Raw genomic sequence first — 115,070 nt, 5'->3', positions numbered from 1 at the left:
GCAAATGGTCGTTACCAGATCGTTCGCCATCCCGGCCGCCACGCGGGCAATTACATCTGCCGTGGCGGGGGCAAGGATAACCAGATCGGCCCATTTCCCCAGCTCAATATGGCCCATTGCGGCTTCGGCTGCCGGGTCGAGAAGGCTGTCGGATACCGGGTATCCCGAGACGGCTTGCAGGCTCAGCGGGGTGATAAAGGCTTTGCCGCCTTCGGTGATCGCGACCCGTACGTCGGCCCCGCGCTCGCGCAAACGGCGCACCAGGTCTGGCGTTTTATAGGCAGCAATACCGCCGCTGACGCCAAGAACGATTTTTTTACCGGCCAGGCTCATCATGATTCTTTCCTGTTGGGTTTCACCAGAGAGCGGGCATTTTATCACAATCCCTAAAACGGGGTGATGATGTCCTTAATTCACTTTGCGAGGCGCTACGCAAGAACGAAACGCCAGCGTCGAGCCCCGAATTTGCCTGTGGCAGCATAATGGCAAACAGAAGGAGGCCGGGCATGGAAGAGACTGAACTGCTGCTACCGCGTGAAAAAATGCTGCGCCATGGCGTCACGTTGTTAAAGGACGACGAGCTGCTGGCGCTCTTTTTACGCACAGGCACGCCGGGGAAAACGGTATTTACGCTGGCGAAAGAGCTGATAGACCATTTCGGCTCACTGTATGGATTGTTGACCGCCGAGCTGGAGGCGTTTACGCACGTTGAGGGTATTGGCGTGGCGAAATATGCCCAGCTGCGGGGCATTGCGGAGCTGGCCCGGCGATTTTACAACGTGCGTATGGAGGAAGAAGACCCGATCCTCACCCCCGACATGACCCGCGAATTTCTGCAAAGCCAGCTTTCCGATCTGGAGCGGGAGATCTTTATGGTGATCTTTCTCGACAACAAAAACCGGGTACTGAAACATACCCGCCTTTTTTCGGGAACATTGAGCCACGTTGAGGTGCATCCGCGTGAAATTGTGCGGGAAGCGATAAAAGTGAATGCAGCCGGCGTGATCCTCGCGCATAATCACCCCTCTGGCTGTGCAGAACCAAGCAGAGCTGACAAAGCAATTACCGAACGTATTATCAAATGCTGTCAATTCATGGACATTCGTGTGCTGGACCATCTGATAATTGGCCGCGGAGAGTACATTTCTTTTGCCGAACGTGGCTGGATTTAGGCCTTTTCTCGCGATCCATCGGGATCTTTGTCTGTTCGGGACTTGAGCACACCGCCGAGTCAGCGTATACTACGCCACCTTTGAGAATCTCGGGTTTGGCATTTGGGCCTGGCAATCGAGAGTTCAATAGAACTATGCGATGACCGGGCTGTAAAGCCTGACGAGGCGCCGATACCCCATACGAAGCTCGAGCTAATTTGATTTTTGGAGAATAGACATGTCCCGAGTCTGCCAAGTTACTGGCAAGCGTCCGGTGACCGGTAACAACCGTTCCCACGCACTGAACGCGACTAAACGCCGTTTCCTGCCGAACCTGCACTCTCACCGTTTCTGGGTTGAGAGCGAGAAGCGTTTTGTCACCCTGCGCGTATCTGCTAAAGGTATGCGTGTAATCGATAAGAAAGGCATCGATACAGTTCTGTCCGAACTGCGTGCCCGTGGCGAAAAGTACTAAGTACTTAAAGAGGAAATAAATCATGGCTAAAGGTATTCGCGAGAAAATCAAGCTGGTTTCTTCTGCTGGTACAGGTCACTTCTACACCACCACGAAGAACAAACGTACTAAGCCGGAAAAACTGGAACTGAAAAAATTCGATCCAGTTGTACGCCAGCACGTACTGTACAAAGAAGCTAAAATCAAATAATTTTAGTCTTCTTGTATTGAAAAACCCCGCAACTGCGGGGTTTTTTGCATTCTGCATCTCAACGGAGGAACCATGCCTGAATTACCTGAGGTAGAGACCAGCCGCCGCGGCATTGAGCCCCATCTGGTTGGCGCGACTATTCTTCATGCTGTCGTTCGCAACGGGCGTCTGCGCTGGCCGGTGTCCGATGAGATCCACGCGTTAAGCGATAAACCCGTCCTGAGCGTACAGCGCCGCGCGAAATACCTGCTGCTGGAGCTGCCTGACGGCTGGATCATTATCCATCTGGGCATGTCGGGAAGCCTGCGCATCCTCACCGAAGAGTTGCCTGCGGAAAAGCACGACCACGTTGATCTGGTGATGAGTAACGGCAAGGTGCTGCGTTACACCGACCCGCGTCGCTTTGGTGCATGGCTGTGGACCAAAGAGCTGGAAGGGCACAACGTGCTGGCGCATCTTGGACCTGAGCCGCTCTCAGAGGCGTTTAACGCAGATTATCTCAAAGAGAAGTGCGCGAAAAAGAAAACCCCGATTAAACCCTGGCTGATGGATAACAAGCTGGTCGTGGGCGTGGGGAATATCTATGCCAGCGAATCGTTGTTTGCCGCCGGGATCCATCCCGATCGGCTGGCCTCTTCGCTGTCTGCGCAGGAGTGCGAGCTGCTGGTCAGAGTGATTAAAGCGGTACTGCTGCGCTCAATTGAGCAGGGCGGGACGACGCTGAAGGATTTTCTGCAAAGCGACGGGAAGCCGGGCTATTTTGCGCAGGAGTTGCAGGTTTATGGTCGTAAGGGGGAACCGTGCAGAGCATGCGGGACGCCGATTATTGCCACGAAGCACGCTCAGCGCGCCACGTTTTACTGCCGTCAGTGCCAGAAGTAGGGTTACTTTAACTTTTCCATCAACGCCTGGTGGACGTTAACCGGCAGAAAGTGGGTAACGTCCCCGCGATGGCGCGCCACCTCTTTCACCAGCGAAGAAGAGATGAAGGACCACTCTTTGGAGGGCATCAGGAATACGCTCTCCAGCTCCGGCATCAGATGGCGGTTCATGTGCGCCAGCTGCATCTCATATTCGAAGTCTGCTACCGCGCGAAGACCGCGGATCAGGATATTGGCCTGCTGGGCACGGGCAAAGTTTGCCATCAAATCGCTGAATCCGACGACCTCAACATTCGACAAATGCGAAATCGCATCGGTGGCAAGCTGCACGCGTTCGTTCAGGTCGAACATCGGCTTTTTGCTCGGGCTGGCGGCAATGGCCAGAATCACCTTGTCGAACATACACGCCGCACGGGTGATGATATCAAGATGACCGTTAGTGATCGGATCGAAGGTACCCGGATAAATCGCTTTTGTGCTCATGGCTCACGTTTTCTCTGAGTAGCCGCGGTTCAGCGCCCACAGCTCGGTGTATTTATTGAAAGTATACTGGGCATTCACTACCGCCAGTAACCAGCCCTGTTTGCCGTCCAGCACGCCACCACGTAGCAGCAGCGTTTTCAGAAACGCGCCCAGAGTGTGGGTGAAGATGCCGGTCAGCGTGGCCTTCTTGCCGCGCGCATGCCGCTCCTGTGCCCAGGCGGTGGCATAGTTCAGCTGTTTCCGCTGGAAGCTGGCGAAATCGCGGCAGGTCAGATGAAGCAGATCGCCCGTCAGGGGGATGACCTGAGCGTTATCGCAGGCCAGAGACTCATGGACCAGGTTGTCGTTGTACTGATAACGCTCGCGGGCATAGAGGCGCATCACGCGGTCGGGGTACCAGCCGCTGTGGCGCATAAAGCGGCCCAGGAAATAGTTACGACGCGCGATACTGTAGACCGCGCCGGGCTGTGGCGCGGCAAGCACCGTTTGAATGGCCTGTCGGAGTTCCGGGGTGACGCGCTCATCGGTATCGATCATCAACACGTAATCGCCTGTGGCGTAACCCTGCGCACGCTGACGCTGAATACCGTAGCCCTGCCAGTCGGTGTCGGTAAAGACTTTTGCCCCGGCTGCACGGGCAACGTCCGCCGTATTGTCCGTACTTCCGGAATCGAGAATGACGATTTCGTCAGCCCAGGCAACAGAGGCCAGGCAATCCGGAAGCAGGTCGGCGGCGTTTTTGGCGATCATCACGACCGACAGACGCGTTGACATTAGTGGCTCCGCTGCGGCAGGTAAGGTTGCAGAAGTTGCAGCAGACGGGTCAGTGCACCCTGGTTCTGATGCAGGACTTCAACGGCGTGACGACCGTACCACAGGCGGTAATCTTCGTCAGTCAGAAGGGTTGAGACCTCTTTGACCACCGAGTCCGCATCGGTCACGGTGATTAAGCCATCGGCTTGCTGCAATTTCGCGCAGATATCTTTGAAGTTAAACGTGTGTGGACCCATCAGCACGGGAATGGCGTGGGCTGCCGGCTCCAGCGGGTTATGACCACCGCGCTCCACCAGGCTTCCGCCAACGAAAGCAAGATCGGCAATCCCGTACAGCAGCATCAGTTCGCCCATCGTATCGCCAATCACCACCTGCGTGCTGCCAGAGGGGATTTCGCCGCTGCTGCGCAGGGTGAAGCTGAAACCGCCTTTTTGCACCATCTCCCGGGCATCTTTAAAACGCTCAGGATGTCGAGGAACCAGAATCAGCAGTAAATCAGGGAATTTTTCCAGCAGCTGGCGGTGAGCCTGAAGAATAATGGCCTCTTCGCCGTCATGGGTGCTGGTGGCAATCCAGACCTGGCGACGCGGCGCCCACTGACGACGCAGCGTTACCGCACGGGCGGCGAGTTCAGGGGTGACGGAAATATCGAACTTCAGGCTACCCGTGACCGCAAGCTGGTTGCGCTTCAGGCCGAGGGCGATAAAGCGCGCGGCATCTTCTTCGTTCTGCGCGGCGATCAGCGTAATTTTGCTGAGCAGGCGACGCATAAATTTACCCAGCTTGCCGTACCCTTTCGCCGAGCGTTCCGACAGACGCGCGTTGGCGATAACCAAAGGAATTTTACGGGCATGCAGGGCGGAAATCATATTCGGCCACAGTTCAGTTTCCATGACGATCACCAGTTTAGGGCGAACGGTATTCAGGAAACGGTTCATGGCGCAGGGGAGATCGTACGGCAGGTAGACGTGATGCACGTCTTTACCGAAGGCAGACATCACGCGCTCTGAGCCGGTTGGCGTCATCGTGGTGACGGTGATGGGCAGTGACGGATAACGATGGCGTAAGGCACGCACCAGTGGAATGGCGGCCAGCGTTTCCCCAACTGACACGGAATGCAGCAGAATACCGTCCGGCGCCACTTTATTGCGGCAGTAGCCATAGCGTTCGGCCCAGCGTTTACGGTACGCAGGCGCTTTACGGCTACGAAGCAACAGTCGCAGCCACACCAGTGGCTGAATGATGTAGAGCAGGGCGGTATACAACAATTCCAAGCGATTATCCGTTTTTTTAGTTTCGGCCGGGAAATTCTAAGCATTTAAGCGTGCTAAAGCTATCTCTTATGCCAGATACCGTTTTAAACGGAAGTAGCGTCGGCCCAGGCGCCAGCGCAAACGCGGGCTTTTGGCACTTTTCCAGATGAGCTTCCAGATCCCGGTGTCGAAGAACTCTTTGATTATCATTGATTTCTTCGCTTCATCCTTCATGTTGTCGAAGGTATGAATAATTCCCAGACCCTCTTTGGCGATTTGCCAGTGACAGGCCGGGATATTTTTCACTTTATCCGGGTAGCGCTGGTTAATGGCATCAAGCATCTTCAGGATCTTCATGTAATGGCGCGCTGAGCGAATCAGCGTGTCGTCATTATCCGGGGTGTGCGATACCGAGGCGGAGTGAATGTAGTAGTCGTAAAAGCGTTCGCTGGTGTACTGAACGCGTTCCGCAGCAAGCAGCACCTCAGTCGTCCACGGGATATCCTGATGGCGCAGGCCAGGCTCGAAACGGAAGCCGTGCTGACGAATAAAATCGTGACGATAGATATTCAGCCAGGTCACATGCAGGAACTTACGTGAATCCAGCGCCGTTTTTAACCATGCCGCGCCATTCATGACGCCCGTTGAGGCGAGCTTATCTTCAGGGAAGATAGGGCGAGACGGTTTTTTGTTATTTTCCCAGACGTAGTTGCCATTGCAGGTGGCGACATCCAGGTTCTGCGTGACGGCCATATCCAGCAGACGCTGGTACATGCCGGGTTTGAAGACATCATCAATATCCGGAAAAGAGAGATATTGGCCGGTCGCAACGGCCAGGCCGGTATTACGCGCGATGGACACGCCCTGATTAGGTTGTTCAATAACCTGCATCTGTGGCAGCTGTTCGCGCCATTTTTCGACAATCTGCATCGAGCGGTCAGTGGAGCCGTCATTCACGATGATGACTTCCATACTGTCGATATGTTGATTTACAAGGCAGGTAAAGAACTGATCGAGAAAAGCTTCACCGTTATAAACGGCAACCACCACGCTTAATAAAGGCGCTGAATTTTGCATATGAAACCTGATTATTTTTGGTTGTCGACCAAAGCAATGTATTGCTGGCAAATGGCGTTGATACCGAACGATGCGATCGTTTCGCGATCAACAACCGGCGGAGAGGCATACAGTTCTGCCAGTGTTTTCGCCAGTGATTCGTCGGTTAACGCGGTCAGACCGCGCGCCAGAGGGCCAGTAAGGATCTCAGCAGGGCCGCCAGGGCAGTTTGTACTCACCGGTGGGGTCTGACAGATAATGGACTCTACCAGTACATTACCAAAACCTTCGCAGTCGGAACTTAACACTAAAAGGCGTGCACCTTTGATCCACGGGTAGGGGTTGGTTTCAAACGGGCGGAAGACGATCTTGTTTTCAATTCCCAGCTTAGCGGCAAGCTGTTTGAGCTGGTTAATTTTCACGTCAGAGCCTTTGCCCATCAACACCAGCGATGCGTCAATCTTGCTCATCGCAAACGCCCGCAGCAGCCGGTCGTGACGTTTGTGCTCATGAAAACGGCCAACGTGGATAATGTAATTCTGCCCCTGCATCTCAAAGGGCGCTTCCGCCAGACGCTGAATTTCAGGGATATCAAACGGGTTATGGATAACCGCTTTGCGCCGCAGGGGGATCGCGAGTACTTCAGACAGATCGTGCAGCACGGCGCCGGATACCGCCACCACGTTGCGGTTTTCATAGGTATGACGAATTTTATAATGCTTAAACCAGCGAGAAAGCCCGCTGCGATGGCGCAAATAGGAGAAGGAGAACATCCCATGTACGCAGAACCAGACCTTATCGCGATCCAGCACGCGGCTGTGCGCCACGATACGGTCGGTTTTATGCAGATGCGAGAAGACGACGTCAAATTTACCGCTGCGTTCTGCCTGCTCAATGGCGCGATCCAGCAAACGGGCGCGACGCGGGATCTCGGTCAGCTTCCGCCAGGGTTTTTTACAGGTATCCTGCACGACCTGAAAATCGATGCCTTCCGGAATGGCGTAGTCGCACACCTTCCGTAAGGAGAAAAGGGTGACCTGATGCCCCAGTTCTGTCAGTCCGCTGGAGAGGGTGAGAACCGTTTTTTCGGCTCCTCCACCGGGTAAACCATCAATAATCATTAGGATGCGCATTATTAATCCAGTAATTTTTGATAAAGCGAAATAAGCTGACTTGATAGTTTTTCAGGGGTTGCTTCTCTGACGCGTTCACGCGCCGCAAGCCCCATATTGTTATTTTTTTCCAGTGAAGGGATGGACATGACGGCCTCCTTCAATGTGTGGATATCAAGTGCATCACAGTAAAACCCGTTCTGGCCTTGCTCAATAAATTCTGAACCACCGCAACTCTCTGACGTAATGACGGGCAATCCACAGGCCATTGCTTCAAGTATGACGTTAGGGAAAGGATCATACAGCGTCGGCAGCAGTAAACCATCAGAAAGCTGATAAAATGGCAGCGTCTCTTTTTGCATCCCCAGGAAACGGATTTGCCCCTCACAGCCTAATGAACGGGCGAGGTCGCGATAACGGCTTTCCGCTTTATCCTGACCGACCACAACCAGCCACGCCGATGTTCCTGCTATAGCCTGAATAGCGCTTGCCAGCCCCTTGCGTTCAAACCCTGAACCCACGAAGCAGAAAATGACGGCATCAGCGGGTAAGCCAAATTGCTTACGCAGTACAGCGCGCTGCCTCTCTTCTGCCGGAACGAAGCGGCGGGAATCTATTGAATTATAAATCACATGTATCTTTTTTGCGTCAATATCAAAGTCTTCGACGATTTCGCGCTTGATCATCTCCGCATTACAGATAACGGCTTTCAACTCGGGAGCCTGGTACATTTCACGTTCGGCGTTCATCACGTAGCGGTGATAGCGATCGTGCATGAGCAGCTTCGCGCGCCAGGCGGGAAGAATACGCGTACGCTGTAGCAGCCAGCGTCGATGTACACCATCTCCGGCGCGGTAAATATCGCAGCCCGGAATACGTTCGTGGCTCTGTACAATATCAAACTGCTGTTGCTGCCACAGCGCGCGCGCGGCGTGTGCAAAGCCGCGTTCACGGCTGATGCGGCCCCACTTTCGTGGATCGCAGATATGAATATGCCAGTCGTCCTGCTTTTCGCCCTGCCACTCGCGGGTGATGACGTTGAGCTCAAGATTTTGATTGCTCAGCGCGGTGAGTGCCCTGGAGACAAAACGTTCTGCTCCCCCATCCGGCCGATATTTTTGGCGCACAATGGCCAGACGATGAAGCTTCATTGCAGGTATCTCCTTGCGGCGGAGACGACAGCATCAACGGGGATGGCGTCGAGATAACGTTCCGTCGTTTTTGTATCAATGGCGTCAGGGTTGGGAAGCGGGCCGTAGTTACCAGCCCAGATGACCTCGCCGTTAACCTGCCATGGCGACCAGAACGTCAATTTTGACGGGCCAAACAGCGCCACGCAGGGCGTCTGAAGGGCGGCGGCCATGTGCATGGGGACGGAGTCAACGCCAATGAACAGGGCTGCGTGATCGATAAGCGAGGCCAGCTGGCGCAGGGTTAACTGCCCTGCCAGCGATACAACACCCGTCTGCGGGGAGGCGGCAAGAATGCGGTCAATCATCGCCAGCTCTTTCTTATCCGGTCCCGCCGTAAGGACGATAGTGTGGCCGTCCTGCTGCAACGCGGCGATAGTTTGCGCCATTTTGCCTTCGTCCCAGCACTTAAAGAACCAGCGTGAAGTGGGTTGAATAACGATATAGCGTTCCCCCACGCCCTTTTGTGTCAGCTTGTGATGTGCATGGTGCCAGTCATCCGCGCTGTAAGCCATGGTGACGGCGGGTCTGGCGGCAACGGGTAATGGTTTCAGTATGGACAGGTTTTGTTCAACGGTGTGCAGGTTCTGATGGCTGGCGACCGAGACCAGTTCACTGTGACAAAAACGCCAGAAGGCATTATTGCGCTTGTTAAAAGCGAACCCGAGCCGAACCGGTGCGCCGGTGAAGCGGGTAACCAGCGCGCTGCGCCACTGATCGGCAAGATTGATCACCAGATGATAATGCTGAGCGCGTAAAGCACGAAGCAACTGCCACTCTTTTTGCAGGTGCTTCAGCGTCCCCAACTGCTTCCATTTACGATCGATACCATAGAGCGTACCGATTGCCGGATGCGCGGCGAGCATGTCTCGCGTCTCTTCATAGAGAAGCACGTCGATTTGGGCTTCAGGCCATTTCTGGCGCAATGAATTGATGACGGGGGTGGTGAGTAACATGTCACCATGATGGCGAAGTTTAATCAGTAAAATGCGCAAATCAGGCGTGTCAGGTAAGTTATTCATCATCATCTTATCGGCGTTGTACTGTTGGCAATTCTAATAGACCTGGTAACGACTTGCACTCTTTCTCCATAATGTCAGGAATTTCCCTGGAAGGGTTTACTCCAGCTTTCGGGCGTGCGTAACATAGCGCTAACTATTTTGTCTTACGGACTCATTATGAAAAAACCAGCGTTTATCATCACGATCGATACCGAAGGGGATAATCTCTGGCAGAACCACCGGGTCATCAAAACGGAAAACGCGCGCTACCTGGCGCGGTTTCAGACGCTTTGCGAGCGTTTCGGCTTTAAGCCTGTCTGGCTCACCAACTACGAGATGGCCGTCGAACCGGTGTTCATTGAGTTCGCGAAAGAGGTCATAGCCCGGGGGCAGGGCGAGGTAGGAATGCATCTCCATGCCTGGAACAGCCCTCCGGAGCACGATCTGACCGGTGATGACTGGCGCTGGCAGCCTTATCTGATTGAGTTTTCAGACGAGGTCATGCGTGAGAAAGTGCTGTTCATGACCCGCTTACTGGAAGAGACTTTCCAGACAAAAATGCTCAGCCATCGCGCCGGGCGCTGGGCATTCGACAGCCGTTACGCCCGGTTACTGATTGAGCTGGGGTATCAGGTAGATTGTTCCGTTACGCCGCGCGTGAACTGGCGCAACGCGAAAGGTGCCCCGCAGGGTAATGGCGGAACGAATTACCAGCATTTTCCCGATCGCGCCTACTTTTTGGACGTAGACGACATTTCCCGGCCGGGAAACAGCCTTCTCCTCGAAGTGCCAATGAGCATCCAGTATAAACACCCGGCATGGCTGAATTCCCTGAAGCAGGGTTACGATCGTCTGCGCGGTAAATACCGTTCTCCGTCAGTTAACTGGTTACGCCCGGCCGGCGGTAACGCGGAGGAGATGATTAAGGTGGCGCAGCAGTGCCTGTCTCAGGGAAATGACTACGTAGAGTTCATGCTGCATTCGTCGGAATTTATGCCTGGCGGGAGCCCTACTTTTAAAGACGAGGCCGCGATTGAGGGGCTTTATCAGGATCTGGAGCAGCTCTTTACCTGGTTATCAGATAAGACCGTGGGGATGACGCTGGCGGAGTTTTACCAGTACAAAAAATAGTTATGCCCGCCAGGCGGGCATATTTGCTATTGCTGCTTTGTTTGGGTGAAAGGTGTACTTAATGCAAACAAAACCATAAAGAAGATTAAGGCTTCTGAACTGAGCAGTATGACATCCGTCAGACCATACAAAAGCAAAAGTAGCATCGAGGTTAGCAGCAGTGCGTTTCTGTTTCGTAGGGCATACACAATCATCGAAACGAAGAAAAAGAGCATAACCGCCACGCCGGGGATCCCCTGCAATGAATATTTCTCTATAAATTCATTATGCAGGTGGACTTTGATGTACACGAGCGCGGTAGCAAGATGTGGATGACCGTCTTTTATATACTGCCGTGTCCACGTTTCACGCTCTTCAAGTGATTGCCCCAACGGATGTGCAAGACCATTCTCGATCCCGACAGTCCACATCGAAAAACGTGCGCCCAGTGACGTGCGGTCATAGCCTTGCTGATATTTCTCAACTTCAATTTGGGTTTGCGTTATTTTCGGTGCAATCAACGGCTTGTAGCTTACGACGACAATGCCGGCCACAATGCATAAAAAGATGAGAGTGGATTTGAGATGAATTTTTCTGAAATGATATAGCGTGAGCACTATCGCCAGAAGCAGATATAAACCCATCGCAGCACGGGTACCCGTCAACAGTATGACGAAGTAAGAGATTAATATAGTGAAACCCGCGACAACATACAGCTTCACGTTCTGCTGAAGGTAAAGACTGTATACGAAAGCCAGTGACAGGACAGAATAAACATAGGCTGAAACGGTGGCACGGTTAATTGCCATCTCAACGCGAGTCATACCTTGCGAGGCCTGCCACAAGCCATATCCTGTGGCGAGCACAAACCCTAAGGCCGCTGCGTAGAAGAAAAATTTCCTGAAGTTGTCTTTATCAATGTAAAACTTAAAGCGGTCAATATAGAAAATCAGGATACTCGCTAAAATTAACTTTTTGCTGGCGCCTAGATAGTCGCTGTAAAGATTGAGTCCCTCGTTATGATACTCATAGACTAAGTACCAGCCGAGGTTAAGTAACCCAATCAGCAAAATGGGCAGCGCTATAGTAAAAGGTCGAAGAGTGATTTTTTTATATTCGAAAGCCAGGCCAATAATACTGACGTAAATAGCAATATAGAAAAACTCTCTTTGCTTCCCTGAACTGACTAATGCCAGCATCAAAGAGATGAGGCTCAAAGCAATCGTCAGTTGATATAGCCGTGGTTTTATTTTTTCCATAACGCCTCAATAACCCTTTTTTTGTAGCTAAAACGAACATCGGTGGACAGGAAAAAAGACAATGTGTACATGGCCTTTACGCGTTGTTTCACGAGTTGCAATTGTTGGTCTGTAAGACAGGACCGATGGTTGCTGTAAATATCAAACCAGTGGCAATTGACAAGATGCCTGTAGCTTGAAGGAAATGTTCTTTCCATCTGTAACGTGCATTCGACAAGCGTTGAAATTTTGCTGGCGTCCAGACTGCTCGACAAACTGTCGCGACGCTTGACGTAATAATAATGCCCCTGGCGTTGATAGACTATTTTGCTCGACTGCATCAACATCCCGGGGAAGACAGCGAAATCCTCATAACATAACATTGGAGGAATAGGGTTGCTTTCGTACAGGCTACGATGAATAAACTGGCCAATGAGATGCGCCTGAAAGTCTTTATGGCGTAAGAAACGAGCGACTGCTTCATTTTGTGACAATGGCACAGGATTGAATCCCTGCCAGTCTGAAGTCATTTTCCGGGGATCGCGAATCTCAAGCAAACGTGTCAGTAACATATCCGGACGTTGCGCTTTCAGAAAGGTAATTGCGTCCCTGAGGCTGCCCGGCTTTAAGCAATCGTCACTGTCGAGCATCGTAATATATTCACCGGATGCCAGTGCGACAGCACTGTTTCGTACCCGGCCGACGTTACGAAAGTTCACGGTGCGCGTTATGATCTGAGGAAATTTAGGTGACCACTCTTCAATTATTGCCTGCGTGGTATCCTCAGAACTGTCATTAAAAATAATAATTTCAGTGTCTTGAACGGTGGCTGCCAGCAGGCTTGAAAGCGTGGCATGCAGCGTAGCTTCAGCGTTATGAGCAGCAATAATGACGCTTAAAAAAGCCATAAAAATTAGTTTCCTTGAGCGTCGGTAGCGCTAGCCAGTGAGCGGGCTTTGGGTAATGTACGGATAAACTGCTGAAGATCGTGTAACGCGGAGTCAGTGACAGAGAATAGTGCTTCCCGTTCTTGCGGGAAGTAATAGCGCGTTTCAAACACATAAGAACAAATGTTGTCGTCATTCCCGATCAGCAACACATTGCCAAGCGGACGTTGTTCATAGTGACAACACGGACCAAACAGCAGGACTACCGGAACGCCAACGGCGTCTGCGATATACACATTCCCCGAGTCAGACGCGATATAACAGTCCATCTTAGAAATGGCCCAGGGAAGCTCTTCCAGCGAAATTTTGCCAATAAGATTGATAAAATTAGGGATTTCACCGTAAAGGCGGGTGATATCGTCCATCCACGACTGTTCATTTGGCGCGCCGAAGACATAAAACTCGCAGGGTAAATCAGCGAGTTGATCAACAATCCGCTTCCAGATAACCGGAGGGACGGTTTTGGCTTTATTGCCCGCCGCAATACTGATGCCGATGCGGATAACGTCAGGTTTATCAAGAATGGCCGGCCAGGTCGTCGGTTTAAAGAGCGGCTTTGTGGCGTGCTTGGGAGAGTCTTGCCATGTGAGTGCGCGGTCGGCCAGTTTCAGGTAGTTCGTCACCGAAAGCGTTTTTTTGCCATGCTCAACGGTACCGTCAGCCGCAAGATAGAAAATCCCGTGATACCACCTGCGCGTGTAAATGGTTAAAAATTGTTTGTTTTTAGCATTGCAGACGGCGGCAAAAAAGAGGTTCACGCTGTTGGGTTGTAGCAGGTAGACGTTGTCGTAGCGGTTCATGATCCTGCACGCGAAGCACAGTTTACGCCACAGGTTGCGCTTATGCTGCTCAATAAAATAGATCTGCTCGATAGTCTCATCATGCTTCGCCAGCGCACCAACGCTGCGACTGACCAACACATCGCTTTTTTGCAGATATGCCAGTAGAGGTGTCGCATTAATAAAGTCACCGATTTTGGCTGTCTGAATGACAAGGTTTTTGCCCGTGTCTTTTCGAAACAGCTTCCGGAGGAGTTTCACCGGAAAGAGTAAAATCAGCAGAAATACATAACTCATGGGTTAAATATCCCTGTTGGAAAGCCGATGGCTGCCCTGTAAAAATGAAAAAATAGCATCTGCGCTAATATCCTTCGTTTGTTGCGTAGGGCTGACCATCTGATGCTGGTTTTTACCGTAACCCCCGATCAACCCCGGATCGGTCGGGCCGAAAATCGTGATATTAGGACGATCCAGTGCGGCGGTTAAATGGCTTAACCCTGTATCCACAGAAACGACGGCGTTAGCGCCCGCCAGCTGTGCGGCAACCTGCGCCAGCGTGAGTTTGGGTAACACCTCAACGTGGGAAAAGCCTGCTGCCAGACGTTCCGCACGCTGCCGCTCATGTTCTGCACCCCACGGGAGTTTAATATGGATACCGCAAGGTTGCATTAGTTCAATCAGCCTTCTCCAGTGCGTTTCCGGCCAGTGCTTATCGTCGCGCGTTGTGGCATGCAGGAACACCAGATACGGTTCAGCATGCTCCTCCGTCTCGCGCAAAAAATGCTGTGCAATAGCGTAGTCACCCTGGGCTTCAGGTTTTGCATAGCCCAGGCTTTTCGCGAACAGCTCGCGGGTACGTTCCACGGCGTGCTGCTGCTTCGCAATATGGTGGCGACGATTATAGAACAGGCTCGCCAGCGGTTCGCGGGCGGTTTGCCAGTCCATGCCGTGCTTTACGCCGTGCGCCAGACGCGTGACCAGCGCGGCGCTTTTCACCAGGCCCTGAGCGTCAATGATCGCGTCGTAACGCCGGGCCTGCACCGCTTCGCGGAAGGCTTTACGTTCGGCTTTAATCGGTGCGGAGAACCATGCTTTGCGCCAGCGGCGAATGGCCACCGGGATCACGCGGTCAACCGCTTCGTGCCAGGTGGGGATCTGCGCGAAGCCTTCTTCCACCACCCAGTCAAAACGAATGCCGGGAATGGCCCGCATCGCGTCCGTCAGTGACGGCAGCGTATGCAGCACATCGCCCATCGAAGAGGTTTTAACGATCAATACCCGCATTCGTTATCCTTCTTCGCTCAACAGAAGTTCGTTGAGCTCTTCGAGAACGCGCTGCGGCGTAATGTCGATCAGGCTCTGATGGTAGCCTTCTGCGGCATCACCTTTACGTACCTTGTGGTAGCCGGTGATCAGGCGAATTACGCGCGCTTTGTGCGACAGCGGCGGCGTGAAGTCCGGGCTGCTCGGGCCATACAGCGCCACCAGCGGACGATCCAGCGCGGCGGCGACGTGCATCAGGCCAGAGTCGTTGCTGACAACGGCTTTACAGGCGGCAATCAAAATAACCGCCTGCTCGAGCTGCGTTTCCCCGGCCAGGTTTCGGCACCAGGCCTGTTGCTCGGTGCTGAGCGTGGCGAGAATTTCATTGCCCGCCTCGTGATCTTTCGCCGAGCCAAACAGCACAATTTGATAGCCTTCGTCGATCAGCTGTTTCGCCAGCTCTGCGTAGTGATAGTGCGGCCAGCGTTTTGCCGGACCAAACTCCGCGCCGGGGCAGAAGCCAATCATCGGGCGTTCGGACGAAATGCCAAACGCGTTGCAGGTGTGGGATTTCTCCCCGTCGCTTACCTGGAGCTGCGGCCACAGTAGCGGCTGCGGCAGATCTTTCGCGCTGCGCATCACGCCTTTGTCGTAGGCCAGCGCCACGTAGCGTTCTACCATCAGCGGCCAGGCCTCTTTATCCAGCACCCGGGCGTCGTTAAGCAGGCCGTAGCGCATTTCACCGCGCCACCCGGTACGGTGCGGGATGCCCGCAAAGAAGGGCACAAGAGCGGATTTGAAGGAGTTTGGCAGGACATATGCGCGATCATAGCGTTTCTCGCGCAGGCTATGGCCGAGTTTGCGGCGTTCACCGATTTCCAGCGCCCCGTGGCCGAGCGGCATCGGGATTGCCTCGTTCACTTCCGGCATACGCGATAACAGCGGACGGCACCATGCGGGTGCCATCACGTCGATTATCGCCTGGGGATAACGCGCCTTGAGCGTGCGATAGAGACTTTGCGACATCATCATGTCGCCCACCCAGGACGGGCCGATCACCAGTATTTTCATTCACTTCATCCTTCAAGCTGTCTCTGCGTTGGCTGCCTGCGTTCACTTCAGTCACTTACTTTTGTAAGCTCCCGGAGATTCACTTCGTTGCCGCCTTGATACCGCTCGAATGATTTTGTGAATTTATATCGCGGTCACGGTTCAGCCAGGCCATATATTCCGTTACGCCTTCGGCAACGGTCTTGAACGGCTTGTCGTAGCCTGCGGCGCGCAGGTTAGTCAGGTCCGCCTGGGTGAATGCCTGGTAGCGGCCTTTCAGCTTATCCGGGAACGGAATGTACTCGATGCTGCCTTTCTTATGGTAAGCCAGCGTCGCGTCTGCCACCGCCTGGAAGGATTCCGCGCGGCCTGTGCCCAGGTTGAAAATGCCGGACACGCCGTTTTCCAGGAACCACAGGTTCACTGCCGCCACGTCGCCTACGTAGACGAAGTCACGCTTAAAGCCGTCGCTGCCTTCGAACAGTTTCGGACTTTCGCCGTTATTTAACTGGGTGTTCAGGTGGAACGCCACGCTCGCCATGCTGCCTTTGTGGCCTTCGCGCGGTCCGTAGACGTTGAAGTAGCGGAAGCCGACAATCTGAGAGTTTGCTTCTGGGAGGATCTGACGCACGTACTCATCAAACAGGAATTTGGAGTAACCGTAAACGTTCAGCGGCTGCTCATACTCGCGGGATTCGATGAAGTCTGAAGTGCGCCCACCGTAGGTTGCCGCGGAAGAGGCGTACAGGAATGGAATTTCACGCTCCAGGCAGTAGTGCAGGATCTCTTTGGAGTACTGATAGTTGTTGTCCATCATGTACTTGCCGTCCCACTCGGTGGTGGAGGAACAGGCCCCTTCGTGGAAGATGGCTTCGATCTCGCCGAACTCTTCACCCGCCATAATCTGGATAAGAAAGTCTTCTTTATCCATGTAGTCAGCGATGTTCAGATCCACCAGGTTTACGAACTTGGTGCCGTCTTTCAGGTTGTCCACCACCAGGATGTCGGTGATGCCTTTGTCATTGAGGGCCTTAACAATATTGCTGCCGATAAAGCCCGCGCCGCCGGTAACGATGATCATAACTGTAACCTTTGAAGTGTGGAGTCCGGGGAACATCCCGAACGCTAATCTCTTTATCATATCATCACAATGCCCGGTCTTCAGCCATTCACCGATATGCAGCAGGGGTACACGTGATTTATGCTGCAAAAACGAGAAGAGATACGGCGTCATCTCGTCATGAACTATTGGTTTGGGTAATATGTGCCAAAATTTGCCGAGTCTGGAGAATTGCAATGCGTGGTGATTTTTACAAACAGTTAAACAGCGACCTCGACACCGCACGTGCGGAAGGGTTGTTCAAAGAAGAGCGTATTATCACGTCTGCCCAGCAGGCGGACATCACCGTTGCCGACGGCAGCCATGTGATCAACTTTTGCGCGAACAACTATTTAGGTCTTGCGAATCACCCTGAGCTGATTGCCGCGGCGAAAAACGGCATGGATACCCACGGCTTCGGCATGGCCTCCGTTCGCTTTATCTGCGGTACCCAGGACAGCCACAAGCAGCTTGAGCAAAAGCTGGCGAACTTCCTCGGAATGGAAGACGCGATTCTGTACTCCTCCTGCTTCGACGCCAACGGCGGTCTGTTTGAGACCCTGCTCGGTGCAGAAGACGCGATTATCTCCGACGCCCTGAACCACGCCTCCATCATCGACGGTGTACGCCTGTGCAAAGCGAAGCGTTTCCGCTACGCCAACAACGACATGGTTGAGCTGGAAGCCCGCCTGAAAGAGGCCCGTGAAGCCGGTGCCCGCCACGTGCTGATCGCCACCGACGGCGTGTTCTCCATGGACGGCGTGATCGCCAACCTGAAAGGCGTGTGCGATCTGGCGGATAAATACGACGCGCTGGTGATGGTGGATGACTCTCACGCGGTTGGCTTTGTCGGCGAAAATGGCCGCGGCTCCCACGAATACTGCGACGTAATGGGCCGCGTAGATATCATCACCGGTACGCTGGGCAAAGCGCTTGGTGGCGCGTCTGGCGGCTACACTGCTGCGCGCAAAGAGGTGGTTGAGTGGCTGCGTCAGCGCTCCCGCCCGTACCTGTTCTCCAACTCCCTGGCGCCGGCGATTGTGGCCGCCTCTATTAAAGTGCTGGAGATGGTGGAATCCGGGGCTGAGCTGCGCGACCGCCTGTGGGCTAACGCCCGCCTGTTCCGTGAAAAAATGAGCGCCGCAGGATTCACCCTGGCCGGCGCTGACCATGCGATCATTCCGGTGATGCTGGGCGACGCGGTTGTCGCGCAGAAATTTGCTCGTGAGCTTCAGAAAGAAGGGATTTACGTGACCGGGTTCTTCTTCCCGGTGGTACCAAAAGGTCAGGCGCGTATCCGCACCCAGATGTCTGCGGCGCACTCGCCTGAACAAATTGAACGTGCGGTGGAAGCCTTTACCCGCATCGGCAAACAGCTGGGCGTAATTGCCTGAGGACGTGTGATGAAAGCGTTATCCAAACTGAAAGCGGAAGAAGGGATTTGGATGACCGACGTGCCGGAGCCGGAAGTCGGTCATAACGATCTGCTGATCAAAATTCGTAAAACCGCCATCTGCGGTACTGACGTTCACATCTACAACTGGGACCAGTGGTCGCAAAAAACCATTCCCGTGCCAATGGTTGTCGGCCACGAATATGTCGGCGAAGTGGTCGGCATTGGCCAGGAAGTGAAAGGCTTCAACATTGGCGACCGCGTCTCCGGTGAAGGCCACATTACCTGCGGTCACTGCCGCAACTGTCGCGGTGGGCGTACGCACCTGTGCCGCAACACCGTCGGCGTGGGCGTGAACCGTCCGGGCTGCTTCGCGGAATACCTGGTGATCCCGGCGTTTAACGCGTTCAAAATCCCGGACAATATCTCTGACGACCTGGCCTCCATCTTCGACCCGTTCGGCAACGCGGTACACACGGCGCTCTCCTTTGACCTGGTGGGTGAAGACGTGCTGGTCTCCGGCGCGGGCCCAATCGGCATTATGGCGGCAGCCGTGGCGAAGCATGTGGGTGCGCGCAACGTGGTGATCACCGACGTGAACGAATACCGCCTGTCGCTGGCGCGCAAAATGGGCGTCACCCGCGCGGTGGATGTCTCGAAAGAGAGCCTGACAGACGTGATGGAAGAGCTGGGCATGACCGAAGGTTTTGACGTGGGTCTGGAGATGTCCGGTGCGCCACCGGCGTTCCGCACCATGCTCGACACCATGAACCACGGAGGCCGTATCGCGATGCTGGGTATTCCGCCGTCAGATATGTCCATCGACTGGAACAAAGTCATCTTCAAGGGGCTGTTCATTAAGGGCATTTATGGCCGCGAGATGTTCGAAACCTGGTACAAGATGGCTGCGCTGATCCAGTCCGGTCTGGATCTGTCCCCGATTATCACTCACCGTTTCTCCATCGATGAGTTCCAGCAGGGCTTCGACGCAATGCGTTCCGGCCAGTCAGGGAAAGTGATCCTGAGCTGGGATAAGTAATCAAAAAGGGGCCTGAGGCCCCTTTTTTACTGATTCTTTTTCTCTTCGTCCGTCAGGTAACGCACCTTGCGGGTGTAATCCTGACCTTTGAACAGCAGCTTATTATCCGGTGATTCCAGATACTTCTGCCATTCGGAAAGCGGGAAACCGCCGTGCGCGCCAATCACCTCTTTCGGCACAACGGCTTCCTGTCCGCCGATCTTCTTGGAGACCGGCCAGTTCATCCAGTCGCCCAGGTTAACCGTTTTGACATCCAGCATGTCCAGCAGCGCAGCGAGCGGCAGCTGATCGGTCGGCGGCTGCGTATCGTCCATCAGCTCCCAGGTATCCTGGAACAGCGTCAGCCACAGCGGGCAGATACGGCGCCAGGTCTTTTTGGTGGCGGCAAGAAACGCGCCGTTAACATGATCGACCAGATACGGGCGCACCGTTTCTTTGTAATACGCCGGCACTTTCTCCGCTGGCGCGCCGTCCAGCTTGGCAATCATTTTGCCCTGACGGAAGCTGGAGTAGATGTGCATATCCGCCATGTTGATCTCTGGCATTTTAAGCAGGTTGAGATCGGAGTCGATCATCAGCACACCTTCACCGCGCGCCTGCAACGGAGCGTTAAGCTTCACCAGACGACTGAGGTAGATCTGCTTATAGCGGTAACCTTCTTCACGTTTTGGAAGCGTGAGGGTAACAACGCGGGTTTTTGGCGGCAGTTCGCCGAAAGCGGATTCAGGCTGATCGCTGACGATAACAATCTCGCTGACGTCAGAGGCATAACGCTCTGCAAAGGTCGCTGACAATAACGCCTCTTCGACGAAATCCGCGCCCGTACACGGGATCACAATGGAATCAACCGCAACGAGATCGCGCGTGACCGGAAGGGAAGCGTAAGGAATGTTATGACGCCCGGTAATGTGGCGGTAGCGAGCATTCAGGAATTTAAACATGTTCTTCTCGTTTGGTTATTGCGCGCCAAGAACGGCCTCGACACCGTTAACATAGCTTTCAATGGCATACATGTTGCAGACATTCTGGTGCGCGGCTGCGGCGAGCCGGGCGCGCAGAGCAGGATCCTGCCAGATATTATCCAGATGTTGAGCAAGTTGCGACACGTCGCTCCAGGGGAACAGCAGCCCGGTCGACTCATGGTCGATCAATTCTGCCGTGCCGGTCACTTTTGAACCAATCACGGGGATGTTGAGCAGCATTGCTTCCAGCACGACGCGGGGCAAGCCTTCGCTCTGCGAGGCCAGAATGAACGCGTCAAAAGTGGCGAGATAGTCAAAAGGCGTGTTCTGGAAACCGGTAAAAATGACGTGCTCAGCAATACCTGATGCATCAGCTTGTGCAGCCAGCGCGCCGCGTTCAGCCCCTTCACCGACCAGCACCATTTTCCATTTTGCCTGCGGGTGTCTCTGGCTGAACTGTGCCAGCGCCTCCAGCGTGTGGTGGTTGGCCTTACGAGGGATTAACGAGCCAATGCTGCCGAATACAAACGTATCGTCTTCAATATTCAGGCGCTGGCGCATCGCGCATCGGTCCGGCAAAGGCTGATGGATGTCGATGGCATTGTTGACCGTGGTACACAGCTCTGGCCGGACGCCATGCTGAAGTAGCACGCGTTCAACGCCGTGCGAGACGGCAATGATTTTTGTGGCATGGGCATTCACCAGCTTCACCAGCGGCGGGGTCAGCACTGGTTCAATCCGGCAGTGCTGGATTATCCGTGCACGCAGGTTTGCGCCCGCCAGATACCCTTCTTCATTAGAGCCTGGCTGGTTGTTCATATACAGCGTATCGAATCCACCTTCCCTGAAAATGGTCTCGATCTTGCTGACGTTGGGCCGGATACGCCACAGGGTATCAATATGCCGCGTAAATGCTTTGCGCGCCGAACGCGAGAAAAACAGCAGACCACGTCCCGCTTCTTTCAGGAGTTTTGCCCATGCCGGTTGCTTACGTTGAGGGATAACGAGTAATGGGATCCCAATGCTGTTGAGCACCTGGCCTATCGTTTGACCTTCAGCACGACTATAATCACTGTAAAAACAACAGGTAATGTCGAATTTGTCGCGGTTGATTCGCTTCAGAAGCTCAAGCATACTGTTGGTACCTCCCCCCCATTCTTTGCCTGTGTCCAGGAGGAGGATTTTACGTTTTTGCGGCATGTCTGAATCCGTATGCTACCCTTCATCTGACCGCATTATAAAGAATTTACTGAAATAAAATAGATTTTTTGTATTTCTTTGTCTTTTTATAAGGAAAGGTTTTAAACGCGCTTATTTTAAAAGTGCGATTTAAGACTTTAATCGCCTCTTCTCAATTCGATAGTATTAGCGCAAAAATTTTATGTTGTTTTTGAGAGAGTGAGAATATGTTTAAAATAACGGTTTGCTTATTAACGTTTAACTCCGAAAGAACGTTGCACGATGTTATTCCTCCTCTTTTAAAAATAGCAGATGAATTCGTTGTAGTTGATTCCGGCAGTACAGACGCAACGATATATATTTGCCAGAGTTATGGATTGTCGCCCATATTCAAAAAATATAGCTGGCACGGCGAGCAGATGAACCATGCCATATCCCATGCGCACAACGACTGGGTGCTGTGCATGGACAGTGACGAAATACTCGATCAAGAAACCGTTGGTGCTATTTTAAAATTAAAAATGGGCGATGAACCCGAACCGGATATGGCGTGGCGGATATGTCGTCACTGGTTTGTTCTGGGAGAAAATGTCCGAACGATTTATCCAGTCTCATCTCCGGATTATCCGGTGCGTCTTTTTAACCGTACGCAGTCGCGATTTAATAACCGGCCAGTAGACGATCAGGTTGAAGGTTTTCTCCGTTCTGAACGTATTCCTGGCTATGTCAGACATGATACGTTTTATTCACTGCATGAACTTTTCAATAAATTAAACGGATATACCACTCGCCTGGTTCAATATCAGACGATACGTCCCTCTCTTGGTCGCGGCGCGATCAGCGCTATCGGCGCATTTTTCAAATGGTATCTGTTTAGCGGTGCGTGGCGTAAGGGCAAAGTGGGTGTGGTGACAGGGTTTTATGCCACGGCGTACAGTTTTTTGAAGTATTTCAAGGCCTGGTATCAGGATCGGGAAAAGAAAGAGTCCGTTGCAAAAGAGCAGTCGGACTCTTATCTGGCAGAATAGGCGTTAGCCGATCAGGCTTTTTTTCCCCAACCCTGCCACTGTTGCTGGACGTATTTAACCAGCGTACTGCTGCTGATGCTTTCGCCAATCACCGTGAAGAAGCGGGTTGCATAGACCGGTTCAGGCGGCTGTTTCAGCGTGCAGTTCTTCACGCCGCGGAATGGATTACGCGGCTGCGTTGCGGGTGGTTGCGCGCTACCCGGACGGGAAGTATCCACCTGAGGTTCATTGAGCAGATCGCTCGGACGCACCAGCGTGATATCGGCGGGTAAGCCCGGCAACATTTGCTGCAAAACGCGAACGGTAGACGGATGCGGATGCCCAATGGCAATCGCCGAACCGTTACGGCGCGCCAGCTGTACCGCGCGGTTGAACTGCACGCGGATATCCGCTTCGTTCTGGGAGTCGTCCAGGAAGACTTTGCGCTTGATGACTTTTACACCCGTCCCCTGAGCGGCACGCATCGCCTGGCTATTGCCGATGGTCATGCTGTCGAGGAAGTAGAGATTGTAACGCTCCAGCGCCTGCATCACTTTCAGCATACCGTACAGGCTGGAGGTCATCGCGCTGCCCATATGGTTATTCAAACCCACGGCATACGGCACTTTATTGTACGCATCGCGGATGATGCGATCGATCTCGTCGCTGCTCATGTCCGGACGCAGGGTATCTTTTTCCAGCGGCTGCTTGCTGAGAGGGGCCATCGGCAGATGGATGAGGACCTGATGGCCGCCATTGTGCGCTTTGGTCGCCATTTCATGCGCGTGAGGCGCATTAGGCAGGACGGCGACAGAGATGGCTGACGGCATCGCCAGCACCTGATTTTCATAGTGTGGTCGATAACCGAAGTCATCAATCACAATCGCGAGTTTGCCTGCATAAACCGGTGCAGCCAGCGCCAGTGCGCTGACGACGGAAAAAACAATTCGACGAAATTGAAGCAAAACTTATCTTCCCAACCACGGCTGTGGATTGACCGCCTGACCCTGACGACGAATTTCGAAATAGAGTGACGGGCGGCCCTGACCGCCACTGCTGCCCACAAGGGCAATGGGTTGACCCGCGCGCACCTGAGTGCCAACGCTGACCAGCGCGCTCTGATTGTAGCCGTAAAGACTCATGTCGCCTTTACCGTGCTCGACCACCACCACGAGCCCGTAACCCTGTAGCCAGTCGGCCAGGATCACGCGGCCATCGGCGATGGCTTTCACTTCGCTACCTTCAGACGCACCGATAACGATCCCCTTCCAACGTAGCTCACCCTGCAACTGTTCGCCATAGCGATGCAGGATCGTACCGCGAACGGGCCAGTAAGCCTGACCACGCGGGGAGCCGAGGCCGCCGGTACGCGACATCAGGGAACGTTCATTTTCAGTCGGTTTGTAGGTGGTGCCTTTCCGGGAGGCTTCCTGCTGCTTATTACGCACCGCCTGCGCTTCGCGCGCTTCTTTTTCGGCGCGCGCTTTGGCCGCGGCTTCTGCCCGGGCAATGCTGTTACGCAGTCTGGATTCGTTGGCGCGCATTTCGCTCAGCTGGCTTTGTCCTGCCTGGATAGAGGACTCCAGCCCGGCGAGCGTCTTCTTACGCTCATTGCGCGCCTGCTCAAGCTTCTCCTGCTGCGCCTGCTGATCGTAGAGCAGCGTTTGCTGCTGGCTCTGCTTCTCTTCCAGCTCGGCTTTTTGCGTGGTGACTTCTTCGCGCGTCTGTTTCAACTGCGCAATGGTCTCCTGACGAGCCTGGTTGAGATAGCCGAAATAGGCCTGTAAACGCTGACCGCGCTGGCTCTCTTCACCGCTGAGGATCAACTGAAGGCCTGTGTGCTCACCCTGGCGGAAAGCGGCGTCAAGCTGTGCAGCAAGGTTGCGCTCCTGGGCATCGCGCTGACGCTCCAGTTTCGCAATCGACGCGTTCATTTCATCGATTTGCTTATTAAGCTGGGCAAGGGTGTTTTGTGTTTCACGCAGCTTACGCGCGGCGGCGGAAATAGCCTCTTCCTGCTTTTTAAGCTGGGCAAGCAGGGCAGAGCGCTGCTGCTGCTGCTGGCGTACCACACGCTCTTTGGCGGCGATATCGGCCTGAATGGATTTGAGCTGGTCGCGGTCATCCGCGTGGGCAGATGCGGCGCACAGCAATACGCCAGCGCTGAGTGCGCTGGCGCAAAGCAGAGGTCTGACTGATAACCGAAACGGCTTCACGACCCATGTGATTGAAAAAATCGCCTTTCCCCTCATGGGGAGCGATTATTCCACGATGAACAGCGGCTTGCCAGTCATCTCTTCAGGGATTTCCATACCCATCAGCGACAACATGGTTGGCGCCATGTCGGAAAGCTTGCCGCCTTCCACTGCTTTCACTGACTTATCACCTACATAAATCAGTGGAACAGGCAGGTTGGTATGGGCAGTATGCGCCTGACCGGTTGCCGGGTCACGCATCTGTTCTGCGTTACCGTGGTCAGCGGTGATCAGCAGCTGGCCGCCCACGGATTCAACCGCTTTCGCGACCTGCTCAACGCAGTGGTCCAGCGCTTCAACCGCTTTAACGGCAGCTTCCATCACGCCGGTGTGGCCCACCATGTCGCCATTCGGATAGTTACAGATGATGGTGTCGTATTTACCGCTTTCGATCGCGGCCACCAGTTTTTCGGTCAGCTCCGCAGAGCTCATTTCTGGCTGGAGATCGTAAGTGGCGACTTTCGGCGAGTTAATCAGGATGCGGTCTTCGCCTTTAAACGGCTCTTCTACGCCGCCGTTAAAGAAGAAGGTCACGTGCGCATACTTCTCAGTTTCGGAGATGCGCAGCTGCGTTTTATCGTTTTTCGCCATCCACTCGCCGAAGGTATTTTCCAGGGAAGCGGGTGGATACGCGCATGGGGCTTTGATATCCGCTGCATACTCGGTCAACTGGATGAAATCGATCTTCGCCACTTTCTTACGGGCGAAACCGTCGAAATCGCTGTTGACGAAGGCGCGGGTGATTTCGCGCGCGCGGTCAGCACGGAAGTTCATGAAGATCAGCGCATCGCCATCTTCCATAGCGGCATCGGCCTGGCCTTCAGCGCGGATCACGGTTGCCTTCACAAATTCGTCGTTTTCATCACGCGCGTAAGCCGCTTCCAGGCCTTCAACGGCGGTCGGGAACTGGAACTCGCCTTTTGCCAGGGTCAGCAGATCATAGGCTTGCTCAACGCGGTCCCAGCGGTTGTCGCGGTCCATGGCATAGTAACGGCCAACGATGGATGCCACGCGGCCTTTGCCCAGTGCGGCAAATTTATCTTCAAAGGCTTTCAGAGAACCTTTTGCGCTGCGTGGCGGCGTATCGCGACCATCCAGGAAGGCGTGCAGATAGATTTTTTCCGCACCGCGCTCAGCGGCCAGCTCTACCATCGCCATGATGTGATCTTCGTGGCTGTGAACGCCGCCCGCAGAGAGCAGGCCCATAATATGAACGGCCTTGCCTGCGGCAACGGCTTTATCAACTGCTCCGGTGAGCGTTGGGTTGGCAAAGAATGTACGTTCTTTGATTTCAACGTCCAGGCGCGTCAGGTCCTGATAAACGATACGGCCTGCGCCCAGGTTAACGTGACCCACTTCAGAGTTGCCCATCTGACGATCCGGCAGGCCGACTTCCAGACCAGACGCATCAATCAGGGTGTGGGGACGTTTTGCCCATAGCGCATCCATAACCGGGGTTTTGGCGTTGAAAATGGCGTTATCCTGTTGATCTTCACGGTAGCCATAGCCATCCAGAATCACCAGTACCATAGGTTTTTTAGAAACCGACATTGCGACAACCTCATGCTCAAGAGACAAAAAATTTGCGTAATTTTACTACAGCTGAATCGATAAAATAGCCGCAGAAGATCAAAGAAAGCGCGGGGGCAAGGCTGTTCTCAGGCCATTTTGAGGCTTTTTTTACGTGGCATGCCGCAGAAAATAGATTAGCTTTATGTCGCTGGCTGTATTTGCCACAGCGCACAGGTATACTCCTGTCCTGGTTTTTTTAATCACTTAGTCGGGAGTTGTTACCCCCCATGCAAGAAATTATGCAATTCGTTAGCCGCCACCCGGTTCTGAGCATCGCGTGGATTGGCCTGCTGGTCGCTGTACTGTTCACCACATTTAAGGGACTGACGTCTAAAATTAAGGTGATCACCCGCGGTGAAGCGACACGTCTGATCAACAAAGAGGACGCCGTGGTTGTCGATCTGCGTCAGCGCGACGATTTCCGCAAGGGCCATATTGCAGGTGCTATCAACCTGCTGCCAGCGGAAATTAAAGCGAACAACATTGGTGAGCTGGAGAAGCATAAAGCCCAGCCGATTATTGTTGTTGACGGCACTGGCATGCAGGCGCAGGAATCTGCCAACGCACTGCATAAAGCAGGCTTTGAAAACGTAACGGTGCTGAAAGAAGGCATCTCCGGCTGGAGCGGGGAAAATCTTCCTTTAGTACGCGGTAAATAAGGAGTTAAGTGATGGCCAATATTGAGATCTACACCAAAGCAACGTGCCCGTTCTGCCACCGAGCGAAAGCGCTGCTGTCCAGCAAAGGCGTAACGTTTAAGGAACTGCCGATTGATGGTGACGCGATTAAACGCGAAGAGATGATCCAACGCAGTGGTCGCACAACGGTTCCACAGATTTTTATTGATGCGCAGCACATTGGCGGCTGTGATGACTTGTATGCGCTCGACGCCCGCGGTGGACTCGATCCGCTGCTGAGCTAGAGACTTTAGGACAATTAAAAAGGGTTTTTCCATGTCAGAACAAAACAACACCGAGATGACTTTCCAGATCCAGCGCATCTACACCAAGGATGTCTCTTTCGAAGCGCCAAATGCGCCGCACGTTTTCCAGAAAGACTGGCAGCCAGAGGTTAAACTTGATCTGGATACCGCATCCACCCAGCTGGCGGATGACGTGTATGAAGTCGTACTGCGTGTCACCGTGACCGCCTCCCTGGGCGAAGAAACTGCATTCCTGTGCGAAGTCCAGCAGGGCGGTATCTTCTCTATCGGCGGCATCGAAGGTAACCAGATGGCGCATTGCCTGGGTGCATACTGCCCGAACATCCTGTTCCCGTATGCGCGTGAATGCATCACCAGCCTGGTTTCTCGCGGTACATTCCCGCAACTGAACCTTGCGCCAGTCAACTTTGATGCGCTGTTTATGAACTATCTACAGCAGCAGGCAGGCGAAGGTGCCGAACAACATCAGGATGCCTGATGAGCACTGTTAATGCGTCAATGACTGTGATCGGTGCCGGCTCTTACGGCACCGCTCTTGCCATCACACTGGCAAGAAATGGTCACGACGTGGTCCTGTGGGGCCACGATCCAAAACATATCGCGACGTTGCAACACGACCGCTGCAACGTGGCGTTTCTCCCGGACGTTCCGTTCCCTGACTCACTGTATCTGGAAAGCGACCTCGCGACCGCGCTGGCGGCCAGCCGCAATATTTTGATTGTGGTGCCAAGCCATGTGTTTGGCGAAGTCCTGCGTCAGATTAAGCCGCTGATGCGTGCGGATGCGCGTATTGTGTGGGCGACGAAAGGGCTGGAAGCGGAAACCGGACGTCTGTTGCAGGACGTTGCCCGCGAAGCGCTGGGAACAGCGATCCCGCTGGCGGTGATCTCCGGGCCGACATTCGCCAAAGAGCTGGCTGCGGGCTTGCCGACGGCGATCTCGCTGGCGTCCACCGACCAGGCATTTTCCGACGATCTTCAGCAACTGCTGCACTGCGGCAAAAGCTTCCGCGTGTACAGCAACCCTGATTTTATCGGCGTACAGCTGGGCGGTGCGGTGAAGAACGTCATTGCCATCGGGGCCGGGATGTCTGACGGCATCGGCTTCGGCGCGAATGCGCGTACTGCGCTGATCACCCGTGGCCTGACCGAAATGTCACGCCTGGGCGAAGCGCTGGGCGCCGATCCGGCCACCTTTATGGGAATGGCTGGGCTGGGCGATCTGGTGTTGACCTGCACCGACAACCAGTCGCGTAACCGCCGCTTTGGCATGATGCTCGGACAGGGTAGCGATGTCAAAAGCGCGCAGGAGAAGATTGGTCAGGTGGTTGAAGGCTATCGCAATACCAAAGAAGTTCGCGAATTGGCGCATCGTTTCGGTGTCGAAATGCCAATAACCGAGGAAATTTATCAGGTATTGTATTGCGGAAAAAATGCGCGCGAGGCAGCATTGACCTTATTAGGTCGTGCGCGCAAGGACGAGCGCAGCAGCAATTAGCCGGGAAGTATCGTCACCTGAATGACCCAGCCAGCGCAGAACTGGCTGGTCATTAACTATCGTCTGGAGCAAGCAATGCCGTGTGAAGAACTGGATATCGTCTGGAATAATATTAAAGCCGAAGCCCGAGCGTTGGCCGACTGTGAGCCCATGCTGGCCAGTTTTTATCACGCGACGCTACTCAAGCACGAAAATCTCGGCAGCGCCCTGAGCTACATGCTCGCCAATAAACTGGCTTCCCCTATCATGCCTGCTATCGCTATTCGCGAGGTGGTGGAAGAGGCCTACGCTGCCGATCCGGAAATGATTGCTTCTGCCGCCTGCGATATTCAGGCCGTGCGCACGCGTGACCCGGCGGTGGATAAATACTCCACGCCGCTGCTGTATCTCAAAGGCTTCCACGCCTTACAGGCGTACCGCATCGGCCACTGGTTATGGAATGAGGGACGCCGCGCGCTGGCCATCTTCCTGCAAAACCAGGTTTCCGTGACCTTCCAGGTCGATATTCACCCGGCGGCGAAAATTGGCCGCGGGATCATGCTCGATCACGCCACCGGCATTGTTGTCGGTGAAACGGCGGTGATCGAAGATGACGTGTCGATTCTGCAATCCGTTACGCTGGGCGGTACAGGTAAAACCAGCGGCGATCGCCATCCGAAAATTCGTGAAGGGGTGATGATTGGCGCGGGTGCTAAAATCCTTGGCAATATTGAAGTCGGACGCGGCGCAAAGATTGGCGCGGGATCGGTTGTGCTCCAGCCTGTACCGCCGCACACCACCGCCGCTGGCGTCCCGGCGCGCATCGTCGGTAAGCCAGACAGCGATAAACCGTCGATGGATATGGATCAGCACTTTAACGGTATTCACCACACCTTCGAATACGGCGACGGTATCTGAACGCTGGAACACTCAAATAAAAAAGCCCGGTGAGTTAATGCACCGGGCTTTTGATTAGTTGCGGTATAACACTTTGATAATGTGATAGCCGAACTGCGTATGCAGTGGGCCGGTTGGCTCCAGCACCGGGCAGGAGAAGACCACTTTATCAAACGCCGGAACCATCTGGCCCTGGCGGAACTCGCCTAAGTCACCACCGCGTTTGCCTGACGGGCAAATCGAGTGTTTCTTCGCCAGTTTGCCGAAGTCGGCGCCGTTTTTAATCTGTTCGAGCAGATCCTGTGCCAGTTTTTCTTCTTTAACAAGGATATGCAGTGCTGCTGCTGTTTTTGCCATGATCGTGCCTTGAGTCAACGAGTTTACGATCGGTATACTACCACGCGTTTTTCCTCCTCTCCCGACTTTCATTGAGTGATCATTTATGCGTTTAAACCCCGGACAACAACAAGCTGTCGAATTCGTCACCGGACCCTGCCTGGTGCTGGCGGGAGCGGGATCCGGTAAAACACGCGTGATCACCAACAAAATCGCCCACTTAATTCGGGGTTGTGGATACCAGGCGCGCCATATCGCGGCGGTCACCTTTACCAACAAAGCGGCGCGTGAGATGAAAGAGCGCGTCGGCCAGACGCTGGGCCGTAAAGAGGCGCGCGGGCTGATGATCTCCACCTTCCACACGCTGGGTCTGGATATCATCAAGCGCGAATACGCGGCGCTGGGAATGAAGTCCAACTTTTCGCTCTTTGATGACACCGACCAGGTGGCGCTGCTCAAAGAGCTGACGGAAGGGCTGATCGAAGATGACAAAGTGCTGTTGCAACAGCTGATCTCGACGATCTCGAACTGGAAAAACGATCTGATGACGCCGGCCCAGGCTGCGGCAAGTGCCAAAGGCGAGCGTGACCGCATCTTTGCCCACTGCTATGGCCTGTACGACGCGCATATGAAAGCCTGCAACGTACTGGATTTCGACGATCTGATCCTGCTGCCGACGCTGCTGCTTCAGCGGAATGAAGAGGTGCGCGAGCGCTGGCAGAACAAAATTCGTTACCTGCTGGTGGATGAATACCAGGATACCAACACCAGCCAGTACGAGCTGGTGAAGCTGCTGGTAGGACAGCGCGCGCGTTTTACCGTTGTAGGCGATGACGATCAGTCGATTTACTCATGGCGTGGCGCACGTCCGCAAAACCTGGTGCTGCTGAGCAAAGACTTCCCGGCGTTGCAGGTGATTAAACTGGAGCAGAACTACCGTTCTTCCGGGCGTATCCTGAAGGCGGCGAACATCCTGATTGCCAACAACCCGCACGTCTTTGAGAAGCGCCTGTTCTCTGAACTGGGTTACGGGACCGAGCTGAAAGTCCTTAGCGCCAATAACGAAGAGCACGAAGCGGAGCGCGTAACCGGCGAGCTGATTGCCCATCACTTCGTCAACAAAACTGAATACAAGGATTACGCGATCCTCTATCGCGGAAACCACCAGTCGCGCGTCTTTGAAAAGATGCTGATGCAGAACCGCATCCCCTACAAAATCTCCGGCGGTACGTCGTTCTTTTCGCGTCCGGAAATCAAGGATCTGCTGGCCTATCTGCGCGTGCTGACCAACCCGGATGACGACAGCGCTTTCCTGCGCATTGTAAATACGCCGAAGCGCGAGATTGGCTCTGCGACGCTGCAAAAGCTGGGTGAATGGGCGATGACCCGCAATAAAAGTCTGTTCACCGCCAGCTTCGATATGGGGCTGAGCCAGACCCTGACCGGGCGCGGCTATGACGCCTTAACCCGCTTTACCCACTGGCTGGGTGAGGTGCAGCGTCTGGCAGAGCGCGAGCCCGTGGCGGCAGTACGCGATCTGATCCACGGCATTGATTACGAATCCTGGTTGTATGAAACCTCCGCCAGCCCGAAAGCGGCAGAAATGCGCATGAAAAACGTTAACCAGCTCTTCAGCTGGATGACCGAAATGCTTGAAGGATCTGAGATTGACGAGCCGATGACCCTGACGCAGGTGGTCACCCGGTTCACGCTGCGCGATATGATGGAGCGCGGCGAGAGTGAAGAAGAAGCCGATCAGGTCCAGCTGATGACGTTGCATGCCTCGAAAGGGCTGGAGTTCCCCTATGTCTATCTGGTGGGGATGGAAGAGGGCCTGCTGCCGCACCAGAGCAGCATTGATGAAGATAACGTCGACGAAGAGCGCCGTCTGGCCTACGTGGGGATCACCCGTGCGCAGAAAGAGCTGACGTTTACGCTGTGCAAAGAGCGCCGTCAGTATGGTGAGCTGGTGCGCCCGGAGCCGAGCCGTTTCCTGCTGGAGTTGCCTCAGGACGATCTTATCTGGGAGCAGGAGCGTAAAGCTATTACCGCTGAAGAGCGGATGCACAAGGGTCAAGCCAACGTGGCGAACATACGCGCCATGCTGGCGAAAGCCAAAGAGAAAGGATAACAATTTTGTAGGCCGGGTAAGGCGAAGCCGCCCCCCGGCACGCTTCAAAGGGTCACTTCACATCAAGCGCCCAGTGCACATAGCTCTGCCACTGGCACTCCTGCTCGATCAACTCTGCTCCAAGCGGATGATTTTCTAGCCAATTTTCCGGCAGCGTCAGCGTCAGTTTTTCATCGTCTGCCACCAGCGTAATGGCCGGGAGGAGATCGTCGCGTCGCCGGCTGGCAAACAGAATCGCCAGACGAAGTAAGCGGCAGAGATGTTCGGCCACGCGCGGCGGTACAGCGTTTTGCTGATGGAGGGAAGAGAGGTCAACGGCGTTGGTTTGATTCAGCAGCAGGGTCGCGAGCAATTTTTTCTGCGCGGGAGTGTAGCCCGGCAAATCGAGATTACGCACCAGCCAGGCTGCGTGTAGCGGCGCTTGTTTGTACTCAACGCTAAGCCCAATTTCATGTAATGCACACGCACTTAGCAGCAAATCGCGGCTTAACGGTTCGATATCCCAACGTGGTTTAACCTGATCCGCAAAGAGCGATGCCAGTTGGCCCACTCGCTGCGCCTGATCGGTATCCACAATAAAGCGGCGCTGGACGTTACGTAGCGTACGGCTTCGAATGTCCTGATCCACTGAAAGATGCAGCATCCCATAGACCAGACCTTCGCGCAGTGCGCCGCCTGCCAGGGTCATGCACTGGATGTTTAGCTCGGTAAAAATGGCGATGAGAATGGCTAGCCCGCTGGGGAAGACCAGCGCACGTTCGAGCGTCAGCCCTTCAATTTCCAGCTCTTCCAGACGACCACATTGAATGGCGCGCTGTTTAAGCTGCTGGAGTTTAGCAAGCGTGATCCGCTCATCCATCCCCTGCGCCATCATGATTTCCTGCAACGCCTGTACAGTTCCTGACGCCCCAACACACACTTTCCAGCCGTGGTAGCGCAGTTCGTCCATGACCGGACGCAGCACTTCACGCGCGGCATTTTCAGCCTCGTCGAAGTTTTCTTGCGCGAGATTGCGGTCAGTAAAGTAGCGCTCAAGCCAGGTTACGCAGCCCATCGACAGACTGAACAGCGAGGTCGCCTGGGCACCCGTGCCGGTCACCAGTTCAGTACTCGCTCCGCCAATATCCACCACCAGACGGCGATCGTCGCCCCCGGTAGTGTGCGCCACGCCCTGATATATCAGACGCGCTTCTTCTTCACCGCTGATGACTTGCACCGGGCAGCCGAGAATTTCCTGCGCTTTGGCAATAAAATCGACGGCATTAACCGCCAGACGGAGCGTCGCGGTCGCGACAACGCGGATTTGGGCATGCGGTATGTCCTGCAGACGCTCTGCAAAGAGGCGCAGACACTGCCAGCCACGTTCCATGGCTTCGGGAGAGAGGTGATTATCGCTGCTCAGGCCCGCCGCCAGGCGGACCTTACGCTTGATGCGCGTCAGCGTCTGTATGCTTCCCGCCACCTCGCGTACAACCAGCATATGAAAACTATTCGAACCGAGATCAATTGCCGCATAGAGCGAGGTGGAACTGAGCATCATATTTAACCTGAACGACGACGATTACGCGGCGCACCGCCGGAACGACGCGGGCCATTACCGGTACGTGGACGGGTAAGGCGCTTAGGTGGCGGCAGTTCGCTCATCAGCGCGTCCGGATTGTATTTACTCTGTGGAATAGAGTGACCGATATAGGTCTCAATGGCCGGAAGGTTCAGCGCATACTCTTCACATGCAAGGCTGATGGAGTGACCGCTTGCGCCGGCACGACCGGTACGACCGATACGGTGTACATAGTCTTCACAGTCATCTGGCAGGTCATAGTTAAAGACGTGCGTCACGGCTGGAATGTGCAGGCCACGGGCCGCCACGTCGGTCGCGACCAGAATATCAAGGTCGCCACGAGTAAATTCGTCGAGAATGCGCAGGCGTTTTTTCTGCGCCACGTCGCCGGTCAGCAGGCCCACACGGTGACCATCTGCCGCCAGGTGGCCCCAAATATCTTCACAGCGGTGTTTAGTGTTCGCAAAGATGATCGCGCGATCCGGCCACTCTTCTTCGATCAGGGTTTGCAGCAGGCGCATTTTCTCTTCATTAGAAGGATAGAAGAGCTCTTCTTTAATGCGGTGCCCGGTTTTCTGCTCCGGTTCTACTTCCACATATTCCGCATTGTTCATCTGCTCGAATGCAAGTTCACGTACGCGGTATGACAGGGTTGCGGAGAACAGCATGTTCAGACGCTGGTTTGCCGCAGGCATACGGCGGAACAGCCAGCGGATGTCTTTAATGAAGCCCAGATCGTACATGCGGTCTGCTTCATCCAGCACCACGACCTGGATTGCCCCGAGGTTGATATGGTTCTGTTTAGCGTAGTCGATAAGACGGCCTGTGGTCCCAATCAGGATATCCACGCCGCTTTCCAGCACTTTCAGCTGTTTATCGTAGCCGTCGCCGCCATAGGCCAGGCCAAGTTTCAGGCCAGTGGCTTGCGCCAGGGGCTCAGCGTCTGCGTGGATCTGTACCGCCAGTTCTCGCGTCGGGGCCATAATTAGCGCGCGCGGCTGGTTAACTTTGCGGTCTGCAATCGCTGGGTGAGAAAGTAAATAATGAAACGTTGACGTTAAAAACGCCATCGTTTTGCCAGTACCGGTTTGCGCCTGCCCTGCAACATCACGACCGGCCAGCGTCAGCGGCAGGGCGAGAGCCTGAATGGGCGTGCAGTTATGAAACCCTTTAGTTTCAAGGGCTTCGATCACCTTTGGGTGCAGGGCGAAGTCGGAAAACTTCTGTTCTGTTAAATGTGTTTTGCTCATAGTGTGGTAGAATATCAGCTTACTATTGCTTTACGAAAGCGTATCCGGTGAAATAAAGTCAACCTTTAGTTGGTTAATGCGACATCAACACGTCGTTGGTGGAGACAAAACCAACGTACCAGGCTTATTCCTGTGGAGTTATATATGAGCGATAAAATTATTCACCTGACTGACGACAGTTTTGACACGGACGTACTTAAAGCTGACGGGCTGATCCTCGTTGATTTCTGGGCTGAATGGTGTGGTCCTTGCAAAATGATCGCTCCGATTCTGGATGAAATCGCTGACGAATATCAGGGCAAACTGACCGTTGCCAAGCTGAATATCGACCAGAACCCGGGCACCGCGCCAAAATACGGTATCCGTGGCATCCCGACCCTGCTGCTGTTCAAGAACGGTGACGTGGCGGCGACCAAAGTGGGCGCACTGTCCAAAGGTCAACTGAAAGAGTTCCTGGACGCTAACCTGGCGTAAGGTTTCTCCGCTGAGCGTCCAGAGCGCCTAATTAATGGTGAGCTCTGGACGCCCGGCTTTAGTCGTGCTAAGTTAGCTATGACTACGTTTTAAACATATCTTGTTGTTTGAATCTTGTTTTACCCGATACTTCCCGTTGTTAACTTAAACAGTGCGTGAAGTTGTTAGATTCCGGGCTTGTCACTCAATCCGTCTTGTCGTTTCAGTTCTGCGTTCTTTCCCTGTGACCAGACAGCGAACAGACATGAGGTGATGGCCGCTAAACAGGCATGGATGACCCTGCCATACCATTCACAACATTAAGTTCGAGAATCACCCCGAGTTTAAGAACCCACACCATTATGAATCTTACCGAATTAAAGAATACGCCGGTTTCTGAGCTGATCACTCTCGGCGAAAATATGGGACTGGAAAACCAGGCTCGTATGCGCAAGCAGGACATCATTTTCGCCATCCTGAAGCAACACGCTAAGAGTGGCGAAGATATCTTTGGCGACGGTGTGCTGGAGATACTGCAAGACGGATTTGGTTTCCTCCGCTCTGCAGACAGCTCCTACCTCGCCGGCCCTGACGACATCTACGTATCCCCTAGCCAAATCCGCCGTTTCAACCTCCGCACTGGTGACACCATTTCAGGTAAGATTCGTCCTCCAAAAGAGGGTGAACGCTACTTTGCGCTGTTGAAGGTTAATGAAGTCAACTACGACAAACCGGAAAACTCCCGCAATAAGATCCTGTTCGAGAACTTAACGCCGCTGCACGCGAACTCTCGTCTGCGTATGGAGCGTGGTAACGGGTCTACTGAAGACTTAACCGCTCGTGTGCTGGATCTGGCATCGCCAATTGGTCGTGGCCAGCGTGGTCTGATTGTGGCGCCGCCAAAAGCCGGTAAAACCATGCTGCTGCAAAACATCGCGCAGAGCATTGCTTACAACCATCCAGACTGTGTGCTGATGGTGCTGCTGATTGACGAACGTCCGGAAGAAGTGACCGAGATGCAGCGTCTGGTGAAAGGGGAAGTGGTTGCGTCAACCTTCGACGAGCCTGCTTCCCGCCACGTTCAGGTTGCGGAAATGGTTATCGAGAAGGCGAAACGCCTGGTTGAGCACAAGAAAGACGTGATCATCCTGCTCGATTCCATTACCCGTCTGGCGCGTGCCTACAACACCGTGGTGCCGGCTTCCGGTAAAGTACTGACCGGTGGTGTGGATGCCAACGCCCTGCATCGTCCGAAGCGTTTCTTCGGTGCGGCGCGTAACGTGGAAGAGGGCGGTAGCCTGACCATTATCGCGACGGCGCTGATCGATACCGGCTCCAAAATGGACGAAGTTATCTACGAAGAGTTTAAAGGTACAGGCAACATGGAACTGCACCTTTCTCGTAAAATCGCAGAAAAACGCGTCTTCCCGGCGATCGACTACAACCGTTCCGGTACCCGTAAAGAAGAGCTGCTTACCACTCAGGAAGAGCTGCAGAAAATGTGGATCCTGCGCAAAATCATCCATCCAATGGGCGAAATCGACGCAATGGAATTCCTCATTAACAAACTGGCGATGACTAAAACGAACGACGATTTCTTCGACATGATGAAACGCTCGTAACGCAAATAATCCCAGTAAACGCCACGTTTTTACGTGGCGTTTTTTATTTATGGACTATACGCTATTACCACACACTCCCAATTTTGACCGGTCGGTGCGACAATAAGAAGGTTTGCACAGTCAAAGAAATAATTGATTGAAAAACATACAAAGGGAGTTGTGATAAGCCTTCTTTAATCCTTCTGAGGCAGAGGCTTCATGGTTATACTTCCGGGACTAACATTTGTTGAGAGCAATCCATTGTGAATCTACTCACTGCAGTAACTGAGCTGATCAGTATTTTTTTATTCACAACCTGTTTTTTGTTCATTGCGCGCAAGGTAGCAAAAAGAATTGGGTTAGTGGACAAACCGAATTTCCGTAAACGTCATCAGGGGCTTATTCCGCTGGTGGGCGGCATTTCGGTATACGCAGGCATCTGTTTCACATTCGGGATCGCGGATTACTATATCCCCCATGCCGCACTCTACCTGGCATGTGCCGGTGTGCTGGTACTGGTCGGCGCCCTTGATGATCGTTTTGATATCAGCGTGAAGTTCCGCGCGACGGTGCAGGCGGCCATTGGCATCATTATGATGGTGGTGGGCGGCCTCTATCTCAGAAGCCTGGGCTACGTGTTTGGTCCCTGGGAGCTGGTGCTTGGGCCGTTCGGCTTCTTCCTCACGCTGTTTGCCGTGTGGGCGGCTATCAACGCCTTTAACATGGTTGATGGCATAGACGGTCTGCTCGGTGGGCTGTCCTCTGTTTCGTTTGGCGCAATCGGCATCATTTTATGGTTTGACGGCCAGTACAGCTTGTCAATGTGGTGCTTTGCCATGATTGCCGCCATTCTGCCTTATATCTGCCTGAACCTGGGTGTGTTAGGGCGTCGCTATAAAGTCTTTATGGGCGATGCGGGCAGTACCCTGATTGGCTTTACGGTGATCTGGGTCCTGCTGGAGACCACACAGGGTAAAACGCACCCTATCAGCCCGGTAACGGCTCTCTGGATTATCGCCATCCCGCTGATGGACATGGTCGCTATTATGTACCGTCGTCTACGTAAAGGGATGAGCCCGTTTTCTCCCGATCGGCAGCATATTCATCATCTGATTATGCGCGCCGGCTTCACGTCTCGTCAGGCGTTTGTGCTGATTACGCTAGCGGCTGCTATTCTGGCTGCGATTGGCGTTGCAGCGGAATACGCTCATTTCATTCCTGAATGGGTAATGTTGGTATTATTCTTGCTAGCATTTTTCATGTACGGTTACTGCATCAAGCGTGCATGGAAAGTCGCGCGTTTTATTAAACGTTTAAAACGCAGGATGCGTCGGAACAGTGGCAAAAACACAACATTAACTAAGTAAAACCGGGACTATGATGACTCAACCGTTGGCGGGAGCGAAATCAGTGGGCACTGAGAACGAGCTGGATATTCGTGGTTTGTTTCGAGTGTTATGGCAGGGCAAACTGTGGATTGTGGGGATTGGCCTGGGGTTCGCGCTGTTAGCGCTTGCCTACACCTTCTTTGCGAAACAAGAGTGGAGCGCCACGGCGATCACAGACCGACCAACGGTGAATATGCTTGGAGGCTACTACTCCCAGCAGCAATTCCTGCGTAATCTTGATATCAAGGCCAATCTGGCGACCCCGGATCAGGCCTCGGTGATGGATGAGTCCTACAAAGAGTTTGTGATGCAGCTGGCGTCGTGGGATACACGTCGCGATTTCTGGTCCCAGACAGACTACTACAAGCAGCGTATGGTCGGTAACAGCAAAGCGGATGCCGCGCTGCTGGATGATTTAATCAACAACATTCAGTTTATGCCTGGCGATGTGCTCCGTAACGTTAGCGACAGCGTGAAGCTGATTGCGGAAACGGCGCCTGACGCCAATAACCTGTTGCGTCAGTACGTTGCTTTTGCCAGCCAGCGTGCGGCCAGTCATCTGAATGACGAGCTGAAAGGCGCCTGGGCTGCGCGAACTATCCAGATGAAAGCGCAGGTCAAACGTCAGGAAGAGGTCGCTAAGGCCATCTTCGCCCGTCGCGTGCATAATATTGAGCAGGCGCTGAAGATTGCGGAACAGCACAATATTTCCCGTAGCGAAACGGATGTTCCGGCTGACGAACTCCCTGATTCAGAAATGTTCCTTCTTGGTCGCCCAATGCTTCAGGCACGTCTGGAAAATATCCAGGCCGTTGGCCCTGACTTTGACCTTGATTACGACCAAAACCGCGCCATGCTCAATACGCTCAACGTCGGTCCAACGCTGGACCCGCGTTTTCAGACCTATCGTTATTTAAGAACGCCTGAAGAGCCTGTAAAACGCGATAGTCCGCGTCGCGCATTCCTGATGATCATGTGGGGGATTGTGGGCGCACTGACTGGCGCTGGCGTAGCGTTATTGCGTCGCCGCACAAACTAAGAACGCCGTCTACGATGAAGGCTGCGGCCTTCATCGTCTAATCGAAGAGAATCGATGTGAAAGTACTAACCGTATTTGGCACCAGGCCGGAGGCCATCAAGATGGCGCCTCTGGTTCATGCGCTGGCCAGAGATCCTGATATTGAAGCGAAAGTGTGCGTGACTGCCCAGCACCGTGAGATGCTCGATCAGGTCTTAACCCTCTTTTCTATCGTCCCGGATTACGATCTCAATATAATGAAACCGGGACAGGGACTGACGGAAATCACCTGCCGTATTCTGCAAGAATTAAAGCCTATTCTGGAGTCGTTCAAGCCGGATGTAGTGCTGGTGCACGGCGACACCACCACCACCGTGGCGACCAGCCTGGCCGCGTTCTATCAGCGTATCCCTGTTGGCCATGTCGAAGCGGGACTGCGTACCGGCAATCTTTATTCCCCGTGGCCGGAAGAGGCCAACCGAACGCTCACCGGTCACCTGGCGATGTACCATTTTGCGCCAACCGAGAACTCACGTCAGAACCTGCTGCGCGAAAATATCAGCGACAGCAAAATCTTCGTTACCGGCAATACGGTCATTGATGCGCTGATTTGGGTGCGTGACCGCGTGCTGGCTAACAGCGAGCTTCAGGCAGAACTCGCTGCGCGCTATCCGTTCCTGAACAACGGCAAGAAAACGATTCTGGTGACGGGACACCGCCGCGAAAGTTTTGGCCGTGGCTTTGAGCAAATCTGCCACGCGCTGGCTGAAATCGCCGCGCAGAATGAGGATGTGCAGATTGTCTATCCGGTGCACCTTAACCCTAACGTCAGCGAACCGGTCAACCGTATCCTGGGCCACGTGGAAAACGTGCTCCTGATAGAGCCGCAGGACTATCTGCCATTTGTCTGGCTGATGAACCACGCCTGGCTGATCCTGACCGATTCTGGCGGCATTCAGGAAGAGGCGCCTTCCCTCGGTAAGCCGGTACTGGTGATGCGCGAAACCACTGAACGTCCGGAAGCGGTCACTGCCGGTACCGTGCGTCTGGTGGGAACGGATCCGCGTCGTATTGTCGAAGAGGTCACGCGCTTACTGCATGACGAAGAAGAGTATCAGGCGATGAGCCGTGCCCATAACCCGTACGGGGACGGGCAGGCTTGTGGACGTATTTTGCACGCACTTAAACACAATCGGGTAACGCTATGAGTTTTACTACCATCTCTGTTGTTGGTCTCGGCTATATCGGGCTGCCTACTGCGGCGGCCTTTGCCTCTCGTCAAAAGCAGGTTATTGGCGTAGATATCAACGCGCACGCGGTAGAAACCATCAACCGTGGCGAAATTCATATCGTGGAGCCCGATCTCGATCGTGTGGTGAAAAAGGCGGTGGACGGTGGCTTCCTGCGCGCCAGCACCACGCCGGTAGAAGCCGATGCGTACCTGATTGCGGTGCCTACGCCCTTTAAAGGCGATCATGAACCTGACATGGTTTACGTCGAGGCGGCGGCAAAATCCATTGCGCCTGTGCTGAAGAAAGGGGCACTGGTTATTCTTGAGTCCACTTCACCTGTTGGGGCAACCGAGCAGATGGCACAGTGGCTGGCCGAGGCGCGTCCCGATCTCAGCTTCCCCCAGCAGGTGGGCGACCAGGCCGATATCAACATCGCCTACTGCCCTGAGCGCGTACTGCCAGGCCAGGTGATGGTGGAACTGATTAAAAATGACCGCGTGATTGGCGGCATGACCCCTGTCTGCTCCGCGCGCGCCAGCGAGCTGTATAAAATCTTCCTTGAAGGCGAATGCGTGGTGACCAACTCCCGCACCGCCGAGATGTGCAAACTGACCGAAAACAGCTTCCGCGATGTTAACATTGCATTTGCGAATGAACTGTCGTTGATTTGCGCCGATCAGGGGATTAACGTCTGGGAACTTGTTCGCCTTGCCAATCGTCACCCACGCGTGAACATCCTTCAGCCGGGGCCGGGTGTGGGTGGGCACTGTATCGCGGTCGATCCGTGGTTTATCGTGGCGCAGAATCCGGAACAGGCACGCCTGATTCGCACCGCGCGCGAAGTAAACGACCACAAACCGCACTGGGTTATCAACCAGGTGAAAGCCACGGTGGCGGATTGCCTCGCGGACAGCGGCAAACGTGCCAGTGAGCTGAAAATTGCCTGCTTTGGTCTGGCATTCAAACCGAATATTGACGATCTTCGCGAAAGCCCGGCAATGGAAATTGCCGAAACGATCGCAGCCTGGCACAGCGGTGAAACGCTGGTGGTTGAGCCGAATATTCATGCGTTGCCGGCAAAACTTGCCGGTCACTGCACCCTTACCGCACTGGATGACGCGCTGGCGACGGCGGATGTGCTGGTGCTGCTGGTGGATCACAATGCGTTTAAAGCGGTCTCCGCTGATGCCGTGCGTCAGCAGTATATTGTTGATACTAAGGGCGTTTGGCGTTGATTACTCTCAACGGCGTGCTGGAGTCCCTTGAGTGGGAAAGCGTATTTTTTTCGCTCCCCTCAGCGATAGTGCGTCTGCGCGATAACGCTCCTGCGTTGCAGGACGCAGACTTCAGCGCCTGGCAGCGCGTACAGGCTAAGATCCCGGCGGACCGCGCCGATCTGCTGGACGCGCTCCAGCAGCACGGATTCCGGCTGGTCGAGGGCGAGGTTGATCTCTCTGTTACCGTGGCCCGCCACGGCTCACCGGGCGCGGAAATTGCAACGGAGCAGGATATCCCCGCGCTGCGCAAGATGGCGGCGCTGGCTTTCGCTCAAAGCCGTTTCCGGGCGCCCTGGTATGCGCCCGATGACAGCGGCCGCTTTTATGCTCGGTGGATAGAGAATGCGGTTAAAGGCACGTTTGACCACGTCTGTCTGGTGTTCCGTACTGCCGGTGGGCAGATTCAGGGTTTTGTTTCGCTTCGCAGGCTCAACGAGCAAGAGGCGCGCATCGGTTTGTTAGCCGGGCGCGGCATGGGCGAAAAACTCATGCAGGCGGCGCTGCACTGGGCGGAGCAACAACAGGTATCGACGCTGCGGGTCGCAACCCAGATGGGCAACACCGCTGCGCTTAAACGTTATATTGCGAGTGGTGCCAGCATTGACGCCACCGCCTACTGGTTATACAGGTGACAAGATGATTCCATTTAACGCGCCTCCCGTTGTGGGCACTGAACTTGATTACATGCAGTCGGCTATGGGCAGCGGCAAGCTCTGTGGCGACGGTGGTTTTACCCGTCGCTGCCAGCAGTGGATGGAGCAACGTTTTCACAGTGCCAAGGTGCTGCTGACGCCGTCCTGCACCGCATCGCTCGAAATGGCCGCGCTGCTGCTGGATATTCAGCCCGGCGATGAAGTGATCATGCCGAGCTACACCTTCGTCTCCACGGCGAACGCGTTTGTCCTGCGCGGGGCGAAAATCGTGTTTGTGGATATCCGTCCGGATACCATGAACATCGACGAAACGCTGATTGAAGCGGCGATCACCGACAAAACGCGGGCGATTGTTCCGGTGCATTACGCGGGCGTGGCCTGTGAAATGGACACCATCATGGCCATCGCCAAAAAGCACAACCTGTTCGTGGTGGAAGACGCCGCGCAGGGCGTGATGTCCACCTACAAAGGTCGCGCGCTGGGAACCATCGGTCATATCGGCTGCTTTAGCTTCCACGAAACCAAAAACTACACCGCAGGCGGCGAAGGCGGCGCGACGCTGATTAACGATCGTGCCCTTGTGGAGCGTGCGGAAGTGATCCGTGAAAAAGGGACCAACCGCAGCCAGTTCTTCCGCGGTCAGGTGGATAAATACACCTGGCGCGATATCGGCTCAAGCTACCTGATGGCGGACTTGCAGGCCGCGTATCTCTGGGCGCAGCTGGAAGCGGCAGAGCGAATCAATCTGCAACGCCTCTCCCTGTGGCAAACCTACTACGACGCGCTGGAGCCGCTGGCTAAAGCCGGACGTATTGAACTGCCGACCATTCCGGCAGACTGCATCCACAACGCCCACATGTTCTATATCAAGCTGCGCGATAACGACGATCGCAGCAAGCTGATTGCCTGGCTGAAGGAGGCGGAAATTATGGCGGTATTCCACTATATTCCGCTGCACTCCAGCCCGGCTGGCGAAGCCTTCGGGATGTTTGCCGGTGAAGACCGCTACACCACCAAAGAGAGCGAACGTCTGCTCCGCCTGCCCCTGTTCTACAACCTCGCGCCGGTGAACCAGCGTACGGTGATCAATTCGCTTCTGAGTTATTTCGCCTGATATGTCTCTGGCAAAAGCGTCGGTGTGGACGGCAGCGTCCACGCTAGTAAAAATTGGCGCCGGGTTACTGGTCGTCAAGCTGCTGGCCGTCTCATTTGGTCCGTCAGGCGTTGGGCTGGCAGGGAACTTCCGCCAGCTGGTCACGGTGCTTGGCGTGCTGGCAGGTGCCGGGATATTCAATGGCGTCACCAAATACGTCGCGCAGCATCATGACGATGCCGAAAAGCTTCGCACGGTGGTGGGCACCTCCTCTGCTATGGTGCTGGGCTTCTCTACGTTGCTGGCCATCGTCTTTTTGCTGGCGGCGGCACCTGTTAGTCAGGGACTGTTCGGACACACGCACTATCAGGGACTGGTGCGCCTGGTGGCGTTCGTTCAGATGGGGATCGCCTGGGCGAACCTGCTGCTGGCGCTGATGAAAGGCTTCCGTGATGCCGCCGGGAATGCGCTGGCGCTAATCCTCGGCAGCATTATCGGCGTTATCGCCTACTACTTCTGCTATCGGCTGGGCGGCTATGAAGGCGCGCTGCTGGGGCTGGCGCTGGTGCCTGCGCTCGTTGTCGTTCCGGCAGCGTTTATGCTGATGCGCAGAGGCAATGTCCCGCTGAGTTACCTGAAACCGCAGTGGGACAAGATGCTGGCGGGGCAGCTAGGAAAGTTTACCCTGATGGCGCTCATCACTTCGGTAACGCTTCCCGTGGCTTACGTGATGATGCGAAACCTGCTGGCAGCGCATTACAGCTGGGATGAAGTGGGGATCTGGCAGGGCGTAAGCAGCATTTCAGATGCTTACCTCCAATTTATTACGGCTTCCTTTAGCGTCTATTTGCTGCCAACCTTATCGCGCCTGACGTCCAGGCAGGATATTACCCGCGAGATTTTTCGCGCCCTGCGTTTCGTGTTGCCGGCCGTTGCGATCGCCAGCTTTACCGTGTGGTTACTGCGTGATTTCGCCATCTGGCTGCTGTTTTCAGCGAAGTTTACCGCCATGCGCGATCTGTTTGCCTGGCAACTGGTCGGCGATGTGCTGAAAGTGGGGGCATACGTTTTCGGCTATCTGGTGATTGCGAAGGCTTCGCTGCGGTTGTATATCCTGGCAGAGATCGGCCAGTTTGCGCTGCTAACGGCATTTTCTCACTGGCTGATCCCCACCCACGGTGCGCTGGGGGCGGCGCAGGCCTATATGGCAACTTATATCGTTTATTTCGCTGCCTGTTGCGGCGTATTTTTACTTTGGCGTAAACGCGCATGACTGCACTGATACACATACTGGGATCGGATATCCCGCATCATAACCAGACCGTTCTGCGGTTCTTCAACGATGAACTGGCATCCGGCACGCCCGATGCGCGTGAGTTTATGGTCGTTGGACGCGACAGTGGCCTGAGCGCGGCGTGTCCGGCATTGCATATCACCTTCTGGCCAGACAAAGCGGCGCTGACGAAGGCCGTGGTTGCTAAAGCCAAAGCGGATCGAAGCCAACGTTTCTTCTTCCATGGACAGTTCAATACCGGACTGTGGCTGGCGCTGTTAAGCGGCGGGATCAAACCTTCTCAGTTCAGCTGGCATATCTGGGGAGCGGATCTCTACGAAGTCTCCCGTGGCTGGAAGTTCCGACTTTTCTATCCGCTGCGTCGTCTGGCGCAGGCGCGCGTGGGCTGCGTTTTTGCTACCCGAGGCGATCTCAACTATTTTGCTAAACAGCACCCGAAGGTTCGCGGGGAGCTGCTCTATTTCCCGACCCGTATGGATCCGGCGCTGAACACCATGGCGAATGACACGGTTCGAGAGGGCAAGCTGACCATCCTGGTGGGGAATTCCGGCGATCGCAGTAACGAGCATGTCGCGGCGCTGAGGGCGGTGCATCAGCAGTTTGGCGACACGGTGAACGTGGTGGTGCCGATGGGCTATCCCGCCAATAACGACGCCTACATCGATGAAGTTCGCCAGCAGGGGCTTGCGCTGTTTAGCGCAGAAAACCTGCACATTCTCAGCGATAAGCTGGAATTTGATGACTATCTCGCGCTGCTGCGAAAATGCGATTTGGGCTATTTCATCTTTGCCCGTCAGCAGGGGATTGGCACGCTGTGTCTGCTGATTCAGGCGGGCGTACCCTGCGTGCTCAACCGCGAAAACCCGTTCTGGCAGGACATGGCCGAGCAGCATATTCCGGTGCTGTTTACCTCTGACACGCTTAATGTCGAGGTGGTACGGGAAGCGCAGCGTCAGCTCACGCTGGTGGATAAAAATAGCATCGGCTTTTTCAGCCCGAACTACCTCACGCCGTGGCACCGCGCGCTGCGTATTGCTTCAGGAGACAACGCATGAGCCAGTTGCAGTTTAGCGGCTTGCTGGTGGTCTGGCTGCTGAGCACGCTGTTTATCGCCACGCTCACCTGGTTTGAATTCCGGCGGGTACGTTTTAACTTCAACGTATTCTTCTCGCTGCTGTTTTTGCTGACCTTTTTCTTTGGCTTCCCGCTGACCAGCATCCTCGTGTTCCGCTTTGATGTTGGCGTCGCGCCGCCGGAAATCTTGTTGCAGGCGCTGCTCTCTGCGACCTGCTTCTACGCGGTGTACTACGTCACTTATAAAACGCGCCTGCGAGCGGCAAAAGACACCACCCCTCGTCGTCCGCTGTTTACCATGAACCGGGTAGAAACCCATCTGACGTGGGTTATGCTGATGACTATCGCCCTCGTTAGCGTGGCGATTTTCTTCATGCATAACGGCTTTTTACTGTTTAAGTTGCAGTCCTATAGCCAGATTTTCTCCGCCGAAGTCTCCGGCGTCGCGCTCAAGCGTTTCTTCTATTTCTTTATCCCGGCGATGCTGGTGGTCTTTTTCCTGCGTCAGGACAGCAAAGCCTGGCTATTCTTCCTGGTCAGCACCGTCGCATTTGGCATTCTGACCTACATGATCGTCGGCGGCACCCGCGCCAACATCATTATCGCCTTCGCGATTTTCCTGTTTATCGGCATTATTCGCGGCTGGATCTCGCTGTGGATGCTGGCGGCGGCAGGCGTCTTTGGCATTGTGGGGATGTTCTGGCTTGCGCTGAAGCGCTACGGGCTGAACGTGGCCGGCGACGAAGCGTTTTACACCTTCCTGTATCTGACGCGCGACACCTTCTCGCCGTGGGAAAACCTGGCATTACTGCTGCAAAACTACGACAAAATCGAATTCCAGGGGCTGGCGCCGATTGTTCGCGATTTCTATGTCTTTATACCGACGTGGCTGTGGCCCGATCGTCCCGGCATTGTCCTGAACACGGCGAACTACTTCACCTGGGAAGTGCTGAACAACCATTCGGGTCTGGCGATTTCCCCAACCCTGATTGGCTCGCTGGTAGTGATGGGCGGAACGTGGTTTATCCTGCCTGGCGCGATCGCGGTAGGGCTGATAATAAAATGGTTCGACTGGCTATATACGCTGGGTAACGAAGAGACCAACCGCTACAAAGCCGCTGTTTTGCACAGTTTCTGTTTCGGTGCCATTTTCAATATGATCGTTCTGGCGCGCGAGGGGCTGGATTCATTCGTCTCACGCGTGGTGTTCTTTATGGTCGTTTTCGGACTCTGTCTGCTGCTGGCAAAACTGCTGTACTGGTTGTTTGACAGTGCAGGGCTTGTGCACAGACGTGAGCCACAGGGCAGCACAACGCTGTCGCAAGTCTGAGTAGGGATTATCATGACGGATACAACTTCAGCCCCGCGTTATGCGCTGCGCGGGCTACAGCTGATTGGCTGGCGTGACATGCAGCACGCGCTGGATTTTCTGTTCGCGGACGGGCAGATGAAGTCGGGCACGCTGGTGGCCATCAACGCAGAAAAAATGCTGGCGGTTGAAGATAATGTGGAAGTGAAAAGCCTGATTGAAGCCGCGGAGTTTAAATACGCAGACGGTATTAGCGTGGTGCGTTCAATTCGTAAAAAGTTTCCAGACGCTAATGTGTCTCGCGTGGCGGGTGCTGACCTTTGGGAGCGGCTTATGGAGCGCGCAGGCGCTGAAGGCACGCCGGTATTTTTGATCGGCGGCAAGCCAGAGGTGCTGGCGCAGACCGAACAAAAGCTGCGTAACCAGTGGAATGTTAACATAGTGGGCAGCCAGGATGGCTATTTCAGGCCGGAAGATCGCCTGGCGTTATATGAGCGCGTGCGCGACAGCGGGGCGAAAATTGTCACTGTCGCTATGGGGTCGCCGCGCCAGGAAATACTGATGCGCGATTGCCGTCTGGTCAGCCCGGATGCGCTTTATATGGGCGTTGGCGGCACCTACGACGTCTTTACCGGCCACGTTAAGCGTGCGCCCAAAGTCTGGCAAAACCTGGGGCTGGAGTGGCTCTACCGCCTGCTCTCCCAACCGACGCGTATAAAACGACAGATTCGCCTTCTGCGCTACCTCGCCTGGCACTACACCGGGAAAATGTAATCAATATGCAGCGCGATCTGCTGTTCGCGCTGCAACGCCCCCCGCAAAACTGCTGAGTTTATGTGCAATGCATTCATTTTTTTAATGCATTGTTTGCCATTTGCCAGAATTTAAGAAACCATTCGCTCCGTATTTCAGTACCCCTCAAAACAATACCCGGCAACAAGTCGGGAAACAGCAAACACAACCGAGGAATTATGGCAGAGAAAAAACCGGAGCTTCAGCGTGGGCTGGAAGCTCGACATATTGAACTGATCGCGCTGGGCGGGACTATCGGCGTTGGCCTGTTTATGGGCTCGGCAAGCACGCTGAAGTGGGCGGGGCCTTCCGTCCTGCTGGCGTATATTATTGCCGGACTGTTCGTCTTCTTCATCATGCGCTCAATGGGCGAAATGCTGTTTCTGGAGCCGGTGACGGGCTCTTTCGCCGTTTACGCCCACCGGTATATGAGCCCGTTCTTTGGTTATCTCACGGCCTGGTCGTACTGGTTTATGTGGATGGCCGTGGGGATTTCGGAGATCACCGCCATCGGGGTCTACGTGCAGTTCTGGTTCCCGGAGATGGCCCAGTGGATACCCGCGCTTATTGCCGTAGGGCTGGTGGCGCTGGCGAACCTTGCCGCCGTTCGTCTTTACGGCGAAATCGAGTTCTGGTTTGCGATGATCAAAGTCACCACCATCATCGTGATGATTGTCGTTGGCCTTGGGGTCATCTTCTTTGGCTTCGGTAACGGCGGGCACGCTATCGGTTTTGGTAACCTGACCGGGCACGGCGGCTTCTTTGCGGGCGGCTGGAAGGGCTTTCTGACGGCGCTCTGTATCGTTGTCGCCTCCTATCAGGGCGTTGAGCTGATCGGCATTACCGCTGGTGAGGCGAAAAACCCGCAGGTCACGCTGCGTAGCGCGGTAGGCAAGGTACTGTGGCGTATCCTGATTTTCTATGTGGGCGCGATCTTCGTTATCGTGACCATTTTCCCATGGAACGAGATCGGCACCACCGGCAGCCCGTTTGTCTTAACCTTCGCTAAGATTGGCATCACGGCGGCAGCCGCCATTATCAACTTTGTGGTGCTGACGGCGGCGCTCTCCGGCTGTAACAGCGGAATGTACAGTTGTGGGCGTATGCTTTACGCGCTCTCGCAAAACAAACAGCTGCCGGCGGTGATGGGTAAAGTCTCCCGCGTGGGTGTACCGGTGGCGGGCGTAGCGGTGTCGATTGTGATTCTGCTGATTGGCTCTTGCCTGAACTACATCATCCCGAATCCGCAGCGCGTGTTTGTTTATGTTTATAGCGCCAGCGTGCTGCCGGGGATGGTACCGTGGTTTGTCATTTTGATTAGCCAGCTGCGTTTCCGACAGGCGCACAAAGAAGCGATCGCCAGCCATCCATTCCGTTCCATTCTGTTCCCGTATGCGAACTATTTGACGATGGCGTTCCTGATTTGCGTATTAATTGGAATGTACTTTAATGAAGATACCCGCATGTCGCTGTTTGTCGGGATGATCTTCCTGGCTGCCGTCACAGCTGCTTATAAACTTTTTGGCCTGGGTCGCCGTGGCTCCGCCCATAAAGTGGAGGAATAAGCGGCAAAATGTGCAAACCATAACCAAACGCGCATTTTTTTCAAAAAAGCACTAGACAGCGGGGTCGGAGGTACGTAATATCCAGCCCCGCAACGGCGCTAAGCGCCCGTAGCTCAGCTGGATAGAGCGCTGCCCTCCGGAGGCAGAGGTCTCAGGTTCGAATCCTGTCGGGCGCGCCATTTTAGTCCCGGCGCTAGAGCTGCGGTGGTCTGAGAAGTAGTCAGAACCGCGTGAAAGAATACAGTGGTGGCTATAGCTCAGTTGGTAGAGCCCTGGATTGTGATTCCAGTTGTCGTGGGTTCGAATCCCATTAGCCACCCCATTATTGAAAGAGTTGTGAATTGCGAAGGTGGCGGAATTGGTAGACGCGCTAGCTTCAGGTGTTAGTGTTCTTACGGACGTGGGGGTTCAAGTCCCCCCCCTCGCACCACGACTTTTAATGAGTTGAACTAAAAATTCAAAAAAGCAGTACATCGGCGAGTAGCGCAGCTTGGTAGCGCAACTGGTTTGGGACCAGTGGGTCGGAGGTTCGAATCCTCTCTCGCCGACCAATTTTGAACCCCGCTTCGGCGGGGTTTTTTGTTTTCTGCGCTTTTTCATCCTGTAGCCATTCCCCGACAACACTCTATATCCTTGTCGCGATTCAGCGACATATAAGCCTTTAATAATAAAGAATTTATTATTTTCTCTCTTAACCTGTCTCCTGGTGACGACAGATTGCCGCCCTTAGCGCGAGTTTGTATGGCGTAAGGCGGCTCTTAACAACATAATTTCCTTTTATCTTAAAATGTTGCGCGATGTAAAAGTTATGCGTGTAAACCTGGCACATTACATGCAATAATATGCGTGTAGATGCTCATTCCATCTCTTATGTTCGCCCTACGGCCTCATAAACTCAGGAATGACGCAGAGCCGTTTACGGTGCTTATCGTCCACTGACAGATGTCGCTTCGGCCTCATCAAACACCATGGACATAACGTTGAGTGAAGCACCAATATGTTGTCTTACAGACCTGTTTTAACGCCTGCTTTTATAGCAGGCGTTTTTTTATGGGTACAAAAAAGGAGGCCATCTGGCCTCCTGGATAATTACTGCTGCGTTCCGTTATTGTGTAGCGTAAGCAGAAGCCCATCACGCCGCATGGCTGCGGCCTCTTCCGGCTTGTGCTGCTTGTCCAGCGAATCAGCAAGCCAGGCGTAATCAAATGCGTCCGGGCGTTGCTTCAGCGCTGCGCGGAAGGCGAGACTCGCCTCCTGCCACTCGCCGTGTTTCATCAAAGACTGGCCCAGCGTACTCCACAGCAGCGGACGATCGCCCACGGTTTTGATCTGCTGGCGCAATGCTTTTTCTATTTGTTCCGGATTGTTGGTTTTCAGACGCGGGATGACCATCACCAGGCGGTCATCATACTGTCGCTTGAGACCGTCGAGAAGGATCTCCTGCGCGGTGTCATGGTCGTCACACTCAATCAGATGTTCTGCCATCGCCACCTGAAGGGGAACCTGCTGGCGCGTTTTGCGGCTCTGGTTTTTCCACCAGGTTTTCAGGCCGTCGCTGCCAAGATCGGCGCGCGCCTGATCCATCAGGCCAATCCAGGCCAGACGCTGAAGTTCATCACGATGTTCATCATCGCCCACGTCGGCTTTCGCCATGGAAGGGATAATGTCCAGCAGCGAACCCCAGGCACCGGTCCGAATGTATGCCTGCTCCGCAAGACGCAGCACTTCCGGATGACGAGGGGTGATTTCCAGCAGACGGTCAACGCCGTGACGTGCGGCATGGTTTTCATTGCGCGCCAGTTGCAGACGAACGCGGGTGATCTCAACCGGAATCGGATCCTTAGTTGAGAGCTCAGATGCGCGTTCAAGATGCTGATTGGCGCGGGCCTCATCGCCTCGCTGTTGCGCCGCCTCAGCGGCCAGCAGATAGTTAACAACCGGCTGTTCTGCATGGTCGGCATTTTTCGACATCAGCTTTTCAACCTGCTGATAGTCGCCTTCGGCCAGCTTCAGCAACGCTTGCTCGGTCTGCTTACGGGCGCGACGGCGCTTACGGCCAACGAACCAGCCGCGCGTGTGAACCCCGGTACGGAAAATCCGACGCAGGATCCATTCCACTGCCAGCAGGACGACCACACCCAGGATCAGGATGATCACCAGCCCTGTCACGCTGGTTTCGACGTTGTAGTTATCGGTCTGGATCAATACGTAACCCTGGTGACCCGCGAGCATCGGCCCCAGTACAATTCCGGCGATCAGCAGGATGAAGAGTAAGAAGACTTTTAGCATCATCACTCTCCTTGCGGCGCGCTTTCAGGCGCTGGCGCGGCGGCAGGTGCTTCAGCCGGGCGCTCTGCCGGAACGCCCGGCTGGGCCAACAGGTTACGCACGCGCGTCTGCATGATCTTCTCCAGAATCGGCTGGCTTTCCAGCTTGTCCGGCACGTTCATGGTGATGTTTTGCTGGCTCAGCTTGTCGATATCCTCCAGGAACGCGGTCGTGGTTGCGTCATTGGTATCGTAGTAAGCACGTACCCACGTTGAAACGTTATCCAGCGCCTGTTTGTAGGTCTCTTCCTGGTGACGTGGTACGGCCTGGGCAGCCACCAGCAGGCGGGAGCGAATGTTTTCGCGCAGATAGACATCCTGGTTCGGTGCCAGCAGCGGCACGGCGGTTTCATCGCGGCGGCGAATGGTAATAAAGCTGTCCATAAAGTTCTGCCAGCTCTTTTGCAGGTTGATACGCCATTCGCTCAGGGAGCTGGACAGCTCGGTGCCGTCAGAATCCATCGGGGAGTCATCGTCGTTGTTATCGGCCAGCTGAAGGTTATCAATCTGGTTTGAGAGCTGATTTACCTTAAGGATGATACCGTCGTAGTCGACCTGAGAAACCGCAGACAGGCTGGCGATATCTTCCGTAATAGCGCGGCGTGCGTTGATGAGGCTCGGATCGTTCATATCGGCCAGGCTTGCGTCGGCGCTTTTCAGCAGCGCGGCGGCGGTGGTGACATCCTGATCGCTCCAGAGCTTGCGCCCGGCCAGCTTCACCAGAAAATCGGCCTGTGAGAGCAGCCAGGTTTTGGCATCGGTTCCCGAAATCGTGGCGACTTTCTCCTGCACTTCGCTCAGCTGTTTGGTCAACTCTTCACGTTTGCTGTTCGCGTCGGCGAGGGCGGCAGCCTGCTGTTTGATCACGCCTTCCAGCTCAGCTTTTTGCGTCTCCTGCGCTTTCTGTAGGGCGGTGATTTGGTTAACCAGCGCGTCGCTGGTGGCCGTCTGGTTGGTGCCTTGTTTCTTCACCAGTCCGTAGAGACCCACGCCTGCGGCCAGCGCAATCGCGATGGCAATCACGCTCAGCGTGAGGCTGGTTTTATTGCTGCCGTTTTTCTTCTCAACGGTTTTGTCTGTCGTCTCTGGCTGTGACGTGGTGTCCACAGTCTCCCTGGTCTCTTCAACCACGGCGGAGGATTTTTCGTGTTCCGTCATTATGGCTTCCCATTTGAGAGTTATTGTAATGCGCGCAGCAGCGCATCGTTGTCGGCGTTATCAGCGATCCGAATATCCTGCCAGCCCAGTTCCCGGGCGTGGTTCGCCAGACGCTCGCTGACGACCAGAAGCCGACAGCGGAGTAACCAGTTTTCGCGATACCAAAGCGGAATCAGCGACCAAAGCTGTTGTAACATTTCACCGCTGGTAACCACCAGCGTATTAATGCCGCGCGCGTGCCAGCGCATGGCTTCTTCCGCGCCATCATAGTGTTTCGCACAGCGCTGATAGCACTCCACAAACTTCACGTCTGCGCCGCGTTCGCGCAGCGTTTCGCCCAGCAGTTCGCGACCACCGTTGCCGCGCAAAATGAGCGCACGCTTTCCGGCAATAGTTTGTAATTCAGGTAATTGTAGCAAGACTTCGCTGATTTCCCGATCTAACGGGTAACGAACATCGATTCCGCTCGCGGTATGTAAGGCCAGCGCCGTGGTGCGCCCGATGGCGAAATAGCGGGGTGCGTGGGGCCAGTTAACGCCCTCCTGTTGCAGCTGCGCATGGGCAAATTCCACGGCATGCTGCGATAGCGCAAAGAGCAGATCACCTTCCTGCAAGGCACGCATCTGGTCAGCGAGCGTAGGCAGCTCGCGACCGGGGGAGAATTCAATCAACGGAAAACTCCAGGCCACCTGCCCCAGTGCGCGCAGACGGCTCACTAACTGCTCTCCTGCGGGAGAAGGGCGGGTGACAAGTATGCTCATGCAGGGGGCTCTCCGTTATAGACCTCAGCCAGAATTTCACGCGCGCCGTTATTCAGCAGCTCTTCCGCCAGCGATACGCCAAGCGCCTCGGCATCCCGCGGCTTGCCGCGACGTTCACCGCGAACCATCTGCGAGCCGTCCGGCGCGCCAACCAGCGCACGCAGCCACAGCTCACCGTCAGTTAATTCAGCATAGCTGCCAATTGGCACCTGACAGCCTCCTTCGAGGCGAGTATTCATCGCGCGCTCGGCTTTTACGCGAACGGCGGTATCGTCATGATTCAGCGGCGCGAGCAGTGCCTGAGTACGCGCATCATCCAGACGACACTCAATGCCGACGGCACCCTGGCCGACGGCGGGGAGCGACAGCTCCGGCGGCAACGCCACGCGAATACGTTCTTCCAGCCCCAGGCGTTTCAGGCCCGCAACCGCAAGAATAATGGCATCGTAGTCGCCGTTATCCAGCTTGCCAAGGCGTGTGCCGACGTTCCCGCGCAGCGAGCGAATCACCAGATCCGGGCGACGTTCAGCCAGCTGACACTGGCGGCGTAAACTTGACGTGCCGACCACGCTGCCTGCCGGCAACGCATCAAGCGAGTCATAGCGATTAGAGACAAACGCATCGCGCGGATCCTCGCGCTCGCAGATGGTCACCAGCCCCAGCCCTTCCGGGAACTCAACGGGCACATCCTTCATCGAATGCACGGCGATATCGGCGCGGTTCTCAAGCAATGCCAGTTCCAGCTCTTTGACAAACAGACCCTTTCCGCCCACTTTGGCCAGCGGCGTATCAAGAATGACATCGCCACGCGTGACCATTGGCACCAGCTCAACGCGTAATCCGGTGTGGCAGGCTTCCAGGCGCTGCTTAACATAATGTGCCTGCCAGAGCGCAAGAGGACTTTGGCGTGTGGCAATTCTCAAAACATTGTCTAACATGCTTGTTACCGTCATTATCAATCGCTAACCATCCTAACATTGTTGACACTCGGATGGCAGTTTTACGGTTGATGAAGAGTGAGAGGGACAGGGCGGCGTTCGCGTCAGCCACCGCCGTATTCAGGAATTTACACGTACAGAACGGTGCTACACTTGTATGTAGCGCATCTTTCTTTACGGTCAACCGGCAAGGTGTTAAATTGATCACGTTTTAGACCATTTTTTCGTCTGTACCACCAGAAAAGAACAAGGCGAAAAAGGGTAACGGTTATTTTTTGAAATACTGCGGGTCCGCTGCTTGTTCTGTTTTGACTGGCGTGCGACACCCGGAAACATCAGGCGATACGTCTTGTACCTCTATATTGAGACTCTGAAACAGAGACTGGATGCCATCAATCAATTGCGTGTGGATCGCGCGCTTGCTGCCATGGGCCCTGCTTTCCAGCAGGTATACAGTCTACTGCCGACATTGTTGCACTATCACCATCCGCTAATGCCGGGTTACCTCGATGGTAACGTTCCCCAGGGCATTTGCCTCTTCACGCCTGATGAAACCCAACAGCACTATCTGACTGAACTTGAGCTTTACCGTGGTATGCCGCCGCAGGTTTCGCCGAAAGGCGAGCTGCCGATTACCGGGGTTTACTCCATGGGCAGCACGTCATCGGTTGGGCAAAGTTGTTCTTCTGACCTGGATATCTGGGTCTGCCATCAGTCCTGGCTCGACAATGAAGAGCGCCAGCTGTTGCAGCGTAAATGCAGTCTGCTGGAGAGCTGGGCGGCGTCGCTCGGCGTGGAAGTGAGCTTCTTCCTGATTGATGAAAACCGTTTCCGCCATAACGAAAGCGGCAGTCTGGGTGGTGAAGACTGCGGCTCGACTCAGCACATTCTGTTGCTGGATGAGTTTTACCGTACTGCGGTTCGCCTGGCCGGAAAACGTATTCTGTGGAATATGGTGCCGTGCGATGAAGAAGAGAATTATGACGACTACGTCATGTCGCTTTACTCGCAGGGCGTACTGACGCCAAACGAGTGGCTGGATCTGGGCGGTCTGAGCTCCCTGTCCGCCGAAGAGTACTTTGGTGCAAGCCTCTGGCAGCTCTATAAGAGCATTGATTCACCGTACAAAGCGGTGCTGAAAACCCTGCTGCTGGAAGCCTACTCCTGGGAATACCCCACCCCGCGTCTGCTGGCGAAAGATATTAAGCAGCGTCTGCACGACGGGGAGATCGTCTCCTACGGGCTTGATGCCTACTGCATGATGCTGGAACGCGTCACCGAATACCTGACGGCCATTGATGACGCTACGCGTCTTGACCTGGTGCGTCGATGTTTCTATCTCAAAGTCTGTGAAAAACTGAGCCGCGAGCGCGCCTGCGTTGGCTGGCGCCGTGAAGTGGTCAGCCAGTTAGTCAAAGAGTGGGGATGGGACGAAGCGCGTCTCGCCATGCTTGACAACCGCGCCAACTGGAAAATCGATCAGGTGCGCGAGGCGCACAACGAGCTGCTTGATGCGATGATGCAGAGCTACCGCAACCTGATCCGCTTTGCCCGCCGTAACAACCTTAGCGTTTCTGCCAGCCCACAGGATATCGGGGTGCTGACCCGTAAACTGTACGCCGCGTTTGAAGCGTTGCCGGGCAAGGTAACGCTGGTGAACCCACAGATTTCGCCTGACCTGTCTGAACCGAATCTGACCTTTATCTACGTGCCGCCGGGCCGCGCAAACCGCACCGGGTGGTATCTGTACAACCGTGCGCCAAGCATGGATTCGATCATCAGCCATCAGCCGCTGGAGTATAACCGCTACCTTAACAAGCTGGTGGCCTGGGCCTGGTTTAACGGCCTTCTCACCTCACGCACCCGGTTGTTTATCAAGGGCAACGAGGTGGTCGATTTAGCCAAGTTGCAGGAGATGGTGGCTGATGTCTCGCACCACTTCCCACTGCGTCTGCCTGCGCCGACGCCAAAAGCGCTCTACAGCCCGTGTGAGATTCGCCATCTGGCGATCATCGTCAACCTGGAATACGACCCGACGGCGGCCTTCCGCAATCAGGTGGTTCACTTTGACTTCCGTAAGCTGGACGTCTTTAGCTTCGGTGAGCAGCAAAACTGCCTGGTGGGCAGCGTGGATCTGCTGTACCGCAACTCGTGGAACGAAGTGCGTACCCTGCACTTTAACGGCGAGCAGGCGATGATCGAGGCGCTGAAAACGATCCTCGGCAAGATGCACCAGGACGCCGCGCCGCCGGACAGCGTGGAGGTGTTCTGCTACAGCCAGCACCTTCGCGGCCTGATTCGTACCCGCGTGCAGCAGCTGGTGTCTGAGTGCATCGAATTGCGTCTTTCCAGCACCCGGAATGAAACCGGACGCTTTAAAGCGCTGCGCGTCTCCGGCCAGACCTGGGGGCTGTTCTTTGAGCGCCTGAACGTGTCGGTGCAGAAGCTGGAGAACGCCATTGAATTCTACGGCGCGATTTCACACAACAAACTGCATGGCCTGTCGGTTCAGGTGGAAACCAACCACGTTAAGCTGCCGCAGGTGGTGGATGGCTTTGCGAGTGAAGGGATTATTCAGTTCTTCTTCGAGGAGTCGGGCGATAACGCCGGGTTTAATATCTACATTCTGGATGAAACCAACCGTGCCGAGGTGTATCACCACTGTGAAGGCAGCAAAGAGGAGCTGGTGCGCGACGTCAGCCGGTTCTATTCATCCTCGCACGATCGCTTTACCTACGGCTCAAGCTTTATCAACTTCAACCTGCCGCAGTTCTACCAGATTGTGAATGTGGATGGACGAGCGCAGGTGATCCCGTTCCGTACGCAGGCGATTACCCCTGCGGTGCCCGCTAACCAGGAAACTGCGCCGCTGTTGCAGCAGTATTTCTCCTGACCCTTTTCGCCGGTTGGCGCTCACGCTTACCCGGTCTACGGTCCGAGCCGCTGTTGCCGGGTGGCGCTAACGCTTACCCGGCCTACGGTCCGAGCTGCTGTTGCGGTTGGCGCTCACGCTTACCCGGACTATGGTTCGAGCCGTTGTAGGCCCGGTAAGGCGTAGCCGCCACCGGGCAACAAAACTACCTGAAACTCACGTTCTCACCCGCCTGCGCGGTCGCCGCCTGCTCCAGCAGATCCCAGAACGTTTCGCCGCTGCGGTCGCAGACCCACTCGTCACCTTTCAGATCAAAGTGATAGCCGCCCTGTTTCGCCGCCAGCCACACCTGGTGAAGCGGCTCCTGACGGTTAATAATAATCTTGCTGCCGTTTTCGAAGCTTAAGGTCAGGATCCCTCCGTTGATTTCACAATCGATATCGCTGTCGCCGTCCCACTCGTCGATACGCTCTTCGATGGTCATCCACAGGGTATCGGCAAGGCGATGAAATTCACTGTCGTTCATGGTTTTATTCCTGTTTTTCGTGATGGCGGCAGTATAACGCTAAATAATTCCCGTTGCAGGAAAGCGGCAAACTCTTGCTTTTGTGTCTTCTCCTGCGATGATAGAAACAGATTTGAACTTACGGGCAACCTCTACATGAAAAACGTCTTTCGAACGCTTGCCGTTCTTGTCACTCTGTTTAGCCTGACCGGCTGTGGACTGAAGGGACCACTGTACTTCCCGCCAGAGGATAAAAACGCACCACCGCCGACAAAACCAGTGCAAAGTGGTATCGAGTCATCTACGCCGGATACCAACGATCGCGGCAATAACGGCGGCCCGACTCAGGTCAATCTCTGACAATTACGTTCTGTACCCGCGCAATGGAGCAAATGATGCAGTTCTCTAAAATGCATGGCCTTGGCAACGACTTTATGGTCGTCGACGCGGTAACGCAGAATGTCTTTTTCTCCCCGGAACTGATCCGTCGTCTGGCGGATCGGCACGTGGGCGTGGGGTTTGACCAGCTGCTGGTGGTGGAGCCGCCTTACGATCCTGACCTGGACTTCCACTATCGCATTTTTAACGCCGACGGCAGCGAAGTTTCCCAGTGCGGCAACGGCGCGCGCTGTTTTGCCCGCTTTGTTCGGCTGAAAGGGCTGACCAACAAGCGCGATATCCGCGTCAGCACCGCCAACGGCCGGATGGTGCTCAGCGTCACCGACGACGAACTGGTGCGCGTGAACATGGGCGAGCCGAACTTCGAACCCGCTGCCGTGCCGTTTCGCGCCAACAAAGCGGAAAAGACCTATATTATGCGTGCCGCCGAGCAGACAGTATTGTGCGGCGTCGTCTCGATGGGTAACCCGCACTGCGTGATTCAGGTAGATGATGTGCAAACTGCGGCGGTTGAAACGCTCGGCCCGGTGCTGGAAAGCCACGAGCGCTTCCCGGAGCGGGCGAACATCGGTTTCATGCAGGTGGTGAAGCGTGAACACATTCGCCTGCGGGTTTACGAGCGCGGCGCGGGCGAAACCCAGGCCTGCGGAAGCGGTGCCTGTGCGGCGGTGGCCGTCGGTATCTCGCAGGGGTTACTGGCGGAAGAGGTTCGCGTGGAATTACCGGGCGGGCGTCTTGATATCGCCTGGAAAGGAGCGGGTCATCCACTGTACATGACTGGCCCGGCGACACATGTTTATGACGGGTTTATCCATCTATGAAGCAACCAGGGGAAGAACTGCGGGAACCTGTAACGGAGCTGGATGACAGCGCTGTTGTGGATTACCTGCTGCACAATCCTGAGTTTTTTATCCGCAATGCACGCGTCGTCGAAAGGATGCGCGTGCCGCATCCGGTTCGCGAGACCGTGTCGCTGGTTGAATGGCACATGGCGCGCTCGCGCAACCACATCAATCAGCTCGAAGAGAACATGACGCTGCTGATGGAGCAGGCCAGCAATAACGAAAGCCTGTTCTATCGTCTTCTGCACCTTCAGGCGCGTCTGGCTTCCGCGCACAGTCTCGAAGAGTTCCTCAACCGCTTCCACCGCTGGGCGCGCGAGCTGGGGCTGGCAGGCGCGACGATCCGTCTCTTTCCCGACCGCTGGCGCATTGGCGCGCCGTCCGGGTTTACCCATCTGGCGCTGAGCCGTCAGGCGTTTGAGCCGCTGCGCATTCAGCGTCTGGGCCATGAGCACCACTATCTGGGGCCGCTTAACGGGCCAGAACTGCTGGTGGTGCTGCCGGAAGCCAAAGCTATCGGCTCGGTGGCGATGTCGCTGATGGGGCGCGATGGTGACCTGGGTGTGATGTTATTTACCAGCCGCGACGCGCATCACTATGAACAGGGGCAGGGTACGCAACTGTTGCAGGAGATCGCCCTGATGCTGCCTGAGCTGCTGGAGCGCTGGATTGAGCGCGTATGACGGACGGACTGCTCGCCACTGACGTCACCCGTTTTCTGCGCTATCTTGGCGTAGAACGCCAGCTTAGCCCTATTACGCTGCTCAACTATCAGCGTCAGCTTGATGCCATCATGCAGATTGCCGATGAAATCGGCCTGAAAAGCTGGCAACAATGTGACGCCGCCACGGTTCGCGGCTTCGTTGTGCGTAGCCGTAAAAAAAACTTAAGCCCGGCGAGCCTGGCGCTCCGGCTCTCTGCCCTGCGCAGTTTCTTCGACTGGCTGGTCAGCAAGGGCGGTCTGAAAGCCAACCCGGCAAAAGGGATCGCCACGCCAAAGGCCCCGCGTCATCTGCCGAAAAATATCGACGTCGACGACGTAAACCGCCTGCTGGATATCGATCTCAACGATCCGCTGGCCGTGCGCGACCGTGCGATGCTGGAGGTGATGTACGGTGCCGGGCTGCGCCTCTCTGAGCTGGTGAATCTCGACTTAAAGCACCTCGATCTGGAATCTGGCGAAGTGTGGGTGATGGGCAAAGGCAGCAAAGAGCGCCGCCTGCCGATCGGCCGCAATGCGGTTTCCTGGATTGAGCACTGGCTGGATCTGCGCGGTCTGTTTGGCGCGGAAGAGGATGCGCTGTTCCTGTCGAAGCTCGGCAAGCGGATCTCGGCGCGTAACGTGCAGAAGCGCTTTGCGGAGTGGGGCATTAAGCAGGGGCTGAACAGCCACGTTCACCCCCACAAGCTGCGCCACTCCTTTGCGACGCACATGCTGGAATCAAGCGGCGACCTGCGCGGCGTACAGGAGCTGCTTGGTCACGCGAATCTGTCGACTACCCAAATCTATACCCACTTAGACTTCCAACACCTTGCCTCGGTGTATGACGCGGCGCATCCACGCGCCAAACGGGGGAAATAATGCGTTTTTACCGCCCACTCGGTCAGATCTCAGCCCTGACGTTTGATCTTGATGACACCCTTTACGACAACCGCCCAGTGATCCTGCGTACCGAGCAGGAGTCGCTGGCGTTTGTGCAAAACTACCATCCTGCGCTGAAAGCGATCCAGAACAAAGAGTTCCAGAAGCTGCGTCAGTCCCTGCGGGAAACCGAGCCGGAAATTTACCATGACGTGACCGAATGGCGCCGCCGTGCGGTTGAGCAGGCGATGCTCAATGCCGGCCTGAGCGCGCAGGACGCGGCCATGGGTGCCGAAGCGGCCATGGAAAATTTCGCCAAATGGCGCAGCCGCATCGATGTGCCGCAGGAGACCCACGACACGCTGGCGAAGCTCGCTGAAAAGTGGCCGCTGGTGGCCATCACCAACGGCAACGCTCAGCCTGAACTGTTTGGTCTGGGGAACTATTTTCAGTTCGTGCTGCGCGCGGGTCCGCACGGACGCTCGAAGCCGTTCAACGATATGTATCATCTGGCAGCGGAAAAACTGGATTTGCCGCTCGGTGAGATCCTGCACGTGGGCGACGACCTGACCACGGACGTCGCCGGGGCGATCCGCTGCGGCATGCAGGCCTGCTGGATCAAGCCGGAAAATGCCGATCTGATGACTACCCCGGATAGCCGTCTTCTGCCGCACGTGGAAATTTCACGGTTGGCATCCCTCACGACGCTGATATAATCATCAATTGTTCTGTATAAATTAACAGGGTTTTGGCGAATGGAAACATTTGCCCGCCCGACATGACGTGACGGTGCCAATGGACGTTTCTTACCTGCTCGACAGCCTTAATGACAAACAGCGTGACGCGGTTGCCGCCTCGCGTACAAACCTGCTGGTACTGGCTGGAGCGGGCAGTGGTAAGACGCGCGTGCTGGTTCACCGTATCGCCTGGCTACAGAGCGTGGAGAACTGCTCGCCGTACTCGATTATGGCCGTGACGTTCACCAACAAGGCGGCGGCGGAGATGCGCCACCGTATCGCACAGCTAATGGGCACCAGCCAGGGCGGCATGTGGGTTGGCACCTTCCACGGCCTGGCGCACCGTCTGCTGCGCGCGCACCATATGGACGCTAACCTGCCGCAGGATTTCCAGATCCTCGACAGCGAAGATCAGCTGCGCTTGCTGAAACGCCTGATCAAGGCGATGAACCTCGACGAGAAGCAGTGGCCGCCGCGTCAGGCGATGTGGTACATCAACGGTCAGAAAGACGAAGGGCTGCGTCCGCACCACATTCAAAGCTTCGGTAACCCGGTTGAGCAGACCTGGCAGAACGTCTACAAGGCCTATCAGGAAGCGTGCGATCGCGCCGGTCTGGTGGATTTCGCCGAACTGCTGCTTCGCGCCCACGAGCTGTGGCTCAACAAACCACATATCCTGCAACACTACCGTGAACGCTTCACCAACATTCTGGTGGACGAATTCCAGGATACCAACAACATTCAGTACGCGTGGATCCGCCTGCTGGCCGGGGATACCGGCAAGGTGATGATCGTGGGCGATGACGACCAGTCTATCTACGGCTGGCGCGGCGCGCAGGTGGAGAACATCCAGCGCTTTCTCAACGATTTCCCCGGCGCGCAAACCATCCGTCTGGAGCAGAACTACCGTTCTACCAGCAACATACTGAGCGCGGCCAACGCCCTGATTGAGAACAACAACGGGCGCCTGGGTAAAAAGCTGTGGACCGATGGCGTCGACGGCGAACCGATTTCGATTTACTGCGCCTTCAACGAGCTCGACGAAGCCCGCTTCGTGGTGAACCGCATTAAAACCTGGCAGGAGAACGGCGGTGCGCTGGAGCAGTGTGCCATTCTCTATCGCAGCAACGCCCAGTCGCGCGTGCTGGAAGAGGCGCTGTTACAGGTGAGCATGCCGTACCGCATTTATGGCGGTATGCGCTTCTTCGAACGTCAGGAGATCAAAGATGCGCTCTCGTATTTGCGTCTGATTGCCAACCGTAACGACGATGCGGCGTTTGAGCGCGTGGTGAACACGCCGACGCGCGGCATCGGCGATCGTACGCTGGACGTGGTGCGTCAGGCCTCGCGCGATCGTCAGCTCACGCTATGGCAGGCATGCCGCGAGCTGTTACAGGAAAAAGCCCTCGCCGGGCGCGCCGCCAGCGCATTGCAGCGCTTCCTGGAGTTAATCGACGCGCTGGCGCAGGAAACGGCCGACATGCCGCTGCACGTCCAGACTGACCGGGTAATCAAAGATTCCGGCCTGCGCACCATGTACGAGCAGGAAAAAGGCGAGAAGGGCCAGACCCGTATTGAGAACTTAGAGGAGCTGGTGACGGCAACGCGCCAGTTCAGCTACAACGAAGAAGACGAAGACCTGATGCCGTTGCAGGCATTCCTCTCTCACGCCGCGCTGGAGGCGGGTGAAGGGCAGGCCGATACCTGGCAGGATGCGGTTCAGCTGATGACCCTGCACTCCGCGAAAGGTCTGGAGTTCCCGCAGGTGTTCATCGTCGGGATGGAAGAGGGGATGTTCCCGAGCCAGATGTCGCTGGATGAAGGCGGGCGTCTGGAAGAGGAGCGTCGTCTGGCCTACGTGGGTGTGACCCGTGCGATGCAGAAACTGACCCTGACCTACGCGGAAACCCGCCGCCTGTACGGGAAAGAAGTGTATCACCGTCCGTCGCGCTTTATCGGCGAACTGCCGGAAGAGTGTGTGGAAGAGGTGCGCCTGCGCGCCAGCATCAGCCGTCCGGTCAGTCATCAGCGTATGGGCTCGCCAATCTCTGAAACCGACACCGGTTACAAGCTGGGCCAGCGCGTGCGCCACTCGAAGTTTGGCGAAGGCACCATCGTCAATCTGGAAGGCAGCGGCGAGCACAGCCGTTTGCAGGTAGCGTTCCAGGGGCAGGGGATCAAATGGCTGGTGGCAGCCTATGCCAAGCTGGAAAGTGTGTAACTTTCAGAAAAATATCACTATTTTGTAATAATCTGCTAGCCTTATACGTTGAAGGTCAATTAATGCCCTTCAGCGTTCCGTTGCGTGTTGACGCCACAGTTATTGCTGGCGTAACATGCGCGCACGATTACGCTAAGAGGACATTCGCCTTGGACACACCCAGTAGATACTGGCTCAATTCCCTGTCATCCAGGAACAACTCCTAAGGCTATCTCCTCTTGCTGATGGCCTTAGTGGTTGTCAGCGACTGCATCATTCCCGTCGCGCTGAGTCAGGCTGTTTAATGGTCTGAAACCCAATTTGTTTCTGTGTGCCCACCGAACTGTCCGATATTTTTTGCATTGGGAGTCCCGGTCATGTTGAGCGCATTTCAACTCGAAAATAACCGACTGACTCGGCTTGAAGCCGAAGAGTCACAGCCCCTCATTGATGCCGTATGGGTGGATCTGGTCGAGCCGGACGACGATGAGCGCCTTCGCGTACAATCTGAACTGGGGCAAAGCCTGGCGACACGCCCGGAACTGGAAGACATCGAAGCATCCGCCCGTTTTTTTGAAGACGAAGACGGCCTGCACATTCACTCCTTCTTCTTCTTCGAAGATGCCGAAGACCACGCGGGGAACTCCACCGTGGCGTTTACCATCCGCGATGGCCGCCTGTTCACCCTGCGCGAGCGCGAACTGCCTGCGTTTCGTCTCTACCGCATGCGCGCCCGCAGCCAGGCGATGATGGACGGTAACGCCTATGAGCTGCTGCTGGATCTGTTCGAAACCAAAATCGAACAGCTGGCGGATGAAATCGAAAACATCTACAGCGACCTGGAAAAGCTGAGCCGCGTGATCATGGAAGGCCATCAGGGCGATGAGTACGACGAAGCGTTGTCCACGCTGGCAGAGCTGGAAGATATCGGCTGGAAGGTGCGTTTGTGTCTGATGGATACCCAGCGCGCGCTGAACTTCCTGGTGCGCAAGGCGCGTCTGCCGGGCGGTCAGCTGGAGCAGGCGCGTGAGATCTTACGCGATATCGAATCCCTGCTGCCGCACAACGAATCCCTGTTCCAGAAGGTCAACTTCCTGATGCAGGCGGCAATGGGCTTTATCAACATCGAGCAGAACCGCATCATCAAGATCTTCTCGGTGGTTTCCGTGGTGTTCCTGCCGCCGACGCTGGTGGCATCCAGCTACGGGATGAACTTTGAGTTTATGCCGGAGCTGAAGTGGAGCTTTGGCTACCCGGGGGCGATTATCTTTATGATCCTCGCCGGGCTGGCGCCGTACCTGTACTTCAAGCGGAAGAACTGGTTGTAAAAATCAGGCGGGTGGCGCTGCGCTTACCCGCCCTACAAAGCACCTAAATTCCTCTGCGAGTCCTGCGCTGGGTATAAATTGCATCCGCAACGAAAATCGCCAGCGCCACCCAGATAAAGGCAAACGTCACCATCTTATCCGCACCCGGCACCTCGCCGTAAAACACCACCGCCAGCAGGAACATCAGCGTCGGGCCGATGTACTGGAAGAAGCCAAGCGTCGAGAGACGCAGACGCGTTGCCGCGCCGGTGAAGCACAGCAGGGGAATCGTCGTGACCACGCCCGCCGCCATCAGCATCAGGTTCAGCGACCATGGGTTGCTGCCCATGTGGCTGGTGGCGCTGTCGGCAATACCGAACAGGTAGATCGCGGCGACAGGCAGCAGCCACAGGGTTTCAAACAGCATTCCCGTCTGCGCTTCCACGGCGATTTTTTTACGCACCAGGCCGTAGAAGGCAAAGCTGAACGCCAGCCCCAGGGCGATAACCGGCAGTGAACCGAAGGTCCACAGCTGTACCAGCACGCCGCAGAGGGCCAGAATCACCGCTACCCACTGCATCCGGCGGAAACGTTCGCCGAGGAAAATCATCCCCAGCACGATGTTCACCAGCGGGTTAATGAAGTAGCCCAGGCTGGCTTCGAGCATGTGATGGTTATTCACCGCCCAGATAAACAGCAGCCAGTTTCCGCCAATCAGCACCGCAGAGAGGGCAAGCAGGAAGACCTTCTTCGGGGTTTTCAGTAGCGTTTTGACGCCTGACCACTGACGGCTGATGCTCATCAGCGCGATCATAAAGAAAAACGACCAGATGACGCGGTGAGTGAGGATCTCGTCCGCCGGGACATAGGCGATAAGCTTGAAGTACGCCGGTGCGATACCCCAAATAAAATAAGCGGCAAGGGCGAGTAAAACGCCCTGCCGCGTCTGTTTAGCATCCATCGGGAAAATCCGTTACAAAAAAGTGAAGTAATTTTACCCGAATTTGCCGTCTCAACCCACCATATAAGTGGCGGTTGCGCTGGCGATATAAACCTGCTCCTCGTTATGCAGCTCAACGCGGGCGACGGCAACTTTATTCCCGGCGCGCAGCAGGCTGCTGGTGCAGGTGAAGCGGTTTCCGCGTCCCGGTCGCAGATAGTCGACGCGTAAATCGATGGTGCCCATGCGCGACAGGCGCTGGCGTAATTCATCTTCGTTGATGGTGTCATGGCGCGTCAGCGTGCTGCCCACGCACACCAGACCGGCCGCCACGTCCAGCGCAGAGGCAATCACCCCGCCGTGCAAAATGCTTTGCGCCCAGTTACCGACCATCATTGGCTGATTATTGAAACTCAGCTGAGCGAAGTCTTTTTCGTATCGCTCCAGCTCAAGACCCAGTGCACGGTTGAATGGCATGTGGTACACAAAAATCTCGCCCACGAGCTTTAAGGTTTCTTCGGCGGTGAGTGTGGCTGACATCTGACGTGGCATCCTTGTTGTTAACAAAATGTTGATTTTATGCTTCAGGATAAAGGAATGCCACTTTAAGAAACGAGGAAGCGGAAGTTATCGCAGAAGTCTGTAGAATGCCCGGACAAAACTATTCATTAAATGTCACAATTTCAGGAGAACACCACCGATGCGGACGTATCTGGGTTGGTTACTGGCGGCGGTTGCGCTGCCCCTCACAGCATATGCGCAGGAAGCGACGATCAAAGAAGTGCATGATAAACCTGCCGTTCAGGGCAGCATCATCGCCAATATGCTTCAGGAGCATGACAATCCGTTCACGCTCTACCCTTATGACACAAACTACGTGATCTATACCCAGACCAGCGATCTCAACAAAGAGGCGATAAGCTCCTATAACTGGTCTGACAATGCGCGTAAAGATGAGGTGAAGTTCCAGCTCAGCCTGGCCTTCCCGTTATGGCGCGGCATCCTGGGGCCGAACTCGGTGCTTGGTGCATCTTACACGCAGAAGTCATGGTGGCAGCTCTCCAACAGCGGGGAATCTTCACCGTTCCGCGAAACCAACTATGAACCGCAGCTGTTCCTCGGTTTCGCCACTGATTATGAGTTTGCAGGCTGGACGCTGCGAGACGTGGAGGTGGGCTATAACCACGATTCCAACGGTCGTTCCGACCCAACCTCACGCAGCTGGAATCGCGTTTATACGCGTCTGATGGCGCAGAACGGCAATTTCATGGTGGAAGTGAAGCCGTGGTACGTGGTGGGCAGCACCGATGACAATCCTGATATCACCAAATACATGGGCTATTATCAGCTTAAAGTGGGCTATCAGCTGGGTGACGCGGTGCTGAGCGCCAAAGGGCAGTACAACTGGAATACCGGCTACGGCGGCGCAGAGCTGGGCCTGAGCTACCCAGTGACGAAACACGTTCGTCTCTATACCCAGGTGTATAGCGGTTATGGCGAATCGCTGATCGACTATAACTTCAACCAGACCCGCGTTGGTGTGGGCGTCATGCTGAACGATATTTTCTAAGCTGCTCGAATGTTTTTGCGTTAAACGTTGAAGTTTCTCTCTCAGGCGCTGAAAATAGCGCCTGTTTCATTTCTGGCATATGGGGTTAACGTGGCGCAGGCGGAAGTATTGAATCAGGAATCGCTGGCTAAACAGGTTTTGCATGAAACCTTTGGCTACCAGCAGTTCCGTCCTGGCCAGGAAACCATCATTGAAACCGTGCTGGAAGGCCGCGATTGCCTGGTGGTCATGCCGACCGGCGGCGGAAAATCGCTCTGCTATCAGGTGCCCGCGCTGGTACTTAATGGCCTGACGGTTGTGGTCTCCCCCCTTATTTCCCTGATGAAAGACCAGGTCGACCAGCTGCTTGCCAACGGCGTGGCGGCGGCCTGTCTTAACTCGACGCAAACCCGCGAGCAGCAGCAAGAGGTGATGGCCGGGTGCCGCACCGGGCAGATCCGCCTGCTGTATATCGCGCCAGAGCGCCTGATGCTGGACAACTTCCTCGATCACCTGGCGCACTGGAACCCGGTGCTGCTGGCGGTGGATGAAGCGCACTGTATCTCCCAGTGGGGGCACGATTTCCGCCCGGAATATGCCGCCCTCGGCCAGCTGCGTCAGCGCTTCCCTGAGCTGCCGTTTATGGCGCTTACCGCCACGGCGGATGACACCACGCGTCAGGACATCGTTCGCCTGCTGGGGCTGAAAGACCCCTATATTCAGGTCAGCAGCTTCGACCGGCCGAACATCCGCTATATGCTGATGGAAAAATTCAAGCCGCTGGATCAGCTCCTGCGCTACGTGCAGGAGCAGCGCGGCAAGTCCGGCATCATCTACTGCAACAGCCGCGCGAAGGTGGAAGACACCGCTGCGCGTCTGCAAAATCGCGGCTTTAGCGCGGCGGCATACCATGCCGGGTTAGAAAACCACATCCGCGCCGACGTACAGGAAAAATTCCAGCGTGACGACCTGCAAATCGTGGTCGCAACGGTGGCGTTCGGGATGGGGATCAACAAGCCCAACGTGCGCTTTGTGGTGCACTTTGATATCCCACGCAATATCGAATCCTATTATCAGGAAACCGGCCGCGCCGGGCGTGATGGCCTGCCTGCGGAAGCGATGCTGTTTTACGATCCGGCGGATATGGCGTGGCTGCGCCGCTGTCTCGAGGAGAAACCGCAGGGGCAGTTGCAGGATATCGAACGCCACAAGCTTAACGCGATGGGTGCCTTCGCCGAAGCGCAAACCTGCCGCCGTCTGGTGCTGCTCAACTATTTTGGTGAAGGGCGTCAGGCGCCGTGCGGCAACTGCGATATCTGCCTCGACCCGCCGAAGCAGTACGACGGTCTGATGGACGCGCGCAAAGCGCTCTCGACTATCGGACGCGTGAACCAGCGCTTTGGGATGGGCTACGTCGTCGAAGTGCTGCGTGGGGCTAACAACCAGCGTATCCGCGATATGGGTCACGACAAGCTGCCGGTTTACGGCATCGGGAAAGACCAGAGCCACGAGCACTGGGTAAGCATCATCCGCCAGCTGATCCATCTCGGCTTTGCCACGCAAAATATTGCTCAGCACTCTGCGCTTCAGCTTACCGAAGCGGCGCGACCGGTCCTGCGCGGTGAGGTTGAACTGAAGCTCGCCGTTCCGCGCGTCGTCGCCCTGAAGCCGCGCGTGATGCAGAAATCCTACGGCGGCAACTACGATCGCAAGCTGTTCGCCAAGCTGCGCAAGCTGCGTAAAGCGATTGCGGATGAAGAGAACATCCCGCCATACGTGGTGTTCAATGACGCGACGCTGATCGAGATGGCCGAGCAAATGCCACTCAGCGCCAGCGAGATGCTCAGCGTCAACGGCGTCGGCACGCGCAAGCTGGAGCGCTTTGGTAAAGAGTTTATGGCGCTTATCCGTTCCCACGCTGATGGTGATGATGAGGAGTAGTCAGCCGGGCGAAAAAGTGCCAGGATGATGACTCACTACATTATTTCCCCGCGAGCTAATTATGTTAATGCTATTTCTCACCGTGGCGTTAGTGCACATCGTTGCGCTGATGAGCCCTGGCCCTGACTTCTTCTTCGTGTCACAAACGGCCGTCAGCCGCTCCCGCAAAGAGGCGATGATGGGTGTGCTCGGTATCACCATGGGCGTTATGGTCTGGGCGGCGGTTGCGCTGCTTGGTCTGAACCTGATCCTGGCGAAAATGGCGTGGCTGCATAACATCATCATGGTTGGCGGCGGTCTTTACCTGTGCTGGATGGGCTACCAGATGCTGCGCGGGGCGCTGAAGAAAGAAGAGAAAAAGCCGGAAGAGCCAAAGGTTGAGCTGGCAACGGGCGGCCGTAGCTTTGTGAAAGGGCTGCTGACTAACCTGGCGAACCCGAAAGCGATTATTTACTTCGGCTCTGTGTTCTCGCTGTTTGTGGGGGATAACGTCGGTGCGGGCGCGCGCTGGGGGATCTTCCTGCTAATCGTTGTTGAGACGTTCGCCTGGTTTACCGTTGTGGCAAGCCTGTTTGCTTTACCGGCGATGCGTCGCGGCTACCAGCGCATCGCGAAGTGGATCGACGGCTTTGCCGGCGCACTGTTCGCCGGCTTCGGCATTCATCTCATCATTTCTCGCTAAGCATGACGCGCTGACGCAAGCAGCGCGCCAACCAGCATAAACAGCGAACCAAAGACTTTGTTCAGGGCCTTCATCTGCTTAGGCCCTTTGATCCATGCCGCAATTCGCTGCGCCAGCGTCGCGTAACCAATCATCACAATGATATCGACAATTATGGTGGTCGCGCCCAGCACCACGTACTGCATCACCTGGGGCTGATGCGGCACGATAAACTGCGGGAACAGGGCGGCGAGGAACACAATGCTTTTCGGGTTGGTCAGGTTAACGAACACCGCGCGCTTAAACAGGTGGCCGCGTGTTTGCGTCCGGGAGAGCGTATGCAGATCAATCGAGCCTGCGGCGCGCCACTGTTGAATACCCAGCCAGATAAGATACGCTGCGCCAGCCCATTTCAGCACCTCGAAGGCCAGCACCGAACGGGAGAACAGCGTGCCCAGACCAATCCCCACCAGCACAATGTGAATGCCAAGCCCTGTCTGTAAACCGGCAATTGACGCCGCCGCGCCGCGATAGCCGTGATTAATGGAGGTGGTCATGGTGTTGATTGCGCCCGAGCCAGGTGAAAGGCTGAGGATGATGGATGTCAGCAGGTAAGCGAACCACCACTCGAAGGTCATTTGAAACTCCCGGATCGTCTGTTTTTATGCCACAATACGCTATTGTTGAGTCATTTTGTGACCGGTGACGAAAAAAACGATATTCCCTGAATTACGGGGGGTGGAAACCCAATGTTTCAGCAGAAAAAGGACTGGGAAACACGAGAAAACGCATTTGCTGCTTTCTCCATGGGGCCGCTGACCGATTTCTGGCGCCAGCGTGAGGAAGATGAGTTTATGGGCGTCGGGGATATCCCGGTACGCTTCGTTCGTTTCCATGATGAAAAAAATGACCGGGTGATTGTGGTTTGCCCCGGGCGCATCGAAAGCTATATCAAATATGCCGAGCTGGCGTATGACCTGTTCCATCTGGGCTTTGATGTGTTAATTATCGACCATCGCGGGCAGGGGCTTTCCGGCCGGATGCTGCCGGATACCCATCGCGGCCACGTGGATAACTTCAGCGATTACGTCGACGATCTGGCCGCGTTCTGGCAGCAGGAAGTGCAGCCCGGACCGTGGCGCAAGCGTTATATTCTTGCCCACTCCATGGGGGGCGCGATCTCGACGTTGTTTTTGCAGCGCCATAAGCACCAGTGCGACGCCATTGCGCTGACCGCGCCGATGTACGGCATTGTGATACGTTTTCCTGACTGGATGGTGCGCCATCTTCTCGACTGGGCTGAGGGCCATCAGCGCATTCGTGAAGGCTATGCCATAGGAACAGGACGCTGGCGGGCGTTGCCGTTTGCCATCAATGTATTAACCCACAGTCGGCAGCGTTATCGCCGCAACCTGCGTTTTTATGCCGATGAACCGCGTCTGCGGGTCGGCGGCCCCACCTGGCACTGGGTGCGGGAAGGTATTCATGCCGGTGAGCAGGTGCTGGCGGGCGTAGGCGATGATGACACGCCGACGCTCCTGATCCAGGCGGAAGAAGAGCGTGTGGTGGATAACCGCATGCATGACCGCTATTGTGAACTTCGCGCCGCGGCGGGCCATCCCTGTGAAGGGGGTAAACCGCTGGTCATCAACGGTGCGTACCATGAGATCCTTTTTGAAAAGGACGCTATGCGCTCAGTCGCGCTCAACGCCATTGTTGAACTTTTCAACAGGCATAACTGATTATTGTTTTCCACCAGAGGTTGAAATCCCTATGTACCAGGTTGTTGCATCTGATTTAGATGGCACGCTGCTTTCCCCCGACCACACCCTGTCGCCTTATGCGAAAGAGACCTTAAAACTCCTGACTGCCCGCGGCGTGAACTTTGTGTTCGCCACCGGCCGCCACCACGTGGACGTGGGGCAGATCCGCGATAACCTGGAGATCAAGTCGTACATGATCACCTCCAACGGTGCGCGCGTACACGACACGGACGGCAACCTGATTTTTACCCACAATCTCGATCGCGACATCGCCACTGATTTGTTCGGCATTGTGCATAACAACCCGGATATCGTCACTAACGTTTATCGCGACGACGAGTGGTTTATGAACCGTCATCGCCCGGACGAAATGCGTTTCTTCAAGGAAGCCGTCTTCAACTACTCCCTGTATGAACCGGGTTTGCTGGATCCTGAAGGGATCAGCAAGGTGTTCTTTACCTGCGAAAGTCACGAAGCGCTGCTTCCGCTGGAGCAGGCGATCAACGCCCGCTGGGGAGACCGCGTGAACGTTAGCTTCTCCACGCTGACTTGTCTGGAAGTGATGGCGGGCGGGGTGTCCAAAGGTCACGCGCTGGAAGCGGTCGCGAAGCGTCTGGGCTTTGATCTGAAAGACTGCATCGCGTTCGGCGATGGCATGAACGATGCCGAGATGCTCTCCATGGCGGGCAAAGGCTGCATCATGCAGAACGCGCACCAGCGCCTGAAAGATCTGCACCCGGAGCTGGAAGTGATTGGCACCAACGCAGACAACGCGGTACCTAAGTATTTGCGCAAACTGTTCCTTGAATAATCTTCATTTGATTGTTTATTGTTCAGATGTCAACTAAAGAGTTCGCTACAATGCCTCTCCTTCTTTCTGAGAGACAAGCATTGTGGCGCTACTCATTATCACCACTATCCTGTGGGCCTTCTCCTTTAGCCTGATTGGCGAATACCTTGCCGGATCGGTCGACAGCTACTTTTCGGTGCTGATGCGTGTGGGGCTGGCGGCGCTGGTGTTCCTGCCGTTCCTGCGTACCCGCGGGCAATCGCTGAAAACCATTCTGCTGTACATGCTGGTAGGCGCAATGCAGCTCGGCATCATGTACCTGTTCAGCTTCCGGGCTTACGTCTACCTCTCCGTATCGGAATTTCTGCTCTTTACCGTGCTCACGCCGCTCTATATCACGCTGATTTACGACCTGCTCAGCAGGCGCCGCCTGCGCTGGGGATATCTGCTGAGCGCGGCGCTGGCAGTCATTGGCGCGGCGATAATTCGCTATGACAAGGTGAGCGATCACTTCTGGACCGGGCTGATGTTCGTCCAGCTCGCCAATATCAGCTTCGCCATCGGGATGGTGGGCTACAAACGCCTGATGGAGACCCGCCCGATGCCGCAGCATAACGCGTTTGCGTGGTTCTATATGGGCGCGGCGATTGTCGCGATTGCGGCATGGTTTATGCTCGGCAACCCGCAAAAGCTGCCGACCACCCCCGTGCAGTGGAGCGTTCTGGTCTGGCTGGGCGTGGTGGCCTCGGGGCTGGGCTACTTTATGTGGAACTACGGCGCGACGCAGGTAGACGCCGGAACGCTGGGGATCATGAACAACGTGCACGTGCCGGCGGGGCTACTGGTGAACCTCGCCATCTGGCAGGAACAGCCGCACTGGCCGAGTTTCCTTATTGGGGGAGCGGTGATCCTGGCTTCGCTGTGGGTACATCGCCGCTGGGTCGCTCCGCGCTCCGCACAAACGGAAGATGGTCGCACGCGTGGTTCCGCGCTGAGCGAATAAACGCTTCCGTAATCGGCTGACGCTGCTCGCCGTCGCGCACGGCGGCGTACAGCCGGCTCCACAGTCCTTCACCCAGGGTTTTGGTAACCACCAGACCCTGGCGTTCAACCGTCTCGACCACCCAGTGCGGCAGCGCCGCAATTCCCATTCTGGCCGCCACCATCTGAATTAACAGCAGCGTGTTATCCACGCTTTTCAGCTGTGGGCTGATGCCTGCGGGTTGCAGGAAATGGCGCCAGATATCCAGACGACTGCGCTGTACCGGGTAAATCAGCAGCGTCTCCGTTGCCAGATCTTCCGGCGTGATACGCGTTTTGGCGGCCAGCGGATGGTCCGGGGCCAGCACCAGACGTACCTCAAAATCAAACATTGGCGAATAGTGCAGACCGCTGCGCGGCAGAATATCTGAGGTCATCACCAGATCCAGCTCACCCTGCTGAAGCGACGGCTGCGGATCAAACGTGACGCCGGACTTGAAGTCCATCTCCACCTGCGGCCACTTCTGGCGGAAATTCTCAAGCGCGGGGGTCAGCCACTGAATACAGCTGTGACACTCAATGGCGATGCGCAGGGTGGTCTGCTGCGGCTCGTTGCAGGACTGCAACGCGCTGGCAATCTGCGGCAGCACCTGGTTCGCCAGCTGAAGCAAAATTTCGCCCTGCGGCGTAAAGCGCAAAGGCTGGCTCTTACGCACAAAAAGACGAAAGCCGAGGCGTTGTTCCAGATCGCTGAACTGGTGAGAAAGGGCAGACTGAGTCTGGTGCAGCGTGGCCGCTGCCGCCGCAAGAGAACCGCAGTTCCGCAACGCTTGTAGCGTTTTCAGGTGTTTTATCTCGATCATGAAAGTCCTTCACTTCGCCATGAACATTTTGCGCTTGAGGAATATACAGTACCTGCCAATTATAGATGTGTAAACATCTGGACGTCTAAATAACGAATTTCACAAGGGGCATACCATGACAATCCGCACTCACACTCTCGGTTTCCCTCGCGTTGGCCTGCGTCGCGAGCTAAAAAAAGCGCAAGAAAGCTACTGGGCAGGTAACGCCACCCGTGAAGAACTGCTGGCGGTGGGACGTGAGCTGCGCGCGCGTCACTGGGATCAGCAAAAACAGGCGGGCATTGACCTGCTGCCGGTGGGCGATTTCGCCTGGTACGACCATGTTCTGACCACCAGCCTGCTGCTTGGCAACGTGCCGGCTCGTCATCAGAACAACGATGGATCGGTGGATATCGATACCCTGTTCCGCATCGGCCGTGGCCGCGCGCCAACGGGTGAGCCAGCGGCGGCGGCGGAAATGACCAAGTGGTTCAACACCAACTATCACTATATGGTGCCGGAGTTCGTTAAAGGCCAGCAGTTCAAACTGACCTGGACCCAGCTTCTGGATGAAGTGGACGAAGCGCTGGCGCTGGGTCACCAGGTGAAACCCGTGCTGCTGGGGCCGATAACCTACCTGTGGCTGGGCAAAGTGAAAGGCGAACAGTTCGAACGCCTCAGCCTGCTGAACGACATTCTGCCGGTTTATAAGCAGGTGCTGATTGAGCTGGGCAAACGCGGCATTCAGTGGGTGCAAATCGATGAACCGGCGCTGGTGCTTGAGCTGCCGCAGGCGTGGCTGGACGCCTTCAAACCGGCGTATAACGCGCTCACCGGGCAGGTGAAGCTGCTGCTGACCACCTACTTCGAAGGCGTAACGCCGAACCTGAAAACCATTACCGCGCTGCCGGTTCAGGGTCTGCACGTTGACCTCGTTCACGGCAAAGACGATGTAGCAGAGTTGCACAAGCGTCTGCCAGTGGACTGGCTGCTCTCTGCCGGTCTGGTGAATGGTCGTAACGTCTGGCGTGCCGATCTCACCGAGAAATATGCACAAATTAAAGACATAGTCGGTAAACGTGAATTGTGGGTGGCCTCTTCCTGTTCCCTGCTGCATAGCCCGATTGACCTGAGCGTGGAGACCCGACTCGACCCTGAGGTGAAAAGCTGGTTTGCCTTCGCCCTGCAAAAGTGTGAGGAGCTGGCTCTGCTGCGCGACGCGTTGAACAGCGGCGACACGGCAGCGATTAGCGACTGGAGCGCTCCGATCCAGGCGCGCCGTCACTCGACGCGCGTGCATAACCCGGCAGTGGAAAAACGTCTGGCGGCCATCACCGCCCGGGACAGCCAGCGCCAGAGCCCGTATGAAGTGCGCGCCGAAGCCCAGCGTGCGCGCTTTAACCTGCCCGCGTGGCCGACCACGACAATCGGCTCCTTCCCGCAGACTACCGAGATCCGCAGCCTGCGCCTGGACTTCAAAAAGGGCAATCTGGATGCGAATCACTACCGCACCGGTATTGCGGAACACATCAAACAGGCGATTATCGAGCAGGAACGTTTAGGTCTGGACGTGCTGGTGCACGGTGAAGCCGAGCGTAACGACATGGTGGAATACTTCGGTGAGCACCTGGACGGGTTTGTCTTTACCCAGAACGGTTGGGTGCAGAGCTACGGCTCCCGCTGCGTGAAGCCGCCGGTGGTAATCGGCGACGTCAGCCGCCCGGAAGCGATTACCGTGGAGTGGGCGAAGTATGCCCAGTCTCTGACCGACAAACCGGTAAAAGGCATGCTGACGGGTCCGGTGACCATTCTCTGCTGGTCGTTCCCGCGTGAAGACGTAACCCGGGAAACCATCGCCAAACAGATCGCCCTGGCGCTGCGCGATGAAGTTGCGGATCTGGAAGCGGCCGGGATTGGCATCATTCAGATCGACGAACCTGCGCTGCGTGAAGGTTTGCCGCTGCGTCGCAGCGACTGGGATGCTTACTTACAGTGGGGCGTGGAGGCGTTCCGCCTCAACGCGGCCGTCGCGAAGGACGATACGCAGATCCACACCCACATGTGTTACTGCGAATTTAACGACATCATGGACTCCATTGCCGCGCTCGACGCCGATGTGATCACCATCGAGACCTCGCGTTCAGACATGGAACTGCTGGAGTCGTTCGAAGAGTTCGACTACCCGAACGAAATCGGGCCGGGCGTGTACGACATTCACTCCCCGAATGTGCCAAGCGTGGAGTGGATTGAATCGCTGCTGCAAAAAGCGGCCCAGCGCATCCCGGCGGAACGTCTGTGGGTAAACCCGGACTGCGGCCTGAAAACCCGTGGCTGGCCTGAAACCCGCGCGGCGCTGGCGAACATGGTGCAGGCGGCGCAGAATTTGCGTCAGGCTTGATGAAATGTAGGCCCGGTCAGGCGTAGCCGCCACCGGGCTTTTTGCTTTTACGCTTTTTTCCCGCCGTACTGGCTAAACCATGTCAGCATCCGCTGCCAGCCATCTTTCGCCGATTCCGCATGATAGCTCGGACGATAATCGGCATTAAAGGCGTGCCCGGCTTCCGGATACACCACAATTTCCGCCTTCGCGTTTGCTGCGCGCAACGCATGGCGCATGGTCTCGACCGTATCAAGCGGGATCCCGGTATCCTGACCGCCATAGAGCCCCAACACAGGCGCATTTAAATCCGTCGCAATATCAACAGGTTGCTTCGGTGAATTCAGCGTTTTTTCACCCACCAGCTTGCCGTACCAGGCCACGGCCGCTTTTAGCTGCGGGTTATGCGCGGCGTACAACCAGCTAATGCGTCCGCCCCAACAGAAGCCAGTCACCATCAGACGATGCGCATCGCCACCGTTGCGCGCTGCCCAGCTGGCAACGTGGTCGAGATCGGCCAGCACCTGCGCGTCCGGCACTTTGCTGACCAGGTTGCTGAACAGCGTCGGGATGTCACTGTAATCATTCGGATCGCCCTGACGGAAATAGAGTTCCGGCGCAACGGCCAGGTAACCTTCCAGCGCCAGACGGCGGCAGAGGTCGCGAATATGTTCATGAACGCCAAATATTTCCTGCACCACGATCACGATGGGCAGCGGGCCATCGGCGGATTTTGGCCGCGCGTGGTACGCTGGCATGTTCTCTCCCTGGGAGGGAATGGAGGTCTCGCCTGCGGTAATGGCCTCTTCAGGGGTTGAGACGATGGTTGAAGCATGCGGGGCCGCAGCAGGTGCAAAACCGGTTTTTTCAGTCATGGCATTCTCCGTACCAATGAATGGATTAGCGCAAAGATAAATATAGACACCAGGTTAACAACCCACAGTGCCTTATAGCGTCTATCTTTTGTGCAGCACCCGGCGATATAACTTGTTAATGTGATGTGAATCACCATTTTATGGAAATTAACTGCAATCATTTTCATTCATGGTGAGGTGTGTCACGAAATAATGCACATTGCTTCTGTAAAGTACCGTTTTACTTCTTCTGACAAACCGACCCACAGAGGAGTCACCTATGTCTAAGTCTGATGTTTTTCATCTCGGCCTCACTAAAAACGATTTACAAGGGGCTACGCTTGCTATCGTCCCTGGCGATCCTGAGCGTGTGGAAAAGATCGCCGCGCTGATGGATAAGCCGGTTAAGCTGGCAGCGCATCGCGAATTCACCACCTGGCGCGCAGAGCTGGACGGTAAAGCAGTGATCGTGTGCTCTACCGGTATCGGTGGCCCGTCTACCTCTATCGCCGTTGAAGAGCTGGCACAGCTGGGCATTCGTACTTTCCTGCGCATTGGCACCACAGGCGCCATTCAGCCGCACATCAACGTGGGCGACGTGCTGGTTACCACCGCATCCGTGCGTCTGGACGGGGCAAGCCTGCACTTTGCACCGATGGAATTCCCGGCAGTGGCTGATTTCGAATGCACCACCGCGCTGGTTGAAGCGGCGAAATCCGTGGGCGCCACCACCCACGTGGGCGTCACTGCATCTTCCGATACCTTCTACCCGGGCCAGGAGCGTTACGACACCTTCTCTGGTCGCGTGGTGAGCCGTTTCAAAGGCTCAATGGAAGAGTGGCAGTCGATGGGCGTCATGAACTACGAAATGGAATCTGCGACGCTGCTGACCATGTGCGCAAGCCAGGGTCTGCGTGCCGGTATGGTGGCGGGCGTTATCGTCAACCGTACCCAGCAGGAGATCCCGAACGCTGAAACCATGAAGCAGACGGAAAGCCATGCGGTGAAAATCGTGGTTGAAGCGGCGCGCCGTCTGATCTAATTCTCTCTTCAGTGCTAAAAGGCCGACATGCTCGGCCTTTCTTTTTTGCGTAACGCCTCGCAGGAAAACCCTTTCAAACTGGACGTTCATACAGCACAATTCTATTTTGTGCGGGTTACACGTGGATGCAGGGGGCATTGTGGATATCTCAATCCTGGTTTATGCGGTAGTTGCGCTGGTGAGCGTGGGGATTGGCTGGCTCATTTGCGGCTACCAACATGCTCAGCAGAAAGTCGATCAGCTGGCAGAGCGCGAAGAGATCGTCGCCGAACTCAGCGCGACGAAACAACAGCTTGCGCTGTGTGACCACTGGCGCGATGAGTGTGAACTGCTCAATAACGAACTGCGCAATCTGCGCGACATTAACACCTCGCTGGAGGCCGATCTCCGGGAAGTGACCACCCGCCTTGAATCCACCCAACTGCACGCCGAAGACAAAATCCGTCAGATGATCAACAGCGAGCAGCGTCTTAGCGAGCAGTTTGAGAACCTCGCGAACCGCATTTTTGAGCACAGCAATCGCCGCGTGGATGAGCAGAACCGCCAGAGCCTGAACAGCCTTCTGACGCCGCTGCGTGAACAGCTGGACGGCTTTCGCCGTCAGGTGCAGGACAGCTTTGGTCAGGAGGCTCGCGAGCGCCACACGCTGGCGCATGAGATCCGTAATCTCCAGCAGCTGAATGCGCAGATGGCTCAGGAGGCGGTTAACCTGACGCGCGCACTGAAAGGTGATAACAAAGCGCAGGGAAACTGGGGCGAAGTGGTCATGACGCGCGTGCTGGAGGCCTCTGGCCTGCGTGAAGGATACGAATACGAAACGCAGGTCAGCATTGAAAACGATGCGCGCTCGCGGATGCAGCCGGATGTCATTGTTCGTCTGCCGCAGGGCAAAGATGTGGTTATCGACGCCAAAATGACGCTGGTGGCCTATGAGCGCTACTTCAACGCGGAAGATGACTATACCCGCGAAACAGCGTTGCAGGAGCATATCGCCTCCGTGCGTAACCATATCCGTCTGCTGGGCAGAAAAGATTATCAACAATTGCCGGGGCTGCGATCGCTGGATTATGTGCTGATGTTCATTCCGGTTGAGCCAGCCTTCCTGCTGGCGCTCGACAGACAGCCCGAACTGATCACCGAAGCGCTGAAAAATAACATTATGCTGGTCAGCCCCACCACGCTGCTGGTGGCGTTACGTACCATTGCCAACCTGTGGCGTTATGAGCACCAAAGCCGTAACGCGCAGCAGATTGCCGATCGCGCCAGCAAGCTGTACGACAAAATGCGGCTGTTTGTTGACGATATGTCCTCGGTGGGGCAAAGCCTGGATCGCGCGCAGGATAACTACCGCCAGGCGATGAAAAAACTCTCCTCCGGGCGCGGCAATTTGCTGGCGCAGGCGGAGGCGTTTCGCAGCCTGGGGGTGGAAGTTAAACGCGAGATTAATCCGGAACTGGTGGAGCAGGCTACGGCTCAGGACGAAGAGTTTCGTCTGCGTGAAGGCGATGGTGAGCAAAATAGCCGCAATGAAGACAATGGGTTAGCGGCGAGTTTATCCCCCGAAGCGCAGTCGGCGCGTTTCTTTCACGGTGGTTGAAACGTAGGGCAAATGCGCCCAATCTGTTACACTTCACGAACATTTGACTGATTAGCAGGCTCTGAGATGGTTGACGATTCACAAGACACAACGCACTTTGGCTTTCAGACTGTCGCCAAAGCGCAGAAAGCTGACATGGTGGCCCACGTATTTCATTCCGTGGCGGCGAAGTACGATGTGATGAATGATTTGATGTCGTTTGGCATTCATCGCTTGTGGAAGCGCTTCACTATTGATTGCAGCGGCGTGCGCCGTGGACAAAAGGTACTGGATTTAGCCGGCGGCACAGGGGATCTGACCGCTAAATTCTCCCGTCTGGTTGGCGAAACCGGTCGCGTGGTGCTGGCAGATATCAACGACTCCATGCTGAAAATGGGACGCGAAAAGCTGCGTAACATCGGCGTGGTAGGCAACGTTGAATATGTTCAGGCCAACGCCGAAGCGCTGCCGTTCCCGGACAATACGTTCGACTGCATCACCATCTCCTTCGGCCTGCGTAACGTGACCGATAAAGATAAAGCGCTGCGCTCTATGTACCGCGTGCTGAAGCCGGGTGGCCGACTGCTGGTACTCGAGTTTTCTAAACCGATTATCGACCCGCTGAGCAAAGCTTACGATGCCTATTCCTTCCACGTTCTGCCGCGCATCGGCGAGCTGGTGGCAAACGATGCAGAAAGTTACCGTTATCTGGCCGAATCCATCCGAATGCACCCGGATCAGGACACGCTGAAAGCGATGATGCAGGATGCGGAGTTTGAAAACGTGGAATACTTCAATATGACGGCGGGTGTCGTCGCGCTGCATCGTGGTTACAAGTTCTGAGTGGAGGTTTCCCGTGCCCATTAAACCCTTAGTCACCGCAGGCATCGAGAATGTACTGAATGCCTTTCTGTATCGCGCCCCGGCGCTGAAAACCGCACGTCAGCGGCTTAACGGAAAGGTGCTGCGTATCGTTTTAAAAGAGTTCTCGACGCCGCTTGTGCTGGTCTTCAGCGAACGCCAGCTTGACGTTCTGGGGGAGTGGGAAGGCGAGGCTGACTGCTCGGTGATTACGCACATGAGCGTATTGCCAAAACTGCGTGACCGTCAGCAGATGACGGCGCTTATTCGCAGCGGTGAGCTGGAGGTCGAGGGCGATATTCAGGTGGTACAGAACTTCGTTGCACTCAGCGATCAGGCTGAATTTGACCCCGCGGAACTGCTGGCGCCCTATATCGGCGACATCGCGGCTGAAGGGATAAGCAAAACGCTGCGCACGGGTTCCACTTTCCTGCGTAAAGGCCTGCTCCGTCAACAGCGCTATGCTGCCGAGGTGCTGACCGAAGAGTGGCGTATGGCGCCTGGGCCTTTAGAAGTCGCCTGGTTTGCAGAAGAGACCGCGGCAGTTGAGCGCGCAGTTGATGCGTTAACCAAACGGCTGGAAAAACTGGAGGGCAAATGACGCCTGGTGAAATTCGGCGCCTCTATTTTATCGTTCGCACCTTTTTGAGCTACGGGCTCGACGAGCTTATCCCCAGAATGCGTATCACCCTGCCGCTTCGGCTTTGGCGTCGCACGCTGTTCTGGATGCCGAATCGCCATAAGGATCAGGAGCTGGGCGCACGCCTGCGTCTTGCGTTGCAGGAGCTGGGACCGGTCTGGATCAAGTTTGGGCAGATGCTCTCAACGCGTCGCGACCTTTTCCCGCCGCAGATTGCCGATCAGCTCGCGCTATTGCAGGACCGCGTCGCTCCGTTTGACGGAGAGAGAGCGAAGAAACAAATCGAAGAAGCGATGGGCAATATCCCCATCGAGACCTGGTTTGATGATTTCGACATTCAGCCTCTGGCCTCTGCCTCTATTGCGCAGGTTCACACCGCGCGCCTGAAGGAGAATGGCAAAGAGGTGGTCATTAAGGTGATTCGCCCGGATATCCTGCCGGTTATCAGAGCGGACATGAAGCTGATCTATCGCCTGGCTCGCTGGGTGCCGCGTCTGTTGCCGGATGGCCGCCGTCTGCGTCCGCTGGAAGTGGTACGGGAATACGAAAAAACGCTCATCGATGAACTTAACCTGCTGCGTGAATCGGCGAACGCCATTCAGCTGCGTCGAAACTTTGAAGACAGCCCGATGCTGTATGTTCCTGAAGTTTATTCTGACTATTGCAGTCAGAACATGATGGTGATGGAACGTATCTACGGCATCCCGGTCTCGGACGTGGTAGCGCTGGAAAAACAGGGCACCAACATGAAGCTGCTTGCCGAGCGCGGCGTGCAGGTCTTCTTTACTCAGGTTTTCCGCGATAGCTTCTTCCATGCTGACATGCATCCGGGCAACATTTTCGTCAGCTATGAGCACCCGGAAGACCCGAAATACATCGGCATCGACTGCGGTATTGTCGGCTCGCTGAATAAAGAGGATAAGCGTTATCTCGCCGAGAACTTTATCGCTTTCTTCAATCGCGACTACCGTAAGGTGGCCGAACTGCACGTGGATTCAGGCTGGGTTCCGCCAGATACCAACGTGGAAGAGTTTGAATTTGCGATCCGTACCGTCTGTGAGCCAATTTTTGAAAAGCCGCTCTCAGAGATCTCTTTCGGGCATGTTCTGCTCAACCTGTTCAACACCGCACGCCGTTTTAATATGGAAGTGCAGCCACAATTAGTTTTACTTCAGAAAACATTACTTTACGTTGAGGGCGTAGGCCGCCAGCTCTATCCTCAGTTAGACTTGTGGAAAACCGCGAAACCGTTCCTCGAATCCTGGATTAAGGATCAGGTCGGTATTCCAGCCCTGGTTCGCTCGCTTAAAGAGAAAGGCCCGTTCTGGATTGAAAAAATGCCAGAAATTCCTGAACTGGTTTACGACAGTTTGCGTCAGAGCAAGAACCTTCAGCACAGCATGGATAAAATCGCGCACGAGCTTCAATCCAGTCGCGTGCGTCAGGGGCAGTCCCGCTATCTCTTCGGAATTGGCGCGACGCTGCTGATAAGCGGCACGTTGCTGTTGATCAATCGTCCGGACTGGGAAATGATGCCAGCCTGGATTATGGCTGCCGGTGTGGTTGTCTGGCTTGCTGGCTGGCAAAAAACACGCTGAATTAGCGTCGCTATCGAGGGATTGCATACGTATAATGCGATCTGACTAATTAATCATCTATCACTGGGGAACACGCATGGGTGGTATCAGTATCTGGCAGTTAGTGATCATTGCCGTCATCGTTGTGCTGCTGTTCGGCACGAAAAAACTCGGATCAATTGGTTCCGACCTGGGCGCGTCAATCAAAGGCTTCAAGAAAGCCATGAGCGATGATGAGAGTAAGCAAGAAAAAAGCGGTCAGGACGCTGATTTTACCGCTAAATCTATCGCCGATAAGCAGGACGAAGCCAAAAAGGAAGAGGCCAAACGTCACGATAAAGAGCAGGTGTAATTCGTGTTCGACATTGGTTTTGGTGAGTTACTGCTGGTCTTTGTGATTGGTTTGATTGTGCTGGGGCCGCAGCGTTTACCCGTTGCGGTAAAAACTGTCGTGGGCTGGGTGCGTGCGCTCCGTTCGCTGGCAACGACCGTGCAGAACGAGCTGGCGCAGGAACTGAAGCTTCAGGAATTTCAGGACAGCCTGAAAAAGGTTGAAAAGGCGAGCATGGACAACCTGACGCCGGAGCTGAAAGCATCCATGGATGAGTTGCGCGAAGCGGCTGAATCCATGAAGCGCTCATACAGCGTTAACGATCCTGAGAAGGCGAGTGATGAAGCAAACACCATCCATAATCCGGTGGTGAAGGGCAGCGAAGAGCAGCGCGAGGGTGTGACGCCTTCCAGCGCGGAACATCAGGCTGCTTCGCCAGAGCAATCGCCGCAGGAGCCCGAAGTGAAAAAGCAGGTGCCGCCGGAAGAGCCCGTGGTCAAAACGGCTGAGGTAAAACCCGCCGCGCCCGTTTCCGAATCATCCCCCTCGTCGAGTGATAAAGCGTAAACATGGCAGTAGATGATACTCAACCGCTGATTACGCACCTCATTGAGCTGCGTAAGCGTCTGTTAAACTGCATTATTGCGGTTTTCCTCATTTTTTTATGTCTGGTCTATTTTGCCAACGATATCTATCAGGTGGTTTCCGCACCGCTGATTAAGCAGATGCCGCTGGGCGCAACGATGATTGCAACGGACGTTGCTTCGCCGTTCTTTACCCCGATCAAGCTGACCTTCTGGGTGTCGTTGATTGCCTCTGCGCCGGTCATTTTGTATCAGGTCTGGGCATTTGTGGCACCCGCGCTGTACAGGCATGAACGCAAGCTAGTTATTCCGCTGCTGGTGTCCAGTTCGCTGCTGTTTTATATCGGTATGGCGTTCGCCTACTTCGTTGTCTTCCCGCTGGCCTTCGGCTTCCTGACGCATACCGCGCCGGAAGGGGTACAGGTGTCGACGGACATCGCCAGCTACCTCAGCTTCGTGATGGCGCTGTTTATGGCCTTTGGTGTCGCCTTCGAGGTGCCCGTCGCGATAGTCCTGCTCTGCTGGGTGGGGGTGACCACGCCTGACGATCTGCGTAAGAAGCGCCCGTACATCCTGGTAGGGGCATTTGTCGTAGGTATGCTGTTAACGCCACCGGACGTCTTCTCGCAAACCTTACTGGCCATACCCATGTACTGCCTGTTTGAAGTCGGCGTATTCTTCGCTCGTTTCTACGTCGGAAAGGGGCGTACCCGGGACGAAGAAGACGAGCCGTCTGAAGAGACTACTAAAGAATAAAACCAACCGCCCGACAGGGCGGTTGTCATATGGGGATACGTATGTTTGATATCGGGCTTAACCTGACCAGCGCCCAGTTTGCGAAAGACCGCGATGAAGTGGTGGCGCGCGCGTTTGCCGCCGGCGTGAGCGGGCTGTTACTGACGGGAACAAATCTGCATGAGAGTGAGCAGGCACGGCAGCTGGCGCAACGCTATCAACACTGCTGGTCCACCGCAGGCGTGCACCCTCATGACAGCAGCCAGTGGACGCATGAAAGCGCTGAGGCGCTTCATCGTCTGGCGGCTACGCCAGAAGTGGTTGCCATTGGCGAATGCGGGCTTGATTTCAACCGTAACTTCTCGACGCCTGAAGAGCAGGAGATGGCATTTACCGCCCAGCTCGCGCTGGCTGCAGAGCTGGGGATGCCGGTGTTTATGCACTGTCGCGATGCGCATGAACGTTTTCTGGCGCTACTGGACCCCTGGCTGGAGAAACTGCCAGGCGCGGTGTTGCACTGCTTTACGGGCTCCCGTCAGGAAGCGCTGGATTGCCTGAACCGAGGGCTTTACTTGGGTATCACGGGCTGGGTGTGCGATGAGCGTCGTGGGCTGGAGCTGCGCGAGCTGTTATCCGTAATCCCGGCCGAGCGTTTGTTGCTGGAAACGGATGCGCCGTATCTGTTGCCCCGGGATATGCAGCCCAAACCGGCATCACGACGTAACGAACCGGCTTATCTGGGACACATTGCTGAGCGAGTGGCGTACTGGCGCGGGGAAGACGCGCAGTGGCTGGCAGCCCAAACCGATGACAACGTGCGTCGTCTGTTCGGCGTGCAGTTCTAAACTTTGCGGAAATCGGTGTTTTTAACGCTCTGCAACACCTCTTTGTTCAGCAGGTTGAGCAGCAGCATAGAACGCGCTTCACCGTCTGGTTCAGCGAAGATGGCCTGTAACCCTTCAAAAGCGCCTTCGGTGATCACCACGCTGTCCCCGGCATAAGGGGTTTCCGGATCGGTAATATCTTCAGGCTGCTGGTAGACAGAGAGCTGATGAATAACCGATGACGGTACTCTTGCCGGATGGGCGCCAAAACGCACAAAATGGCTGACGCCGCGCGTGGCGCTGATCGTCGTGGTGTGGATCACTTCGGGGTCGAACTCAACGAACAGATAGTTAGGGAACAGAGGCTCACTGACGGTCGTGCGTTTTCCACGCTGCATTTTTTCAAGCGTGATCACGGGCGTCAGGCAGTTAACAGACTGACGTTCAAGATGTTCCTGTGCGCGCTGAAGTTGCCCGCGTTTGCAATACAGTAAATACCAGGCCTGCATAATCACTCTTCCCATTGTTCGGGGCGCAAGCATACCAAAACCCTGGCGGGATCGCTAAGGTGATTATAATGGCGAAAAAGAGAGTAAGTCGTGGAAGTTCACGCTAATTTAACAAAATTACAGCATCACGCGGTCTTACGCCGTATAATGAAGCGCTTACAGAGAGGCCATGATTAACTGCATGAAATACCACGATCTACGCGACTTCCTGGCGCTGCTGGAAAAGCAGGGCGAACTCAAACGCATTACGCTTCCTGTTGATCCGTATCTGGAAATGACAGAAATCGCTGACCGCACCCTGCGCGCGGGCGGCCCGGCGTTGCTGTTTGAAAACCCAAAAGGCTACGCCATGCCGGTACTGTGCAACTTGTTTGGCACACCTCGCCGCGTGGCGATGGGCATGGGGCAGGAAGATGTCACGGCGCTGCGTGAAGTGGGCAAACTGCTGGCCTTTCTGAAAGAGCCGGAGCCGCCAAAAGGGTTCCGCGACCTGTTCGACAAGCTGCCGCAGTTTAAGCAGGTGTTGAATATGCCCACCAAACGCCTGCGCGGCGCGCCATGCCAGCAAAAAGTGCTGGAAGGCGATGCGGTTGATCTGACCAAAATTCCGATCATGCAGTGCTGGCCTGAAGATGCCGCACCGCTGATTACCTGGGGCCTCACCGTGACGCGTGGGCCGCATAAAGAGCGTCAAAACCTCGGCATTTATCGCCAGCAGCTGATTGGCAAAAACAAGCTCATCATGCGCTGGTTGTCCCACCGCGGTGGCGCGCTGGATTTCCAGGAGTGGTGCGCGGCCCATCCGGGCGAACGCTTCCCGGTTTCCGTCGCGCTGGGTGCCGATCCGGCAACCATTCTGGGCGCGGTGACGCCTGTTCCTGATACGCTGTCTGAATATGCCTTTGCAGGGCTGCTGCGCGGCACCAAAACCGAAGTGGTGAAGTGCATCTCCAATGACCTGGAAGTGCCAGCCAGCGCAGAGATCGTGCTGGAAGGTTACATTGAACAGGGCGAGCTGGCACCCGAAGGGCCGTACGGCGACCACACCGGCTATTACAACGAAGTGGATAACTTTCCGGTATTCACCGTCACGCACATTACCCAGCGTGAAGATGCCATCTATCACTCTACCTACACCGGCCGTCCACCGGATGAACCGGCGGTACTTGGCGTGGCGCTGAACGAAGTGTTCGTGCCGATCCTGCAAAAGCAGTTCCCGGAAATTGTTGATTTTTATCTGCCGCCGGAAGGGTGTTCGTATCGCCTGGCGGTGGTGACGATGAAGAAGCAGTATGCCGGTCACGCTAAGCGCGTGATGATGGGCGTATGGTCTTTCCTGCGCCAGTTTATGTATACCAAGTTTGTGATTGTCTGCGATGATGACGTCAATGCCCGCGACTGGAATGACGTCATCTGGGCCATCACCACGCGTATGGATCCGGCGCGTGATACGGTGTTAGTGGAAAACACGCCGATTGATTATCTGGACTTTGCCTCGCCGGTTTCCGGCCTTGGTTCAAAAATGGGACTGGATGCCACGAACAAATGGCCTGGCGAAACCGACCGTGAATGGGGTCGCCCGATCGAAAAAGATCCTGCCGTGACCGCGCGAATTGACGCGATCTGGGACGAGCTGGCCATAATGAATAACGGTAAGGCAGAATAAGACCGTTTAGCCCTATAGACTTCCCGACAGAGAGAGCGAATGACAACCTTAAGCTGTAAAGTGACGTCGGTAGATGCTATTACCGACACCGTATATCGCGTCCGTTTGGTTCCTGAAGCGGCATTCTCATTCCGTGCCGGTCAGTACCTGATGGTCGTGATGGACGAGCGTGATAAGCGTCCTTTCTCTATGGCCTCAACGCCAGCAGAGAAGGAATTTATTGAGCTGCATATTGGTGCGTCTGAGCTTAACCTGTACGCGATGGCCGTGATGGATCGCATCCTGAAAGAGCGTGAAATCGTGGTCGATATTCCTCATGGCGAGGCCTGGCTGCGTGAAGACGAAGACCGTCCGCTGATCCTGATTGCCGGTGGTACAGGCTTCTCCTATGTCCGCTCTATTCTGTTGACGGCGCTGGCGCGTAATCCAAATCGCGATATCACCATCTACTGGGGCGGCCGTGAAGAGAAGCACCTTTACGATCTGTCTGAGCTGGAAGCGCTGAGCGTCAATCATCCAAACCTGCGCATCGAGCCGGTTGTCGAGCAGCCGGAAGAGGGCTGGCGCGGGCGCAGCGGTACGGTGCTGACTGCGGTATTGCAGGATCACGGAACGCTGGCCGGGCACGATATCTACATTGCCGGTCGCTTTGAAATGGCGAAAATTGCCCGCGACCTGTTCTGCAACGAGCGTGACGCGCGGGAAGATCGTCTGTTTGGCGATGCGTTTGCGTTTATCTGATTGTGAGACCCGCTTCGGCGGGTTTTTTACGCTCGGGCAATAGCGCTGGTGAAAATTTAACCTTGAAATGGGCGGCGCATTGCCGTTATTCTTGTTCCCGTTAAATTTCGCCCTCAGGAGCGCCCCCCAAAAATGAACAAACACGACTGATGAATTTCGATCCTTGCTCAACGCATCGCGTCGGCAGGGGATGTTTTGATTTCATTCAGGAGTGCTTATGGCTCATTTTGCGCAATCCCCCTCTTTTATTTTGCATCAGGTCACCTGTCAGTTTGCGACGGGCGATATCCTTTTTGGTCCACTGAATCTTTCTCTGGATGCGTCAGTGTGTGCGCTGGTTGGCCGCAACGGCAGCGGTAAAACACGCCTTCTGCGTCTGCTGGCAGGGGTTGATGAACCCGCCAGCGGTCACGTTGAGCGCTTTGGTTCACACGTCTATGTGGCGCAGCAGCAGGATATTTCTGCGGATACGACTCTTGCCGGACTGCTTGGTTACGACGCGATCTTTGCGGCGCGCACGCGCATCGACGGCGGTCATTATGAACCCGACGATCTCGACACGCTCGATGGTTACTGGGATCTGGCTGAACGGCTAAGCCAGGCTTTTATCGCTGCAAAACTTCCCTCTTTTGAGCCGAACAAACGCGCGGCAGAGCTAAGCGGCGGCGAGCGCATTCGTGCCTTGCTGTGCGGCGCATTCACCGCGGATGCTGATTACCTGCTGCTGGACGAACCGACCAACCACCTCGACAGGCAAGGCCGCGTGTGGTTCTACGAGCAGCTTTCCCGGTATCAGGGCGGGGTGCTGGTGGCCTCTCACGACCGTGAGTTGCTGGCCCAGGTACCGCGAATCCTTGAACTGAGCGCGTTGGGCTTGCGCAGCTACGGTGGGAATTATGCTGACTATCGAACCCAGCGTGATGCTGAACAGCTGGCTGCCCGCGCCGCGCTGGAGCATGCTGCCACCGAACGCAAGCGTACCCGCGCCCGTATGCATAAAGAGCATGACGACAGCCAGCGTCGTTCGGCCAAAACGCTTCGCACGGTCGACAGCCTTAACATCGCCTCGTTTGAACGGGTCAAATACAAAGGGGCGGCGAAAGAGCGGATTGGTTCCTGGAAAAAACAGCATAGCGATCAAAACCATGCTTTGAACGCTGCGGTCAGCCAGGCACGCGAGCGGGTTGAAGAGGATAACGCGGTGATGTTTACCCTGCCGGGCAGTGAAATCCCGGAAGGGAAACAGGTGCTGGTGCTGGAAGAACTGGTGCTTCCGCACGTGCCTGTCTCCCCGATAAACTGGCGAATGGATGGCCCGATGCGCGTGGCGCTACGCGGGCCGAACGGCTGTGGGAAATCCACGCTGTTGAAAGTGATGTTGGGCGAAACCGCCCCTGTTACGGGAACCTGTAAGGTCTCCGTCAGATGTGCTTATCTCGATCAGCATCTTTCCCGGCTGGATCTGTCGCAGTCGGTGATGACACACCTTAGCCTGGGCAATACGCCGCTCGAAGAGGGGGCGCTGCGTACCCGTTTAGCGCAGCTTCAGCTGGGCGCGGAGAAAGTGACACTTCCACTGGCCGATCTAAGCGGCGGCGAGCGCCTGAAGGCCGCGCTGGCCTGCGTATTGTGGCGTGAAGCGGCAACGCAGCTGTTGCTTCTGGATGAGCCGACCAACCACCTCGATCTGGCTTCCGTTCAGGCCATTGAAGCGGCCCTGGCCGATTATCCCGGCGCGCTGCTGGTGGTGTCGCACGATGAAGCGTTTTTAGCAGGATTAAAGCTGACGCATGAGCTGGTGTGGGAAGAGTCGGGATGGCGATGTGAAAGCCTCTAAACACAAGCCCCCGCAAGGGCGGGGGCAAACAAACTTTATCAGGCTAACTGCTTGCGAAGGTCAGGGTTTGCCTGGATCAGGCGCATCAGCTTTAGCTCGGCTGGGGTAGGTTTTTCACGCTTTGACTCCCACTCCAGCACCATCGCTACGCTGACACCCATCGCTCTTGCGAATTCATCTGTTTTCAGGCCCGACCCTTTGCGTAAACGCTCAAATTCACTAAAAGGATTGGACTTTTGATTCAGGGTAACCGTCGGCGGTACATCTTTAAAAATAATCTGTTCCAGGCTGCTCAGCAGCTCAAACTCAGGATCTTTTAATTCCATTGAGAACTCCTCATAAATCACACATCGGGATCATGAACATCAGAGAGCATGTTAAGAATAGTCCCTAAACCAAACACAGGATCGTCACGGTTGTGATTAATTGTGCGATAACGATCGCTTTACCCGTTTCAGCTATATGGATAGTTATGCTAATTACCTGATTAATCATATGTAGGGATGCACAGGTATTTTTTTGTAAATAGTCAGTACAAAAACGGCAATACCCGTTTTGCATGAAAACTCTATCTTGCAAGGCTGACCTGGACTATCCTTGTCAGCGTTGGGCACGCGTGTGCCGGTGTGCGCTTTTTGGGTGAAAGGAGTAATAAAATGGCGACAGGAAAGTCCTGCTCTCGCTGGTTTGCGCCTATTGCGGCGTTGTTGATGGTTGTTAGCCTGAGTGGGTGTTTCGATAAAGAAGGCGATCAGCGCAAAGCGTTTATCGATTTTCTACAGAATACAGTGATGCGTAGCGGCGAGCGTTTACCAACGCTGACTGCGGATCAGAAAAAACAGTTTGGTCCATTCGTGTCGGATTACGCCATTCTGTATGGCTATTCACAGCAGGTAAGCCAGGCGATGGATTCGGGTATTCGCCCGGTCGTGGATAGCGTCAATGCCATTCGCGTTCCACAGGATTATATGACCCAGCGCGAACCGCTGCGCCAGTCCAACGGCGCCCTTGGGGTGCTGAGCCAGCAGTTGCAAAATGCCAAAATGCAGGCTGATGCGTCGCGCTCCGCGTTGAAGCAGGACGAGGATCTCAAGCCGGTTTATGACCAGGTGTATGAGAAAGTCGTGACCAAGCCGTCAAACGCCTTGCAACCACTGATCCCGGCGGCGCAAGTCTTTACTCAGCAGCTGGTTCAGGTGGGTGACTTTATTAATGAGCAGGGTACGCAGGTGAGCTTCGTCTCTAACGGTATCCAGTTCCCGACCTCCCAGCAGGCGAGTCAGTACAATACGCTGATAGGGCCGCTGGCGTCCCAGCATCAGGCCTTTAGCCAGGCCTGGAGCGCAGCGGTCGCTGCAACGGAATAAGAAAAACCCCCGCTTCGGCGGGGTTTTTTTATGCATGATGAAAATAACGCTTGTCATTCTTCTACCATATCGGTATAACTATCTTCGTCGGTTTGTTACACAGACCTAAAGCAGTTTAGTAAAGCAGTCCAGATTGTTATCCATAGATACCCTTCGTAGTGACCCTTCCTTCATCGCTTAAAAATCTGTAACGCAATCCATCAAGCCGGAAGGCACAATATATTTGTTAATAAGGTAATTTCTATGTCTGCTAAAATGACTGGTCTGGTAAAATGGTTCAACGCTGATAAAGGTTTCGGCTTCATCACTCCTGACGATGGCTCTAAAGACGTGTTCGTACACTTCTCTGCTATCCAGAACGATGGCTACAAATCTCTGGATGAAGGTCAGAAAGTTTCCTTCACCATCGAAAGCGGCGCTAAAGGCCCAGCAGCTGGTAACGTTGTAAGCCTGTAAGCTTCCAACCCAGTAGCACAAAATTCAAAAACCCGCCTTCTGGCGGGTTTTTTCGTTTCTACTGTTGTATCTGCGGGTTAACGCAGTTCTTATCCACTTTACCGCCGAGCGCGGCAATCAGGTTATCCACGGCGGTCGCCGCCATGTTGTAGCGTGTTTCATGAGTTGCAGAGCCGATGTGGGGCAGGGCGACGACGTTTGGCATGTTCAGTAGCGGAGAATCCACCGGCAGTGGCTCCTGTTCAAACACGTCCAGACCGGCGGCGTGGATCTCACCGTTTTGCAGTGCCTCAATCAGCGCCTTCTCATCGACCACCGGGCCGCGACCTGCGTTGATGAAAATGGCCGATTTCTTCATCTTTTCAAACGCCGCCCTGCCGATGAGATGACGCGTTTCATCCGTCAGCGGCAGGATCAGGCAGACAAAGTCGGCTTCCTGCAACAACGTATCAAGCTCGCAGTAACGGGCGTTGAAATGTTCTTCAGCTTCAGCGTGATGACGGCGTGCATTATACAGAATGGGCATGTTGAAGCCGAAATGGGCGCGCTGTGCCAGCGCCAGACCGATACGGCCCATCCCAACAATCCCCAGCGTTTTGCCATGTACGTCCACGCCGAACCAGTCCGGGCCAATGCTTTTCGTCCATTCGCCCGCTTTCACGCGCTCAGCAACTTCCACCACGCGACGAGCAGTGCTGAGCACCAGCGCCATCAGCGTGTCGGCGACGGTTTCCGTCAGAGCATGTGGCGTGTGCATCAGCAGGATGTTGCGCGCGTTAAGCGCATCCACGTCGAAATTGTCGTAGCCCACAGAAACGGTTGAGGTTGCACGAAGCTTCGGCATTTTCTCCAGCAGCGCTGCATCCACCTTTTCGCTTGAACCCAGCAGGCCCTCGGCGCAGGCAAACGCGTCGGCGTGCTGTGCCACGGTTTGCGGGCTGAGGTTCTTTACCCGGGTAACGGTAAAGTGTTCCTCCAGGCGTTTTTGCAGATCTTCAGGCAGTGCTTTGTACAAAATGACGAACGGCTTCATGCTAATCTCCGTTGATTTAAAAGGATTCAGGCGTGGCGTGCGCCGACGGGTAGCTGTTGATTATTAGCAGGCTTAACGATCAGAGTAAGCCATACCGAGGCAAAAAGCGCCACCCCCATAAAGATGTAAGAAGCTGAAGGGCTGCCGGTGGCGCCGTTCAGATAGCCCACAAACCACGAGCCAAAGAACGAACCCAGCGCACCCATACTGTTGATCAGCGCCATCGCGCCCCCTGCGACGTTACGCGGCAGCATTTCCGGGATGATGGCAAAGAACGGACCATAGGGGGCATACATGGCCGCACCCGCAATCACCAGCAGCGTATACGAGGCCCAGAAGTGGTTCGCGCCTACGGCCCAGGAACCAATGAAGGCAAAAGCAGCGATCAGCAGGAGTGGCCAGACGAACAGCTTACGGTTTTGCAGCTTGTCCGATGCCCAGGAGACGATAATCATCGCGATGGTTGCAGCCAGGTAAGGCACTGATGACAGCCAGCCCACTTCCACCATGCCAAGGTTTTCACCGCCGCTGCGGATAATCGACGGCAGCCACAGAACAAAGCCGTACACGCCAATACTCCAGGTAAAATACTGTGCGCATAGCAGAATAACGTTCCGGGAGCGGAAGGCTTCGCCGTAGTTACGCACCGCTTTCAGCCCCTGCTGCTCTTTATCCAGCTGCGCCTGGAGTGCGGCTTTTTCGTCTTCAGAAAGCCATTTTGCCTGGGCTGGCTTATCTTTCACCAGCACCCACCAGCAGAAGGCCCAGATAATCGCGGGAACCCCTTCGATGATGAACATCTCGCGCCAGCCGAAGGACTGGATCAGATAGCCGGAAACCACCGACATCCACAGCACGGTGACCGGGTTACCGAGTATCAGGAACGTATTGGCACGTGAACGCTCAGATTTTGTGAACCAGTTGCTGATGTAAATCAGCATTGCTGGCATGACGGCCGCCTCAACCACGCCGAGAATAAAGCGAATAGCCGCCAGAGCAGGAATGTTATTCACCACGCCAGTAAGCGATGCACATGCACCCCATAAGATCAGGCAGATGAAAATGAGCTTTCGCACGCTGCGGCGTTCAGCGTAAATCGCGCCGGGGATCTGGAAGAAGAAATAACCCAGGAAGAAGAGGGCGCCCAGCAGGGAGGAAACCCCTTTGGTGATCCCGAGGTCTTCGTTGATCCCGGCGGCGGATGCAAAACTGAAGTTGGCACGATCCAGGTACGCCAGGCTGTACGTGATAAACACGATTGGCATGATGTACCACCAGCGTTTTACTGCATTGGTCGAACTGTTCATAGGCTTGCCTCTGTTGTTGAGGTTGTTGCCGCCGTTGTCTGTAGGGTACACGGTGGCTTAATTATCTGGTGCGGATTGCTGCCCTCACCCTGGCCCTCTCCCACAGGGAGAGGGAATTCAGACTCCGAGCTCTGCTCGTGTTGGTAATCCTTCGCTGTCGCCCTGCACCTGAATCGCCAGCGAACCAATTTTGTTGCCTCGCGCCACGGCCTGCGACAGCGGTTTGCCCTCCAGCAGGGCGCTGATGATCCCGACGGCAAACCCATCGCCCGCACCCACGGTATCGACCACGTTATCGACTTTTACCGCAGCGACGGCGCCTTGCTCGCCGTCGGCAGTTTTGAACCATGCACCGTCAGCACCGGTTTTCAGCACCACAGCTTTTACTCCTTTGTTGAGGTAAAAATCAGCAATGCCTTCCGGCGTGCTCTCGCCAGTGAGGATCATTCCCTCTTTTACCCCCGGCAGTACCCAGTCCGCCTGAAACGCCAGTCGGTTGAGTTTCTCAACCATCTCCGCTTCGCTTTTCCACAGCACCGGACGCAGGTTCGGATCAAAGGAGATCGTTTTGCCCTGCGCTTTCATTGCCGAAGCGGCATGATCGAGTAAATCGTACGAACTGGCCGAGAGTGCCGCCGCCACGCCGCTCAGGTGCAGGTGGCGCGCAGAGGAGAAATACGCGGCGTGATAATCATCCACGGAGAGATGGCTTGCCGCTGAGCCTTTACGGAAATACTCCACGATGGGATCGGTTCCATTTTCAACTTTACATTTCAGCTGAAAGCCCGTCGGGAAGCGTCCGTCGAGAGTTACGCCTGCGGCATCAATGCCCTCTTTTTTCAGCGAGTCGAGTACGAAATGGCCAAAGCTGTCATTTCCCACGCGGCTTACCCAGCCAACATTCAGCCCCAGCCGCGCAAGGCCGGTACCAACATTCAGCTCAGCACCTGCAACGCGTTTGATAAAGTGCTCCACTGCGCTCAGCTCGCCTGTTTCGGTGGCGACAAACATCGCCATGGCCTCGCCGATGGTGATGACATCCAGCGTCTTGTGCATGGTTTACTCCTCGCGCAGCAGGTTGACGTAATGGCGGGTGACGGCGGTGAGATCCGTCCCTTCCAGCGGAAATTCGATACCGCGTGGCGCATCGGCAGGGAGTTGATTAAGCAGATCCCGCCAGCGAGAATCGGTCTGATCCGGCGCGACGGCGCGGAATTGCGCCTTATGCGGGACCGCGGCCTTCACATGAATGTAGCTCACGGCGGGAGCCAACTGACGTGCAGCCTCTTCCGGGGAGTCGCCAACCCACAGCCAGTTGCCCATATCGAACGTCAGCGTGACCGGCAGCGCCATTACCCGGCAGGCGGCTTTGAAGCGCTGCATCGGAGCGAGCTGACCGCAGTCGGTCTGGTCGTTTTCCACCACCAGCGTCATGCCGCTTTCATCCAGCAGTACGCGCAGGGCTTCAAGCGGTTGTTTGTCGCTGAAATGGCCCAGCGAGACTTTAAGCCACAGCGCGTTCAGGGTGCTGGCTTCGCTAAGGTAGCGCGGAAGATCCGGGTTGAGGGTTCCATCGGGCATAAACAGGGGGGCCGGGGCGGAGTAGCACGCCAGTAAACCCAGCAGTTCAATGGACTCGCCGAGCGCAGGCAGGGCCATTAACTCGTCGCTGCTGAAGAGCTCGCGGCGGATTTCAACGCCATCAGCCCCTGCGCCGGCAATAACGGGAAGCATCGCCCGTTGACCGCCTGCTTGTCGCACCTGATCCGCGCCATACGCGGCGGTGACCACCATAATTTTCCTGCTCATTTCCTGACTCCAGGGCGTAATCGATAGTATTACGCTAGATGGAACCGGTTCCAAAGAAAAGATCGGGATGCTGAATTTATGATCGCTGTCACGAAGGGGAAATTAACGGGCAGTAGAGCCGCGAACGATCAGCTCGCCAGAAAAAACCTGCTCGCGTACGGCGTCGCGGGTGCCTTCAATGCGGCGAACCACTTGTTCAACCGCGGCATAGCCGATCTGCCAGGTGGGTTGTTTGAGGGTGGTAATGCCTACGCCAGCAAGTTCAGCCCACTCCAGTTCATCAAAGCCGAGTAAGCCGATGTCGCTGCCCCAGTGCAGGCCAATGCGTTTAAGCGAGCGGGCAACCTGAAGCGTCAGCGCCCCGTTCGCGGAGATCACCGCTTTGCGCATACCCCGATGGCGGGTATGGAACTGGCGCAGGGTATTATCCAGCTGACCGGCTTCATGGAGGGAGATTTCGGCATTTTCGGCGATCACACCGGGATAACGCGCCAGCGTGGCACGAAATGCAGCCAGGCGGTCGCGGCGGGTGTTAACCATACCCAGCGGTTCGCTCAGGAACAAAATGGCTTCGAAACCCTGTTCAATCAGATGTTCGGTAGCAGTGGTGGCCGCCTGGGTGTTATCCAGCCCGACCACATCGCAGGCAAATTCCGGGATTTTGCGGTCAATAAGCACCATCGGCAGCGACGATTGTTGCAGGCGATTCAGTCCCTCTTCGCGCATCCCGACGGCATTGACCACGATCCCTTCCACCTGATAGCTGCGCAGCAGATCGAGGTAGTGCAACTCCTGATCAACTTCGTTATTGGTGTTACAGACCAGCGGGGTAAAGCCTTTCTCACGGCACGCCGCCTCAATGCCGCTGAGGACGTTAACGGAGTAAGGGTTGGTGATATCGGCGATGATGAGGCCAATCAGACGGGTACGACCCCGCTTGAGGCCGCGCGCCATCAGGCTGGGACGGTAGTCGAGATCGGCAATGGCCTGTTCAATTCGCGCCAGCAGCGCATCGGAAAGCAGGTGTTTCTCGCCGTTGAGGTAGCGTGAAATGCTGGTTTTACCGGTTTTGGCGGCTTTCGCCACGTCGCTGATGGTGGCCCGGGTTGGTTTGCTCATCGCTGATTTCCCTGAATTTAGTGAGAATACCTTAACGGGAAAATCTGACGAATCAAGCAATTTGCCGGGTGGCGGCCTGATGCCCTCACCCCAACCCTCTCCCACGGGAGAGGGCGCAAACACTAAAAACGGCAACGGGGTTGCCGTTTTGCTTTTACCTACTGCACAGGGCTCAACGTAATCTCAACGCGGCGGTTCTGCGCTTTGCCTTCCGCCGTGCTGTTGCTGGCGATCGGGTTAGCCGGACCCATGCCGCTGGTGCGGATGCGGTTCGCTTCTACGCCCTGGGTGATCAGCGAGCTGGCCACGGAATCGGCACGCTGCTGCGACAGACGCATGTTCAGATCCTGGCTGCCGGTACTGTCGGTGTAGCCAATCACGTTCACGGCAGTTTTGTTGTACTCTTTCAGCACCGCGGCCACGCCGGTCAGGGTGTTCGCGCCTGCGGGTTTCAGCGTCGCGCTGCTGCTGTCAAAGGTCACGTTGTTTGGCATGTTCAGGATGATGTTGTCACCGCTGCGCGTCACGCTCACGCCTGTACCTTTCATTTTGTCACGGAGTTTTGCTTCCTGCACATCCATGTAATAACCCACGCCGCCGCCCAGGGCTGCGCCTGCCGCTGCGCCAATCAGCGCACCTTTACCGCGATCTTTCTTGGAGGAGGAGAGTGCGCCAACGCCAGCGCCCACCAGGGAACCAATACCCGCGCCAATGCCGGATTTACCCGCTTCGCGTTCGCCGGTGTAAGGGTTGGTTGTGCAGCCTGAAACAGCCAGTGCACCGCTCACCAGAGCGGCAATAACGAGTACGCGTTTTTTCATCTTATTTCCTTAATCCTTTTTATTCTTTGCCACGACGGACGTGGCAGTGGATTATGACGTCCGAATACGGAGAAAATTCAGTGTATAACTCTGAAATTTGTCACAAACGATAAACTGCCTCAATGAAAGGCCGTCATACCTGCACGCAACCAGGAGCGCACGCTTTGAGCACCTCAACAAAAACCATTCTGACCGCCGCCCACTGGGGGCCGATGCTGGTCGAAACCGATGGCGACACCGTGCTGTCGTCTCGCGGGGCTTTGCCTTCGCGCCATCTCAACTCTTTACAGACCGTCGTTCGCGATCAGGTACATAGCAAAACTCGCGTACGCTGGCCGATGGTGCGTAAAGGCTTTCTGGCATCACCGGATAAACCGCAAGGTATTCGCGGGCAGGATGAGTTCGTGCGCGTGAGCTGGGACGATGCCCTGGCGCTGATCCATACGCAGCATAAACGCATCCGCGACAGCTATGGCCCGTCGTCCATTTTTGCCGGCTCCTATGGCTGGCGCTCAAACGGCGTGCTGCATAAGGCCGCAACCCTGCTGCAACGTTATATGAGCCTGGCCGGAGGATATACCGGCCATCTGGGTGATTACTCGACCGGCGCGGCGCAGGCGATCATGCCGTATGTCGTGGGCGGGAATGAGGTTTATCAGCAGCAGACCAGCTGGCCGCTGGTGCTGGAGCATACAGAGGTGGTGGTGCTGTGGAGCGCCAACCCGCTCAATACCCTTAAAATTGCCTGGAATGCGTCCGACGAGCAGGGCGTTTCCTACTTCGATGCGCTGCGCAAAAGCGGCAAGCGCATCATCTGTATCGATCCGATGCGTTCTGAAACGCTTGATTTCTTCGGCGACAGCGCCGAGTGGATCGCGCCGCATATGGGCACCGACGTGGCGATGATGCTGGGTATCGCCCACACCCTGGTGGAGAAGGGCTGGCACGACACGGAATTTCTGACGCGCTGCACAACGGGGTTCGATAAATTTGCCGACTATCTGACGGGCAAAACCGACGGTATCGCCAAAACCGCAGAGTGGGCTGCGGCGATTTGCGGCGTTGATGCCGCTAAAATCCGCGAACTGGCAGCGTTATTCCATAGCCATGTCACGATGCTCATGTCCGGATGGGGGATGCAGCGCCAGCAGTTTGGCGAGCAGAAGCACTGGATGCTGGTGACGCTCGCCGCGATGCTTGGGCAGATTGGCACACCCGGCGGCGGTTTTGGCCTTTCCTATCACTTTGCCAACGGCGGTAACCCGACGCGTAAAGCGGCGGTGCTGGCGTCCATGCAGGGCTCGGTGCAGGGGGGCGTGGACGCTGTGGATAAAATTCCGGTGGCACGCATTGTTGAAGCTCTGGAGAACCCCGGCGGGTTTTATCAGCACAACGGTCAGGATCGCCATTTCCCGGATATTAAGTTTGTCTGGTGGGCGGGTGGGGCCAACTTCACCCATCACCAGGATACCAACCGCCTGATCCGCGCCTGGCAGAAACCGGAGCTGGTGGTGATCTCGGAGTGCTTCTGGACCGCGTCAGCGAAACATGCCGATATCGTTTTGCCCGCCACGACCTCGTTCGAGCGTAACGATCTCACCATGACGGGGGATTACAGCAACCAGCATATGGTGCCGATGAAGCGCGTAGTGGCTCCCCGGGATGAAGCGCGGGATGATTTTGACGTCTTTGCTGACCTGAGTGAATTATGGGAAGCGGGCGGACGGGAGCGTTTCACCGAGGGCAAAACGGATCTGCAATGGCTGGAAACGTTTTACCAGATTGCCTGCCAGCGCGGGGCTGCGCAGGGCGTGACGCTGCCGCCATTTGCTGAGTTCTGGGAGGCGAATCAACTCTTCGAAATGCCGGAAAGCGAGCAGAACGCGCGGTTTGTGCGCTTTGCTGACTTCCGTCGCGATCCGGAGAATAACCCGTTAAAAACCGAAAGCGGGAAGATTGTGATCCACAGCGAGCGCATCGCCAGCTTTGGCTACGCGGACTGCCCGCCGCACCCGGCGTGGCTGGAGCCGGACGAATGGCATGGCAATGCGCAGCCGGGGCAGCTTCAGCTGCTGTCTGCCCATCCTGCCCATCGTCTGCACAGCCAGCTCAACTATTCGGCTCTGCGCGAGCAGTATGCGGTGGCGGGTCGTGAGCCGATCGCGCTGAATAGCGACGATGCAAAGGCGCGGGGGATTAACGACGGCGATCTCGTTCGCGTCTGGAACGCACGCGGGCAGGTGCTGGCTGGCGCCGTGGTGAGTGACGGGATCCGCCCAGGCGTGTTCTGCATTCATCAGGGAGCATGGCCGGATCTGGCGCTGGACGAGGGCGGTATTTGTAAGAACGGCGCCGTAAACGTGCTGACCAAAGATCTCCCCAGCTCGAAGCTGGGGAATGGCTGTGCGGGGAATACGGCGCTGGCATGGGTGGAGAAATATGAGGGGCCGGCGCTTCCCCTTACGGCATTTGATCCGCCTGCCAGCTCATGATCCACGTCGGGTGTTGGGTATCATCCTGCCAGGCGCTGTCTTCGATGCGAAAACCCTGAGCATGATAGAAATTCACCGCCCGCACGTTTTTCTGATACACCTCCAGGGTTAAATACGGGTAGTGCTGCTGAACATAGTTCAGCAGCGCACGCCCGATCCCCCTTCCGATGAACGCCGGGGCGACAAACAACGCCCCCACGAACTGGAACTGCATGACGCTGATAAAACCGCACAGGGTACCGTTTTCCTCCCAGACCCAGGTCTCGGCGGCGGGAAGGTAATCATCCCGCACTACCGCTTCATTCGCTTGCCAGTAACTTGCGTCGATAAACGGATGCGCCTCGGTGGTGCTCTCCAGCCACAGACTCAAAAGCGGAGCGGTATCCTCACTTTGCCATTTGCGGATCATGGTGGCCCTCCGGGTGGCAGAAGCAGCCCTTAATATGGTCATTGACCAGCCCGCAGGCCTGCATAAAGGAGTAACAGATGGTGGTGCCCACAAACTTAAAGCCGCGTTTTTTCAGCGCTTTTGACAGGGCATCTGAGGCGGGGGTCGACGTTGGGATCTCTGCAAGCGTGGCGGCTTGCGTCACCTTCGGCTCGTTATCCACAAACGACCAGACAAAAGCTGAGAAGGGTTCGCCGTTTTGCTCCATCGCCAGATAAGCACGCGCGTTACCAATAATGGCCTGAATTTTACCGCAATGGCGGATGATACCGGTATCCAGAACCAGCCTTTCCACGTCTTCGTCGGTCATGGCGGCCACCGCAACCGGATCGAAATGGTGGAAGGCCTTGCGATAGTTCTCACGCTTTTTCAGAACGGTGATCCACGACAGCCCGGCCTGCTGGCCTTCAAGGCAAATCATTTCAAACAGTTTTTTACCGTCGGTTTCCGGCACGCCCCATTCCTTGTCGTGATAATCGATATAAAGCTGATCCTGGCTTACCCAGCCGCAACGTTGCATAGGTCATCTCCCTTCCTGATACGGTAAACGCAAAAATTTCAATCTGCCCGGCTTGACGTGTTTGCTAAAGAGACAATAGTTAATACAGGGCTATACGCCCTAATACCTCTTCGAACAATGACATATATCGCCGAACTCGGCTCTTTCTGGAGTCGCTTTGATGATGTTAAAAAAAATCAGTGGTCGCCATGCTGCTTCTGGCCTGGTGGGTGTCTCAGCCTGCCTGCTTATATGTAACACCGCTTTTGCGTGGCAACAGGAATATATCGTTTCAGATGCACAAAGTAATACGACGGAACGCTATACATGGGACGCCGATCACCAACCTCGTTATGAAGATATTCTCGCGGAGCGTATCAACCATTCGCAGAATGCTGCGGGCTTTGCCCTGAACGACCCATCCGGTTCAGATGCGGAAACCGTTCTGAGCGTTGGCTGGAATTTTCCCGTGGCGGGACATTTTACCACCGGCCCCGTCATGGCGTGGCGCACTGATGGCGCTCTCCCTGCAACGGTGAATGCATTTGGTGAGGCAACTACCACGCAGCCGCTTACCGCTCCCCTCTGGCATGCCAGCGTGAACTCGTTGGGGTGGCGCGTTGATACGCAGTATGGTGATTTACATCCCTGGGCGAAGATCAGCTACAACCAGCAGTCGGAGGAAGAATATTTGTACACCCTGGGCTTAAGCGCCAAATTTTAGGATTGTTACTTTTTTAAACGCTGCGGTAACATATTTAATACAATAACGGCGCGGGCTGTGGTGATAGTGGTCACTCACCTTTAAGCGTTTTCTTTTCCGGCAAGGTCATTCATTCCCGCTTCCAGGCATTTCATTCCGTATCTCCTGCATTTCATGCCGTTTTACCCCTGGCGTTTTGGGGTTTTGTTTATCGTGTCCTCAGCGAACTTCCTTAATTTCTCTTGCAGGACACTGCCATGAACACATCAACTTATAACCGCACGCGTTGGCTGACGCTTTTCGGCACCATCGTTACCCAGTTCGCACTGGGCTCGGTCTATACCTGGAGCCTGTTTAACAGCGCCCTGTCCGATAAGCTCGGCGCACCGATAAGCCAGGTGGCATTCTCCTTCGGCTTGCTGAGCCTTGGATTAGCGATTTCCTCTTCCGTGGCGGGCAAACTTCAGGAGCGCTTCGGCGTGAAGCGCGTAACCATGGCCTCCGGGATCCTGCTGGGCGTGGGCTTCTTCCTGACGGCACATTCAAACAACCTGATGATGCTGTGGCTAAGCGCCGGGGTGCTGGTGGGTCTGGCGGACGGCGCAGGTTATCTGCTGACGCTGTCTAACTGCGTGAAGTGGTTCCCGGAGCGTAAAGGGCTTATCTCCGCGTTTGCCATTGGTTCATATGGCCTGGGCAGCCTGGGGTTCAAATTCATTGACTCCCATCTGCTGGCCTCGGTTGGGCTTGAGAAAACCTTTATGATCTGGGGCGTGATTGTGCTGGTAATGATCCTCTTCGGCGCCACGCTGATGAAAGATGCGCCGCAGCAGGAAGTGAAAACCGTTAACGGCGTGGTGGAGAACGATTTCACCCTCGCTCAGTCCATGCGTAAGCCGCAGTACTGGATGCTGGCGGTGATGTTCCTGACGGCCTGCATGAGCGGTCTGTATGTCATCGGTGTGGCGAAAGATATCGCGCAGGGGATGGTAAAACTGGACGCGGCGACGGCGGCGAACGCGGTAACGGTCATCTCCATCGCTAACCTCTCGGGTCGTCTGGTACTGGGTATCCTGTCTGACAAAATCGCCCGTATCCGTGTGATTACGCTGGGGCAGGTCATCTCCCTGGTGGGTATGGCAGCACTGCTGTTCGCTCCGCTGAACGAGGCGACATTCTTTGCAGCAATTGCCTGCGTAGCCTTTAACTTTGGCGGCACTATTACCGTCTTCCCGTCACTGGTGAGCGAGTTCTTCGGCCTGAACAACCTGGCGAAAAACTACGGCGTCATTTATCTCGGCTTCGGTATCGGCAGTATTTGCGGTTCACTGATTGCCTCGCTGTTTGGCGGCTTCTACGTGACCTTCTGCGTGATATTCGCTTTGCTGATTATTTCGCTGGCGCTGTCCACCACGATCCGTCAGCCGCAGCGCGAACTGTATAAAGAAGCGCATGTATGATGCGATGAAAAGAGGCCGCAGGGCCTCTTTTATTTATTTCTAAATCGCTTCCGGACTTGCTATTTTGTAAAAATCTTCATCGATTCACATTCTCTGCTGCCACTTTTCTTCCCTGCTGTGGTCTACTTATCGCGCTTGTAGACGTTTCTGATAACGGTTTCTCTCGCATCTACTTACTCTGTCAGCTTTCTCACTGAGATTCGGCGGGTTTTTATACCCCTTCCCCCAGGGTTGTTTGCATGAAATATATTAGGTCTCTTACCCAGCAAAGATTGTGTCTGATGCTGGCTGTCTATATCGGTTTGTTTCTGAATGGCGCGGTGCTGTTCAGACGAGTGGAAGGTTATTTCGAACACCTCACTGTAAGAAATGGAATTTTTGCCGCGATTGAAGTGTTTGGCTCAATTCTGGCGACCTTCTTCCTGTTACGCCTGCTCTCTCTCTTTGGCCGTCGTACATGGCAAATTCTGGCCTCGCTGGTGGTGATTATCTCCGCCGCCGCAAGCTATTACATGACATTCATGAACGTGGTCATTGGCTACGGTATTGTGGCCTCGGTGATGACCACGGACATCGACCTCTCGAAAGAGGTGGTGGGTCAAGGGTTCATCCTGTGGACGATTCTGACCTGCCTGATCCCGCTCTTCTTTATCTGGAGTAACACCTGTCGCTACACCCTGTTACGCCAGTTGCGTACCCGGGGACAGCGCATCCGCAACGTCGCCGTCGTTCTTCTGGCGGGTCTGCTGGTATGGGCGCCTATTCGCCTGATGGAAAAGCAGCAAAAACGGATCGAAAAAGCGACAGGCGTGGATATGCCAAGCTACGGCGGCGTGGTGGCTAACTCGTACCTGCCGTCTAACTGGCTGTCGGCGTTAGGTCTTTACGCCTGGGCTCAGGCGGACGAATCCAGCGATGTGAAATCGCTGATTAACCCAACCAAAAAGTTCACCTACCAGGCTCCGGCTGACGGGCTGGATGATACTTACGTGGTCTTCGTTATCGGCGAAACGACGCGCTGGGATCATATGGGTATTCTCGGTTATGACCGCGATACCACCCCGAAACTGGCGCAGGAAAAGAATCTGGTGGCATACCGCGGCTACTCCTGCGATACCGCCACGAAGCTCTCGTTGCGCTGTATGTTTGTTCGCGAGGGCGGTGCGAGTGATAACCCTCAGCGCACTCTCAAAGAGCAAAACGTATTTGCTGTTCTGAAGCAGCTTGGATTTAGCTCCGATCTGTTCGCCATGCAAAGTGAGATGTGGTTCTACACCAACACCATGGCGGATAACATCGCCTACCGCGAGCAGATTGGCGCCGAGCCGCGTAACCGCGGAAAGAACGTTGATGACATGCTGCTGCTCTCTGAGATGGAACAGTCGCTGAAAAACCATCCGCAGGGTAAGCACCTAATTGTTCTGCATACCAAAGGGTCACACTACAGCTACTATCAGCGTTACACGCGCGATTTCGCCAAATGGACGCCTGAGTGCGTCGGCATTAACAAGAACTGTAGCAAGCAGGAGTTGATCAATGCCTATGATAACTCGATTCTGTATGTGGATACCTTCCTCAGCCGGGTGATTGACCAGCTTCGCGATAAGAAAGCGATTGTGATCTACGCGGCCGACCACGGCGAGTCCATCAACGAGAAAGAGCATTTACACGGTACGCCGCGTAAGCTGGCGCCACCAGAGCAGTTCCGCGTGCCGATGATCATGTGGATGTCGGACAAGTATCTGGAAAACCCGGACAAAGCCAAAATGTTTGCCCACCTGAAACAGCAGGCAGAGATTAAGGTACCGCGCCGTCACGTTGAGCTGTACGACACTATTATGGGCTGTCTCGGCTATACCTCACCGAACGGTGGGATTAACGAAAACAACAACTGGTGTAAACTCCCTGATAACACCACAAAAGCCGCGCAGTAGCTGGTCTGGCGAGAATATCGCCAGTTGAATGGCTTTTTGAAAATAAGGGATTGACGAGGGCGCACCTCAGCAGTAAGATGCGCTCCGCATTCGGCGAGTAGCGCAGCTTGGTAGCGCAACTGGTTTGGGACCAGTGGGTCGGAGGTTCGAATCCTCTCTCGCCGACCACATTCTAAAAAGGGCTAACCGCAAGGTTAGCCCTTTTTGCATTAACGCGTTACCCCACACGAGTCCTCAAAATACCCCTTAGCCCTGCTTCCCCCTGCCTGCTTGCGGTTTTGTGACATAATCCATTGTATTTTTTTATATATAGTTTGATCTTTTTTCGCGTTGCTTATGGATAACCTCAGCATTTTTCGCTGTGCGTTTTAACGTTCGCGGTATTTAGTGCTCAGATAATCACCATTCTGTAAGAAAATTTACCCATTCTGAATAAAACTTAATCACTGGGTGTTGCGAAATAGGAAGGGGTTTGTGCTGCAACATGGCGAGTAGCATAAATTTCTCTGCTGAAAACTGGCATTCAGAGTTTTTTTAATCTTTGTTTGCGGTTTCTCACACTCCACGTAAATCCCCGCCACCTGTATTGACGTTTTCACATTCTGTTGACAGATTGTAGGGCACGAGGGGCATTTCAGGGAGGATCTGCGCTGCAACTCAAACGCTCTTCTGAAAGGATTCTCTATCCCTTTTAACGCCCTCGGGCATCACCGACCGGACCGGGTAAAAAATAAATAAAGGTCAGGCGGCGTAACACAACAAAGCAAAACATCACATTGGAGCACAATAATGAGTATTTCCTTGAAGAAGTCAGGGATGCTGAAGCTTGGTCTGAGCCTGGTGGCCATGACCGTCGCAGCAAGCGTACAGGCAAAAACCCTGGTTTACTGTTCTGAAGGCTCTCCGGAAGGCTTTAACCCACAGCTCTTTACCTCTGGTACGACTTACGACGCAAGCTCTGTACCGATCTATAACCGTCTGGTTGAATTTAAAACCGGTACCACGGAAGTGATTCCTGGCCTGGCTGAAAAGTGGGATATCAGCGAAGACGGTAAAACCTATACCTTCCACCTGCGTCAGGGCGTGAAGTGGCAGGACAGCAAAGAATTCAAACCTACGCGCGACTTTAACGCCGACGACGTAGTGTTCTCCTTCGACCGTCAAAAAAATGCCCAGAACCCGTACCATAAAGTGTCTGGCGGCAGCTATGAATACTTCGAAGGGATGGGTCTGCCAGACCTGATTGCTGAAGTGAAAAAAGTGGACGATAAAACCGTTCAGTTCGTGCTGACGCGTCCGGAAGCGCCATTCCTCGCTGACCTGGCGATGGACTTCGCCTCTATTCTCTCTAAAGAGTACGCGGACAACATGCTGAAAGCCGGCACGCCGGAAAAAGTGGACCTGAACCCAATCGGTACCGGCCCGTTCCAGCTGCTTCAGTACCAGAAAGATTCCCGTATTCTGTATAAAGCCTTCCCGGGCTACTGGGGCACCAAGCCGCAGATCGACCGTCTGGTCTTCTCCATCACGCCTGACGCATCCGTGCGTTACGCAAAATTGCAGAAAAACGAATGTCAGGTGATGCCGTATCCAAACCCGGCTGACATCGCGCGCATGAAGCAGGATAAAAATATCAACCTGATGGAGCAGGCGGGCCTGAACGTGGGTTATCTCTCCTTCAACACCGAGAAGAAACCGTTCGATGACGTGAAAGTGCGTCAGGCGCTGACCTACGCGGTGAACAAAGAAGCGATCATCAAAGCCGTTTACCAGGGCGCTGGCGTTGCGGCCAAGAACCTGATCCCACCAACCATGTGGGGCTATAACGACGACATTAAGGACTACACCTACGATCCTGAGAAAGCGAAAGCGCTGCTGAAAGAAGCGGGCCAGGATAAAGGTTTCACCGTTGAGCTGTGGGCGATGCCGGTACAGCGTCCTTACAACCCGAACGCACGTCGTATGGCGGAAATGGTTCAGGCTGACTGGGCGAAGATTGGCGTACAGGCCAAAATTGTGACCTACGAGTGGGGCGAGTACCTGAAACGCGCCAAAGCGGGCGAACACCAGGCGGTCATGATGGGCTGGACCGGCGACAACGGGGATCCGGACAACTTCTTCGCGACCCTGTTCAGCTGTGCGGCAGCGAAAGACGGTTCCAACTACTCTCGCTGGTGCTACAAGCCGTTTGAAGACCTGATCCAGCCAGCGCGTGCGACCGATGATCACAACAAACGTATCGAACTGTACAAGCAAGCGCAGGTTGTCATGCACGATCAGGCTCCGGCGCTGATTGTTGCTCACTCCACCGTGTACGAGCCAGTGCGTAAAGAAGTGAAGGGCTACGTGGTCGATCCACTGGGCAAACACCACTTCGAAAACGTGTCTGTTGAATAATAAGTAGGGTGTTCTCCCTCTCCCTGTGGGAGAGGGCAGGGGTGAGGGGCGTGCATGCATCCCCTCACCCTAACCCTCTCCCGAAGGGAGAGGGAATTTACATTTGTGAGCAATACAGACGTCACGCTACTGAGCGTGCGTCATCAGAGAGAATCCGGGTTATGTTGCAGTTCATCCTCCGACGTCTGGGACTGGTTATCCCGACGTTTATCGGTATCACCCTTCTCACTTTTGCCTTCGTCCATATGATCCCGGGTGATCCGGTGATGATTATGGCGGGCGAGCGTGGTATCTCCCCTGAACGTCATGCGCAACTGCTGGCTGAACTCGGCCTTGATAAGCCGATGTGGCAGCAGTACCTCCACTACATCTGGGGCGTATTACATGGCGATTTAGGGATTTCACTGAAAAGCCGTCTTCCGGTGTGGGACGAGTTCGTGCCGCGTTTCCAGGCGACGCTGGAACTCGGCATCTGCGCCATGATCTTCGCGACCGCGGTGGGGATTCCCGTCGGCGTGCTGGCTGCCGTTAAGCGTGGCTCTATTTTCGACCACACCGCCGTTGGCCTGGCACTGACCGGCTACTCCATGCCTATCTTCTGGTGGGGCATGATGCTGATCATGCTGGTCTCGGTGCAGTGGAACCTGACGCCGGTCTCCGGACGTGTCAGCGATATGGTTTTCCTTGACGACACCAACCCGTTAACCGGCTTTATGCTGATTGATACGGCGATCTGGGGCGAAGAGGGCAACTTCATTGATGCGGTTGCGCACATGATCCTGCCTGCAATGGTGCTGGGCACCATCCCACTTGCGGTGATCGTGCGTATGACTCGTTCCTCCATGCTGGAAGTGCTGGGCGAAGATTATATTCGTACTGCCCGCGCTAAAGGTCTGACCCGTATGCGCGTCATCATCATTCATGCCCTGCGTAACGCCATGCTGCCGGTGGTGACCGTTATCGGTTTGCAGGTCGGTACGCTGCTGGCTGGGGCGATCCTGACCGAAACCATCTTCTCCTGGCCAGGCCTTGGACGCTGGCTGATTGATGCGCTGCAACGCCGTGACTATCCGGTTGTGCAGGGCGGTGTATTGCTGGTCGCGACGATGATTATCCTCGTCAACCTGCTGGTCGATTTGCTGTACGGCGTGGTGAACCCGCGTATTCGTCATAAGAAGTAAGGGGCCATCATGTCACAAGTTACTCAAAATAAAGCGGTTACCGCACCGGTGCCAATGACGCCGATGCAGGAATTCTGGCACTACTTCAAGCGCAACAAAGGCGCGGTCGTCGGGCTGGTGTATGTTTCCATCATGATCCTGATTGCGGTGTTTGCGAACTTCCTTGCGCCGTATAACCCCGCGGACCAGTTCCGTGATGCGCTGCTCGCGCCACCGGCCTGGCAGGAAGGTGGTAGCCTGACGCACCTGCTCGGTACTGATGACGTTGGCCGCGATGTGCTGTCTCGTCTGATGTACGGCGCGCGCCTCTCTCTGCTGGTTGGCTGTCTCGTTGTGGTGTTGTCGCTGATCATGGGCGTTGTGCTTGGTCTTGTGGCGGGCTACTTCGGCGGCATCGTTGATAACGTCATCATGCGTATCGTCGATATCATGCTGGCATTGCCAAGCCTTCTGCTGGCCCTGGTGCTGGTCGCGGTCTTTGGTCCTTCGATAGGCAATGCCGCGCTCGCGCTAACGTTCGTTGCGCTTCCTCACTATGTCCGATTAACCCGTGCGGCCGTGCTGGTCGAGGTGAACCGCGATTATGTAACGGCATCTCGAGTGGCGGGTGCGGGGGCGATGCGCCAGATGTTCGTCAATATTCTTCCTAACTGCCTTGCACCGCTGATTGTTCAGGCGTCGCTCGGTTTTTCTAACGCCATTCTCGATATGGCCGCTCTTGGCTTCCTTGGCATGGGTGCGCAGCCGCCAACACCGGAATGGGGCACCATGCTCTCCGACGTGTTGCAGTTCGCGCAAAGCGCCTGGTGGGTCGTCACCTTCCCGGGTCTGGCGATTCTGCTGACGGTGCTGGCATTTAACCTGATGGGTGATGGTCTGCGTGATGCACTTGATCCCAAACTGAAGCAGTAAGAGGCACGAGATGGCGTTATTAAATGTAGATAAATTATCGGTGCACTTCGGCGATGAAGGCACACCGTTTCGTGCTGTGGACCGCATCAGCTATAGCGTAAATCAGGGCGAAGTGGTTGGTATCGTTGGGGAGTCCGGTTCCGGTAAGTCAGTGAGTTCACTGGCAATCATGGGTCTGATTGACTATCCCGGCCGCGTAATGGCGGAAAGCCTGGAGTTCAATGGTCAGGATCTGCAGCGCATTTCCGAAAAACAGCGCCGCCAGCTGGTGGGAGCGGAAGTGGCGATGATCTTCCAGGACCCGATGACCAGTCTGAACCCGTGTTACACCGTGGGTTTCCAGATTATGGAAGCCATTAAGGTGCACCAGGGCGGTAACAAGCAAACCCGTCGCCAGCGCGCTATTGACCTGCTGACGCAGGTGGGTATACCCGATCCGGCATCGCGTCTGGACGTTTATCCGCACCAGTTGTCCGGTGGGATGAGTCAGCGTGTAATGATCGCGATGGCCATTGCCTGTCGTCCAAAACTGCTGATTGCCGATGAACCGACAACCGCGCTGGACGTGACCATTCAGGCGCAAATTATTGAGCTACTGCTGGAGTTGCAGCAGAAAGAGAATATGGCGCTGGTGCTGATTACGCACGATCTGGCGCTGGTGGCTGAAGCGGCACACAAAATCATTGTGATGTATGCAGGCCAGGTGGTGGAGACCGGGAGTTCACACGATATCTTCCGGGCCCCGCGTCATCCCTATACGCAGGCGCTGCTGCGCGCGCTGCCGGAGTTCGCGCAGGATAAAGCGCGTCTGGCCTCGCTGCCGGGGGTGGTACCGGGTAAATATGACCGTCCTCAGGGCTGTCTGCTTAACCCGCGCTGCCCGTATGCGACGGATAAATGCCGCGTCGACGAGCCGGAGCTGAACCTGCTAGCTGACGGACGTCAGTCGAAATGCCACTACCCACTCGATGATGCCGGGAGGCCAACACTATGAGTACGCAACAAATGCTGTTGCAGGCCATCGACCTGAAAAAACATTACCCGGTGAAGAAGGGCCTCTTTGCTCCTGAGCGCCTGGTAAAAGCGCTGGATGGTGTCTCCTTTACTCTCGAACGCGGAAAAACGCTGGCGGTGGTAGGGGAATCTGGCTGTGGGAAGTCCACGCTGGGCCGTCTGTTAACGATGATTGAAGTTCCGACTGGCGGCGAGCTTTACTATCAGGGCCAGGATCTGCTCAAGCACGATCCGCAGGCGCAGAAACTGCGCCGTCAGAAAATCCAGATTGTGTTCCAGAATCCGTATGGTTCGCTGAACCCGCGAAAAAAAGTGGGGCAGATTCTGGAAGAGCCGCTGCTGATCAACAGCAACCTGAGCAAAGAGCAGCGTCGTGAAAAAGCGCTGGCGATGATGGCGAAGGTGGGCCTGAAAACCGAGCATTACGATCGCTATCCGCATATGTTCTCTGGCGGTCAACGTCAGCGTATCGCCATCGCCCGTGGTCTGATGCTCGACCCGGACGTGGTGATTGCCGATGAACCGGTTTCGGCGCTCGACGTATCCGTGCGTGCGCAGGTGCTGAACCTGATGATGGATTTACAGCAGGATCTTGGGCTGTCGTACGTTTTCATCTCCCATGACCTGTCTGTGGTTGAGCACATTGCCGATGAGGTGATGGTGATGTATCTGGGACGCTGCGTAGAGAAGGGGACGAAAGATCAGATCTTTAATAACCCGCGTCATCCATATACTCAGGCACTACTGTCTGCGACGCCGCGACTGAACCCGGATGACCGTCGTGAGCGCATTAAGTTGACCGGCGAGTTACCAAGCCCGCTTAACCCGCCGCCGGGATGTGCGTTCAACGCCCGCTGCCGTCGCCGCTTCGGTCCGTGTACGCAGTTGCAGCCACAACTGAAAGATTATGGCGGACAGCTGGTGGCCTGCTTCGCGGTCGATCAGGATGAAAACGGCGAAAAGCCGCATGCATAAAGGAAAAAACCGGCGATTAGCCGGTTTTTTTTACGTCTGAGATCTACTTCCGTAAACGAATCTGGTCAACGGCGTGTTTCTCACTCTTGGTGAGGATCAGGCTTGCACGTTCGCGCGTCGGCAGGATGTTCTCTTTGAGGTTGACGTAGTTGATCTCATTCCACAGCCCGGTCGCCACGTTGATAGCCTCTTCTTCAGAGAGCTGAGCGTAGTTGTGGAAGTAAGAATCCGGGTCGGTGAACGCCCCTTCACGGAACTTCAGGAAGCGGTTGATATACCAGCGTTGCAACAGATCTTCAGGCGCATCCACATAAATTGAGAAATCGACGAAGTCAGAGACAAACACGTGATGCGGATCGTGAGGGTAATCCATCCCGCTTTGCAGTACGTTTAAGCCCTCCAGAATCAGGATGTCGGGCTGCACCACCGTTTTGTCACCATCCGGGATGCGGTCGTAGATCAGATGCGAGTAGACCGGTGCGGTAACGTTCGGCACGCCCGATTTTAAATCAGAGACAAACTTTACCAGGCGGTGCATATCATAAGAGAGCGGGAAGCCCTTCTTCTTCATCAGGCCGCGTTCTTTCAACACCTCATTGGGATGCAGGAAGCCGTCGGTGGTGATCAGCTCCACGCTGCGGTGTTCCGGCCAGCGGCTCAGCAGCGCCTGAAGCACGCGCGCGGTGGTACTTTTACCCACTGCCACGCTGCCCGCAATACTGATGATATAAGGAATACGTTGACCGTTCGTGCCGAGGAACTGTTCCAGTACGGCCTGACGACGCAAGTTGGAGCTGATATAAAAGTTAAGCAAGCGAGAGAGGGGGAGATAGATTTCTGCCACCTCTTCCAGGGAGAGATCTTCGTTTATCCCTTTTAGCCGTGCGATTTCACCTTCCGTCAGTGTCATAGGGACGGAGTCACGCAGGGCTGCCCACTGGCTACGGTTAAACTGAAGATAGGGCGTCATTAACGTTTGCTCTTTTTTGCTCATAAGCATGCTTCTGTGAACCATCACGAAACGGCGGGTGCGGGCTCATCACATAGTTAATTTTGGACAATGGGCAGGAGGTTAACACCAGATGAGAGGAATAATAAGAAAAAATATGGGAAAGCGATGCTTAACCGGGCAGGCATCACCCGGGGCTATAGCGTGCCGAAATCAGGCGTTCATGTTGGATTTTTAATCGCGAGCGGATGAATTTACAGCGGTTAGCCCTGGTTTCGAATAAAATGTGAGCGAAAGAACGTTTTATGCAATTTTTTAGTTGCATGACTGCGCAGGTCTCCATAGAATGCGCGCTACTTGATGCCGACTTAGCTCAGTAGGTAGAGCAACTGACTTGTAATCAGTAGGTCACCAGTTCGATTCCGGTAGTCGGCACCATCAAGTCCGGTGGGGTTCCCGAGCGGCCAAAGGGAGCAGACTGTAAATCTGCCGTCACAGACTTCGAAGGTTCGAATCCTTCCCCCACCACCACTTTCTGGCAGCGTCAACGCCGCCGGAGCTGGTTGGAAAAATTGACCAGCTCGAACAGAAAAGAGAGAAATCTCTTTTTTTGTTACAGAAAGAACTGGGTAGCCGAGTTTCAGGATGCGGGCATCGTATAATGGCTATTACCTCAGCCTTCCAAGCTGATGATGCGGGTTCGATTCCCGCTGCCCGCTCCAATACGTGCTGATATGGCTCAGTTGGTAGAGCGCACCCTTGGTAAGGGTGAGGTCCCCAGTTCGACTCTGGGTATCAGCACCACTTCACTTCTCCCTCCCTTTCTCTCTGTTTCAATGTAAATGTATTCAACAGTTCAGGCATTTTCGCCTGGTTGATGTGGTGATATCACCGATTTATCCGTGTCTTAGAGGGACAATCGATGTCTAAAGAAAAGTTTGAACGTACAAAACCGCACGTTAACGTCGGTACTATCGGCCACGTTGACCATGGTAAAACAACGCTGACCGCTGCAATCACTACCGTACTGGCTAAAACCTACGGCGGTGCTGCTCGTGCTTTCGATCAGATCGATAACGCACCAGAAGAAAAAGCTCGTGGTATCACCATCAACACCTCTCACGTTGAGTATGACACCCCGAC

Annotated in this window: 110 protein-coding genes and 9 tRNA genes (1 of these 119 running past the window's edge); 76 read left to right on the top strand and 43 right to left on the bottom strand. The window is 55.3% G+C overall.

Features of this window, described 5'->3' with window-relative positions:
- On the bottom strand, positions 1-333 hold the 5' portion of the coding sequence (gene coaBC / locus IM282_RS08165; RefSeq protein ID WP_192970318.1) for a bifunctional phosphopantothenoylcysteine decarboxylase/phosphopantothenate--cysteine ligase CoaBC. 879 nt of this gene lie to the left of the window's left edge; only the first 333 of its 1,212 coding nucleotides appear in the window; it begins with the start codon at positions 331-333; the stop codon falls past the left edge of the window.
- A gap of 173 nt (positions 334-506) precedes the next feature.
- On the opposite strand from coaBC, the gene radC reads away from it, so the two are divergent.
- From radC to mutM, 4 genes are all read left to right on the top strand, one after another.
- Positions 507-1,172 carry a DNA repair protein RadC gene (gene radC, locus IM282_RS08160; RefSeq protein WP_006812419.1) on the top strand — a complete coding sequence of 222 codons (666 nt, stop codon included), beginning with the start codon at positions 507-509 and terminating at the stop codon, positions 1,170-1,172.
- 217 nt (positions 1,173-1,389) lie between these two features.
- A complete protein-coding gene (gene rpmB, locus IM282_RS08155; RefSeq protein WP_002436699.1) occupies positions 1,390-1,626 on the top strand; it encodes a 50S ribosomal protein L28 in 237 nt (78 codons plus the stop codon).
- A 22-nt stretch (positions 1,627-1,648) separates the two neighbouring features.
- Positions 1,649-1,816 (top strand): 50S ribosomal protein L33, encoded by a 168-nt coding sequence (rpmG, locus tag IM282_RS08150; RefSeq protein ID WP_003024094.1) that lies wholly within the window; start codon positions 1,649-1,651, stop codon positions 1,814-1,816.
- Between the two features lie 72 nt (positions 1,817-1,888).
- Positions 1,889-2,698 (top strand): bifunctional DNA-formamidopyrimidine glycosylase/DNA-(apurinic or apyrimidinic site) lyase, encoded by an 810-nt coding sequence (gene mutM, locus IM282_RS08145; RefSeq protein ID WP_003860879.1) that lies wholly within the window; start codon positions 1,889-1,891, stop codon positions 2,696-2,698.
- Positions 2,699-2,700: 2 nt separating this feature from the next.
- Here the strand turns inward: mutM and coaD are convergent, their stop codons facing one another.
- The 7 genes from coaD to rfaQ form a co-directional block, all read right to left on the bottom strand.
- Positions 2,701-3,180, bottom strand: coding sequence for a pantetheine-phosphate adenylyltransferase (coaD, locus tag IM282_RS08140; RefSeq protein WP_022646622.1), 480 nt, complete (start codon positions 3,178-3,180; stop codon positions 2,701-2,703).
- Between the two features lie 3 nt (positions 3,181-3,183).
- The gene (locus tag IM282_RS08135) at positions 3,184-3,954 is read right to left on the bottom strand and encodes a glycosyltransferase family 2 protein (protein ID WP_003860875.1); all 771 of its coding nucleotides are present in this window, start codon (positions 3,952-3,954) and stop codon (positions 3,184-3,186) included.
- The gene (gene waaA / locus IM282_RS08130) at positions 3,954-5,228 is read right to left on the bottom strand and encodes a lipid IV(A) 3-deoxy-D-manno-octulosonic acid transferase (protein WP_003860874.1); all 1,275 of its coding nucleotides are present in this window, start codon (positions 5,226-5,228) and stop codon (positions 3,954-3,956) included. The genes IM282_RS08135 and waaA overlap by 1 nt, the downstream gene beginning before the upstream one ends.
- A gap of 66 nt (positions 5,229-5,294) precedes the next feature.
- Complete coding sequence (locus tag IM282_RS08125) at positions 5,295-6,284, bottom strand: glycosyltransferase (protein ID WP_058646800.1); 990 nt, start codon at positions 6,282-6,284, stop codon at positions 5,295-5,297.
- An 11-nt stretch (positions 6,285-6,295) separates the two neighbouring features.
- Positions 6,296-7,396 (bottom strand): glycosyltransferase, encoded by a 1,101-nt coding sequence (locus IM282_RS08120; protein ID WP_046621790.1) that lies wholly within the window; start codon positions 7,394-7,396, stop codon positions 6,296-6,298.
- Between the two features lie 2 nt (positions 7,397-7,398).
- Positions 7,399-8,526, bottom strand: a complete 1,128-nt coding sequence (locus IM282_RS08115) for a glycosyltransferase family 4 protein (RefSeq protein WP_023299023.1) — start codon at positions 8,524-8,526, stop codon at positions 7,399-7,401.
- Entirely contained in the window at positions 8,523-9,593 is a 1,071-nt protein-coding gene (gene rfaQ / locus IM282_RS08110) for a putative lipopolysaccharide heptosyltransferase III (RefSeq protein ID WP_192970303.1), read from the bottom strand. Before rfaQ ends, IM282_RS08115 begins: the two co-directional genes overlap by 4 nt.
- Positions 9,594-9,743: 150 nt before the next feature.
- Between rfaQ and IM282_RS08105 the strand changes: the two genes are divergently transcribed.
- Positions 9,744-10,697 (top strand): polysaccharide deacetylase family protein, encoded by a 954-nt coding sequence (locus IM282_RS08105; protein WP_023299025.1) that lies wholly within the window; start codon positions 9,744-9,746, stop codon positions 10,695-10,697.
- A 26-nt stretch (positions 10,698-10,723) separates the two neighbouring features.
- Here the strand turns inward: IM282_RS08105 and IM282_RS08100 are convergent, their stop codons facing one another.
- The 6 genes from IM282_RS08100 to rfaD all read right to left on the bottom strand — a co-directional run bounded on the left by IM282_RS08100 (position 10,724) and on the right by rfaD (position 17,034).
- Positions 10,724-11,935: an O-antigen ligase gene (locus tag IM282_RS08100; RefSeq protein ID WP_192970302.1), complete on the bottom strand. Its 1,212-nt coding sequence runs from the start codon at positions 11,933-11,935 to the stop codon at positions 10,724-10,726.
- A complete protein-coding gene (locus tag IM282_RS08095) occupies positions 11,923-12,822 on the bottom strand; it encodes a glycosyltransferase family 2 protein (protein ID WP_192970301.1) in 900 nt (299 codons plus the stop codon). The genes IM282_RS08100 and IM282_RS08095 overlap by 13 nt, the downstream gene beginning before the upstream one ends.
- 5 nt (positions 12,823-12,827) lie before the next feature.
- Positions 12,828-13,937: a glycosyltransferase family 9 protein gene (locus IM282_RS08090; RefSeq protein WP_045308210.1), complete on the bottom strand. Its 1,110-nt coding sequence runs from the start codon at positions 13,935-13,937 to the stop codon at positions 12,828-12,830.
- 3 nt (positions 13,938-13,940) lie between these two features.
- Positions 13,941-14,924, bottom strand: coding sequence for a lipopolysaccharide heptosyltransferase RfaC (rfaC, locus tag IM282_RS08085; protein ID WP_032626573.1), 984 nt, complete (start codon positions 14,922-14,924; stop codon positions 13,941-13,943).
- A gap of 3 nt (positions 14,925-14,927) precedes the next feature.
- Positions 14,928-15,974: an ADP-heptose--LPS heptosyltransferase RfaF gene (rfaF, locus tag IM282_RS08080; RefSeq protein WP_023305214.1), complete on the bottom strand. Its 1,047-nt coding sequence runs from the start codon at positions 15,972-15,974 to the stop codon at positions 14,928-14,930.
- 79 nt (positions 15,975-16,053) lie between these two features.
- The gene (rfaD, locus tag IM282_RS08075; RefSeq protein ID WP_022646634.1) at positions 16,054-17,034 is read right to left on the bottom strand and encodes an ADP-glyceromanno-heptose 6-epimerase; all 981 of its coding nucleotides are present in this window, start codon (positions 17,032-17,034) and stop codon (positions 16,054-16,056) included.
- Positions 17,035-17,249: 215 nt separating this feature from the next.
- Here rfaD and kbl point away from each other — a divergent pair, with 215 nt between their 5' ends.
- Both kbl and tdh read left to right on the top strand, forming a co-directional pair.
- Positions 17,250-18,446, top strand: coding sequence for a glycine C-acetyltransferase (kbl, locus tag IM282_RS08070; protein WP_015570030.1), 1,197 nt, complete (start codon positions 17,250-17,252; stop codon positions 18,444-18,446).
- A gap of 9 nt (positions 18,447-18,455) precedes the next feature.
- The gene (gene tdh, locus IM282_RS08065; protein ID WP_017383610.1) at positions 18,456-19,484 is read left to right on the top strand and encodes an L-threonine 3-dehydrogenase; all 1,029 of its coding nucleotides are present in this window, start codon (positions 18,456-18,458) and stop codon (positions 19,482-19,484) included.
- A 26-nt stretch (positions 19,485-19,510) separates the two neighbouring features.
- Here tdh and IM282_RS08060 read toward each other — a convergent pair whose 3' ends face one another.
- Positions 19,511-20,425: a hypothetical protein gene (locus IM282_RS08060; RefSeq protein ID WP_023305215.1), complete on the bottom strand. Its 915-nt coding sequence runs from the start codon at positions 20,423-20,425 to the stop codon at positions 19,511-19,513.
- 15 nt (positions 20,426-20,440) lie between these two features.
- Positions 20,441-21,646, bottom strand: coding sequence for a glycosyltransferase (locus IM282_RS08055; protein ID WP_022646636.1), 1,206 nt, complete (start codon positions 21,644-21,646; stop codon positions 20,441-20,443).
- 206 nt (positions 21,647-21,852) lie between these two features.
- Between IM282_RS08055 and IM282_RS08050 the strand changes: the two genes are divergently transcribed.
- Complete coding sequence (locus tag IM282_RS08050; RefSeq protein WP_063146890.1) at positions 21,853-22,653, top strand: glycosyltransferase family 2 protein; 801 nt, start codon at positions 21,853-21,855, stop codon at positions 22,651-22,653.
- A gap of 11 nt (positions 22,654-22,664) precedes the next feature.
- Here IM282_RS08050 and IM282_RS08045 read toward each other — a convergent pair whose 3' ends face one another.
- Genes IM282_RS08045 through gpmM form a run of 3 tightly spaced genes read right to left on the bottom strand, consistent with a single transcriptional unit; the run spans position 22,665 to position 26,438 of the window.
- A complete protein-coding gene (locus IM282_RS08045; RefSeq protein WP_032622054.1) occupies positions 22,665-23,597 on the bottom strand; it encodes a divergent polysaccharide deacetylase family protein in 933 nt (310 codons plus the stop codon).
- Positions 23,598-23,600: 3 nt separating this feature from the next.
- Complete coding sequence (envC, locus tag IM282_RS08040; RefSeq protein WP_230259580.1) at positions 23,601-24,860, bottom strand: murein hydrolase activator EnvC; 1,260 nt, start codon at positions 24,858-24,860, stop codon at positions 23,601-23,603.
- A gap of 33 nt (positions 24,861-24,893) precedes the next feature.
- Positions 24,894-26,438, bottom strand: a complete 1,545-nt coding sequence (gene gpmM, locus IM282_RS08035; RefSeq protein ID WP_192970300.1) for a 2,3-bisphosphoglycerate-independent phosphoglycerate mutase — start codon at positions 26,436-26,438, stop codon at positions 24,894-24,896.
- 248 nt (positions 26,439-26,686) lie between these two features.
- Between gpmM and IM282_RS08030 the strand changes: the two genes are divergently transcribed.
- The 5 genes from IM282_RS08030 to cysE all read left to right on the top strand — a co-directional run bounded on the left by IM282_RS08030 (position 26,687) and on the right by cysE (position 29,796).
- On the top strand, positions 26,687-27,118 hold the full coding sequence (locus tag IM282_RS08030; RefSeq protein ID WP_003860840.1) for a rhodanese-like domain-containing protein: 432 nt from the start codon (positions 26,687-26,689) through the stop codon (positions 27,116-27,118).
- Positions 27,119-27,129: 11 nt separating this feature from the next.
- Positions 27,130-27,381 (top strand): glutaredoxin 3, encoded by a 252-nt coding sequence (grxC, locus tag IM282_RS08025; RefSeq protein WP_003860837.1) that lies wholly within the window; start codon positions 27,130-27,132, stop codon positions 27,379-27,381.
- A 31-nt stretch (positions 27,382-27,412) separates the two neighbouring features.
- The gene (secB, locus tag IM282_RS08020; RefSeq protein ID WP_003860835.1) at positions 27,413-27,880 is read left to right on the top strand and encodes a protein-export chaperone SecB; all 468 of its coding nucleotides are present in this window, start codon (positions 27,413-27,415) and stop codon (positions 27,878-27,880) included.
- Positions 27,880-28,899, top strand: coding sequence for an NAD(P)H-dependent glycerol-3-phosphate dehydrogenase (gene gpsA / locus IM282_RS08015; protein WP_006812398.1), 1,020 nt, complete (start codon positions 27,880-27,882; stop codon positions 28,897-28,899). Before secB ends, gpsA begins: the two co-directional genes overlap by 1 nt.
- 75 nt (positions 28,900-28,974) lie before the next feature.
- Positions 28,975-29,796: a serine O-acetyltransferase gene (cysE, locus tag IM282_RS08010; protein WP_022646641.1), complete on the top strand. Its 822-nt coding sequence runs from the start codon at positions 28,975-28,977 to the stop codon at positions 29,794-29,796.
- A 54-nt stretch (positions 29,797-29,850) separates the two neighbouring features.
- On the opposite strand, the gene ppiC is transcribed toward cysE, so the two are convergent.
- Positions 29,851-30,132 carry a peptidylprolyl isomerase PpiC gene (gene ppiC, locus IM282_RS08005; protein WP_006812396.1) on the bottom strand — a complete coding sequence of 94 codons (282 nt, stop codon included), beginning with the start codon at positions 30,130-30,132 and terminating at the stop codon, positions 29,851-29,853.
- 85 nt (positions 30,133-30,217) lie between these two features.
- On the opposite strand from ppiC, the gene rep reads away from it, so the two are divergent.
- The gene (gene rep / locus IM282_RS08000; protein ID WP_022646642.1) at positions 30,218-32,242 is read left to right on the top strand and encodes a DNA helicase Rep; all 2,025 of its coding nucleotides are present in this window, start codon (positions 30,218-30,220) and stop codon (positions 32,240-32,242) included.
- Between the two features lie 52 nt (positions 32,243-32,294).
- Here the strand turns inward: rep and gppA are convergent, their stop codons facing one another.
- Complete coding sequence (gene gppA / locus IM282_RS07995) at positions 32,295-33,779, bottom strand: guanosine-5'-triphosphate,3'-diphosphate diphosphatase (RefSeq protein WP_032622109.1); 1,485 nt, start codon at positions 33,777-33,779, stop codon at positions 32,295-32,297.
- Between the two features lie 5 nt (positions 33,780-33,784).
- Entirely contained in the window at positions 33,785-35,053 is a 1,269-nt protein-coding gene (gene rhlB, locus IM282_RS07990) for an ATP-dependent RNA helicase RhlB (protein ID WP_022646644.1), read from the bottom strand.
- A 144-nt stretch (positions 35,054-35,197) separates the two neighbouring features.
- Here rhlB and trxA point away from each other — a divergent pair, with 144 nt between their 5' ends.
- The 17 genes from trxA (at position 35,198) to IM282_RS07905 (ending at position 50,353) form a co-directional block, all read left to right on the top strand.
- Positions 35,198-35,527 carry a thioredoxin TrxA gene (gene trxA / locus IM282_RS07985; RefSeq protein ID WP_006812392.1) on the top strand — a complete coding sequence of 110 codons (330 nt, stop codon included), beginning with the start codon at positions 35,198-35,200 and terminating at the stop codon, positions 35,525-35,527.
- A gap of 341 nt (positions 35,528-35,868) precedes the next feature.
- A complete protein-coding gene (gene rho, locus IM282_RS07980) occupies positions 35,869-37,128 on the top strand; it encodes a transcription termination factor Rho (RefSeq protein WP_001054528.1) in 1,260 nt (419 codons plus the stop codon).
- Positions 37,129-37,370: 242 nt separating this feature from the next.
- Positions 37,371-38,474, top strand: a complete 1,104-nt coding sequence (gene wecA, locus IM282_RS07975) for a UDP-N-acetylglucosamine--undecaprenyl-phosphate N-acetylglucosaminephosphotransferase (protein WP_001050933.1) — start codon at positions 37,371-37,373, stop codon at positions 38,472-38,474.
- 13 nt (positions 38,475-38,487) lie between these two features.
- Complete coding sequence (gene wzzE / locus IM282_RS07970; protein ID WP_022646646.1) at positions 38,488-39,534, top strand: ECA polysaccharide chain length modulation protein; 1,047 nt, start codon at positions 38,488-38,490, stop codon at positions 39,532-39,534.
- Positions 39,535-39,590: 56 nt separating this feature from the next.
- Positions 39,591-40,721, top strand: coding sequence for a non-hydrolyzing UDP-N-acetylglucosamine 2-epimerase (wecB, locus tag IM282_RS07965; protein WP_032622055.1), 1,131 nt, complete (start codon positions 39,591-39,593; stop codon positions 40,719-40,721).
- The gene (gene wecC, locus IM282_RS07960; RefSeq protein ID WP_192970299.1) at positions 40,718-41,980 is read left to right on the top strand and encodes a UDP-N-acetyl-D-mannosamine dehydrogenase; all 1,263 of its coding nucleotides are present in this window, start codon (positions 40,718-40,720) and stop codon (positions 41,978-41,980) included. The genes wecB and wecC overlap by 4 nt, the downstream gene beginning before the upstream one ends.
- Positions 41,977-42,654 carry a dTDP-4-amino-4,6-dideoxy-D-galactose acyltransferase gene (gene rffC, locus IM282_RS07955; RefSeq protein ID WP_023305220.1) on the top strand — a complete coding sequence of 226 codons (678 nt, stop codon included), beginning with the start codon at positions 41,977-41,979 and terminating at the stop codon, positions 42,652-42,654. The genes wecC and rffC overlap by 4 nt, the downstream gene beginning before the upstream one ends.
- 4 nt (positions 42,655-42,658) lie before the next feature.
- Positions 42,659-43,789 carry a dTDP-4-amino-4,6-dideoxygalactose transaminase gene (rffA, locus tag IM282_RS07950; protein ID WP_032608214.1) on the top strand — a complete coding sequence of 377 codons (1,131 nt, stop codon included), beginning with the start codon at positions 42,659-42,661 and terminating at the stop codon, positions 43,787-43,789.
- Position 43,790: 1 nt separating this feature from the next.
- Entirely contained in the window at positions 43,791-45,041 is a 1,251-nt protein-coding gene (gene wzxE / locus IM282_RS07945) for a lipid III flippase WzxE (RefSeq protein WP_023305222.1), read from the top strand.
- On the top strand, positions 45,038-46,117 hold the full coding sequence (locus tag IM282_RS07940; protein ID WP_192970298.1) for a TDP-N-acetylfucosamine:lipid II N-acetylfucosaminyltransferase: 1,080 nt from the start codon (positions 45,038-45,040) through the stop codon (positions 46,115-46,117). Before wzxE ends, IM282_RS07940 begins: the two co-directional genes overlap by 4 nt.
- On the top strand, positions 46,114-47,466 hold the full coding sequence (wzyE, locus tag IM282_RS07935; protein ID WP_017693948.1) for an ECA oligosaccharide polymerase: 1,353 nt from the start codon (positions 46,114-46,116) through the stop codon (positions 47,464-47,466). Before IM282_RS07940 ends, wzyE begins: the two co-directional genes overlap by 4 nt.
- Before the next feature lie 12 nt (positions 47,467-47,478).
- On the top strand, positions 47,479-48,219 hold the full coding sequence (gene wecG / locus IM282_RS07930) for a lipopolysaccharide N-acetylmannosaminouronosyltransferase (protein WP_023305224.1): 741 nt from the start codon (positions 47,479-47,481) through the stop codon (positions 48,217-48,219).
- Between the two features lie 197 nt (positions 48,220-48,416).
- Positions 48,417-49,802 (top strand): amino acid permease, encoded by a 1,386-nt coding sequence (locus IM282_RS07925; RefSeq protein ID WP_023305225.1) that lies wholly within the window; start codon positions 48,417-48,419, stop codon positions 49,800-49,802.
- Positions 49,803-49,904: 102 nt separating this feature from the next.
- Positions 49,905-49,981, top strand: a tRNA-Arg gene (locus tag IM282_RS07920).
- 67 nt (positions 49,982-50,048) lie between these two features.
- Positions 50,049-50,124, top strand: a tRNA-His gene (locus tag IM282_RS07915).
- A 21-nt stretch (positions 50,125-50,145) separates the two neighbouring features.
- Positions 50,146-50,232: transfer RNA gene (locus IM282_RS07910), tRNA-Leu, on the top strand.
- A 44-nt stretch (positions 50,233-50,276) separates the two neighbouring features.
- Positions 50,277-50,353, top strand: a tRNA-Pro gene (locus tag IM282_RS07905).
- Between the two features lie 538 nt (positions 50,354-50,891).
- Here IM282_RS07905 and hemY read toward each other — a convergent pair.
- The 4 genes from hemY to hemC are packed head-to-tail and all read right to left on the bottom strand — an operon-like array spanning position 50,892 to position 54,986.
- Positions 50,892-52,091 carry a protoheme IX biogenesis protein HemY gene (gene hemY / locus IM282_RS07900; RefSeq protein WP_032622057.1) on the bottom strand — a complete coding sequence of 400 codons (1,200 nt, stop codon included), beginning with the start codon at positions 52,089-52,091 and terminating at the stop codon, positions 50,892-50,894.
- Positions 52,092-52,093: 2 nt separating this feature from the next.
- The gene (hemX, locus tag IM282_RS07895; protein WP_022646657.1) at positions 52,094-53,287 is read right to left on the bottom strand and encodes a uroporphyrinogen-III C-methyltransferase; all 1,194 of its coding nucleotides are present in this window, start codon (positions 53,285-53,287) and stop codon (positions 52,094-52,096) included.
- Positions 53,288-53,307: 20 nt separating this feature from the next.
- Positions 53,308-54,048, bottom strand: coding sequence for a uroporphyrinogen-III synthase (hemD, locus tag IM282_RS07890; RefSeq protein ID WP_063853765.1), 741 nt, complete (start codon positions 54,046-54,048; stop codon positions 53,308-53,310).
- Positions 54,045-54,986, bottom strand: a complete 942-nt coding sequence (hemC, locus tag IM282_RS07885) for a hydroxymethylbilane synthase (RefSeq protein ID WP_032622059.1) — start codon at positions 54,984-54,986, stop codon at positions 54,045-54,047. The genes hemD and hemC overlap by 4 nt, the downstream gene beginning before the upstream one ends.
- Positions 54,987-55,335: 349 nt before the next feature.
- Between hemC and cyaA the strand changes: the two genes are divergently transcribed.
- Positions 55,336-57,879 (top strand): class I adenylate cyclase, encoded by a 2,544-nt coding sequence (gene cyaA / locus IM282_RS07880; protein ID WP_022646660.1) that lies wholly within the window; start codon positions 55,336-55,338, stop codon positions 57,877-57,879.
- Between the two features lie 184 nt (positions 57,880-58,063).
- Here cyaA and cyaY read toward each other — a convergent pair whose 3' ends face one another.
- A complete protein-coding gene (gene cyaY, locus IM282_RS07875) occupies positions 58,064-58,384 on the bottom strand; it encodes an iron donor protein CyaY (RefSeq protein ID WP_063200505.1) in 321 nt (106 codons plus the stop codon).
- A gap of 135 nt (positions 58,385-58,519) precedes the next feature.
- On the opposite strand from cyaY, the gene IM282_RS07870 reads away from it, so the two are divergent.
- The 8 genes from IM282_RS07870 to corA all read left to right on the top strand — a co-directional run bounded on the left by IM282_RS07870 (position 58,520) and on the right by corA (position 65,451).
- On the top strand, positions 58,520-58,723 hold the full coding sequence (locus IM282_RS07870; protein WP_006812373.1) for a lipoprotein: 204 nt from the start codon (positions 58,520-58,522) through the stop codon (positions 58,721-58,723).
- 35 nt (positions 58,724-58,758) lie between these two features.
- Positions 58,759-59,583, top strand: coding sequence for a diaminopimelate epimerase (dapF, locus tag IM282_RS07865; RefSeq protein WP_023299045.1), 825 nt, complete (start codon positions 58,759-58,761; stop codon positions 59,581-59,583).
- Positions 59,580-60,287 (top strand): DUF484 domain-containing protein, encoded by a 708-nt coding sequence (locus IM282_RS07860; protein WP_023295731.1) that lies wholly within the window; start codon positions 59,580-59,582, stop codon positions 60,285-60,287. The genes dapF and IM282_RS07860 overlap by 4 nt, the downstream gene beginning before the upstream one ends.
- Entirely contained in the window at positions 60,284-61,186 is a 903-nt protein-coding gene (gene xerC / locus IM282_RS07855; protein ID WP_126314443.1) for a tyrosine recombinase XerC, read from the top strand. The genes IM282_RS07860 and xerC overlap by 4 nt, the downstream gene beginning before the upstream one ends.
- A complete protein-coding gene (gene yigB / locus IM282_RS07850) occupies positions 61,186-61,902 on the top strand; it encodes a 5-amino-6-(5-phospho-D-ribitylamino)uracil phosphatase YigB (protein ID WP_022646664.1) in 717 nt (238 codons plus the stop codon). Before xerC ends, yigB begins: the two co-directional genes overlap by 1 nt.
- A gap of 79 nt (positions 61,903-61,981) precedes the next feature.
- A complete protein-coding gene (gene uvrD / locus IM282_RS07845; protein WP_017383586.1) occupies positions 61,982-64,144 on the top strand; it encodes a DNA helicase II in 2,163 nt (720 codons plus the stop codon).
- Positions 64,145-64,293: 149 nt separating this feature from the next.
- Positions 64,294-64,350, top strand: coding sequence for a YsgD/CorL family protein (ysgD, locus tag IM282_RS21855; protein WP_212743980.1), 57 nt, complete (start codon positions 64,294-64,296; stop codon positions 64,348-64,350).
- A gap of 150 nt (positions 64,351-64,500) precedes the next feature.
- The gene (corA, locus tag IM282_RS07840; protein WP_003860807.1) at positions 64,501-65,451 is read left to right on the top strand and encodes a magnesium/cobalt transporter CorA; all 951 of its coding nucleotides are present in this window, start codon (positions 64,501-64,503) and stop codon (positions 65,449-65,451) included.
- 43 nt (positions 65,452-65,494) lie between these two features.
- On the opposite strand, the gene rarD is transcribed toward corA, so the two are convergent.
- Positions 65,495-66,391 carry an EamA family transporter RarD gene (rarD, locus tag IM282_RS07835; protein WP_023299047.1) on the bottom strand — a complete coding sequence of 299 codons (897 nt, stop codon included), beginning with the start codon at positions 66,389-66,391 and terminating at the stop codon, positions 65,495-65,497.
- A gap of 51 nt (positions 66,392-66,442) precedes the next feature.
- Positions 66,443-66,910 carry an acyl-CoA thioesterase YigI gene (yigI, locus tag IM282_RS07830; protein ID WP_006812366.1) on the bottom strand — a complete coding sequence of 156 codons (468 nt, stop codon included), beginning with the start codon at positions 66,908-66,910 and terminating at the stop codon, positions 66,443-66,445.
- Between the two features lie 160 nt (positions 66,911-67,070).
- On the opposite strand from yigI, the gene pldA reads away from it, so the two are divergent.
- The 3 genes from pldA to rhtC all read left to right on the top strand — a co-directional run bounded on the left by pldA (position 67,071) and on the right by rhtC (position 70,542).
- The gene (gene pldA, locus IM282_RS07825; protein WP_022646666.1) at positions 67,071-67,940 is read left to right on the top strand and encodes a phospholipase A; all 870 of its coding nucleotides are present in this window, start codon (positions 67,071-67,073) and stop codon (positions 67,938-67,940) included.
- A gap of 90 nt (positions 67,941-68,030) precedes the next feature.
- The gene (gene recQ, locus IM282_RS07820) at positions 68,031-69,860 is read left to right on the top strand and encodes an ATP-dependent DNA helicase RecQ (protein ID WP_032626543.1); all 1,830 of its coding nucleotides are present in this window, start codon (positions 68,031-68,033) and stop codon (positions 69,858-69,860) included.
- 61 nt (positions 69,861-69,921) lie between these two features.
- Positions 69,922-70,542 carry a threonine export protein RhtC gene (gene rhtC / locus IM282_RS07815; RefSeq protein WP_006179256.1) on the top strand — a complete coding sequence of 207 codons (621 nt, stop codon included), beginning with the start codon at positions 69,922-69,924 and terminating at the stop codon, positions 70,540-70,542.
- On the opposite strand, the gene rhtB is transcribed toward rhtC, so the two are convergent.
- Complete coding sequence (gene rhtB / locus IM282_RS07810) at positions 70,539-71,159, bottom strand: homoserine/homoserine lactone efflux protein (protein WP_006812363.1); 621 nt, start codon at positions 71,157-71,159, stop codon at positions 70,539-70,541. The genes rhtC and rhtB overlap by 4 nt on opposite strands.
- 111 nt (positions 71,160-71,270) lie before the next feature.
- Here rhtB and pldB point away from each other — a divergent pair, with 111 nt between their 5' ends.
- From pldB to IM282_RS07795, 3 genes are all read left to right on the top strand, one after another.
- The gene (gene pldB / locus IM282_RS07805; RefSeq protein WP_192970297.1) at positions 71,271-72,263 is read left to right on the top strand and encodes a lysophospholipase L2; all 993 of its coding nucleotides are present in this window, start codon (positions 71,271-71,273) and stop codon (positions 72,261-72,263) included.
- Between the two features lie 31 nt (positions 72,264-72,294).
- Positions 72,295-73,095, top strand: coding sequence for a sugar/pyridoxal phosphate phosphatase YigL (gene yigL / locus IM282_RS07800; RefSeq protein ID WP_023299050.1), 801 nt, complete (start codon positions 72,295-72,297; stop codon positions 73,093-73,095).
- A gap of 82 nt (positions 73,096-73,177) precedes the next feature.
- Positions 73,178-74,077, top strand: coding sequence for a carboxylate/amino acid/amine transporter (locus tag IM282_RS07795; protein ID WP_157506465.1), 900 nt, complete (start codon positions 73,178-73,180; stop codon positions 74,075-74,077).
- Here the strand turns inward: IM282_RS07795 and metR are convergent.
- Positions 73,965-74,918: an HTH-type transcriptional regulator MetR gene (metR, locus tag IM282_RS07790; RefSeq protein ID WP_157506467.1), complete on the bottom strand. Its 954-nt coding sequence runs from the start codon at positions 74,916-74,918 to the stop codon at positions 73,965-73,967. The genes IM282_RS07795 and metR overlap by 113 nt on opposite strands.
- A 115-nt stretch (positions 74,919-75,033) precedes the next feature.
- On the opposite strand from metR, the gene metE reads away from it, so the two are divergent.
- Positions 75,034-77,295, top strand: a complete 2,262-nt coding sequence (metE, locus tag IM282_RS07785) for a 5-methyltetrahydropteroyltriglutamate--homocysteine S-methyltransferase (RefSeq protein ID WP_192970296.1) — start codon at positions 75,034-75,036, stop codon at positions 77,293-77,295.
- Positions 77,296-77,342: 47 nt separating this feature from the next.
- Here metE and IM282_RS07780 read toward each other — a convergent pair whose 3' ends face one another.
- Positions 77,343-78,149 carry a dienelactone hydrolase family protein gene (locus IM282_RS07780; RefSeq protein WP_023299052.1) on the bottom strand — a complete coding sequence of 269 codons (807 nt, stop codon included), beginning with the start codon at positions 78,147-78,149 and terminating at the stop codon, positions 77,343-77,345.
- Positions 78,150-78,408: 259 nt separating this feature from the next.
- Between IM282_RS07780 and udp the strand changes: the two genes are divergently transcribed.
- From udp to tatD, 9 genes are all read left to right on the top strand, one after another.
- Positions 78,409-79,170 (top strand): uridine phosphorylase, encoded by a 762-nt coding sequence (udp, locus tag IM282_RS07775; RefSeq protein ID WP_003860792.1) that lies wholly within the window; start codon positions 78,409-78,411, stop codon positions 79,168-79,170.
- A gap of 139 nt (positions 79,171-79,309) precedes the next feature.
- A complete protein-coding gene (gene rmuC / locus IM282_RS07770) occupies positions 79,310-80,767 on the top strand; it encodes a DNA recombination protein RmuC (protein ID WP_192970295.1) in 1,458 nt (485 codons plus the stop codon).
- A 66-nt stretch (positions 80,768-80,833) separates the two neighbouring features.
- A complete protein-coding gene (gene ubiE, locus IM282_RS07765; RefSeq protein ID WP_022646673.1) occupies positions 80,834-81,589 on the top strand; it encodes a bifunctional demethylmenaquinone methyltransferase/2-methoxy-6-polyprenyl-1,4-benzoquinol methylase UbiE in 756 nt (251 codons plus the stop codon).
- Between the two features lie 13 nt (positions 81,590-81,602).
- The gene (gene ubiJ, locus IM282_RS07760) at positions 81,603-82,208 is read left to right on the top strand and encodes a ubiquinone biosynthesis protein UbiJ (protein ID WP_022646674.1); all 606 of its coding nucleotides are present in this window, start codon (positions 81,603-81,605) and stop codon (positions 82,206-82,208) included.
- Complete coding sequence (ubiB, locus tag IM282_RS07755; protein WP_022646675.1) at positions 82,205-83,845, top strand: ubiquinone biosynthesis regulatory protein kinase UbiB; 1,641 nt, start codon at positions 82,205-82,207, stop codon at positions 83,843-83,845. The genes ubiJ and ubiB overlap by 4 nt, the downstream gene beginning before the upstream one ends.
- 76 nt (positions 83,846-83,921) lie before the next feature.
- Entirely contained in the window at positions 83,922-84,176 is a 255-nt protein-coding gene (tatA, locus tag IM282_RS07750) for a Sec-independent protein translocase subunit TatA (RefSeq protein ID WP_063152724.1), read from the top strand.
- 3 nt (positions 84,177-84,179) lie between these two features.
- Positions 84,180-84,722, top strand: a complete 543-nt coding sequence (gene tatB / locus IM282_RS07745; RefSeq protein ID WP_022646677.1) for a Sec-independent protein translocase protein TatB — start codon at positions 84,180-84,182, stop codon at positions 84,720-84,722.
- Between the two features lie 2 nt (positions 84,723-84,724).
- Complete coding sequence (tatC, locus tag IM282_RS07740; protein WP_022646678.1) at positions 84,725-85,495, top strand: Sec-independent protein translocase subunit TatC; 771 nt, start codon at positions 84,725-84,727, stop codon at positions 85,493-85,495.
- Between the two features lie 41 nt (positions 85,496-85,536).
- Positions 85,537-86,319: a 3'-5' ssDNA/RNA exonuclease TatD gene (gene tatD, locus IM282_RS07735; RefSeq protein ID WP_192970294.1), complete on the top strand. Its 783-nt coding sequence runs from the start codon at positions 85,537-85,539 to the stop codon at positions 86,317-86,319.
- Here tatD and rfaH read toward each other — a convergent pair.
- Positions 86,316-86,807, bottom strand: coding sequence for a transcription/translation regulatory transformer protein RfaH (gene rfaH, locus IM282_RS07730; protein WP_032626529.1), 492 nt, complete (start codon positions 86,805-86,807; stop codon positions 86,316-86,318). The two genes, tatD and rfaH, sit on opposite strands and share 4 nt — an antisense overlap.
- 172 nt (positions 86,808-86,979) lie before the next feature.
- Here rfaH and ubiD point away from each other — a divergent pair, with 172 nt between their 5' ends.
- The 3 genes from ubiD (at position 86,980) to IM282_RS07715 (ending at position 91,051) form a co-directional block, all read left to right on the top strand.
- A complete protein-coding gene (gene ubiD / locus IM282_RS07725) occupies positions 86,980-88,473 on the top strand; it encodes a 4-hydroxy-3-polyprenylbenzoate decarboxylase (protein WP_088581798.1) in 1,494 nt (497 codons plus the stop codon).
- 39 nt (positions 88,474-88,512) lie between these two features.
- Positions 88,513-89,214: an NAD(P)H-flavin reductase gene (gene fre, locus IM282_RS07720; protein WP_003860778.1), complete on the top strand. Its 702-nt coding sequence runs from the start codon at positions 88,513-88,515 to the stop codon at positions 89,212-89,214.
- A gap of 217 nt (positions 89,215-89,431) precedes the next feature.
- Complete coding sequence (locus IM282_RS07715; protein ID WP_192970293.1) at positions 89,432-91,051, top strand: ABC-F family ATP-binding cassette domain-containing protein; 1,620 nt, start codon at positions 89,432-89,434, stop codon at positions 91,049-91,051.
- A gap of 38 nt (positions 91,052-91,089) precedes the next feature.
- On the opposite strand, the gene IM282_RS07710 is transcribed toward IM282_RS07715, so the two are convergent.
- The gene (locus tag IM282_RS07710; RefSeq protein ID WP_003860776.1) at positions 91,090-91,377 is read right to left on the bottom strand and encodes an HTH-type transcriptional regulator; all 288 of its coding nucleotides are present in this window, start codon (positions 91,375-91,377) and stop codon (positions 91,090-91,092) included.
- A gap of 330 nt (positions 91,378-91,707) precedes the next feature.
- Between IM282_RS07710 and IM282_RS07705 the strand changes: the two genes are divergently transcribed.
- Positions 91,708-92,418, top strand: coding sequence for a DUF3053 domain-containing protein (locus IM282_RS07705; protein ID WP_023299059.1), 711 nt, complete (start codon positions 91,708-91,710; stop codon positions 92,416-92,418).
- A gap of 243 nt (positions 92,419-92,661) precedes the next feature.
- A complete protein-coding gene (gene cspA / locus IM282_RS07700; protein ID WP_003860775.1) occupies positions 92,662-92,874 on the top strand; it encodes an RNA chaperone/antiterminator CspA in 213 nt (70 codons plus the stop codon).
- Between the two features lie 58 nt (positions 92,875-92,932).
- Here cspA and ghrB read toward each other — a convergent pair whose 3' ends face one another.
- From ghrB to IM282_RS07670, 6 genes are all read right to left on the bottom strand, one after another.
- Entirely contained in the window at positions 92,933-93,907 is a 975-nt protein-coding gene (gene ghrB / locus IM282_RS07695; protein WP_192970292.1) for a glyoxylate/hydroxypyruvate reductase GhrB, read from the bottom strand.
- A gap of 26 nt (positions 93,908-93,933) precedes the next feature.
- Positions 93,934-95,214 (bottom strand): MFS transporter, encoded by a 1,281-nt coding sequence (locus IM282_RS07690; RefSeq protein ID WP_001089079.1) that lies wholly within the window; start codon positions 95,212-95,214, stop codon positions 93,934-93,936.
- A gap of 117 nt (positions 95,215-95,331) precedes the next feature.
- Positions 95,332-96,270 (bottom strand): sugar kinase, encoded by a 939-nt coding sequence (locus IM282_RS07685; protein WP_192970291.1) that lies wholly within the window; start codon positions 96,268-96,270, stop codon positions 95,332-95,334.
- 3 nt (positions 96,271-96,273) lie between these two features.
- Positions 96,274-97,023 carry a sugar phosphate isomerase/epimerase gene (locus IM282_RS07680; RefSeq protein WP_023305240.1) on the bottom strand — a complete coding sequence of 250 codons (750 nt, stop codon included), beginning with the start codon at positions 97,021-97,023 and terminating at the stop codon, positions 96,274-96,276.
- Positions 97,024-97,125: 102 nt separating this feature from the next.
- Positions 97,126-98,142 carry a LacI family DNA-binding transcriptional regulator gene (locus tag IM282_RS07675; protein WP_023305241.1) on the bottom strand — a complete coding sequence of 339 codons (1,017 nt, stop codon included), beginning with the start codon at positions 98,140-98,142 and terminating at the stop codon, positions 97,126-97,128.
- Between the two features lie 158 nt (positions 98,143-98,300).
- Positions 98,301-98,963 (bottom strand): OmpA family lipoprotein, encoded by a 663-nt coding sequence (locus tag IM282_RS07670; protein ID WP_022646688.1) that lies wholly within the window; start codon positions 98,961-98,963, stop codon positions 98,301-98,303.
- A 122-nt stretch (positions 98,964-99,085) separates the two neighbouring features.
- Here IM282_RS07670 and IM282_RS07665 point away from each other — a divergent pair, with 122 nt between their 5' ends.
- Entirely contained in the window at positions 99,086-101,455 is a 2,370-nt protein-coding gene (locus IM282_RS07665; RefSeq protein WP_048965801.1) for a molybdopterin guanine dinucleotide-containing S/N-oxide reductase, read from the top strand.
- On the opposite strand, the gene IM282_RS07660 is transcribed toward IM282_RS07665, so the two are convergent.
- Entirely contained in the window at positions 101,424-101,864 is a 441-nt protein-coding gene (locus IM282_RS07660; protein WP_022646690.1) for an N-acetyltransferase, read from the bottom strand. The genes IM282_RS07665 and IM282_RS07660 overlap by 32 nt on opposite strands.
- The gene (gene tag / locus IM282_RS07655; protein ID WP_032626511.1) at positions 101,842-102,423 is read right to left on the bottom strand and encodes a DNA-3-methyladenine glycosylase I; all 582 of its coding nucleotides are present in this window, start codon (positions 102,421-102,423) and stop codon (positions 101,842-101,844) included. Before tag ends, IM282_RS07660 begins: the two co-directional genes overlap by 23 nt.
- 160 nt (positions 102,424-102,583) lie before the next feature.
- On the opposite strand from tag, the gene IM282_RS07650 reads away from it, so the two are divergent.
- The 9 genes from IM282_RS07650 (at position 102,584) to dppF (ending at position 112,978) form a co-directional block, all read left to right on the top strand.
- On the top strand, positions 102,584-103,126 hold the full coding sequence (locus IM282_RS07650; RefSeq protein WP_192970290.1) for a lipase: 543 nt from the start codon (positions 102,584-102,586) through the stop codon (positions 103,124-103,126).
- A 236-nt stretch (positions 103,127-103,362) separates the two neighbouring features.
- Positions 103,363-104,565: an MFS transporter gene (locus IM282_RS07645; protein ID WP_023299065.1), complete on the top strand. Its 1,203-nt coding sequence runs from the start codon at positions 103,363-103,365 to the stop codon at positions 104,563-104,565.
- Positions 104,566-104,804: 239 nt separating this feature from the next.
- Positions 104,805-106,499: a kdo(2)-lipid A phosphoethanolamine 7''-transferase gene (gene eptB, locus IM282_RS07640; RefSeq protein ID WP_022646694.1), complete on the top strand. Its 1,695-nt coding sequence runs from the start codon at positions 104,805-104,807 to the stop codon at positions 106,497-106,499.
- A 91-nt stretch (positions 106,500-106,590) separates the two neighbouring features.
- Positions 106,591-106,667, top strand: a tRNA-Pro gene (locus IM282_RS07635).
- Positions 106,668-107,288: 621 nt separating this feature from the next.
- Entirely contained in the window at positions 107,289-108,896 is a 1,608-nt protein-coding gene (gene dppA, locus IM282_RS07630) for a dipeptide ABC transporter periplasmic-binding protein DppA (RefSeq protein WP_022646695.1), read from the top strand.
- A 161-nt stretch (positions 108,897-109,057) separates the two neighbouring features.
- Entirely contained in the window at positions 109,058-110,077 is a 1,020-nt protein-coding gene (dppB, locus tag IM282_RS07625) for a dipeptide ABC transporter permease DppB (protein WP_022646696.1), read from the top strand.
- A 9-nt stretch (positions 110,078-110,086) separates the two neighbouring features.
- Positions 110,087-110,989: a dipeptide ABC transporter permease DppC gene (gene dppC / locus IM282_RS07620; RefSeq protein ID WP_022646697.1), complete on the top strand. Its 903-nt coding sequence runs from the start codon at positions 110,087-110,089 to the stop codon at positions 110,987-110,989.
- Between the two features lie 10 nt (positions 110,990-110,999).
- Entirely contained in the window at positions 111,000-111,983 is a 984-nt protein-coding gene (dppD, locus tag IM282_RS07615) for a dipeptide ABC transporter ATP-binding protein (RefSeq protein WP_010426220.1), read from the top strand.
- Positions 111,980-112,978, top strand: a complete 999-nt coding sequence (gene dppF / locus IM282_RS07610) for a dipeptide ABC transporter ATP-binding subunit DppF (RefSeq protein WP_022646698.1) — start codon at positions 111,980-111,982, stop codon at positions 112,976-112,978. Before dppD ends, dppF begins: the two co-directional genes overlap by 4 nt.
- A gap of 43 nt (positions 112,979-113,021) precedes the next feature.
- Here the strand turns inward: dppF and coaA are convergent, their stop codons facing one another.
- Positions 113,022-113,972 carry a type I pantothenate kinase gene (gene coaA / locus IM282_RS07605; protein ID WP_032622068.1) on the bottom strand — a complete coding sequence of 317 codons (951 nt, stop codon included), beginning with the start codon at positions 113,970-113,972 and terminating at the stop codon, positions 113,022-113,024.
- A gap of 317 nt (positions 113,973-114,289) precedes the next feature.
- On the opposite strand from coaA, the gene IM282_RS07600 reads away from it, so the two are divergent.
- The 5 genes from IM282_RS07600 to IM282_RS07580 form a co-directional block, all read left to right on the top strand.
- A tRNA-Thr gene (locus IM282_RS07600) sits at positions 114,290-114,365 on the top strand.
- An 8-nt stretch (positions 114,366-114,373) separates the two neighbouring features.
- Positions 114,374-114,458 (top strand) — tRNA-Tyr (locus IM282_RS07595).
- Positions 114,459-114,574: 116 nt separating this feature from the next.
- Positions 114,575-114,649: transfer RNA gene (locus IM282_RS07590), tRNA-Gly, on the top strand.
- Positions 114,650-114,655: 6 nt separating this feature from the next.
- Positions 114,656-114,731 (top strand) — tRNA-Thr (locus IM282_RS07585).
- 118 nt (positions 114,732-114,849) lie between these two features.
- On the top strand, positions 114,850-115,070 hold a 221-nt coding region (locus tag IM282_RS07580), incomplete at its 3' end, for a GTP-binding protein (RefSeq protein ID WP_000031665.1).

The organism is Enterobacter cloacae complex sp. P29RS (assembly GCF_014893445.1).
In the GTDB taxonomy this organism is placed as follows: domain Bacteria; phylum Pseudomonadota; class Gammaproteobacteria; order Enterobacterales; family Enterobacteriaceae; genus Enterobacter; species Enterobacter intestinihominis.
Note: the sequence above shows the minus strand (reverse complement) of the source record. Positions and strands in the feature narration are given on the sequence as shown.

Coding starts and splice junctions, on each gene's coding strand:
- uvrD (WP_017383586.1), top strand. CDS start 61,982: ATGGACGTTTCTTACCTGCTCGACAGCCTTAATGACAAACAGCGTGAC.
- IM282_RS07860 (WP_023295731.1), top strand. CDS start 59,580: ATGAAGCAACCAGGGGAAGAACTGCGGGAACCTGTAACGGAGCTGGAT.
- metR (WP_157506467.1), bottom strand. CDS start 74,918: ATGATCGAGATAAAACACCTGAAAACGCTACAAGCGTTGCGGAACTGC.
- IM282_RS08135 (WP_003860875.1), bottom strand. CDS start 3,954: ATGTCAACGCGTCTGTCGGTCGTGATGATCGCCAAAAACGCCGCCGAC.
- IM282_RS08060 (WP_023305215.1), bottom strand. CDS start 20,425: ATGTTTAAATTCCTGAATGCTCGCTACCGCCACATTACCGGGCGTCAT.
- gpsA (WP_006812398.1), top strand. CDS start 27,880: ATGAGCACTGTTAATGCGTCAATGACTGTGATCGGTGCCGGCTCTTAC.
- IM282_RS07680 (WP_023305240.1), bottom strand. CDS start 97,023: ATGAGCAGGAAAATTATGGTGGTCACCGCCGCGTATGGCGCGGATCAG.
- cspA (WP_003860775.1), top strand. CDS start 92,662: ATGTCTGCTAAAATGACTGGTCTGGTAAAATGGTTCAACGCTGATAAA.
- rfaC (WP_032626573.1), bottom strand. CDS start 14,924: ATGCGGGTATTGATCGTTAAAACCTCTTCGATGGGCGATGTGCTGCAT.
- eptB (WP_022646694.1), top strand. CDS start 104,805: ATGAAATATATTAGGTCTCTTACCCAGCAAAGATTGTGTCTGATGCTG.
- IM282_RS08090 (WP_045308210.1), bottom strand. CDS start 13,937: ATGAGTTATGTATTTCTGCTGATTTTACTCTTTCCGGTGAAACTCCTC.
- ubiB (WP_022646675.1), top strand. CDS start 82,205: ATGACGCCTGGTGAAATTCGGCGCCTCTATTTTATCGTTCGCACCTTT.
- rfaH (WP_032626529.1), bottom strand. CDS start 86,807: ATGCAGGCCTGGTATTTACTGTATTGCAAACGCGGGCAACTTCAGCGC.
- hemD (WP_063853765.1), bottom strand. CDS start 54,048: ATGAGCATACTTGTCACCCGCCCTTCTCCCGCAGGAGAGCAGTTAGTG.
- rhtB (WP_006812363.1), bottom strand. CDS start 71,159: ATGACCTTCGAGTGGTGGTTCGCTTACCTGCTGACATCCATCATCCTC.
- rho (WP_001054528.1), top strand. CDS start 35,869: ATGAATCTTACCGAATTAAAGAATACGCCGGTTTCTGAGCTGATCACT.
- IM282_RS08050 (WP_063146890.1), top strand. CDS start 21,853: ATGTTTAAAATAACGGTTTGCTTATTAACGTTTAACTCCGAAAGAACG.
- secB (WP_003860835.1), top strand. CDS start 27,413: ATGTCAGAACAAAACAACACCGAGATGACTTTCCAGATCCAGCGCATC.
- IM282_RS07675 (WP_023305241.1), bottom strand. CDS start 98,142: ATGAGCAAACCAACCCGGGCCACCATCAGCGACGTGGCGAAAGCCGCC.
- tatC (WP_022646678.1), top strand. CDS start 84,725: ATGGCAGTAGATGATACTCAACCGCTGATTACGCACCTCATTGAGCTG.
- fre (WP_003860778.1), top strand. CDS start 88,513: ATGACAACCTTAAGCTGTAAAGTGACGTCGGTAGATGCTATTACCGAC.
- hemX (WP_022646657.1), bottom strand. CDS start 53,287: ATGACGGAACACGAAAAATCCTCCGCCGTGGTTGAAGAGACCAGGGAG.
- IM282_RS08125 (WP_058646800.1), bottom strand. CDS start 6,284: ATGCAAAATTCAGCGCCTTTATTAAGCGTGGTGGTTGCCGTTTATAAC.
- cyaY (WP_063200505.1), bottom strand. CDS start 58,384: ATGAACGACAGTGAATTTCATCGCCTTGCCGATACCCTGTGGATGACC.
- IM282_RS08095 (WP_192970301.1), bottom strand. CDS start 12,822: ATGGCTTTTTTAAGCGTCATTATTGCTGCTCATAACGCTGAAGCTACG.
- dapF (WP_023299045.1), top strand. CDS start 58,759: ATGCAGTTCTCTAAAATGCATGGCCTTGGCAACGACTTTATGGTCGTC.
- IM282_RS07670 (WP_022646688.1), bottom strand. CDS start 98,963: ATGAAAAAACGCGTACTCGTTATTGCCGCTCTGGTGAGCGGTGCACTG.
- tdh (WP_017383610.1), top strand. CDS start 18,456: ATGAAAGCGTTATCCAAACTGAAAGCGGAAGAAGGGATTTGGATGACC.
- IM282_RS08105 (WP_023299025.1), top strand. CDS start 9,744: ATGAAAAAACCAGCGTTTATCATCACGATCGATACCGAAGGGGATAAT.
- trxA (WP_006812392.1), top strand. CDS start 35,198: ATGAGCGATAAAATTATTCACCTGACTGACGACAGTTTTGACACGGAC.
- IM282_RS07870 (WP_006812373.1), top strand. CDS start 58,520: ATGAAAAACGTCTTTCGAACGCTTGCCGTTCTTGTCACTCTGTTTAGC.
- corA (WP_003860807.1), top strand. CDS start 64,501: ATGTTGAGCGCATTTCAACTCGAAAATAACCGACTGACTCGGCTTGAA.
- yigI (WP_006812366.1), bottom strand. CDS start 66,910: ATGTCAGCCACACTCACCGCCGAAGAAACCTTAAAGCTCGTGGGCGAG.
- mutM (WP_003860879.1), top strand. CDS start 1,889: ATGCCTGAATTACCTGAGGTAGAGACCAGCCGCCGCGGCATTGAGCCC.
- rfaD (WP_022646634.1), bottom strand. CDS start 17,034: ATGATCATCGTTACCGGCGGCGCGGGCTTTATCGGCAGCAATATTGTT.
- rfaF (WP_023305214.1), bottom strand. CDS start 15,974: ATGAAAATACTGGTGATCGGCCCGTCCTGGGTGGGCGACATGATGATG.
- rep (WP_022646642.1), top strand. CDS start 30,218: ATGCGTTTAAACCCCGGACAACAACAAGCTGTCGAATTCGTCACCGGA.
- IM282_RS07690 (WP_001089079.1), bottom strand. CDS start 95,214: ATGAACAGTTCGACCAATGCAGTAAAACGCTGGTGGTACATCATGCCA.
- IM282_RS07940 (WP_192970298.1), top strand. CDS start 45,038: ATGACTGCACTGATACACATACTGGGATCGGATATCCCGCATCATAAC.
- IM282_RS07705 (WP_023299059.1), top strand. CDS start 91,708: ATGGCGACAGGAAAGTCCTGCTCTCGCTGGTTTGCGCCTATTGCGGCG.
- IM282_RS07650 (WP_192970290.1), top strand. CDS start 102,584: ATGATGTTAAAAAAAATCAGTGGTCGCCATGCTGCTTCTGGCCTGGTG.
- kbl (WP_015570030.1), top strand. CDS start 17,250: ATGCGTGGTGATTTTTACAAACAGTTAAACAGCGACCTCGACACCGCA.
- udp (WP_003860792.1), top strand. CDS start 78,409: ATGTCTAAGTCTGATGTTTTTCATCTCGGCCTCACTAAAAACGATTTA.
- IM282_RS07685 (WP_192970291.1), bottom strand. CDS start 96,270: ATGCACAAGACGCTGGATGTCATCACCATCGGCGAGGCCATGGCGATG.
- gppA (WP_032622109.1), bottom strand. CDS start 33,779: ATGCTCAGTTCCACCTCGCTCTATGCGGCAATTGATCTCGGTTCGAAT.
- dppC (WP_022646697.1), top strand. CDS start 110,087: ATGTCACAAGTTACTCAAAATAAAGCGGTTACCGCACCGGTGCCAATG.
- hemC (WP_032622059.1), bottom strand. CDS start 54,986: ATGTTAGACAATGTTTTGAGAATTGCCACACGCCAAAGTCCTCTTGCG.
- wzxE (WP_023305222.1), top strand. CDS start 43,791: ATGTCTCTGGCAAAAGCGTCGGTGTGGACGGCAGCGTCCACGCTAGTA.
- tag (WP_032626511.1), bottom strand. CDS start 102,423: ATGCAACGTTGCGGCTGGGTAAGCCAGGATCAGCTTTATATCGATTAT.
- ubiE (WP_022646673.1), top strand. CDS start 80,834: ATGGTTGACGATTCACAAGACACAACGCACTTTGGCTTTCAGACTGTC.
- IM282_RS07645 (WP_023299065.1), top strand. CDS start 103,363: ATGAACACATCAACTTATAACCGCACGCGTTGGCTGACGCTTTTCGGC.
- metE (WP_192970296.1), top strand. CDS start 75,034: ATGACAATCCGCACTCACACTCTCGGTTTCCCTCGCGTTGGCCTGCGT.
- rfaQ (WP_192970303.1), bottom strand. CDS start 9,593: ATGATGATGAATAACTTACCTGACACGCCTGATTTGCGCATTTTACTG.
- rhlB (WP_022646644.1), bottom strand. CDS start 35,053: ATGAGCAAAACACATTTAACAGAACAGAAGTTTTCCGACTTCGCCCTG.
- IM282_RS08100 (WP_192970302.1), bottom strand. CDS start 11,935: ATGGAAAAAATAAAACCACGGCTATATCAACTGACGATTGCTTTGAGC.
- rffA (WP_032608214.1), top strand. CDS start 42,659: ATGATTCCATTTAACGCGCCTCCCGTTGTGGGCACTGAACTTGATTAC.
- ppiC (WP_006812396.1), bottom strand. CDS start 30,132: ATGGCAAAAACAGCAGCAGCACTGCATATCCTTGTTAAAGAAGAAAAA.
- coaD (WP_022646622.1), bottom strand. CDS start 3,180: ATGAGCACAAAAGCGATTTATCCGGGTACCTTCGATCCGATCACTAAC.
- hemY (WP_032622057.1), bottom strand. CDS start 52,091: ATGCTAAAAGTCTTCTTACTCTTCATCCTGCTGATCGCCGGAATTGTA.
- radC (WP_006812419.1), top strand. CDS start 507: ATGGAAGAGACTGAACTGCTGCTACCGCGTGAAAAAATGCTGCGCCAT.
- tatA (WP_063152724.1), top strand. CDS start 83,922: ATGGGTGGTATCAGTATCTGGCAGTTAGTGATCATTGCCGTCATCGTT.
- wecG (WP_023305224.1), top strand. CDS start 47,479: ATGACGGATACAACTTCAGCCCCGCGTTATGCGCTGCGCGGGCTACAG.
- rarD (WP_023299047.1), bottom strand. CDS start 66,391: ATGGATGCTAAACAGACGCGGCAGGGCGTTTTACTCGCCCTTGCCGCT.
- yigB (WP_022646664.1), top strand. CDS start 61,186: ATGCGTTTTTACCGCCCACTCGGTCAGATCTCAGCCCTGACGTTTGAT.
- IM282_RS08120 (WP_046621790.1), bottom strand. CDS start 7,396: ATGCGCATCCTAATGATTATTGATGGTTTACCCGGTGGAGGAGCCGAA.
- tatD (WP_192970294.1), top strand. CDS start 85,537: ATGTTTGATATCGGGCTTAACCTGACCAGCGCCCAGTTTGCGAAAGAC.
- IM282_RS07715 (WP_192970293.1), top strand. CDS start 89,432: ATGGCTCATTTTGCGCAATCCCCCTCTTTTATTTTGCATCAGGTCACC.
- rpmB (WP_002436699.1), top strand. CDS start 1,390: ATGTCCCGAGTCTGCCAAGTTACTGGCAAGCGTCCGGTGACCGGTAAC.
- dppB (WP_022646696.1), top strand. CDS start 109,058: ATGTTGCAGTTCATCCTCCGACGTCTGGGACTGGTTATCCCGACGTTT.
- dppD (WP_010426220.1), top strand. CDS start 111,000: ATGGCGTTATTAAATGTAGATAAATTATCGGTGCACTTCGGCGATGAA.
- rpmG (WP_003024094.1), top strand. CDS start 1,649: ATGGCTAAAGGTATTCGCGAGAAAATCAAGCTGGTTTCTTCTGCTGGT.
- IM282_RS08030 (WP_003860840.1), top strand. CDS start 26,687: ATGCAAGAAATTATGCAATTCGTTAGCCGCCACCCGGTTCTGAGCATC.
- xerC (WP_126314443.1), top strand. CDS start 60,284: ATGACGGACGGACTGCTCGCCACTGACGTCACCCGTTTTCTGCGCTAT.
- dppA (WP_022646695.1), top strand. CDS start 107,289: ATGAGTATTTCCTTGAAGAAGTCAGGGATGCTGAAGCTTGGTCTGAGC.
- grxC (WP_003860837.1), top strand. CDS start 27,130: ATGGCCAATATTGAGATCTACACCAAAGCAACGTGCCCGTTCTGCCAC.
- rhtC (WP_006179256.1), top strand. CDS start 69,922: ATGTTAATGCTATTTCTCACCGTGGCGTTAGTGCACATCGTTGCGCTG.
- IM282_RS07660 (WP_022646690.1), bottom strand. CDS start 101,864: ATGATCCGCAAATGGCAAAGTGAGGATACCGCTCCGCTTTTGAGTCTG.
- gpmM (WP_192970300.1), bottom strand. CDS start 26,438: ATGTCGGTTTCTAAAAAACCTATGGTACTGGTGATTCTGGATGGCTAT.
- wecC (WP_192970299.1), top strand. CDS start 40,718: ATGAGTTTTACTACCATCTCTGTTGTTGGTCTCGGCTATATCGGGCTG.
- wzyE (WP_017693948.1), top strand. CDS start 46,114: ATGAGCCAGTTGCAGTTTAGCGGCTTGCTGGTGGTCTGGCTGCTGAGC.
- dppF (WP_022646698.1), top strand. CDS start 111,980: ATGAGTACGCAACAAATGCTGTTGCAGGCCATCGACCTGAAAAAACAT.
- pldB (WP_192970297.1), top strand. CDS start 71,271: ATGTTTCAGCAGAAAAAGGACTGGGAAACACGAGAAAACGCATTTGCT.
- wzzE (WP_022646646.1), top strand. CDS start 38,488: ATGACTCAACCGTTGGCGGGAGCGAAATCAGTGGGCACTGAGAACGAG.
- cysE (WP_022646641.1), top strand. CDS start 28,975: ATGCCGTGTGAAGAACTGGATATCGTCTGGAATAATATTAAAGCCGAA.
- ghrB (WP_192970292.1), bottom strand. CDS start 93,907: ATGAAGCCGTTCGTCATTTTGTACAAAGCACTGCCTGAAGATCTGCAA.
- IM282_RS08115 (WP_023299023.1), bottom strand. CDS start 8,526: ATGAAGCTTCATCGTCTGGCCATTGTGCGCCAAAAATATCGGCCGGAT.
- IM282_RS07710 (WP_003860776.1), bottom strand. CDS start 91,377: ATGGAATTAAAAGATCCTGAGTTTGAGCTGCTGAGCAGCCTGGAACAG.
- pldA (WP_022646666.1), top strand. CDS start 67,071: ATGCGGACGTATCTGGGTTGGTTACTGGCGGCGGTTGCGCTGCCCCTC.
- IM282_RS07925 (WP_023305225.1), top strand. CDS start 48,417: ATGGCAGAGAAAAAACCGGAGCTTCAGCGTGGGCTGGAAGCTCGACAT.
- IM282_RS08055 (WP_022646636.1), bottom strand. CDS start 21,646: ATGCCGCAAAAACGTAAAATCCTCCTCCTGGACACAGGCAAAGAATGG.
- yigL (WP_023299050.1), top strand. CDS start 72,295: ATGTACCAGGTTGTTGCATCTGATTTAGATGGCACGCTGCTTTCCCCC.
- coaA (WP_032622068.1), bottom strand. CDS start 113,972: ATGAGCAAAAAAGAGCAAACGTTAATGACGCCCTATCTTCAGTTTAAC.
- IM282_RS07780 (WP_023299052.1), bottom strand. CDS start 78,149: ATGACTGAAAAAACCGGTTTTGCACCTGCTGCGGCCCCGCATGCTTCA.
- IM282_RS07665 (WP_048965801.1), top strand. CDS start 99,086: ATGAAAGGCCGTCATACCTGCACGCAACCAGGAGCGCACGCTTTGAGC.